Source organism: Lentzea sp. JNUCC 0626 (assembly GCF_043632865.1).
In the GTDB taxonomy this organism is placed as follows: domain Bacteria; phylum Actinomycetota; class Actinomycetes; order Mycobacteriales; family Pseudonocardiaceae; genus Lentzea.
On sequence record NZ_CP171635.1, the window covers coordinates 3490297 to 3605639 of the forward strand.

A 115343-nucleotide genomic window follows, 5' to 3' on the forward strand; every position below is an offset into this window, starting at 1 on the left:
TCACGCCGTTCCAGGAGAACGGCAGCGAAGCGCCCTGACCCTTGTCCGACTCCAGCCCCAACGCGTGCAGCACGGAGTCGAGCAACGCCGGGTGGACGCCGAACTTCGCCGCCTGACGGTGTTCCGACTCGGGCAGCCCGGCCTCGACGAACAGGTCGTCGCCGGCCTTCCACGCCGCCTTCAGGCCGCGGAAGACGGGACCGTAGTCCAGACCGCCCTCGGCCAGGCCGTCGTAGAGATCCGACAGGTCCAGCTCCTCCGCGCCGGCGGGAGGCCACGCGCTCAGGTCGAACCCGGCCGCGACCGTCTCGTCCGACAGCACACCGATCGCGTGCGTCGTCCAGACGTCGCCGTCCTGCGCCAGCACGGTGACCGTCCGCCGGCCTCCGTCGAGCTCGCCGACCACGACCCGCACCTTCACGCCCGCGGCGGTCAGCACCAGGGGCTGCTGCAACAAGAGCTCTTCGACGTGCCCGCAGCCGACCTCGTCACCGGTGCGGATCACCAGTTCGGCCAGCGCGGTCCCCGGCACGACCGCGGCACCCGCGACGACGTGGTCGGCAAGCCAGCGGTGGGTGTTCAGGGACAGCCGCGCCGTGCCGAGCACCCCGCCGTCGGGCATCGCGAACACCGCGTCCAGCAACGGGTGCTGGGCCGAGTCGAGTCCGCCGATGGAGGTCGAGAAGTCCAGCCAGAACCGCTCCCGCTGGAACGGGTACGTCGGCAGGTCGACGCGCCGCGCGCCGGAACCGGCGAAGCAGGCGGTCCAGTCGACCTCGACGCCCCTGGCGTGCACCCTGCCCAGCGCCTGCAGCAACGCCCGCGCTTCCGGCCGGCCCTTGCGCAGGGTCGGCACGAACGCCGCGTCACCGTTGCCCATCGCCGACAGCACCGCGTCCGGTCCCAGCTCCAGGAACGTCGTCACGTTCCGCGCCGCCAGCGTCGACACCGCGTCCGCGAACCGAACCGTGCCGCGCACGTGCCGCACCCAGTACTCCGGGTCGGTCACGTCGCCCAGCATCGCGATCTTGGGCTCGTTGAACGTCAGTGTCGTGACCACAGCGCGGAAGTCGTCCAGCATCGGGTCCATCAACGGCGAGTGGAACGCGTGAGACACGCTGAGCCGCTTGGACTTCCGGTCCGGGAAGCGCGCGACCACCTGCTCGACCGCGGCCTCGTCACCCGCGACCACGACGGCGTTCGGCCCGTTGATCGCGGCGATCGACACCAGCTCGGTCAGATGCGGCAGAACCTCGTCTTCGGTGGCCTGCAACGCGACCATTGCGCCGCCCTCGGGCAGCGCCTGCATCAGCCGCGCACGGGCACTGATCAACGTGGCCGCGTCTTCCAGCGAGAGCACGCCGGAGACGTGCGCCGCCGCGATCTCACCGATCGAATGCCCGGCCAGGAAGTCCGGGCGAACGCCCAGCGACTCCACCAGCCGGAACAGCGCCACTTCCAGTGCGAAGATCGCGGGCTGGGTGAACTCCGTGCGGTCCAGCTGGTCGTCGCGCACGTCCACGAGCGCGGCAACCTCGTCAAAAGCCTTGGCGTAGGCGGGGAACGCGTCGTACAGCTCACGACCCATCCCGGCCCGCTGGCTGCCCTGACCGGTGAACAGGAACGCCAACCGACCGGACGCCACCGTCGCGGGGCGGACCGCGGCCAGTTCCCGAAGCAGCTCGTCCTGGTCCGCGGCGACCACCACGGCCCGTTGCTCGAACCGGGCGCGCGTGGTCGCGAGCGAGAAGCCGAGGTCCGTCAGATCCACCGGCGCCAGCTCGGCCAGGCGCTCCGCCTGTTCCCGCAACGCTTCCGGCGTCTTCGCCGACAGCACCACCGGCACCAGCGGCAACGGCTTGTGCTCGACGTCCACCTGCCGGGCGGGCGGAGCCTGCTCGACGATCACGTGCGCGTTGGTGCCACCGATGCCGAACGACGACACACCCGCACGGCGCGGACGCCCGCGGTCCGGCCACGACCGCGACTCGGTCAGCAGCTCGACCGCCCCGGCCTCCCAGTCAACGTGCGGGGAGGGCTCGTCGGCGTGCAAGGTCTTGGGCGCGACGCCGTTGCGCAGCGCCATCACCATCTTGATCACGCCACCGACACCGGCGGCGGACTGCGCGTGGCCGATGTTGGACTTCAGGGAGCCCAGCAGCAACGGCTCCTCGCGGTCCTGACCGTAGGTGGCGAGCACCGCCTGCGCCTCGATCGGGTCACCGAGCTTCGTGCCGGTGCCGTGCGCCTCGACGACGTCGACGTCCGAAGTGGACAGACCGGCGTTCGCAAGCGCTTGCCGGATCACCCGCTGCTGCGAGGGACCGTTCGGCGCCGTCAGCGTGCTCGACGCACCGTCCTGGTTGACCGCCGAACCCCGCACCACCGCAAGGACTTCGTGCCCGTTGCGGCGTGCATCGGACAACCGCTCCACCAGGAGCATGCCGACGCCCTCGGACCAGCCGGTGCCGTCCGCGTCGGCCGAGAAGGCCTTGCAACGACCGTCCGGCGAGAGCCCGTTCTGCTTGGCGAACTCGGCGAACAGCGCCGGCGTCGAGAGCACCATGACGCCACCGGCCAGCGCGAAGTCGCACTCACCGCGGCGCAGCGCCTGCACGGCGAGGTGAATCGCGACCAGCGAGGAGGAGCACGCGGTGTCGACCGTCAGCGCCGGGCCTTCCAGGCCGAACGTGTAGGCGATCCGGCCGGACATCACGCTCGGGGTGCTGCCGGTGAGCAGCAGGCCCGCCAGCTCGTCGGGCACGACCTGCCCCTGGGAACCGTAGTCCGTGGCGCTGCCGCCGACGAACACGCCGGCCTGCCTGCCGCGCACGGACGCCGGGTCGATCCCGGCCCGTTCGAAGGTCTCCCACGCCGTCTCCAGCAGCAGTCGCTGCTGCGGCTCCATCGCCAGCGCCTCACGCGGCGAGATGCCGAAGAAGCTGCTGTCGAAGTCCATGGCGTGGTCGACGAAACCACCACCCGCGACGTCGAAGTCCATGTCCTGCAACAGCCAGCCGCGGTCGACCGGCAACGGCGTGATCGCGTCCGTGCCCGTGGCGACGAGCTCCCACAGGTCCTCCGGAGAACGAACCCCACCGGGGAAGCGGCACGCCATCGACACGATCGCGATCGGCTCGTCCGATCCGACCGTCGCGGCCACCACCTGCGGCGCGGGGGCCTCGTCGGCCGACGAGGCCAGTTCGCCCCGCAGGTGCGCGGCGAGCGCCTGGGGCGTCGGGTAGTCGAACACGACGGTGGCCGGCAGCCGCAGGCCCGTCGCGACGCTCAACGTGTTGCGCAACTCGACCGCGGACAACGAGTCCAGGCCCATCTCGACCAGACCGCGGGTCACCTGCACCTGCTGTGCCGAGGAGAACCCCAGCACCACCGCGACCTGGCCGCGCACCAGCTCCAGCAACAGCTCGTCCTGCTCGGCCGTGGAGCGGCCGGCGAGCTTGGCCGACCACGACGACGGCTCGGCCTTGCCCCCGGCCGCCGCGGCGCGCCGGTTCTGCGTGCGGACCAGACCCCGCAGCACGGGCTGCACCTCGGCGCCACCGCGCAACGCGGCCAGGTCGAGCTTCATCGGCACGGCGACGGCTTCGTCCAGCACGAGCGCCGAGTCGAACAACGCGAAGCCCTCGGCGACCGACATCGCCGGCATGCCGGCCCGCGCCATCCGAGCGAGATCCGCCTTCGTCAAGCCGGAACCCATGCCCACGTTCGAGCTCCACAGGCCCCACACCAGCGAGACGGCGGGCAGGCCGAGGGAACGGCGGTGGGCGGCGAGGCCGTTCAGGTAGGTGTTGGCGGCCGCGTAGTTGGCCTGGCCCGGCGAACCGAGCACACCGGCCGTGGACGAGAACAGGGCGAACATCGCCAGGTCGCGGTCACGGGTCAGCTCGTGCAGGTGCCACGCGGCGTCGGCCTTCGGGCCGAAGACGGTGCCGATGCGTTCCGGCGTCAGCGATTCCAGCACGCCGTCGTCGAGGACACCGGCCGTGTGCACGACACCGGTGAGGTTCTCGATCCCGGCGATCACGGTGGCAAGCGCGTCGCGGTCGGACACGTCGCAGGCGACGACGTCGACCCGCGCGTCCAGTTCCGCGACCAGCTCGGCCGCGCCCGGCGCGTCCAGGCCGCGACGCGACGTGAGCACCAGGTGCCGGACTCCGCGCACGGTCACGAGGTGACGCGCCAGTTCGGCGCCCAGACCACCCGTGCCGCCGGTGATCAGCACCGCGCCCTCGGGGTCGAGCGGCGCCGGGATCGTGAGCACGACCTTGCCGATGTTCTTTGCCTGGCCCAGGTACCGGAACGCCTCCGGTGCCCGGTGCAGGTCCCACGCCGTGACCGGCGACGGGTGCAGCACGCCCGCGCTGAACCAGTCGTAGAGCTGGTAGAGCATCTCGCGGATGCGGTCGGGGCCCGCCTCGATCAGGTCGAACGCCTGGTAGCCGACACCGGGGTACTGGGTGGCGACCTCGGCGGCGTCGCGGACGTCGGTCTTGCCCATCTCGACGAATCGGCCGCCGCCACCCATGCCCGTCAGCCGCAGCGAGGCGTCGACGAACTCACCCGCCAGCGCGTCCAGCACGACGTCGACACCGCGGCCACCGGTGACGGCGGCGAACTGCTGCTCGAACTCCGTGGTGCGGGAGGACGCGATGTGGTCGTCCGGAATCCCGGCCTGGCGCAGGATGTGCCACTTGCCGGTGCTGGCCGTGCCGAACACGTCGGCGCCGAGCTGGCGGGCGACCTGCGTCGCGGCCATGCCGACACCACCGGCGGCGGCGTGGATCAGGACCGACTCGCCCGCCCGCAGACCGGCGAGGTCACCGAGGCCGTACAGCGCGGTGAGGAACACCAGCGGCACACCGGCCGCCTCGGCGTAGGTCCAGCCGGCGGGGACCGGGCAGACCATCCGCTCGTCGGCGATCGCGACCGGGCCGAAGGCGGCGTCCATCATGCCCATCACCCGGTCGCCGGGCGCGAGACCGTCCACTTCGGACCCGACCTCGAGCACGACACCGGCGGCCTCGAGGCCCATCAGGCCCGCGTCGCCGGGGTACATGCCGAGGGTGTTCATGACGTCGCGGAAGTTGACGCCCGCGGCGCGCACGGCGATGCGGACCTGGTTGGGCTCCAGCTCGTCCATGGCCTGAGGCCACGGGATGGTGACGAGGTTGTCGAACGTGCCCTGCTCGGTGAAGTCCAGTCGCCACGGCTCGTCGCCGGCGAACGGCGTGACCGAGCCGGCGAAACCACGGGCGAGTCGCGGCACGAACGCCTTGCCGCCGCGGACGGCGACCTCGCTCTCCCCCGAGGCGGCGATGGCCGGCAGCAGGTCGTCGAGCTCACCCGGCACGTCGGCGTCGATCAGCACGATCCGGTCGACGTGCTCGGACTGCGCGGCCCGGATGAGGCCCGACACCGCGGCGTGGCCCAGGTTCGGGACGTCCTCGCCGGGCAGCACGGACGCGCCGCCGCTGGTGACGACGGCCAGCACGGACTCGTGGTCCTCGGCCAGGAACGCCTGCACGTCGGCCAGCACGCGGCTGACGACGTCGCGGGTCTCGCCGTCCGGCGCGATCACCGTGACGACCTGGGCCGCGCTGCCCTCGCGCTCCAGCGAGAGCGGGTTCCAGTCGATGCGGAACAGCGCGTCCGGCTGTCCGGACCCGGCCTTGAGCTGGCCACCGATCGGCCGCAGCACCAGCGAGTCGATCTGGGCGACCGGCGTTCCGGTCTCGTCGGCGACCCGGACCGCGACCGCGTCGCCCTGCCCGACCGGCGAGATCCGTGCGCGCAGCACCGAGGCGCCGGTCGCGAAGAGGCTGACTCCGTTCCAGGAGAACGGCAGCGAGCCGCCCTGGCCCTTGGCCGACTCGTCCAGGCCGAGGGCGTGCAGCACCGAGTCCAGCAACGCCGGGTGCAGGCCGAACCTGGCCGCCTGCCGTTGCTCCGACTCGGGCAGCGCCACCTCGGCGTACACGTCGTCGCCGGACCGCCAGGCCGCCCGCAGGCCGCGGAACACCGGGCCGTACACCAGACCGGCGGCCGCGAGGTCGTCGTAGACCCCGTCGAGTTCGATCTCCCGGGCGTCGGCAGGCGGCCACGTCCTCAGGTCGAAGCCGGCCGCGATCTCGTCCTCCGCGAGCACACCGACGGCGTGGGTGACCCACTCGGCGTCGTCCTCGCCGTCCGGTCGCGTGTAGACGGTGACCGTGCGGCGGCCGGAGGCGTCCGCCTCGGCGACCTCGATGCACAGCGTGACCGCGCCCTTCGCCGGCAGCACCAGCGGCGCCTGCAGCAGCAGCTCCTCCAGGTGGCCGCAGTGCAGCTGGTCGCCCGCGCGGATGGCGAGTTCGACGATCGCGGTGCCCGGCACGACCACGGTGCCCGCGACGACGTGGTCGGCGAGCCAGGCGTGCGAGGAACGGGACAGCCGGGCGGTGAACAGGGTTCCGCCGTGGGGGGTGGAGAGCACGGCGCCGAGCAGCGGGTGGTCGGCGGCGCCGAGACCGGCGGCCGTCACGTCGTGGACGGCGCCGGTGGCGTCGACCCAGAACCGCTCGCGCTGGAACGCGTAGGTGGGCAGCGAGATCGCTCGCACACCGGAACCGGCGAAGTAGGCGGACCAGTCGACCCGCACACCGCGGCCGTGGATCCGGCCGAGCGCGGACACGATGCTCTGGACCTCGTCGCGGTCCTTGCGCAGCGCGGACACGAGCACCGCGTCCCGGACGCTCTCCGCGCCCATCGCGGTGAGCACGCCGTCCGGGCCGAGCTCGAGGAACGTCGTGACGCCTTCGGTTTCCAGGGCGCGCACGGCGTCGGCGAACCGGACGGCCTCGCGCACGTGCCGCACCCAGTACTCCGGCGAGGTGATCTCCTCGGCCGTGACGAGCGCGCCGGTCAGCGTGGAGACGATCGAGATCGTCGGCGCGGTGAAAGTCAGCTTCCGCACCACGGCGCGGAAGTCGGCCAGCATACCGTCCATCTGCGGCGAGTGGAACGCGTGCGAGACGCTGAGCCGCTTGGCCTTGCGGTCGGGGAACTGCGCCGCGATCTGCTCGACGGCGTCCTCGGCGCCCGCGACGACGACCGAGCGCGGGCCGTTGACAGCGGCGATCGAGACGGTCTCGGTGAGGTGCGGCAGCACCTCTTCCTCGGTGGCCTGCAACGCGAGCATGGCACCGGTACCCGGCAGCGCCTGCATGAGCCGGCCCCGCGCGCTGACCAGTGCGGCCGCGTCTTCCAGGGACAGCACGCCGGCGACGTGCGCGGCGGCGATCTCGCCGATCGAGTGGCCGGCCAGGAAGTCGGGCTTGACGCCCCACGACTCGACGAGGCGGTAGAGCGCCACCTCGATCGCGAACAGCGCGGGCTGGGTGAACTCGGTGCGGTTCAGCAGGTCCGGAGTGGACAGTGCCTCGCCGAGCTTCGGGTCGAGGTGGGCGCGGACGGCGTCGAACGCCTCGGCGAACGCCGGGAACGCGGCGTGCAGCTGCTGCCCCATCGCGATCCGCTGGCTGCCCTGCCCGGTGAACAGGATCGCGGTCCGGCCCTTGACGGCCGCCTCGGGCACAGGAGCGTCGGTGGCCAGGGCGTCCAGTGCGGCGAGCAGGTCCTCGGCCCCCTCGGCGACGATCGTCGCCCGGTGGTCGTGGTGGGTCCGGCTGGTCGCGGTGGAGTACGCGAGGTCGGCCAGACCGGCTCCGGCGCGCACCACCTCGGCCAGCTTGGCGGCGTTGGCGCGCACCGCGTTCTCGGTCTTGCCGGAGACCAGCACGGGCACGACCGGCAGCTCGGCGCGCGGCTCCTCGTCGATTTCCTGAGGCGGTGCCTGCTCGATGATCGCGTGCGCGTTGGTGCCGCTGTAGCCGAACGACGACACACCGATGCGGCGCTCACGGCCGGTCTCCGGCCACGGCCGGGACTCGGTGGCCAGCTCGATCGAGCCGGCGCTCCAGTCGATCTGCTTCGACGGCTCGTCCACGTGCAGCGTCTTCGGCACCAGGCCGTGCCGCAGCGCCAGGACGGACTTGATCACGGCGGCGACACCGGCGGCGGCCTGCGTGTGGCCGATGTTCGACTTCACCGAGCCCAGCAGCATCGGCTGGTCGCGGTCCTTGCCGTAGGCCGCCAGCAGCGCCTGCGCCTCGATCGGGTCGCCCAGGGCGGTGCCCGTGCCGTGCGCCTCCACCACGTCGACGTCCACAGAGGACAGTCGGGCGTCCTCCAGCGCCGCCTTGATGACGCGCTGCTGCGACGGGCCGTTCGGCGCGGTGAGGCCGTTCGACGCGCCGTCCTGGTTGACCGCGGTGCCGCGCACGACGGCGAGGATCTGGTGGCCGTTGCGCTGGGCGTCCGAGAGCCGCTCGACGAGCAGCATGCCGACGCCCTCGCCCCACGCGGTGCCGTCCGCACCGGCTGCGAACGCCTTGCAGCGCCCGTCGACGGCGAGGCCGCGCGCCCGGGAGAAGTCGATGAACGCGCCGGGCGAGGACATGATCGTCACGCCACCGGCCAGCGCCAGGTCGCACTCGCCGTTGCGCAGCGCCTGCACCGCGAGGTGCAGGGCGACGAGCGAGCCGGAGCAGGCCGTGTCGATCGTGACCGCGGGGCCCTCGAAGCCGAACGTGTAGGAGACGCGGCCGGAGAACATGCTCGCCGCGTTGCCGGTGCCGAGGTGGCCTTCGAGGCCCTCCGGCACGCCGCCGTCGAACAGCGCGATGTAGTCCTGGCCGTTGGTGGAGGTGAACACACCGGTCCGGCTGCCGCGCAACGACTGCGGGTCGACACCCGCGCGCTCGAACGTGTGCCACGCCGTTTCCAGCAGCAGGCGTTGCTGCGGATCCATCGCCAGCGCCTCGCGCGGCGAAATGCCGAAGAACCCCGGATCGAAATCAGCGACACCCTCGACGAATGCGCCTTCGGCGACATAGGTGGTGCCCTGGTTGTCGGGGTCCGGGTGATAAAGCGATTCGACGTCCCAGCCGCGATCGGTCGGGAACGGCGCGATGGCGTCACGTCCCTCGACGAGGAAGTCCCAGAACTCGTCAGGCGACGACACACCGCCCGCGAAGCGGCAGTCCATCGCCACGATCGCGATGGGCTCGTGCCCCTTCGCCTCCGCCACCTGCAGGCGTTGGCGTGTGTTGTGCAGGTCCGCCGTCACCCGCTTGAGGTAGTCGCGAAGCTTCTGCTCGTTGGACATTCAACGCCACCTCTTCAGGGCAACCGGCACGTCTCGGGGTAAGTCCGACAGACCTCTGGACCGAAAACTAACGAGGGGGCCGCCAGGGACAACACCCCTGACGGCCCCCTACGCGTCCCCTACGGCTCCCGTTCCGAAAAGAAGCGGGAAATCCCTAAAGAAACAGTTGGGAAATCCTTAGAACACGGTCTTTCTCAGACGCCGAACTCCTCGTCGATGAAGGCGAAGATCTCGTCGTCGTCAGCGGTGTCGAGCCGGTCGTTGATGCCGCCCTCACCGTCGGCCGGCGTGTACCGGGCCAGCAATGCCTGCAGCCGCTTCACCACATTGGCGCGCACGTCGTCGTCCAGCTCAGTCCGCACGGCGACGCCCTCCAGCCGCTCCAGCTCGTCCAGCACCGGCGTGGCCACCTGCTCGGTCAGCCCCAGCTGCTCGCTGAGGTAGCCGACCAACGCGGTCGACGTCGGGTAGTCGAAGATCAGCGTGGCCGGCAGCGACAACCCGGTCGCCGCTCCCAGCGTGTTGCGCAGCTCCACCGCGGACAGCGAGTCGAAGCCCAGCTCGCCGAACGGGCGGTCCGGTTGCACCGCCTCGATCCCGCTGTGACCGAGCACCGCGGCGACCCTCGCCCGGACCGCGTCCAGCAGCAGCCGGTCGCGTTCCATCGGGCTCACCGCGGACAGCCTGTGCACCAGATCCGGCTGTCCGTTGTCCTGCGCGACGGGCGTGTCCGCCGCTTCGGTCAGTTCCGCGAGCAACGGAGCCGGCCTGGACGACTCGAACACCGCGGCGAAGAGCGCCCAGTCCACGTCGGCCAGGGTGATCGTGGTGTCCTGCTGCGCCATCGACTCGCGCAACGCGGACACCGCGCGGTCGGCGGACATCGCGGTCACGCCGCGGCGGCGCAGGTGTTCGGCCACCTCGTCGTCCGCCATGCCTCCGTCCGCCCACGGTCCCCACGACACCGACAACGCCGTGAGCCCGCGCGACCGCCTCGACTCGGCCAGTCCGTCGAGCGCCGCGTTCGCGGCCGAGTACGCGGCCTGCCCACCACTGCCCCACGTGCCGGCAATGGATCCGAACAGCACGAACGCGTCCAGCTCCCGGTCGCCCAGCAGGTCGTCGAGGTGCCGTGCGCCGTCGATCTTGGCCGCCAGCACGCCGTCGAACTCGGCCAGGCCGTGCTCCTCGATCGGGCAGAACAGGTCGGTGCCCGCCGCGTGCACGACGGTGTCCGGCGGGTACAGCTCCACCAGCGACTCGACCGACGACCGGTCCGCGACGTCGCACGCCAGCACGGTCACCTTCGCGCCCAGTCCTTCGAGCTCCGCGACCAGGTCGAGCGCGCCGGGAGCGTCCGGCCCGCGACGCGAGGTGAGCACCAGGTGCTCGGCGCCCGCTCCGGCGAGCCACCGGGCCACATGCCCGCCCAGCGCACCCGTGCCACCGGTGATCAGCACCGTGCCGCGCGGCGACCAGGCTTCCGCACCAGCCTGCGCGGGTGCGGCGGCGAGGCGGCGGCCGAACACTCCGGCCACCCGGATCGCGACCTGGTCCTCGGTCCCCGTCAGGACGGCGGCGAACCAATCCAGCACCGTCTCGTCCACAGTGGACGGAAGGTCGATCAGGCCACCCCAGCGGTCGGGGTGTTCCAGCGCGACCACCCGGCCGAGGCCCCACAGGCCCGCGGCCACCGGATCGACGCTTTCGTCGTCCACCGCCACAGCGTGGCTCGTGACACTCCACAGTGGAGCGTCGATGACGGCGTCCCCGAGTGCCTGCACCAGCACGACCATCGAGGCGGCGTCGTCGACGAACGACAGCACCCCGTCGACCGGTCCTTCGCTCATCAGCAGTTCGGACAGCCTGGTGCGATCGGTCGAGGCGCTGACCGGGGCGATCTCGATGCCCCGTGCGGTCAGGCCCGCGAGCACCGCCGCGTCCACCTCGCCGACAGCGAGCCAGCGGCCGGTCGCGGCCGCACCGGTCTCGACGGGCGTCCAGCCCACCCGGTAGCGGTTGTTGACCTCCACCGAGCGACGCTTGGTGTCGCCGCCGAGCCAGAAGCGCTCGTGCTGGAACGCGTACGTGGGCAGGTCGACCCGCCGCGCACCCGTTCCGGCGAAGAACTTCGCCCAGTCGACCTCGACCCCGCGGGCGTGCACCCTGCCGAGCGCGGTCAGCAGCGACCGCGCCTCGTCCCGGCCCTTGCGCAACGCCGGGACGAACTCGGGCCCGCCGCCCATGGCCGACAGCACCGCGTCCGGGCCGAGTTCCAGGAACGTCGACACGCCGCGTTCCGTCAGTTCCGCGACCGCGTCCGCGAATCGGACCGTGCCGCGCACGTGCCGCACCCAGTACTCCGGGTCCGTCACCTCACCCAGCATCGCGATCTTCGGCTCGTTGAACGTCAGTTCCGCGACCACGGCACGGAAGTCGTCCAGCATCGGATCCATCAGCGGCGAGTGGAACGCGTGCGACACGCTGAGCCGCTTCGACTTCCGGTCCGCGAACTGAGCCACCACCTGCTCGACCGCAGCCTCATCACCGGCGACCACCACCGCGTCCGGCCCGTTGATCGCCGCGAGCGAGACCAGGTCACCCAGGTGAGGCGTGACCTCGTCCTCGGTGGCCTGCAACGCCACCATCGCCCCACCCTCGGGCAACGCCTGCATCAGACGAGCCCGAGCACTGATCAACGTCGCCGCATCCTCCAACGACAACACACCGGAGACATGAGCCGCCGCGATCTCACCGATCGAATGCCCGGCCAGGAAGTCCGGGCGAACACCCCACGACTCCACCAACCGGAACAACGCCACCTCAAGCGCGAAGATCGCAGGCTGCGTGAACTCCGTGCGGTCCAACTCCTCATCCCGCACGTCCACCAACGCCGCGACCTCGTCAAAGGCCTTGGCGTACACGGGGAACGCGTCGTACAGCTCACGACCCATGCCCACGCGCTGACTGCCCTGACCGGTGAACAGGAACGCGAGGCGACCCGGCACGACCGTCGCCGGCTCCACCGTGCCGAGGTCCCTGACCAGGTCGTCCTGATCAGCGGCGACCACCACGGCCCGGTGTTCGAAACGGGCGCGCGACGTCGCCAGCGAGAAGCCGAGGTCCGTCAGGTCCACCGGCGCCAGCTCGGCCAGGCGGTCCGCCTGCTCCCGCAACGCTTCCGGCGTCTTCGCCGACAGCACCACCGGCACCAGCGGCAACGGCTTCGGCTCGACCTTCGCCGGTTCCCCTGCGGGAGCCTGCTCGATGATCGTGTGCGCGTTGGTGCCGCTGATGCCGAACGACGACACCGCAGCACGACGCGGCCGGCTGACCGCGGGCCAGTCCCGCGTCTCGGTCAGCAGCTCGACCGAGCCGGAGGCCCAGTCGACGTGCGGGGTCGGCTCTTCGGCGTGCAGCGTCTTCGGCGCGACGCCGTGCTGCAGCGCCATCACCATCTTGATCACACCACCGACACCGGCCGCGGCCTGCGAGTGGCCGATGTTGGACTTCAACGACCCGAGCAGCACCGGCTCATCACGGTCCTGGCCGTAGGTGGCGAGCAGTGCCTGCGCCTCGATCGGGTCCCCGAGCGGGGTGCCGGTGCCGTGGCCCTCGATCACGTCGACGTCCGAAGTGGACAGACCGGCGTTCGCAAGCGCTTGCCGGATCACGCGCTGCTGCGACGGACCGTTCGGCGCGGTCAGCGTGCTCGACGCACCGTCCTGGTTGATCGCGGAACCCCGCACCACCGCGAGCACCTCGTGCCCGTTGCGACGCGCGTCCGACAGCCGTTCCACCAGGAGCATGCCGACGCCCTCGGACCAGCCGACGCCGTCCGCTCCGGCCGCGTAGGCCTTGGACCGGCCGTCTGCCGAGAGCCCGCGCTGACGCGAGAAGTCGACGAAGGTCTCCGGCGTGGCCATCACGGTCACACCACCGGCCAGCGCGAGGTCGCACTCACCGGACCGCAGCGCCTGCACCGCCCAGTGCAGGGCGACGAGCGACGACGAGCAGGCGGTGTCGACCGTGACCGCCGGGCCTTCCAGCCCGAAGGTGTAGGAGATCCGGCCGGACACGACGCTGCCGGAGGTGCCGGTGCCGAGGTAGCCCTCGACCTCGTCCGGAATGACGTCCAGCCCGGTCGCGTAGTCGTGGTACATCAGGCCGGCGAACACGCCCGTCCGGCTGCCCCGCACCTGTGCCGGGTCGATGCCCGCGCGTTCGAACGTCTCCCACGAGGTTTCCAGCAGCAGTCGCTGCTGGGGGTCCATCGCGAGGGCTTCCCGCGGTGAGATCCCGAAGAACGCGGGATCGAACTCGTCGGCGTCGTGCAGGAAGCCGCCGGAGCGGGTGTAGGTCTTGCCGATGGCGCCGGGGTCCGGGTCGTACAGCCCGTCGATGTCCCAGCCTCGACCGGTCGGGAACCCGCTGATCGCGTCCTGGCCGTCGACCACCAGCCGCCACAGGTCCTCCGGCGACGAGACGCCACCGGGGAAGCGGCAGGCCATGCCGACGATCACGATCGGATCGTTGTCCACGACCCGCACGGGCACGACCGCCTCGACAACCTCTTCCTCGCCCACGAGTTCCGTGCGCAAGTGCGTCGCCAGTGCGATCGAGGTCGGGTAGTCGAACACCACCGTGGCCGGCAGGCGCAGACCCGTCGCGGCACCGAGTGCGTTGCGCAACTCCACCGCGGACAACGAGTCCAGGCCCATCTCGACGAGGCCGCGCCCCGGCTCAACCACGTTCTGATCGCGGTAACCAAGCACGGTGGAGACCTGCGTGCGGACCAGATCGAGCAGCAGACGGTCCTGGTCCTCAGTGGACAGTCCGACCAGCTGCTTCGACCACTGCCGCGACTCCGCCGACGACTTCGCCGCCGAGCGACGCTTCGGCACCCGCACCAGCCCCCGCAGCAACGCGGGCACGTCGGCGCTGGTCTTCAGCACGGCGGTGTCGAGCTTCATCGGCACCGTGAGTGCGGCGTCCGCGAGCAAAGCGGCGTCGAACAACGCGAGTCCGTCCGCGATCGGCAGCGCGGGCATGCCGGCGCGTGCAATCCGGGCCAGGTCCGCGGCCGACAGCCCCGCACCCATGCCCTTCGTCTGCTCCCACACGCCCCAGGCCATCGAGACTGCGGCCAGACCGTGCGCCCGGCGATGAGCCGCCAGGCCGTCCAGGAACGTGTTGGCAGCCGCGTAGTTGCCCTGTCCGGGAGCGCCGAGCACACCCGACGACGACGAGAACAGGACGAACATCTCCAGATCCCGATCGCGCGTCAGCTCGTGCAGGTGCCATGCGGCGTCGGCCTTCGCACCGAACACCGTGGCGAAGCGTTCCGGCGTCAGCGACTCCAGCACACCGTCGTCCAGCACACCAGCCGTGTGCACGACTCCGCTCAACGAGTCGATGCCTTCGATCACCGCCGCGAGCGCGTCGCGATCGGACACGTCACAGGCCACGACGTCGACCTGAGCGTCCAGCTCGGCGACCAGCTCGGCCGCACCCGGCGCGGCCAGACCACGGCGAGAGGTCAGCACCAGGTGCTGGACTCCGTGCTCGGCCACGAGGTGACGTGCGAGTTCCGCACCCAGCCCACCGGTACCACCGGTGATCAGCACGGTGCCGTCGAGCGTCTTGGTCTCGGCGGCCGGCGCCACGGCGACGAGCCGCGGCACGTAGACCCGGCCGTCCCGCACCGCCGTCTCGAGTTCGCCGCTGATCGGCGGGACGGTCGCGGGATCATCGGTGTCCACCAGCAGGAACCGGTCCGGGTGTTCCGACTGCGCGGTGCGGATCAGACCGGACACCGCGGCGTGCGCGAGCGACGTCACGTCCTCCCCCGCCACCGACACGGCCCCGGAGGTGACGACCACGAGCTGGTCGCGGTCGCTCTCCAGGAACGCGTGCAGCTCGGCCAGCACGGCGGCGGTCACCTCGTGCAGATCGCCCGCGGGGACCACCAGCACGTCGGCAGCCTGTTCGAAGTCCTCGGCCGGCAGCTCGGTCCACTCGACCACGTACAGCGGGTCGGTGGCCTTGCGGACCACGCCGATCTCCCGCAACGTCAGCGAGTCGGCGCGCAGCACCGGGGCACCGGCCCCGTCCGCAGCCAGCACCGACACCACGCCGTTGCCCTGAGGCGAGATCCGCGCCCGCAGCACAGCGGCACCCGACGCGAACAGGTGCACGTCGTTCCACGAGAACGGCACCATGCCGGTCCCGGTCTGCCCGATCCCGAGCGCGTGCAGCGCCGAGTCGAGCAGGGCCGGATGCACGCCGAACCCTGCGGCGTGGCGCTGTTCCGACTCGGGCAGCGCGACCTCGGCGAACAGGTCGTCGCCCGACTTCCAGGCAGCGGTCAGGCCGCGGAACACCGGCCCGTAGGCCAACCCGCCCTCGGCCAGCCCGTCGTAGAGATCGGTGACGTCCAGCGCGGTGGCGCCGACCGGCGGCCACTCGCTCAGTTCGAAGTCCGATGCTTCGGACTCCGTCAGCACACCGACCGCGTGGGTCGTCCAGACATCACCCTCGTTCGTCAGCACGGACACCGACCGCCGACCGGCGTCCAGTTCCCCGACCGACACCCGCACACTCGCGCCGGCCTCGGTCAACACCAGCGGCTGCTGCAACAGCAGCTCTTCCACGTGCCCGCACCCGACCTCGTCGCCGGTGCGAATCGCCAGCTCCAGCAACGCGGTCCCCGGCACCACCACGGACCCGGCCACTACGTGGTCGGCCAGCCAGCGGTGCGTGCCGAGCGTCAGCTTCGCGGTGCCGACCACTCCACCGTCGGGCATCGGCAGCACCGCGTCCAGCAGCGGATGCACGGCCGAGCTCGCTCCGGCCACGTGGCCGGAGCCCTCCAGCCAGAACCGCTCGCGCTGGAACGCGTACGTCGGCAGCTCCACCCGCCGCGCACCGGACCCCGCGAAGTACGCGGCCCAGTCCACCGCCACACCACGGCTGTGCACCACACCCACCGCGTGGACCAGAGTCCTGACCTCGGAACGATCCTTGCGCAACCCGGCGACCAGCACCGCGTCCGTCACGCTCTCGGCACCCATCGCCGCGAGCACACCGTCCGGACCCAGCTCCAGGAACGTGGAGACGCCCCGGCCTTCCAGAGTCGTGATCGCGTCGGCGAACCGCACCGCCTCGCGAACGTGCCGCACCCAGTACTCGGGGTCCGACACCTCGCCGAGCATCGGAATCTGAGGCTCGTTGAACTTCAGACCCGAGACCACAGCGCGGAAGTCGTCCAGCATCGGGTCCATCAACGGCGAGTGGAACGCGTGCGACACGCTGAGCCGCTTCGACTTCCGGTCCGCGAACTGCGCGACCACCTGCTCGACCGCGGCCTCGTCACCCGCGACCACAACGGAGTTCGGCCCGTTGATCGCAGCGATCGACACCATCTCGGTCAGGTGCGGCAGAACCTCGTCCTCGGTGGCCTGCAACGCCACCATCGCCCCACCCTCGGGCAACGCCTGCATCAACCGCGCACGAGCGCTGATCAACGTCGCAGCGTCCTCCAGCGACAGCACCCCGGAAACGTGAGCCGCGGCGATCTCACCGATCGAATGCCCGGCCAGGAAGTCCGGCCGCACACCCCACGACTCGACCAACCGGAACAACGCCACCTCGAGCGCGAAGATCGCAGGCTGCGTGAACTCCGTGCGGTCCAACTCCTCATCCCGCACATCAACCAGCGCCGCGACCTCGTCAAAGGCCTTCGCATAGGCGGGGAACGCGTCGTACAACTCACGACCCATCCCGACCCGCTGACTGCCCTGACCGGTGAACAAGAACGCCAACCGGCCACCGACCGCAGACCCCGAAGACAGGTTCCGCAACCCGGCCCGCAGCTCGTCGTGGTCCGCCGCGACCACCACCGCACGATGCTCCAGCACCGCCCGGGTCGTCACCGACGAGAACCCGAGATCCGCCAGGTCACCGGAGTAGTCCAGCAACTTGTCCGCCTGGGACTGCAGCGCCTCGGGTGTCTTGCCGGACAAGACCACCGGCACCACCGCAGGAGAGACACGCTCCACCACAGCACCCTCGACCACCGGAGCCTGCTCGATGATCGCGTGCGCGTTGGTACCGCTGTAACCGAACGACGACACACCGACCCGGCGGGCGCGGCCCGTCTCGGGCCACGGCGTGGTCTCCGTAGCAAGCTCGACCGCACCGGACGTCCAGTCGATCTGCGCCGACGGCTCGTCCACGTGCAACGTCTTCGGCACCACACCGTGCCGCATCGCCAGCACGGCCTTGATCACCGCGGCCGCACCGGCGGCGGCCTGCGTGTGCCCGATGTTCGACTTCACCGAACCGAGCAGCAACGGGGTTTCGCGGTCCTGACCGTAGGTGGCCAGCAACGCCTGCGCCTCGATCGGGTCGCCCAGAGCGGTACCGGTGCCGTGGGCTTCCACCACATCGACGTCCGAAGTGGACAGACCAGCGTTCGCCAGCGCCTTGCGGATCACCCGCTGCTGCGACGGACCGTTCGGCGCCGTCAAACCATTCGATGCACCGTCCTGGTTCACGGCGCTGCCCCGGATGACGGCCAGCACCTCGTGACCGTTGCGCTGGGCGTCCGACAACCGCTCCACGAGCAGCATGCCGGCACCCTCACCCCACGACGTGCCATCGGCGCCGGCCGCGAAGGCCTTGCAGCGCCCGTCCAGCGCGAGCCCGCGCTGACGGGAGAAGTCCACGAACGCGGCAGGCGACGACATGATCGTCACACCACCGGCCAGCGCCAGGTCGCACTCACCGGTGCGCAGCGCCTGGGCCGCGAGGTGCAGAGCGACCAGCGAGGACGAGCACGCGGTGTCGACGGTGACCGCCGGGCCCTCGAACCCGAAGGTATACGAGATGCGACCGGAGAACACACTCGCCGCGGTGCCGGTGCCGAAGTAACCCTCGACCTCGGCCGGCAACGACATCAGCTGCGAACCGTAGTCCTGGCCGTTCGTACCCGCGAAGACACCGACCTGACCGCCCCGCAACGACGTCGGGTCGATCCCGGCCCGCTCGAAGGCCTCCCACGACGTCTCCAGCAACAACCGCTGCTGCGGATCCATCGCCAGCGCCTCGCGCGGCGAGATCCCGAAGAACACCGGGTCGAAGTCACCGACACCGTCGACGAAGGCACCCTCGCGGGCGTACGACTTGCCCACCGCGTCCGGGTCCGGGTCGTAGAGATCCGCCAGGTCCCAGCCTCGGTCGGTCGGGAACCCGGTCACGGTGTCGACACCGTCGAAGACGAGGTCCCACAACTGTTCGGGAGAAGTGACGCCACCGGGGAACCGGCACGCCATCGCCACGATCGCGATCGGCTCGTCCGTCCGGACCGCGGCCGTCTCCACCACCACGTCCAGCTGGGCACCGACGAGCTCGGACCGCAGGTGCTCGGCGAGCACGACCGGCGTCGGGTAGTCGAACACCAGCGTGGCCGGCAGCTTGAGCCCGGTAGCGGTGGCGATCGCGCCGCGGAACTCCACCGCGGTCAGCGAGTCGAACCCGAGGTCCCTGAACGCCCGCCCGGAATCGACGGCGTCGTCCGCGCCCAGCACAGCGGAGACCTGCTCGCGCACCAACTCCACCAGCAGGTGCCGCTGGTCGCTCTCGGACAGCCCCCTCAACCGCGCGACGACATCGGGGTTACCGGCGGGAACGGACGAGAGCGTCTGACGCACCTGAGGAAGATCCGCCAGCAACGGGCTCGGCCGCACGGACGTGAACAGCGGAGCGAACTTCTCCCAGTCCACGTCGGCGACCACGACCGCGCCGGCGTTCGACCCGACCGCCCGCCGCAACTCGGCGAGTGCCAGATCCGGCGCCATCAAACGAATACCGCGCGCCCGGAGGTGCTCCTCGGCACCGCCTTCGGTGGCCATGCCACCGTCCGCCCAGGCGCCCCAGGCAACCGACACCGCGCTCAGTCCACGCGCCCGACGCGACTCGGCCAACGCGTCCAGGTAGGCGTTGGCGGCCGCGTAGGCAGCCTGGCCACCCGCACCCCACACACCCGCGATCGACGAGAACAGCACGAACGCGTCCACGTCGCCGACCAACTCGTCGAGAACCCTGGCGCCGTCGACCTTCGCGGCCAGCACGGTCCCGAACTCGGTCAGATCCTGCTCCGCCAACGGCGAGAAGATCTCCACGCCCGCCGCGTGCACGACGGCGTCCGGCGGGTACTCCGCCAGCACGGCCGCCAACGCGTCCCGATCCGCCACGTCACACGCCACCACCGTGACCGGAATCCCCAGCTCCGCCACAAGTTCAGCAGCGCCAGGGGCATCCATGCCACGACGCGACGTCAGCACCAGGTGCTCGGCACCGGCGCCCGCAAGCCACCGCGCGACCCGGCTGCCGAGCGCGCCCGTGCCACCGGTGATCAGCACCGTGCCCCGCGGCGACCACTCGGCGGCGCCGGCCTGGGCGGGTGCGAGGCGGCGGCCGAACACACCGGAAGCCCGGATCGCGACCTCGTCCTCGCCACCCGTCAAGACGGCGACGAACCGGTCGAGGACCTTCTCGTCCACAGTGGACGGCAGGTCGACCAGACCGCCCCAGCGGTCGGAGTGCTCCAGCGCGACCACCCGGCCGAGGCCCCAGATCTGAGCCAACTCCGGCACGACCACCACGTCGTCGCGACCGGTCGACACCGCACCACGCGTCACACACCACAACTTCGCGTCGAGACCACGCGCCAGTGAAACCGTGTCGAGCACATCCGCGCACAACGACAACACGCCGTCGAAGTCGCCTTCCGGCAACGAACCCGGACCGGCCACGACCACGTCGAGGCCCCGTGCCACGAGCCCGTCGACCAACGCCGACTCGTCCTGGTCAGCGACCACCAGCCAGCGACCCGTGACCCGCCCGGAGACGGTGACCGGCTTCCACTCGACCCGATAACCCCATCCCGAGTCACGCGACTCCGCACCGAGCCAGAACCACTCGTGCTGGAACGCGTACGTCGGCAACGCGGTCTTCGTGGCACCCGAACCGGCGAAGTAGGCGGTCCAGTCGACGGCCTGCCCGCGCTCGTGCAGGACACCCAACGCCCGCACCAGCGACTCGGCCTCCGACCGGCCCTTGCGCAGACCGGCGACCAGCACCGCGTCCGTCACGCTCTCCGCACCCATCGCGGTGAGCACACCGTCCGGCCCCAACTCCAGGAACGTCGACACACCCTGGTCCTCCAGGGTCGTGACCGCCTCGGAGAACCGCACCGCCTCGCGGACGTGCCGCACCCAGTACTCGGGGTCCGTCACCTCGCCCGGCATCGCGATGCGCGGCTCGTCGAACGTCAGTTCCGTGACCACGGAACGGAAGTCGTCCAGCATCGGATCCATCAACGGCGAGTGGAACGCGTGAGACACGCTGAGCCGCTTCGACTTGCGATCCGCGAACTGCGCGACCACCTGCTCGACCGCAGCCTCGTCACCCGCGACGACCACCGACTGAGGCCCGTTGACCGCCGCGATCGACACCAGATCCGTCAGATGCGGCAGGACTTCCGCTTCGGTGGCCTGCAGAGCCACCATCGCCCCACCCTCAGGCAGAGCCTGCATCAACCGAGCACGGGCCGAGATCAACGTCGCCGCGTCTTCCAGCGACAACACCCCAGCGACGTGAGCCGCGGCGATCTCACCGATCGAATGCCCGGCCAGGAAGTCCGGGCGAACACCCCACGACTCCACCAACCGGAACAACGCCACCTCGAGCGCGAAGATCGCAGGCTGCGTGAACTCCGTGCGATCAAGCTCCTCGTCCCGCACGTCCACCAGAGCAGCGACCTCGTCGAACGCCTTGGCATAGGCGGGGAACGCGTCGTACAGCTCACGACCCATGCCCACGCGCTGACTGCCCTGACCGGTGAACAAGAACGCCAACCGGCCACCGACCGCAGACCCGGAAGACAGGTTCCGCAACCCGGCACGCAGATCGTCGTGGTCCTTCGCGACCACCACCGCGCGGTGCTCCAGCAACGCGCGGGTCGTCACGGACGAGAACCCGAGATCCGCGAGATCCGCGTCGACGTCCAGCAACCGATCCGCCTGGGCCTGCACGGCAGCCGCGGTCTTGCCGGACAGCACGACCGGCACCACGGGCAACGGCTTGCGCGCCACGACAGGAGCATCGACCGCCGGGGCCTGCTCGATGATCGTGTGCGCGTTGGTCCCGCCGATGCCGAACGACGACACCGCCGCACGGCGCGGCCGGTCGACCGCAGGCCAGTCGCGCGCCTCGGTCAGCAGTTCCACCGCCCCGGACTCCCAGTCCACGTGCGGCGTCGGCTCTTCGGCGTGCAGTGTCCTGGGCGCGACACCGTGCCGCAGCGCCATCACCATCTTGATCACGCCACCGACGCCGGCCGCTGCCTGCGAGTGGCCGATGTTGGACTTCAACGAGCCCAGCAGCACCGGCTCCTCGCGGCCCTGGCCGTAGGTGGCGAGCAACGCCTGAGCCTCGATCGGGTCACCCAGCTTCGTACCGGTGCCGTGGCCCTCGATCACATCGACGTCCGAAGTGGACAGACCGGCGTTCGCAAGCGCTTGCCGGATCACGCGTTGCTGCGACGGACCGTTCGGCGCCGTCAACGTGCTCGACGCACCGTCCTGGTTCACCGCCGAACCCCGCACCACGGCGAGGACCTCGTGCCCGTTGCGCTGAGCATCGGACAACCGCTCCACCAGGAGCATGCCGACGCCCTCGGACCAGCCGACGCCGTCCGCGGAGGCCGCGTAGGCCTTCGACCGTCCATCCGCCGAGAGCCCGCGCTGACGCGAGAAGTCGACGAAGGTCTCCGGCGAGGCCATCACGGTCACACCACCGGCCAGCGCGAGGTCGCACTCACCCGACCGCAGCGCCTGCACCGCCAGGTGCAACGCCACCAGCGAGGACGAGCACGCCGTGTCCACGGTGATGGCCGGGCCTTCCAGCCCGAAGGTGTAGGACACCCGGCCGGACAGCACGCTGCCCGACACACCGGTGCCGACGTAGCCGCTGACCTCCTCCGGGATCGTGATCGGCCCGGTCGCGTAGTCGTGGTACATCAGGCCGGCGAACACGCCGGTCCGGCTGCCCCGCACGCCGACCGGGTCGATGCCCGCGCGTTCGAACGCCTCCCACGAGATCTCGAGCAGCAACCGCTGCTGCGGGTCCATGGCGAGGGCCTCGCGCCGGGTGATGCCGAACAGCGCGGGGTCGAACTCGCCCGCGTCGTGCAGGAAGCCGCCGGAACGGGTGTAGCTCTTGCCGACGGCATCGGGGTTCGGGTCGTAGAGCCCGTTGACGTCCCAGCCCCGGTTGATCGGGAAGGAGGAGATGGCGTCGGTCCCGGAGTCGACCAGTCGCCACAGGTCCTCCGGCGACGTGACGCCACCGGGGAAGCGGCAGGCCATGCCGACGATCACGATTGGATCGTTGTCCACGACCCGGACAGGCACGACCGCCTCGACTACTTCTTCCTCGCCCACGAGTTCCGTGCGCAGGTGTGTCGCCAGTGCGATGGAGGTCGGGTAGTCGAAGACCACGGTCGCGGGCAGGCGCAGACCCGTCGCGGCACCGAGCGCGTTGCGCAACTCCACCGCAGACAACGAGTCCAGGCCCATCTCGACCAGGCCACGCCCCGGCTCGACCACGTTCTGGTCGCGGTAACCGAGAACAGTCGCCACCTGCGTGCGGACCAGATCGAGCAGCAGACGGTCCTGGTCCTCAGTGGACAGTCCGAGCAACTGCGCCGACCACTGCCGCGACTCCGCCGACGACTTCGCCGCAGTGCGACGCTTCGGCGCACGCACCAGGCCGCGCAGCAACGCGGGCACCTCGGCGCTCGTCCTCAGCACGGTCGTGTCGAGCTTCATCGGCACGACCAGCGCGGCGTCCGCGCGCAGGCCGGCGTCGAACAACGCCATCCCGTCCGCGATCGGCAGCGCGGGCATGCCCGCCCGGGCGATCCGGGCCAGGTCGGCAGCCGACAGACCGGCGCCCATGCCCGTGGTCTGTTCCCAGACACCCCAGGCCATGGACACCGCGGCCAGGCCGTGCGCCCGGCGATGAGCCGCCAGTCCGTCCAGGAACGTGTTCGCCGCCGCGTAGTTCGCCTGGCCCGGCGCGCCGAGCGCACCCGATGCCGACGAGAACAGGACGAACATCGCCAGATCCAGGTCCTGGGTCAGCTCGTGCAGGTGCACCGCCGCATCCACCTTGGGCGCGAACACCGTGTCGAAACGCTCCGGCGTCAACGACTCCAGCACACCGTCGTCCAGCACACCGGCCGTGTGCACGACACCGGTGAGGTTCTCCACACCCGCGAGCACCGCCGCGAGCGCGTCACGATCGGACACGTCACACGCCACGACGTCGACCTGAGCGTCCAAGTCGGCCACCAGCTCGGCCGCACCCGGCGCGGCCAGACCACGGCGAGAAGTCAGCACCAGGTGCCGCACCCCGTGCTCGGCAACCAGATGACGGGCCAACTCCGCACCCAGACCACCGGTACCACCGGTGATCAGCACGGTGCCGTCGAGCGGCTTGGTCTCGGCGGCCGGCGCCGCGGCGACGAGCCGCGGCACGAAGACCTGACCGGCCCGCACCGCCGTCTCCTGCTCGCCGCTGATCAGCGGGACGGTCGCGGGGTCGTCGGTGTCGACCAGCAGCAGCCGGTCCGGGTGCTCGATCTGCGCCGAACGCACGAGGCCGGACACGGCGGCGTGCGCGAGTGAGGTCACGTCCTCCCCCGCCACCGACACCGCGCCAGAGGTCACCACCACGAGCTGGTCGCGCTCGCTCGCCAGGAACGTCTGCAGCTCCGCGAGCACCGCGGCCGTCACCTCGCGCGGATCGCCCGCGGGGACCACCAGCACGTCGGAGGCCTGCTCGAAGTCCTCGGCCGGCAGCTCCGTCCACCCGAGGGCGTATAACGGGTCAGCGGCCTTGCGCACGGAGCCGATCTCCCGCAACGCCAGCGAGTCGACTCGCAGCACCGGGGCACCGGAGCCGTCCGCGGCCAGCACCGACACCGAGCCGTTGCTCGCGAACGAGATCCGGGCGCGGAGCACCGAGGCACCGGAGGCGAACAGGTGCACGTCGTTCCACGAGAACGGCACCGTGCCCGTGCCCGTCTGTCCAATCCCCAGCGCGTGCAGCACCGAGTCCAGCAACGCCGGGTGCACACCGAACCCGGTGGCCTGCCGCAGTTCCGACTCCGGCAGCACGACCTCGGCGAACAGGTCGTCGCCTGCCTTCCAGGCAGCCTTCAGACCGCGGAACACCGGCCCGTACACCAGCCCGCTCGCGGCGAGCACGTCGTAGAGGTCGGCCGTCTCCAGCGCGGTCGCGCCGGCGGGCGGCCACTCGCCCAGTTCGAAGTCCGGTGCCTCGGCTTCCGTCAGCACACCGACCGCGTGGGTCGTCCAGACATCACCTTCCTGCGCCTGCAGGGTGACCGACCGCCGACCGGCGTCGAGGTCACCGACCTGCACCCGCACGCTCACACCGGCGTCGGTCAGCACCAGCGGCTGCTGCAACAAGAGCTCTTCGACATGCCCGCACCCGACCTCGTCACCGGTGCGGATCACCAGCTCCAGCAACGCGGTCCCCGGCACCACCACGGACCCGGCCACCACGTGGTCGGCCAGCCAGCGGTGGGACGTCGTGGACAGCCTCGCGGTGCCCAGCACGCCGCCGTCGGGCATCAGGAAGACCGCGCCCAGCAACGGGTGCTCGGCCGAGTCCAGTCCGACGACCGCGCCGGTGCCCTCGAGCCAGAACCTCTCGCGCTGGAACGGGTACGTCGGCAGTTCCACTCGCCGCGCACCGGACCCCGCGAAGTACGCGGCCCAGTCCACCGGCACGCCACGGCTGTGCACCGCACCGACCGCCCGCACCAGCGACTCGGCCTCCGGCCGGCCCTTGCGCAGACCGGCGACCAGCACCGCGTCCGTCACGCTCTCGGCACCCATCGCCGCGAGCACACCGTCCGGACCCAGCTCCAGGAACGTCGACACGCCCGCGGATTCCAGCGTCCGCACGGCGTCCGCGAACCGGACCGTGCCACGAACGTGCCGCACCCAGTACTCGGGGTCCGTCACCTCGCCCAGCATCGCGATCCGCGGTTCGTTGAACGTCAGCCCGGTGACCACCGCCCGGAAGTCGTCCAGCATCGGGTCCATCAACGGCGAGTGGAACGCGTGAGACACGCTGAGCCGCTTCGACTTCCGGTCCGCGAACTGAGCCACGACCTGCTCGACCGCAGCCTCGTCACCGGCGACCACCACGGCGTTCGGCCCGTTGATCGCGGCCAGCGACACCAGATCACCCAGGTGTGGCGTGACCTCGTCCTCGGTGGCCTGCAACGCGACCATCGCGCCACCCTCGGGCAACGCCTGCATCAGGCGAGCCCGAGCACTGACCAACGTGGCAGCGTCTTCCAACGACAACACACCGGACACGTGCGCGGCCGCGATCTCACCGATCGAATGCCCGGCCAGGAAGTCCGGGCGAACACCCCACGACTCGACCAGCCGGAACAACGCCACCTCGAGCGCGAAGATCGCCGGCTGCGTGAACTCGGTCCGATCGAGGTCCTCGTCTCGCACGTCCACCAACGCGGCGACCTCGTCGAAGGCCTTGGCGTAAGCGGGGAACGCGTCGTACAACTCACGACCCATGCCCACGCGCTGACTGCCCTGACCGGTGAACAGGAAAGCCAACCGGCCCTCGGAGGCAACGGCCGACGAGCCACCGACCACGGTCTCCAGTTCGCCGCGAAGATCATCGGTGACCGCGAGCACCGCCCGGTGCTCCAACCGGGCCCGGCCGGTGGCCAGCGAGAACCCGAGGTCCGCCAGATCACCGGAGTAGTCCAGCAGCGCGGAAGCCTGCGCCTGCAACGCCTCAGGAGTCTTGCCCGACAACACCACCGGCACCACCGCAGGAGAAACCCGCTCCACCACAGCACCCTCGACCACCGGAGCCTGCTCGATGATCGCGTGCGCGTTCGTACCGCTGTAACCGAACGACGACACACCGACCCGGCGCACATGACCCGTCTCGGGCCACGCCACGGTCTCCGTGGCGAGCTCGACCGCGCCGGCACTCCAGTCGATCTGCGGCGACGGCGCGTCCACGTGCAACGTCTTGGGCACGAGCCCGTGCTGCATCGCCAGGACGGCCTTCATGACCGCGGCGACACCGGCGGCGGCCTGCGTGTGCCCGATGTTCGACTTCATCGAGCCCAGCAGGAGGGGAACGTCACGGTCCTGGCCGTAGGTGGCCAGCAGAGCCTGAGCCTCGATCGGGTCGCCCAGGGCGGTACCCGTACCGTGGGCTTCCACCACATCGACGTCCGAAGTGGACAGACCAGCGTTGGCCAAAGCCTTGCGGATCACCCGCTGCTGTGACGGACCGTTCGGCGCCGTCAAACCGTTCGAAGCGCCGTCCTGGTTGATCGCGGAACCACGAACCACAGCCAGCACCTGATGGCCGTTGCGCTGGGCGTCCGACAGCCGCTCGACGAGCAGCATGCCGACACCCTCACCCCATGCCGTGCCGTCAGCACCGGCCGCGAAGGCCTTGCAGCGCCCGTCCAGCGCGAGTCCGCGCTGACGCGAGAAGTCGATGAACGCGGCCGGGGACGACATGATCGTCACACCGCCCGCAAGCGCCAGCGAGCACTCGCCGTTGCGCAGCGCCTGCACCGCCAAGTGCAACGCCACCAACGACGACGAACACGCCGTGTCCACCGTGACCGCAGGGCCCTCAAAACCGAAGGTGTAGGAGATGCGACCGGAGAACACACTGGCCGCGTTGCCGGTGCCGAAGTAGCCCTCCAGCTCGGCCGGCACGGTTCCGACCTGCATGGCGTAGTCCTGGCCGTTGGTGCCCGCGAAGACACCGACCTGACCACCGCGCAACGACGTCGGGTCGATCCCAGCCCGTTCGAAGGCCTCCCACGACGTCTCCATCAGCAACCGCTGCTGCGGATCCATCGCCAGCGCTTCCCGCGGCGAGATCCCGAAGAACGCCGGGTCGAAGTCACCGACACCGTCGACGAACGCGCCTTCACGGGCGTACGACTTGCCCGCGGCGTCGGGGTCCGGGTCGTAGAGATCCGCCAGGTCCCAGCCTCGGTCGGTCGGGAACCCGCTCACCGCGTCGCGGTGGTCCAGCAGCAACTGCCACAGGTCTTCCGGTGACGTGACGCCACCGGGGTACCGGCACGCCATGGCCACGATCGCGATCGGCTCGTCCGTCCGGACCGCCGTCGCGTCCACCACGTCCAGCTCGGCACCGACGAGTTCCGACCGCAGGTGCTCGGCCAGCACGGCCGGCGTCGGGTAGTCGAAGACCACCGTGGCGGGCAGCTTCAGCCCGGTCGCGGCGGCGATGGCACCGCGGAACTCCACCGCGGTCAGCGAGTCGAACCCGAGGTCCTTGAACGCCCGCCCGGATTCCACGACGTCCTTCGAGCCCAGCACGGTGGAGACGTGCTCGCGCACCAACTCCACCAGCAGGTGCCGCTGGTCGCTCTCGGACAGCCCCTTCAAGCGGGCCACCACGTCCGCGTTCCCGGCAGGACCGGAGGACAGGGCCTGACGCACCTGAGGAAGATCAGCCAGGAACGGGCTCGGCCGCACGGAGGTGAACAGCGGGGCGAACTTCTCCCACTCCACGTCCGCGACGACCACCGCGCCGGCGTTCGACCCGACCGCCCGCCGCAACTCCGCGAGCGCCAGCTCCGGCGCCATCACCCGGACTCCACGCACCCGCAGGTGCTCTTCGGTGTCACCTTCGGTGGCCATGCCACTCTCAGCCCACGCACCCCAGGCGACCGACACCGCGTTCAGCCCACGAGCCCGACGCGACTCCGTGAGACCGTCGAGGTAGGCGTTCGCGGCGCCGTAGGCAGCCTGACCACCACTGCCCCAGATGCCCGAGATCGACGAGAACGACACGAACGCGTCCACGTCGCCGACCAGCGCGTCGAGGTTCCTGGCGCCGTCGACCTTGGCGGCCAGCACGTTCCCGAACTCGGCCAGGTCCTGCTCGGCCAGCGGAGCGGAGATCTCGATGCCCGCCGTGTGCACGACGGCGTCCGGCGGGTACTCCGCCAGCACCGCCGCCAACGCGTCCCGATCCGCCACGTCACAGGCCACCACCGTGGTGGGAACGCCCAGCTCCGCCACCAGTTCAGCGGCACCGGGAGCGTCCAGGCCACGACGAGACGTCAGCACCAGGTGCTCGGCACCCGCACCCGCGAGCCAGCGGGCGACCCGGCTGCCGAGCGCACCCGTGCCACCGGTGATCAGCACTGTGCCCCGCGGCGTCCACTCGGCGGTGCCGACGCCCGCGGACACCAGCCTCCTGCCGAACACGCCGGACGGCCGGATCGCAACCTGGTCCTCGCTGCCCGCCAGCACGGCGACCAGGCGGTCCAGCACTCGGTCGTCCACAATGGACGGCAGGTCGACCAGACCACCCCAGCGGTTCGACTGCTCCAGCGCGACAGCCCGGCCGAGGCCCCAGATCTGGGTCAGTTCCGGCACGACCACCACGTCGTCACGCCCGGTCGTCACCGCACCACGCGTCGCGCACCACAGCTTCGCGTCGAGGCCGCGCACCAGCGAGATCGTGTCGAGCACGTCCGCGCACAACGACAACACGCCGTCGAAGTCGCCTTCCGGCACCGAATCCGGGCCGGCCACGACCACGTCGAGGCCCCGTGCCACGAGCCCGTCGACCAACGCCGACTCGTCCCGGTCAGCGACCACCAACCAGCGTCCCGAAACCTTCCCGGAGACGGTGACCGGACGCCACTCGACCCGGTAACCCCACCCGGAATCACGAGCCTCCGCGCCGAGCCAGAACCACTCGCGCTGGAACGCGTACGTCGGCAGCTCCACCCGGCGCGCACCGGACCCGGCGAAGTACGCCGCCCAGTCGACCTCGACCCCGCGCGCGTGTGCCGCGCCGACCGCCCGCACCAGCGACTCGGCCTCCGGCCGGCCCTTGCGCAGACCGGCGACCAGCACCGCGTCCGTCACGCTCTCGGCGCCCATCGCGGTGAGCACACCGTCCGGCCCCAGTTCCAGGAACGTCGAGACGCCCCGGCCTTCCAGCGTCGTGATCGCGTCGGCGAACCGCACCGCGTCACGGACGTGCCGGACCCAGTACTCGGGGTCGGTGACCTCGCCCAGCATCGGGATCTTGGGCTCGTTGAACGTCAGACCCGAGACCACAGCACGGAAGTCGTCCAGCATCGGATCCATCAACGGCGAGTGGAACGCGTGAGACACGCTGAGCCGCTTCGACTTGCGATCCGCGAACTGAGCCACCACCTGCTCAACAGCAGCCTCGTCACCCGCTACGACCACCGACTGCGGACCGTTGACCGCCGCGATCGACACCAGATCCGTCAGATGCGGCAGTACTTCCGCTTCGGTCGCCTGCAACGCGACCATCGCGCCACCCTCGGGCAACGCCTGCATCAGCCGGGCCCTGGCGCTGATCAGCTTCGCCGCGTCCTCGAGCGACAACACACCGGCCACATGAGCCGCCGCGATCTCACCGATCGAATGCCCGGCCAGGAAGTCCGGGCGAACACCCCACGACTCCACCAACCGGAACAACGCCACCTCGAGCGCGAAGATCGCAGGCTGCGTGAACTCGGTGCGGTTCAGCGTCTCCTGGTCTTCGATCCGCACGTCGACCAGGTCGCTCACGTCGTCGAGGGCGTCCGCGAAGACGGGGAACGCCTCGTACAGCTCCCGGCCCATCCCGGCCCGCTGGCTGCCCTGACCGGTGAACAGGAACGCGAGCCGGCCGCCGGTCGCGGGCTCGGACTCGCCGCGCAGCACGGTCTCCAGTTCGCCACGCAGATCGTCGGTGACCGCGAGTACCGCCCGGTGCTCCAACCGGGCCCGGCCGGTGGCCAGCGAGAACCCGAGGTCCGCCAGATCACCGGAGTAGTCCAGCAGCGCGGAAGCCTGCGCTCGCAACGCCTCAGAAGTCTTGCCGGACAACACCACCGGCACGACGGGCGGCGTCAGCCGCGGCGCGGCGGGCGCCTCGACGACAGGCGCCTGCTCCAGAATCGCGTGCGCGTTCGTACCGCTGAACCCGAACGACGACACACCCGCGCGCCTCGGCCGCTCGGCCTCCGGCCATCCCGTGACCGACGTGGCCAGTTCGATCGCCCCGGCCGACCAGTCGACCTCACGAGAGGGCTCGTCCACGTGCAACGTCTTCGGCACCACGCCGTGCCGCATCGCCTGCACCATCTTGATCACCGCGGCGACACCGGCGGCGGCCTGCGTGTGCCCGATGTTCGACTTCACCGAGCCCAGCAGCAGCGGAACCTCACGGTCCTGGCCATAGGTGGCGAGCAGGGCCTGAGCCTCGATCGGGTCGCCCAAAGCGGTACCCGTGCCGTGCGCCTCCACGACGTCAACATCCGAAGTGGACAGACCGGCGTTCGCCAGCGCCTTGCGGATCACCCGCTGCTGCGACGGGCCGTTCGGCGCCGTCAGACCATTGGAAGCACCGTCCTGGTTGATCGCGGTACCGCGCACGACGGCGAGCACTTCGTGGCCGTTGCGCTGAGCGTCCGACAGCCGCTCCACGAGCAGCATACCGACGCCTTCACCCCACGCCGTGCCATCGGCTCCGGCGGCGAACGCCTTGCACCGCCCGTCGACCGCAAGCCCGCGCTGACGGGAGAAGTCGATGAACGCGGCAGGCGACGACATGATCGTCACACCACCGGCGAGAGCCAGCGAGCATTCACCACTGCGCAGCGCCTGCACCGCCAAGTGCAACGCCACCAACGACGACGAGCACGCCGTGTCGACGGTGACCGCCGGACCCTCGAACCCGAAGGTGTACGAGATGCGACCGGAGAACACACTCGCCGCGTTGCCCGTGCCGAAGTAGCCCTCCAGCTCAGGCGGCAACGACGTCAGCTGCGCACCGTAGTCCTGGCCGTTCGTACCCGCGAAGACACCGACCTGACCACCGCGCAACGAGGTCGGATCAATTCCGGCCCGTTCGAAAGCCTCCCACGACGTCTCCAGCAACAACCGCTGCTGCGGATCCATCGCCAGCGCCTCACGCCGGGAGATCCCGAAGAACGCCGGGTCGAACTCACCTGCGTCGTGCAGGAACGCGCCTTCACGCGCGTACGACTTGCCTGCCGCGTCCGGATCGGGATCGAAGAGGTCCTCCAGGTCCCAGCCGCGATCCGCCGGGAACCCGGTCACGGTGTCGACACCGTCGAACACGAGGTCCCACAACTGCTCGGGAGACGTGACACCACCGGGGAACCGGCACGCCATGGCCACGATCGCGATCGGCTCGTCCGTCCGGACGGCCGTCGCGTCGACCGCCTCCGACTGGCCACCCACGAGCTCCGACCGCAGGTGATCGGCCAGCGCGACCGGCGTCGGGTAGTCGAACACCACCGTGGCCGGCAGCGCGAGGCCGGTGTCGGCGGCCAGCACACCGCGGAACTCCACCGCGGCCAGCGAGTCGAACCCGATCTCCTTGAACGCCTTGTTGGGCTCGATGGCCTCGCCGGAGGAGTGACCGAGCACGGCGGCGGCGTGCCGGCGCACCAGGTCGAGGACGACGTGGCGCTGCTCCTGCTCGCCGAGTCCGGCCAGCCGGGCGGTCAGCCCCGCCCCCGCGTCCTTGCGCGCTCCTCCCGCGAGTGCCTCCTGAGCCTGCGGCAGGTCCTGGAACAACGGGCTGGGCCGCTCGGAGGCGAAGACCGGCGCGAACCGCGCCCAGTCGACGTCCGCGACGGTCACGACGGTCTCGTCCAGTGCGACGGACTTGCGCAGCGCGCTGAGCGCCAGCGCCGGGTCCATCGCGCGGACTCCGCGCAGCCGCAGGTGTTCCTCGGTGTCCTCGACGGTCGCCATGCCCGCGCCGGCCCAGGCGCCCCAGGCCACCGCCAGCGCGGTCAGGCCACGTGCCCGGCGCGACTCCGCGAGGCCGTCCAGGAAGGCGTTGGCCGCACCGTAGGCGGCCTGGCCGCCACTGCCCCACGTGCTGGCGATGGACGAGAACAGCACGAACGCGTCCACGTCGCCGACCAACTCGTCGAGGTTCGCGGCGCCGGCCGCCTTGGCGGCGACGACCGCGCGGAACGAGTCCGGGTCCTCGGCGTCGAGCGACACCAGCGAGTCGACGCCCGCAGCGTGCACGACGGCGTCCGGCGGGTACTCCGCCAGCACGGCCGCCAGCGCATCCCGGTCGGCCACGTCGCAGGCCACCACCGTGACGGGAACTTCCAGCTCCGCCACCAGTTCGGCCGCTCCGGGTGCGTCCATGCCACGACGAGACGTCAGCACCAGGTGCTCGGCACCCGCGCCCGCGAGCCAGCGGGCCACCTGCGTGCCCAGCGCGCCGGTGCCACCGGTGATCAGCACCCTGCCGCGAGGAGTCCAGTCCCCGCCGCTCGACGCGGAAGCCTGCACGAGCCTGCGGCCCAGGACGCGGTGACCGCGGATGGCCACCTGGTCCTCGTCGCCGGTGAGCACGCACGCGAGCCGGTCCAGCACGCGGCCGTCCACGACTGCGGGCAGGTCGACCAGACCGCCCCAGCGGTCGGAGTGCTCCAGTGCGGCCACCCGGCCGACGCCCCAGATCTGGGTGAGCTCCGGGTCCACCTCGTCGGCGCGCGCCGCGGAGACCGCGCCACGGGTGGCGCACCAGAGCTTCGCGCCGATGCCCGCGTCCCCGAGCGCCTGGATCAGCACCACGGTTTCCACGACGTCGTCGCACAACGCCAGCACGCCGTCGACGGGACCGGCGGCCGCCAGCGTCTCCGCCAGCGCCGTCCGGTCGGCCGACGGGTCGATCCGCACGAGATCCAGGTCGAGGTCGAGTTCCGTGCGGGAGACGAGCAGCCAGCGGCCGGTCGCCCGGACTCCCCCGTCGGCCAGCCGCCGCCACTCGGTGCGGTACCGCCACGAGTCCACGATGGAGGAAGAGGCCCAGCCGCGCCGCCACTTCGCCAGCACCGGCAGCAGGTCGGCGAGCGCGCCGGCGTCGTCCAGTGACAGGGAGGCGGTGAGCGAGTCCAGGTCCTCGCGGTCGACGGCGGACCAGAACTCGGTCTCGTGCCGGTCGGCGGCGGTGGGAGCGGACTGGCCGATGAGCCAGAAGCTCTCGCGCTGGAAGGGATACGTCGGCAGGCCGACCCGCACCGCGCCGGTGCCCTCGTAGAAACCCGCCCAGTCCACGCGCAGACCGCGCACGTGCAGCCGGGCGAGCGCCGTCACGAGCGACCGCACCTCCGGCCGGTCCCTGCGCAGCACCGGAACGAGCTCGCTGTCGGGCGCGCTCTCGGCGGCCATGGCGGTGAGCACGGCGTCGGGCCCGAGCTCGAGGAACGTCGAGACGCCCTTGGCCTTCAACGTCTCCACGGCGTCGGCGAACCGGACGGGTTCGCGCACGTGCTGCACCCAGTACTCCGGCGAGCACAGCTCCTCCGCCGTCACGACCCGGCCGGTCACCGTCGACACGACCGGCACGCGCGGCGCCGAGTACTCGAGGACCTCGGCGACCCAGCGGAACTCGTCGAGCATCGGCTCCATCAACGGCGAGTGGAACGCGTGCGACACGCTGAGCCGCTTCGACTGCCGGTCGGGGAACGCCGCCACGACCGCGGCCACCGCGTCCTCGTCACCGGCGATGACGACCGAACCCGGCCCGTTGATCGCGGCGATCGACACGAGGTCGTGCAGATGCGGCAGCACTTCCTCCTCGGAGGCGCGCAGGGCCACCATCGCGCCCAGCTCGGGCAGCGCCTGCATCATCCGGCCGCGGGCGGCGACGAGCGCGGCCGCGTCGTCGAGCGAGAACACCCCGGCGACGTGCGCGGCGGCGATCTCGCCGATCGAGTGCCCTGCCACGAAGTCCTGCCGCACGCCCCACGACTCGAGCGTGCGGAACAGCGCGACCTCGATCGCGAACAGGGCGGGCTGGGTGTACTCGGTGCGGTCCAGGAGGTCCGCGTCGGCACCGAAGACGACGTCGCGCAACGGCACGTCGAGGTGCGGGTCCAGGTGGCGGCACGCGTCGTCGAACGCCTGCGCGAACACCGGGAGCTCGTCGTGCAGCTCCCGACCCATCGCGAGCCGCTGGCTGCCCTGCCCGGTGAACAGGAACGCGAGCTTGCCGCCGGTTCCGCTGCCGGTCAGCATCCCGGGCGCGGACGTGCCGTCCGCGAGCGCCTGCAGTGCCTGCCGGAAGTCGGCGGGTTCCGCGCCGAGCAGGACGGCGCGGTGCTCGAACGGAACGCGCGTGGTGGCGAGCGACCAGCCGAGGTCCACTTCGGACAGATCTGGGCGCGCGTCCAGGTGCGCCAGCAGGTGCCGGGCCTGGTCGCCGATCGCCTCCGCCGTCTTGGCCGACAACACCCACGGCAGCACACCCACCGGGCGTTCCGCCTCCGGCCGCTCGACGGGTTCGGGAACGAACTCCTCGATGATGGTGTGCGCGTTGGTGCCGCTGATGCCGAACGCGGACACGCCGGCCCGCCTCGTCCGGTCGCCCACCGGCCACGGCGCGGCCTCGGTGAGCAGCTCCACCGATCCCGCGGACCAGTCGACGTGCGGGGACGGCCGGTCGACGTGCAGGGTCTGCGGCAGGCGTTCGTTCTGCAGCGCCATGACCATCTTGATCACGCCCGCGACACCCGCGGCGGCCTGCGTGTGGCCGAGGTTCGACTTCAGCGACCCCAGCAGCAGCGGCTTCTCGCGGTTCTGCCCGTAGGTGGCCAGGATGGCCTGCGCCTCGATGGGGTCGCCGAGCTTCGTGCCGGTGCCGTGCGCCTCGACGACGTCGACGTCCGAAGTGGACAGACCGGCGTCGACGAGCGCCTGGTGGATCACGCGTTGCTGGGACAGCCCGTTCGGCGCGGTGAGGCCGTTCGAGGCGCCGTCCTGGTTGATCGCCGTGCCCTTGACGATGGCGAGCACGGGGTGGCCGTTGCGCTGGGCGTCGGAAAGCCGCTCCAGCAACAGCATGCCGACGCCCTCGGACCAGCCGGTGCCGTCCGCGTCGGAGGAGAAGGCCTTGCACCGCCCGTCCGGCGCGAGCCCGCGCTGACGGCTGAACGCGACCAGCGAACCGGGGCTCGCCATGATCGCCGCACCACCGGCGAACGCCAGCGTGGCCTCGCCGCGACGCAGCGTCTGCACGGCGAGGTGCAGCGCCACCAGCGAGGCCGAGCACGCCGTGTCGACCGTGACCGCGGGCCCTTCGAGACCCAGCGTGTAAGCGATGCGACCGGACGCGACACTGGCGGTGTTGCCGGTCAGCAGCGTGCCTTCGTGCTGCTGCGCCTCGTGCAGGCGGGGACCGTAGTCCTGCTGCTCGGCACCCACGTACACGGCGGCCGCGCTGCCCCGCAGGGTGCCGGGGTCGATGCCCGCCCGCTCCAGCACCTCCCACGACGTCTCCAGCAGCAACCGCTGCTGCGGATCCATCGCGATCGCCTCACGCGGCGCGATGCCGAAGAAGCCGGCGTCGAACAGGTCGGCGTCGTGCAGGAACCCGCCTTCGCGGGTGTAGGTCGTGCCCTGCCGCTCGGGGTCGGGGTCGTAGAGGTTCGCGAGGTCCCAGCCGCGGTTGTCGGGGAACTCGCTGATCGCGTCGCCACCGTCGTCGACGAACGCCCACAGGTCTTCCGGACTGTTGAGGCCACCGGGAAAGCGGCAGGCCATCGAGACGATGGCGATCGGCTCGTCGGACGCCGTGTTGGCCGTGGGCGGCAGAATCGGGGCCGCGGACAGTCCCAGCGCTTCGGCTCGCAGGAACGTCGCCACCGCCGCCGGCGTCGGGTAGTCGAACGCCAGCGTGATCGGCAGGTGCAGCCCGGTCGCCGCCGTCAGCTTGGCGTGCAGGTCCACCGCCGCGATGGAGTCGAACCCGAGCTCGAGGAACGGCCGGTCGGGCGGGATTTCCTGCGTCCTGCGGAGCACGGCGGCCGAAGCCTGCGCCACGAGGTCGACCAGCAGTTGCTGCTGCTCGGCTGCCGGAGCGTGCACGAGTCGTTCCCACGACTCCGCAGCGTTGGTGGAGGCGGGCGTGCTGTGCTCTGGCTCGTTCAACATGACGCTCCACAATCCGATGGCAGAAAATGCGCGACCGTACGCATCGTTTCCCGGTGGCCAGGGTGCAAACACCCCTACCCGGCCCCTAGGGAACCCTTGCGTTCGCGGCCTTCTATGAAGTCGTGCAGACATGGCAAGAGCTCCCTCGCGTGGAGGAAGCTCGGGGACGGACGCGGGGCGGACAGGACCGCGCGGGGGGACTCCCCCGCGCGGTCCGGGCTCAGGCGCCCAGCGCCACCACGTTCCACAGATCCGCGGGCAGGTCCCGGCGCTGCGTGATGTTCAACTTGCGGTACACCTTGGTGAGGTGCTGCTCCACCGTGGACACGGTCACGAACAGCTTCGTGGCGATCTCCCGGTTGGTGTGCCCGAGCGCCGCGAGCCCCGCCACCCGCCGTTCCGCGTCGGAGAGCGCCCCCCAGCGAGCCTCCGCCCTGGCCTCCCCCGGCGACGTCTCCGCACGGGTCTCGTTGTCGGGGATGAGCTGCGCGCACAGGGTTTCGGCCTGGCAGTCCTTGGCGAGGCGCCACGCGCGGCGGGCCGTGATGCGGGCGCGGTCGGGCTGGCCGAGCTCGTGGTACATCCGCGAGAGGTCGGCCAGCACCCGTGCGACCTCCAGCTGGGCCCCGGCGGCCTGCACCTCTTCCAACGCGCCGTACAGCAGCTGGGAACGGTGCCTGAGGTCCGCGGTGGCGGCCTTGACCCGCATGGCCATGCCTCGGGACAGGGATCGGGGAAGGACCGGCAGTGCCAGCTGCTGGTCCGCCAGTTCCCTCGCCTTGGCGTGGTTTCCGAGCTGGGTGTAGACCTCGGCGGCACCGGCGCGCCACGGCACGATGCCCGGCGAGTCGATCTTCCACTTCACCATCAGCTCGCCACAGGTCAGGAAGTCGCCCAGCGCGGCGTGCAGCTGGTCGGTCGCCAGGTGGTAGTGGCCTCGCGCGTAGAGGTAGTGCAGGCCGTCCCTGCCCCGGTAGGCGTGCTGGGGGACGCGCTGGCGCATCGCGGCGGCGGCCTCGTCGTAGCGGCCCATCGCGGTGGTGGCGAGGATCAACGTGCCCAGTGCCATGCCGATGGTCGCGCCCCAGATCCTCGGGTCGACCTCGTCCAGCGCCTCCTGCGCGTGGTCCCGCGCGGTGCCCAGGTCTCCGGTGCGGAACGCCACTTCGGCGCGCACCATCGCCGGCACGCCGTGCCAGCCGGGCGACGAGTGCCGCCCGCGCGCGGCCAGGCGGTCGCACCAGGTCTTCACGCTGTCGAGCTTCTCCAGGTACAGCAACACGTGCAGCGCGGAGCTGATCTCGTCGGACGGCTCCTCCGCGAGGTTGGCGCTCTGCAGGACGCGTTCCGCCGTCATGATCAGGTTCTCGTCGAGCCGGCCGTCGACGACCTGCGTCAGCGCCGCGGCGGCGTCGACCCGCATGCCCGTCCGCACGTCGACCCCGACGGGCTCGAGCGCGATCTGCGGCAGGTCGGCGACGAGATCCGGGTACGCCCCTGCGGCCCACATGCGGGCGATGGCGACCTCGGCCCTGTCGTGGTCGTCGAGTTCCCGCGAACGGGACACCAGCTTCGCCAGGCCCTCCGCCACGTCGTCGACCCGGCCGTGCACGACCAGCAGGCGCACGAACCACGACAGCCCGTGGCCCAGCAGCCTGCCCTCGCGCATGGCACGTCCCAGCTCGGGCACGTGCTGCAGCACGGACGCGGGCGCCAGGCGTTCCTTGAGGCGCACCAGCATCATCACGAGCTCGACGGGTGCCTCGTCCGCGTGCTCGCGCAGCGCGAACTCCAGGTACTCGACGGCTTCCTCGAGCTGGTCGTCGAGGATGGCCACGTCGGCGGCCTCGCGCAGCAGCGGCAGCGCCCACGCCGGGCAGGACGTGCCGGACGAGACGAGGTGCGCGGCGACGACGCGGCGGTCCGCGCCGTCCTGCGCGAGCAGCGACGCGGCACGCTGGTGCAGCTCGGGGAGGTTCGGCACGTCCTCGAGCACCGCCTCGCGGATCGCCGGGTCGCGGTAGTCGTTGCCCTGCACCAGACCCATGTCCGCGAGGGTCTCGACGTCCTTGGCCGCGGTCTTCTGGCCGGCGCCCAGCAGGCGGGCCAGCAGGCCGGTGTGGTCGGAGTGCGCGTCCAGCACGGCGACGGCGTGCGCGACCTCGCGGATCGCCGGGTCACCTCGGTGCAGGCAGCTCATCACGGCTTCGGCGAACCCCTCGCCCGCCACCGGAGCACCGTCGAACGGCGTGCGGTGCTGGTCTTCCAGCAACGCGCGGAGCAGCAACGGATTGCCACCGGTCATCTCGTGGTAGCGCGCACCGAACTCGTCCGCGGTCCGTGAACCCAGTTCGGCGGCCACGACCTCCGCCACACCGTTGGGAGACAACAGGCTCACCCAGACGCTGTGGCGGTGCGGGTGGCGGAGGAACTCGGTGTGGAACAGCGAACGGGGCTCCCGCGCTCCGACGCCCTGGGTGAAGACGACGGCGACGCGCGTCGACCGCAGCCTGCCCAGCACGTGCAGCAGGGCCTCCTTGGACTGCTCGTCCGCGTACTGCACGTCGTCCACGACGATCACGACGGGCCGGGTCTCCGCGATGGCGAGCAGCGCCGTGCTCGCCTCGCGCAGCAGGTGCCCGCGCCTCGTGTCCTCCTCGAGCAGCGGAGCCAGGTCGTCGGCGGAGCGAGCCGGGCGGAACTCCTCCGGCACGTTGCGCTGCAGCTGGCTGAACACTCCCAGCGGTGACGAGCGCTCCCCCGGCGTGCAGGAAGCGCTGAGCAGGAGTGCCTCCGAGCGCTGGACCTCCTCGCCGAACGCGTGCAGCAGCGCGGTCTTCCCGGTGGCCCTGGCCCCGGTGATCATGGCCACCGCCGACCGGCCCTGCCGGCAGTCCTCCAGCACGTGCAGGAGGGTGGCCAGTTCGCGTGCTCGCTCGACCAACATCTGTGACCACGTTCCTCTCGCGGTGTTGTCCCCCCGGCCCTGCGGACGAGCGCGCTGAGAACCGACAGCGACGAGCTCAAACCGAGAGGGTGTGACACCAGGGCATTCCGGCGCTGCGGAAATCAGACCCCGAGAGCCCTTAGTACATCCCCTAGTGAGGCCTCAAATGAGATGCCAGAGCCCCGAAATTAGAGCCTTGATAGCAATGCGATAGAACCGCCCACAGCCGCGATAACTCCGCTTTTCGCAGGGCACCAACAGGCATGAAACCGCAGCACAGACCGTCCGTAGCCCAAACGCGAACAATGAACATCGATGACAACTGACGTCGATTTAACACGGATGTGGGCAGACACGTAACCCAACCCGTCCTTAATAAATACTTCACAAACAACGCCACAAAGTTCATCTGACGAACGCACGCCTGCCGGCCGCGTCAGCGCACCGGCACCACTCTCCGCGCGGCAGGGGTCACCCCAGCGCGGACAGGGGTCGGGCAGGGGGTTTCGCCGGGTTGTTGCCCCACAACGGCGCTGCCTAGCGTTGTCGCGTTGGATCTCACATCCCGTCATTGCCAACCCACCGTCAACTAGGGGCCGAAGCACATGAGGATCGCTTGCTGGCAAACCGTCGCGGGTGGTGAGGCCCCGAGGACACGATTGCGGGCCGCAGCACGCAACGCCGCCGAAGCGGGTGCCCGACTGCTGATAACGGCGGAGGTGTCGCTGACCGGGTACCACCTGGGTCCGCGCAGACTCCGCCAGCTCGCCGAGCCGGGTGACGGCGCGATGTGCACCGAGGTGGCGGAGATCGCCGCCGAGGAGGGCATCGCCATCGTCTTCGGCTGGCCGGAACTGGCCGACGGCAACGTGTACAACTCCGTTCGCATGGTCGAAAAAACGGGTGAGACGCTCGCGACCTATCGCAAGACCCACCTGTTCGGCGACATCGACCGGGCGATCTTCGAGCCCGGCCAGACGCCCGTCGTGCAGGCGCAGCTCGACGGGCTGACCGTCGGCATGCTGATCTGCTACGACGTCGAGTTCCCCGAGACCGTGCGGGCGCACGCGCTCGCGGGCACCGAACTGCTGGTCGTGCCGACCGCGCTGATGAAGCCGTGGGAGATCGTCGCGCAGACGCTCGTGCACGCCCGCGCGCTGGAGAACCAGATCTACCTCGCCTACGTCAACTGGTCGGGCTCCGAACGCGAGCTCGACTACTGCGGCCTCACCCGCGTGGTCGGGCCGTCCGGATTCGCGCTGCACGACGAAGTGCACGGCGAACAGCTGGTGCTGGCCGACCTCGACCCCATGCGGATCTGGAAGGCCAAGCAGGTCAACGACTACGTCGCCGACCGACGGCCGGACCTCTACGGCTCCCTTTCCACCGACCCTGCCTGAACAGGTCACCACCGTCACCCGGGGGTAGCGCACATGGACCAAGGCTTCCCGTCCGACGCCGTTCCGCACGGCCTGCGATCGCCGGTCACGATGTTCGGCCCGGACTTCCCGTTCGCCTACGACGACTGGCTCAACCATCCCGCGGGTCTCGGTGCCGTGCCGGCCTCGGCCCACGGCACCGAGGTCGCCGTGATCGGCGGTGGCATCGCGGGCCTGGTGGCGGCGTACGAGCTGATGAAGCTCGGCCTGCGCCCGGTTCTCTACGAGGCGGAGCAGCTCGGCGGCCGGATGCGTTCGGTGCCGTTCCGCGAGCACCCGGAGTCGGTCGCCGAGATGGGTGCCATGCGGTTTCCGCTGGCCGCGACGACTTTGTTCCACTACATCGACAAGGTCGGGCTGCGCACCTCGCCGTTCCCCAACCCGTTGTCGGAGGAGACCCCCAGCACCGTGGTGGACCTCAAGGGGGTCAGCCACTTCGCGCACACCATGACCGACCTGCCGGTGATCTACCAGCAGGTCGCGGACGCGTGGGAGAAGGCGCTGCACGAGACCGCGGAGCTCTCCGCGATGACGGACGCGGTGCGCAGCCGTGACGTGGCGGCCATCAAGGCGATCTGGAACCGCCTGGTGCCCCGCCTCGACGACGTCTCGTTCTACGGATTCCTGGCAGGCTCTCCCGCGTTCGCCTCGTTCGAGCACCGCGAGATCTTCGGCCAGGTCGGCTTCGGCACCGGCGGCTGGGACACCGACTTCCCCAACTCGATGCTGGAGATCCTGCGCGTCGTCTACAACGGCGCCGACGTCGACCAGCACCGCATCATCGGTGGCAGCCAACAGCTTCCGACGAGGCTGTGGTCGCACGCGCCGGAACGCCTCGACCACTGGCCGGAGGGCACGACGCTCGCCTCGCTGCACCGCGGTGGCGTGCCGAAGCCGGCGGCCAAGTGGATGCGCCGCACCGCGCACGGCATCACGGTCGAGGACGCCGAGCACGGCATCCGGACGTTCCCCGCCGCGGTGTTCACCGCGCAGAGCTGGGCACTGCTGTCGAAGGTCAAGACCGACGAATCCCTGCTGCCCCAGCCGTTGTGGACCGCGGTCGAACGCACCCACTACATGGGCAGCTCGAAGCTGTTCGTGGTGACGGACCGGCCGTTCTGGCTCGACATCGACCCCGGCACCGGCAGGCACGTCATGAGCATGACGCTCACCGACCGCATGCCGCGCGGCGTCTACCTGTTCGACGACGGCCCGGACAAGCCCGGCGTGATGTGCCTGTCCTACACCTGGAACGACGACTCGCTCAAACTCGCGACCCTCACGCTGGAGGAACGCCTGGAGGTCGTCCTCGGCTCGCTGGCCGAGATCTACCCCGGCGTGGAAGTGCGCAAGCACATCATCGGCGACCCGGTGACCATCACGTGGGAGACCGAACCGCACTTCATGGGCGCGTTCAAGGCGAACCTGCCGGGACAGTACCGCTACCAGCGCCGGCTCTACACGCACTTCATGCAGGACGGCCTGACGGACGCCCAGCGCGGTCTCTTCCTGGCAGGCGACGACATCTCGTGGTGCGGCGGCTTCGCCGAGGGCGCGGTCACCACGGCGTTGAACGCGGTCTGGGGCGTGCTGCACCACCTCGGCGGCCGCACCCACCGGGGCAACCCCGGCCCCGGTGACGTGTTCGCCGAGCTCGCCCCGCTCGAACTCCCCGACCACTAGCCACTTTCCCTCCCCAAAGTCTGAGCCCCCGCGATCAGCTGATCGCGGGGGCTCAGACGCGTTCGGGCAGCCGAACGAAGTGCGGTGGCAACGGACCGCGGACTGGACCGAGGACCTCGCCGCCCCGCCACCCGCCACCGCCTGAACGACGAAGAGGCGTGTCCCGATAGGACACACCTCTCGTCGAACAGATGTGGTGCGCAGGAAAATGCCCCAGGGCAAGATGGCCCAAGGCAAGACCATGTCAAGGATGGCTTTAGGACACGCGAAGCCGAAGGCGAGCCCGACCGAGCGCAAGCATCGCGATGGCGCAGCCGAGCGCCCGGCCAAGACCCAACGGCAATGCCGAAGGCGAGGCGCCTGAGCTCTTGGCTCAACACACCGCCCGCCAACGGCAATGCCGAAGGCGAGGCGTCCTTCTTAGGCCACACGTGCAGCGGGTGAGGTGACGTACCAGCACAAACCCAGCCACGCTGCAACGGGATTGGGGCTTGACTTTGGGTGCGAGGTGCTACCACTAGTGGCTCGGCCGGGCGCTTTTCAGCCCGGCCCTTTCCGGTCCGTGAAGCGCCTCGCAAGGGCCCCGAAGTCAAGCCCCAATCCTTATCGACGCGCCAGCGGCGATGACGAAACCAAAGCTCGTCTCAATTCTTTGCATCCCAACGCAACCACCGCACTGGTGACCAACCTCAGATCCAGTTCTCCACAACCCGCTGCTGCAGCTCCCGCGGATACGAAGCCGCGAACGACGTATGCCCCAACCGTTCCCCGATAGGCGGCAACAGCCCGTCCAGCACGGTCCGAGGACCCCACCCGCGCTCGTGCTCCTCCGAGGTGTGGCTGACGAAGAGCGGCAGCACCGCGCTGTCCAGGTGCACCCGCCCGTCCACCGGGTGGACGCGGGTCGCGATCGCCCACGTGAGCTCGGCGAGGTTGGTCGCGTCGATGTCGTCGTCGAGCAGGTAGATCTGCGGGAAGTACAGCCCTGCCTTGTCGTAGAACAACGTCTGCCCGACCCACGTCGCCAGCTGCTCGCTGGTCGTGCCGGGTTCCACCAGATCACGCCAGTTCGGCGGCACGGTCACCACGAGCCACATGCCCGCGGCCTCCATCGGTGCCCACGCGCGGCTGACCGGCAACCCCGCCGCGCGCAGGCGCACGAGGCACTGGCTGGCGGCACCGACGCAGGTGACCGTGTGGTACTCGTCCGGCGGGCGGCCTTCCGCCACCAGCGGCCAGATCGGGTCGTCGCGATGGGTGATCGTGTAAACGTGGAACGTCGGCTGCGGCGACGATCCGACCGGCTGGTAGCCGGCCGCCTCGCCGAACGGTCCTTCCAGCGCGTCGCGCTCGGTGGACACGTGCCCCTCGATCACGACCTCGGCCGTGGCGGGCACCTGCAGGTCGACGGTCAGCGCCTGCACGAGTTCGATGGGCTCGCCGACCAGGGCACCCAGGAAGTAGGCCTCGTGGGCCGAGTCTGGCAGCGGCATGCCCGCCACGTAAGGGATGCCGGGCTCAGCGCCCTGCACCAGCGCGTAGGGCATCGGCTTGCCGATGGCCGCCCACTGGTTCCAGATCTGCCCGATGTGCTGGCCGTTCGGCACGAGTGCCGTCATCCGCTTGCCGTCGATCTTCATGACGCGCGCGATGGACCAGTTCGTCCACGACCCGTCGGGGGTGCGGACGATCAGCACTCCCCACGTGTTCGCGTACCGGCCGCCGTCCTGCATGTGCACGATCGGAATCGGGAAGCTGTCCAGAGTGGCCGCCGGCCCCATCAGGACGTTGTCCTGGCAGGGCCCCTTGGGAACGATCACCGGCGCGATCGGCTCGCGGACGGCCGCGTCGGCCAGCGCGTCGACGATCTGGTAGCCCGTGCTGTCGGCGGGCAGGCCGAGCGACAGCGCGATCCTGGCGAACGGCAGGTCCTTGCGCGACGACATGGCCGCGGGAGCGCCGAGGATCCGCTGGCCCTCGCGGGCTCCCCTGATGTTGACGAACAGCGGTGCCCGCGCCCGCACCTCGTAGCTGCGTCTGGTGATCGCGGCGGTCTCCATGTCTCCGTCGACCTCGCGGGAGATCGTCACGAGGTCGCCGATGTCCTCCAACGCGTTCAGGTAGCTGCGCAGATCAGTGAAGTGCTTCATCGCTGTGCTCCTTCCGCTCCCGGCGCGCCTCTCTGCCGCCGTCCCAGCGCGTCGTCAGGTCGTTGTAGACGTCGAACAGGTCGAGCACCCGGCTGGTGACGTGGTTGACCACGTCACCCATCCCGGTGGGGGCGTTGTAGAAGGCGGGCATGGGCGGGACCATCACCGCGCCCATCCTGGTCAGTGCCAGCATGTTCTCGAGGTGGATCTCGTTGAGCGGGGTCTCCCTGGGCACGAGCACCAGCCGGCGGCGTTCCTTCAGGGTCACGTCCGCGGCGCGCGGGATCAGCCCTTCGCCGTAGCCCATCCTGATGGCCGCCAACGTCTTCATGCTGCACGGCGCCACGATCATGCCGTCCGTGCGGAACGAACCGCTGGAGATGGCCGCCGCCTGGTCGTGCGAGGAGTAGACGTGGTCGGCCAGCGACTGCACCTGGCGGACCGAGAAGTCGGTCTCCATCTCGATGGTCGCGCGCGCCCACTTGCTGAGCACCAGGTGCGTCTCCACCCCGACCGCGCCCAGCGCCTCCAGGATCCGGATGCCGATCGCGGCCCCGGTGGCGCCGGTCATGCCCACGACGACCCTGGACGGCATCCGGTTCCCACCGAAGATCCGCCCGCGGTCGCTCACGCGTCCTCCCAGCGGAAGAAGACCGCGGCGAACACGCTGATCACGATCGTGAACCCGATCAGGACCGCACCGGGCACGAGCAGCGCGTCGATGCCCTTCCCGCGCACCAGGACGTCGAGCATGCCCTCGTTCATGTGCTTGAGCGGCAGCAGGTTCGTGATGAACTTGACCCACTCCGGTGCCTTGTCCACCGGGAAGAAGCTGCCTCCCAGCAACGCCATCGGCAGCACCACGAGGTTCGCCGCGCCGGACACCGAGTCCTCGGTCTGGCAGACGGCACCCGTCAGCATCCCGACGGAGAAGAAGGCGAAGGTGCCCAGCACCAGCAACGGAATCGCGAGCCACCAGTCGTTGGACAGCTGGAGCCCGAACACCGGCAGCGAGGCCACCGCGACGAACAACACGGCCTGCATCAAGGAGATCCCGGTCGCGATCGCCAGCCTGGCCGTGAGCACCGAGACGCGGCCGACGGGAGCGAGCTGGAGGCGCCGCAGCACCTGCTTGCGCCGCCACGCCACCAGGGTCAGCGCGGAGCTGAACACGGCGGCGGACGCCACGCCCCAGGACAGGATGCCGGGTGTGAGGTACTGGATCGGGGCGTAAGCCGCCTCGATGGGTTCCTGCTGCATCGAGTACTTGGGCGGCGCACCGCCCACATCGGCGTTGGCACTCGCCACCGCCGCGGAGACCTTGGCGAGCGCCGGAGCGGTCTCCGGCCGGTCCCCGTTGGCGTAGCGGACGTCGACGCCGTCGCCCTGCGCCACGACGACCGCGCCGAAGTCGCCGTCGCGCAGCTGGTCGATCGCCTTGCTCGACTCGTCGAACCTCACCAGGTCGACGCCCTCGGCTCGGGACAGGGCGGTCACCACCTGGCCGTCGCCGACCACGGCGATCTTGACCGAACTGCCCATCCCCCCACCGAACAGCACCGCGAACACGACGAGGAACATCAGGGGGAAGAAGAAGGTGAGAGCCAGCGCTGCCTTGTCCCGGATCGAAGCCTTGAACATGGCGAGCGACAGGCTGGTAAACGCGGTCATGTCGCTGTCTCCGCTCGGAGGACTGACGACGTCGGGGGCTCGGACACCGTGGCGACGCCGGTCGGGTGGACGGTCATTCGCGGTACGCGCGACCGGTGAGGTGCAGGAAGACGTCTTCCAGCGTCGCCGTGCGGACCTGGACGTTGCTGAGGGCGTCCAGCTCCCCCAGGGCCTTGATGGTCACGCCCGCGTCGGAGGTGGAGATGGTGAGCGACACGCCGTCGTCCACGACGGACTCGGTGCCCGGCAACGTGTTCGCCAGCCTCGCCGGCACCACGCCGTGTTCGATGATGACCTGGGTCTGCGTGGAGAGCGCGCGCACGAGCTGGGCGGGCGGGCCCATCGTCATGATCCGGCCGGAGTCGATGATCGCCACCCGATCGCACAGGATCTCGGCCTCGTCGAGGTGGTGGGTGGTGTAGACGATCGTCTTGCCGCGTTGCTGGATGGCCCGCAGCACGTCCCAGAGGTTGCGCCGGGCCTGGGGGTCGAGCGCCGCCGTCGGTTCGTCGAGGAACACGATCTGCGGGTCGTGCACGAGCGCGCAGGCGATCGACAGGCGTTGCCGCTGCCCGCCGGACAGCTTCGTGTCCTGCACGTCGGCCTTGTCCGTCAGGCCGACGAGTTCGAGCATGTCCACGGCCTTCGACTTGCTGATGCCGTACAGCGCGCCGAAGGTCTCGAGCTGTTCCTTGGACGTCAGCCGCTCGAAGAACGAGGACGCCTGCAGCTGCACGCCGATCTTGCTCAGCAGCGCGGGATTACGGGGCCACGGGCTCTCGCCGAGCAACCTCACGGAACCGGAGTCCGGCTTCCGCAAGCCCTCGACGATCTCCAGGGTGGTGCTCTTCCCGGCGCCGTTGGGGCCGAGAAGACCGAAGAACTCTCCTTGTTCGACGCTGAACGAGACGCCGTCGACGGCCCTCAGGCTGCCGTACGACTTGCGAATGTCGCTCGCGACGACCGCAGGGCCGACTGCTTTCATAGCGGAAACGCTAAGGCCAGGGACCGCGTGATCACACCGGTCCGAGTCGGATATAGGGGACCCCTAACGCAGATTCAGGGGGCTGACTTCCTCAAGTCCATACCGCACCGAAAAAGGTGATTCACCTAAACTCCGCGCGATTTCGCGCGCTCTTCTCGAAAACACACCAGGGAGGCCCTGACGGTGTGTCAGGACCTCCCTGGGTGCAATCGAGAAACGTCAGCCGACGGGCTGCGGCACGGACTGCCGGGGCGCCGGGTGGTCGTCGTCGTCATCCTCGACGTCGCCACCCTCGTGGATGGCCAGCTTCTCCTGGATGCGCCGCAACGGGCCGGGGGCCCACCACGCCGCGTCACCCATGAGCTTGAGCACCGCGGGCACCAGGAGCATCCGGACGATCGTGGCGTCCAGCGCGAGCGCCAGGATCATGCCGACGCCGACGAACCGCATCATGGCCACCTGCGAGAACGCGAACGCACCCGTGACCACGATCAGCAGGATCGCCGCCGCCGTGATCACCCGGCCGGTCTTGGCCAGGCCGATGCCGACCGCCTCCTCGTTGGACGCGCCCTTGCTCTTGGCCTCGACCATCCGGGAGAGCAGGAACACCTCGTAGTCCGTCGACAGACCGAGGATCACCGCCACCATCAGCACGACGATGCCCGAGTCGAGCGGCGACGGTGTCACGCCGAACAACGACGCGAGGTGCCCGTCCTGGAAGATCCAGACCAGCACGCCGAACGTGGCGGAGAGCGACAGCGCGCTCATCACGATCGCCTTGATCGGCAGCAGCACCGAGCCGAAGGCGAGGAACATCAGGATGAACGTCGCCGCGAAGAACAGCAGTGCCATCCACGGCAGCTTGTCGCTGATCGCGTCGAGGCTGTCGACGTTCACCGCGGTCGGTCCACCGACCAGCACCTGGTCCGCGCCCTGCGGGCCGGCGAGCTCGCGCACGTCCGCCACCGCCTGCTTGGACTCGTCGCTGAGCGGTTCGCCGATGAGCGTCGCGGCCACCTGCCAGCGGCCGTCCTTCGGGCCGAGGGCCACTTCGGCGGTGTCGACGCCGGGGACGTCGGCGACCCGCTGGACGTAGCTCTGCACGGCCTCCTGCCCGGGATCTCCGGTGAGAGTGATGTCGATGCCGGTCTTCGCGATCGCCGGGAATTCCTTGTTCAACGTCTCGACGGCGACCCGCGATTCGTTGCCCACCGGGAGCACCTTCTCGGTGGCCTCGGCGAACTTGGCGTGCAGGAACGGCAGGCCGAGCGCGAGCAGGACCGCGACGATCGGGATCGCGAACAACCCCGGTCGCTTCATGACCTTGGTGCCGAGCCGGGCCCAGCCGGACCCGTGCTCGCTGCGAGCCATCCGCTTGCGCCACGGCATCGAGAACTTGTCGACGCGGTGCCCGAGGATGCCGAGCAACGCCGGCAGCAGCGTCAGCGAGATGACCGCGGCGACGATCACGGCGGACATGCCGCCGTAGCCGAGCGACTTGAGGAAGGCCTGCGGGAAGAGCAGCAGGCCCGCCAGCGCGGTCACCAGCAACGTCGCGGAGAAGATGACGGTGCGACCAGCCGAACCGACCGTGCGCTGCACGGCCTGCTCTGGTGTGCGGCCCGCGGCGAGTTCCTCCCGGAACCGGCCGACGATGAACAGGCCGTAGTCGATCGCCATGCCGAGCCCGAGCAGCGTCGCCACGTTGATGGCGAACGAGTTCACGTCGGTGCCCAGCGAGATCGCGTGCAGCAGAGCGAGCGCGCCCATGATCGACAGGATGCCGACGATCACCGGCAGCGACGCCGCGACGAGGCCGCCGAACACGATCACCAGCAGGAGCAGCACGAGGGGCATGGAGACGGTCTCGGCGCGCACGAGGTCGCTGCCGGACATCTCGGCGATCGCCTTCTGCACGGGGATCTGCCCCGCGAACAACGCCGACACGCCGTCGACCTGGAGCTGGTCGGAGATCGCGGCGTAGTCCTTCAGCTGGGTGTTCGAGTCGGGCGCCTGCAGCGTGATCGCCACCAGCGCCTTCGACTTGTCCGCCGTGCCGAACGGGTTGGGCTGCGGCAGGCTCCAGTAGGACGCCACCGTCTTGACCTTGTCCGTCGGCAGTCCGGCGAGCTGCCGTTCCGCCTTTTCGCGCACGTCGGGCGAATCGATTGTCGTGCCGGTCGGCGCGGTGTAGATGATGACGATGTCGCCGCCCTGGCGGCCGAATGTCTCCTCGACGAGCTTGTTGGCTCTGATCGACTCACTTGTGGGATCGCCGAAGCCGCCTTCGTTGAGTCGCTCGAAAACGCCGAGGCCCCAAACGCCGCCCATCACGGTCAGCGCCAAAGTGGCGACCATCACCACCCAACGGCGCTTGTACGCAAGTGTTCCCCACTTAGCGAACAAGGTATTCCTCCTACTGTGGTGCTTCTTGACCGACCAGGCTGTATGTTCTGAATGCGATTCACGAAGTGTTTTCGTGGTGCACTCGCCCAATTCCCGGTTTTCCCAAGTTAGCACCGTTTGGAGCAATCGCCGGAAAGACTGTGGTCCCTAGCGGAAAGATAGGGGTACCGCATAGTGGTTCGGGGGTTGACTCATCCGGCGCGCCGGTCCGCCAGCCTCACCACGTTCGGTTTCCCCTCCACCCGGAATCGCGCGCTCGACGCCACCAGGTAGCCGACACCGCGCACAGTCTGAATCACGTCCGCCGCGTCGCCAAGCTTTTGCCGCACCCTTCGCACGTGCACGTCGACCGTGCGCGCACCGCTGTAGTCGTCGTTCACACCCCACACGGTGGCCAGCAGTTCGCGCCGCCGGTGCACGCGGTCGGTGTGCGAGCACAGGTGCAGGAGCAGTTCGAACTCCAGCCGCGTGAGCTCGACCGGTTCGGAGTGCACGAGGACCTGCCGGGTGTCCGGCAGGATCCTCACGTCCACCTCCTCGACGGTGGTCTCGACCTCGGGCGCCAGGCCGGAGTCCCGCAACGCGCCGAGCAGCCGCAGCGCGGTGTCCTCGTCCTCGGTGTCGATGGTGATGCTGACCCTCATGACGCCTCCTCCTAGCTCTTCGGCAGACCCTGCGGATTGATCTCGGACGTCGGCACGGCCTCCTCGGACAGGCCCCAGCGCTTGAGCACCTCGGCGTACTTGCCGTTCGCGATCAGCTGGTTCAGCGCCTCCTGCACGGGGCCGACGAGACCGCTGTCCTTCTTGGTGGTGGCGGCGATCTTGCCCTGGACGCTGGCGCCGCCGGAGAAGTTGCCGATCACCTCGGTGTCACCGGAGGTCGCCGCGTGGAAGGCGGAGACGGGGTTCGGCCCGAGGTAGGCGTCGATGCGACCGGACTGCAGGGCCAGGTAGTAGTCCGACGAGTTCTGGAAGTACTTGATGTCAGTGGCTTTCAGGCCCGCCGCGACGTTCTTCGTGCTCCAGTCGACGAGGATCTTCTCCTGGTTGGTCCCCGACGTCACGGCGATCACCTTGCCCGCCACGTCCTTGGGCTCCTGCACCTTCCAGGTGCCGCCCTTCTTCGCCTCGAACGCGAGCGTGTCCAGGCGGTAGGTGGCGAAGTCGTACTTCTCCTTGCGCGCCTCGGTCACCGTGATGTTCGAGAGCCCGAGGTCGTAGGCGCCGCTGTCGAGGCCCACGAACAGGTTCTCCCAGGACGACACTTCGAGCTTGGCCTTCAAGCCCAGAGTGTCGGCCACCAATGAAGCGATGTCGGTCTCCACGCCGATCACGGTCTTGTCGTCGGTGGCGTAGAACCGCAGTGGTGGCGCTGTGCCGGCGGAACCGCCGATCGTGAGCTCCCCCTTGGTTCTGAACTTCTCCGGCACCTTGGCGGCGATCTTGTCGTCCTTGGTGGCCGTGACCCGCTTCTGGTCGGGGCCGAGGTTCACGCTCAGGCCGGCGACCTCGACGGGCTCCTCACCACCGGCCGTGCCACACGCGGCCAGACCGAACGCCAGCACGGCGAGAAGTACTTTGCGCACAACGAACTCCTTAAGACAGAACTTTGGACAGGAAAGCGCGGGTGCGCTCGTGGACGGGGTGGTCGAGCACCTCGGCGGGTGGCCCCTCTTCGACGATCACGCCCTCGTCCATGAACACGATCCGGTCGGCCACCTCGCGGGCGAAGCCGATCTCGTGCGTGACGACGACCATCGTGGTGCCGGACCGGGCGAGGTCGCGCAGCACGTCCAGCACCTCGCCGACGAGTTCGGGGTCGAGGGCGGACGTGGGTTCGTCGAACAGCACGACCTTCGGGCGGGTGGCCAACGCGCGGGCGATCGCGACGCGTTGCTGCTGGCCGCCGGAGAGTTGACGCGGGTAGGCGGCGGCCTTGTCGGCGAGTCCGACCCGGTCGAGGAAGTGCCGCGCCTGCGCCAGTTCCGCGACCTCGGCGACGTTCTCCAGCGCGGTCAGGTGCGGGAAGAGGTTGAAGTTCTGGAAGACGAATCCGATGTCCTTGCGCTGCTTGAGGATCTCGCGTTCCTTGAGCTCGTGCAGCTTGCCGCCCCGGCGCCGGTAGCCGATCAGGTCGCCGTCGATGGTGATGTACCCGCGGTCGACCTTCTCCAGGTGGTTGATCGTGCGCAGCAACGTCGACTTGCCCGAGCCGGACGGGCCGAGCACCACCACGACCTCGCCCGCCGCGACGTCGAGCGAGACCCCGCGCAGCACCTCCAGCGTGCCGAAGCTCTTGTGCACGCCCAGAACCTCGATCACCGGCGGTCTCCTCGCGCGAAGTAGCGCTCGACGTAGTGCTGGCCGATCGAGAGCAGGGTGGTCAGGATGATGTACCAGACGGTCGCGACCATCAGCAGCGCGACGACGCGGGCGTTGCGGCCGTAGATGACCTGCACCTGGTAGAACAGCTCGCCGATCGCCATCACGGACACGACCGACGTGCCCTTGAACAGGCTGATCACCTCGTTGGCGGCGTTGGGCAGGATCGAGCGCATCGCCTGGGGCAGCACGATTCTGCGGAACTGCCGGAAGCGCGGGATGCCCAGCGCGGCCGCCGCCTCCAGCTGGCCCCGGTCGACGGAGATCACGCCGGACCGCACGATCTCCGCCGCGTAGGCCGCCTGGTGCAGCGCGAGGCCGAGGATCGCCGCGCCCATCGGGCTGATCAGCGAGATCGTCTCGAAGCTCACGTACTCCGGCCCGAACGGGATGCCGAGCGAAAGTCGTTGGTACAGATAGGAGATGTTGAACCAGAACAGCAGCTGCACGATCAACGGGATCGACCGGAACGCCCAGATGTACGTCCAGCCCACCGCGCTCAGGAACGGGCTCTTCGACATCCGCAGCACCGCGACCACGATGCCCAGGGCGAACCCGAGCGCGGTACCGGCGACCGTCAGCACGATGGTCGTGCCGACGGCGGTCAGGATCGACTGGGCGGTGAAGTACCGGGCGAACGTCGGCCAGTCCCACGCGGGGTTCGTGACGAGCCCGTGCACGAACTGCGCGGCGAGCACCAGCACGAACGCGACGCCGACCCAGCGCCACGGATGACGGGCGGGGACGACCGGTAACGCGGAGAGATCATCGTCCTTTGTGGACTGAGGCGTCAGCGTGCCAGAGGTCATGGGGAGTCCTTGCTGCGGCGAGGAACGTGAGACGAGCGAGATGAAGAGTCAGCTCGTGCGACAGCGGGAGGACAGGATCAAGTCGGCGGTCATCCTGTCCTCCCTTCCCTGCGCTCTTGAGGAGAGCACTCACTCAACGACGCTCACGTTATGTACCGGCCATCGGGCCGGGCAAGGACGTCCACTGGCTGAACAACTATCGGATACCGAGATGATCCCTCAGCGTCGGACCTGAGTACTCGGACCGGAAAACGCCGCGCTCCTGCAACAACGGCACGACGGTGTCCGCGAACTCGTCGAGCCCGCCCGGCGTCACGTGCGGCACGAGGATGAACCCGTCCGCCGCGTCCTGCTGCACCAGATCGTTGATCTGCGTGGCGACGCTGTCCGCCGACCCGACGAACGTCTGCCGCGCGCTCACGTCGATCACGAGGTCCCTGATCGACAGGTTCTTCGCCGCGGCCTTCTCCCGCCACTCCCGCACGGTCTGCGCCGGGTCCTTGAACATCCGCACGCTCGCCCGTCCCTTGGCGATCGTGTTCTCGCCGATCACCGGCTCGACGTCGGGCAGCGGCCCGTCCGGGTCGTACGCGCCGAGGTCGCGGTTCCACACCTGTTCCAGGAACCGGATCGCGGTCGCCCCGCTGACCTGCTGCCGCCGCACCACGGCGGCCTTCTCCTGCGCGTCCGCGTCCGTGTCGCCGAGGACGAACGTGGCCGCGGGCAGCACGACCAGCTGGTCGTGCGTGCGCCCGTACTTCGCCAGCCTGTCCTTGACGTCGCGGTAGAACTTCTGGCCGGCCTCCAGCGTGCCGTGCCGCGAGAAGATCGCGTCGGCGGTCGCGGCGGCGAACTCCCTGCCCTCCTCGGAATCCCCGGCCTGCAGGATCACCGGACGCCCCTGCGGTGAGCGGGGAACGCCGAACGTGCCGCTGATGTCGAAGTGCTCGTCGGTGTGCTCGAACGGCCCCACACCGGTGTCGAAGAGCTTCCAGGCCGTGCGCAGGAACGACTCCGCGCGGCTGTAGCGGTCCTCCTGCTTCAAGAACCCGCCGCGCCGGAAGTTCTCGCCGGTGAACGCGTCCCACGAGGTCACGACGTTCCAGGCCGCGCGCCCGTCCGACAGGTGGTCCAGCGACGCGAACTGCCGCGCCACCTCGTACGGCTCGTTGAATGTCGAGTTGATCGTGCCCGCCAGCCCGAGCCTGTCCGTGACGGCGGCCAGCGCGGCGAGCACCGTGAACGTGTCGGGGCGGCCGACGACGTCGAGGTCGTAGATCTGCCCGCCCTGCTCGCGCAGCCGCAGCCCCTCGGCCAGGAAGAAGAAGTCGAACTTCGCCCGTTCGGCCGTCAGTGCCAAGTGGACGAACGAGTCGAACTCGATGTGGCTGCCCGCCTGGGGATCGCTCCACACCGTGGTGTTGTTGACGCCGGGGAAGTGCGCGGCGAGGTGGATCTGCTTGGTCATCTCCGCACTCCTCTAGACGAACTGGTTGGCGGGCCGGGCGAGACCGAGCCGGTCACGCAAGGTCGTGTGCTCGTACGACGTGCGGAACAGGCCGCGCGCGCGCAGTTCCGGCACCAGCTCGCGGGTGATCCGGCGCAGGTCGCCGTGCAGCCGGAACCCCGCGAACCCCTCCGCGTGCCAGGCGGCGAGCTGCTCGGCGGACGTGGTCGCGTCGGCATCTCGGAACACGAGCCTGTCGGGTACCGACGGATCGTCGCCGAACACGATGTCCCCCAACGGTTCGGACGCCGCGATCAGCGGATGCCCCTGTGGCGGCCGCGGCGTGATCGACGGCCCGCGCACGCTGAACCACCTGCCCTCGAAGTCGATGTAGTGCAGCTTCTCCCGGTCGACGAACCGCCCGGTGGCCTCGTCGCGGATCTCCGCGTCGTCCTCCCAGCTGTCCCACAACCGGCGCAGCACCTCGGCGTAGTCGCGTGCCTCGTCCCAGAGTTCGGGCTCCGGCCCGACCGCGCGGCGCCCGAAGTGCTTGGCGTCAGCGGGATCCAGCGCGACCGTGAGCTGCACGCCCGCCCGTCCGCGACTCACGTAGTCGAGCGTGGCGATCGCTTTGGACAGGTGGAACGGCTCGGTGTGCGTCACGACCGCCGTCGGCACCAGGCCGACGTGCGTGGTCAGCGGCGCGACGCGGGCGGCCGTGAGCACCGCGTCGAGCCCAGGCCGCCCGCCGAGCGAGTCGCCGAACGTGACGAAGTCGAGCGTGCCGTGCTCGGCCTCGCGCACGAGATCGGCCCAATGCGTTGCGGTGAAGGCTTCTTCGCCGGTCGCGTGGAGCGCGGCGGCCAGGTGCAGTCGTGTGCCCACCGGTTCCCCTCTCGTCGTTTATCCGCATTCTGGGCACGTCGGGGAGCCTCGCGCTGGGACGGCCACTGGGTGGGACACCTGGCCGTGGCGGGAATTTTTTCGTGGTTGCGCGACGCGGCGTCCTGGTGTCACGATCTTCCGCATGTCGACTCGAAAGGGCGTGCGCGCCCTCGCGCTGTGAGCGCACCGAGCGGGCTCGAGGCCCGCTCCGCAGAGAGTTCCCCGCGAAGCGTTGACTGGCTCGCCCACGCGCTGAGCACCGCACCCGCTGATCGCCCGGCGGCCGAAGAGGCCGTGGCGACGCTGTACGCGTCCGTCGGCAGGCCGCCGCCGGAGTTCGTCTGGGTGCGCTCCCCCGCCGAAGCGGCAACGCTGTTGCCCGCAGGCAAGGCCGTCCGCAACGACGACTGGCAGTCAGTCGAGGCGCAGATCGCGGCGCAGATCTCGGACCTGCGGTTTCGGCTGCGCCGGCGGTCCGAGTGGCAGGGCGCCGTGAGCGCACTGCGTCCTGTCATCCGCGAAGGCCTCGTCCCGGCCATCAACTCCACCCTGCCGGGCTCGCTCGGCGTGGGCTGGGCGGGCCAGCACGACGCCGACTGGCTGGCCGAGACCGACACGTGGAGCGAACCCGCTCTGCTCGCCCCGTGGGAGACACTCGCCCGCACGGCCGGGTGGTGGTGGCCGCGTGAAGGCCGGTGCGTGATGTCCGATCGCCCGACGGCACTGCACGTGGACGCGAACGCGTTGCCGCACAACGACAACGGGCCGGCGATCACGTTCGCCGACGGCAGCCATGCCTACGCGTGGCACGGACAGACCGTGCCGCGCTGGGCGATCGAGGAACCCGACGTCGTGCGCATCCTCACCGAGCCCAGCATCGAGGTGCGGTTCTGCGCGGCCGAGAACCTCGGCTGGGAGACCTACGTCGAGCAGGCCCGGCCACCGTTGCTCGGCTCGGCGCCCGACCCCGGCAACCCCGGCTTCGACCTGCGCCTCTACGACCTGTGGGACCAGCTCAACCTGCTGCTCGTCGTGAACGGCTCACCAGAACGCGACGGCACCCGCCGCCGCTACGGACTGCGCATCTGGCGCTGGGTGCGCGACCCGCTCGAAGCTACAGCTCAAACCTACGGATTGCGTGCAGACCAGTACGCAAAACTACTACGCCGTACCTAAAAACATGAACCTCGCAGAACTCGTCGACCGCACGAACGTCGACACGCTCGACCACCTCGAGCGCCAGGCCACCGTCCCCGTCGTCACCGGCCTCCAGGCCCAGGGCGACCTGATCGTCATCCCGGTCGACCTGCTCGACCAGCCACCCTCCGCGGCGGCCACCCACGACGTACCACCCGAGGGCGTGCACCTCGTCGCGGCGCTCAACGGCGCCAACCCGCACGTCCTCGTCGCGGACCCAGGAACGTGCCGATGGGGCCCGGAACGCGACGCGACCGTCGTCGAGAACACGGCTCCCGTCTACCTGCTGCACCCCGAGCACGGCGGCACCGGCATCGCACCCGGCCGCTGGCTCATCCGGCGGCAGTGGTCGACGACCGGACTCGTCGCCGACTGAACGTTTGCCTTGACGTGCGCGTCAAGGTCTAGCGTTCGCGGCATGAGGATCGGCGAACTGGCCAAGCGAGCCGGCACCACCACGCGTGCGCTGCGCTTCTACGAGTCCCAAGGGCTCCTGGAAGCGCGGCGCGCGACCAACGGCTACCGCGAGTACGGCGACCACGACCTGCGGCTGGTGCGCGAGATCCAGTCGCTGCAGGCGGTCGGACTGTCCCTGGAGGACACCCGGCCGTTCGTCGCCTGTCTGCGCGCGGGGCACGAGTCCGGTGACTCGTGCCCCGACTCGCGGGAGGTCTACCGGCGCAAGCTCGCCGAGGTGGACGCCTGCCTGGACCGCCTCGGCGTGGTGCGGGAGTTCCTGCTGGCCAGGCTCGCCTTCCAGGACCCGTGTGTCGTACCCGAGGAGACCCGATGCAGCTGACCGACGCCACGTTCGCCGCCGAGACGCGGACGGGCACCGTGCTCGTGGAGTTCTGGGCACAGTGGTGCGGGCCGTGCCACATGCTCTCCCCCGTGCTCGACGAGATCGACCGCGAACGCGACGACCTCACGGTGTGGAAGATCAACGCCGACGAGAACACCGCCACCGCACGGGACTTCCAGATCATGTCGCTGCCGACGATGCTGCTGTTCCGCGACGGCGTGCCGATCCGCCAGATCGTGGGAGCGCGCCCCAAGTCCCGCCTGCTGGCCGAACTGGATGACGCGCTGCGGGCCTGATCGGCCTATCTTCTAGCGCATGCTCGGTCTAGAACTCGTAGTGGTGCTGGGTGTGTGCATCCTCGCGAGCAGCGTCGTGTCCGGACGGCTGCGCGTGGCCGCGCCCGTCCTGCTGGTGGTGTGCGGCGCGGTGCTCGGCTTCGTGCCCGCCCTGGAAGAGGTCAGCCTGCCGCCCGAGGCGATGCTGCTGATCTTCCTGCCGGCGTTGCTGTACTGGGAGAGCCTCAACACGTCGTTGCGGGAGATCCGCAGCAACCTCCGGCCGATCGTGCTGCTCAGCACGGTGCTCGTGCTCGCGACGGCCGCCGCGGTGGCGTCGGTCGCCCACGCCCTGGGCCTCGACTGGGGTCCGGCGTGGGTGCTCGGGGCGGCGCTCGCCCCGACCGACGCGACGGCGGTGTCGGCCATCGCCCGAGGCATGCCCCGCCGCACGACGACCATCCTGCGCGCCGAATCGCTGATCAACGACGGCACCGCGCTGGTGATCTACGCGATCACCGTCTCCATCACCGTCGGAGAGCAGCAGTTCAGCACCGGCCGCGTCGGACTCCAGCTGGTGCTGTCGTACGCGGGCGGCGCGGTCGCCGGGTTGATCGTGGCGTGGCTCGCGGTGCAGGTGCGCAAGCGGCTCGACAGCCCGTTGCACGAGAGCGTGGTCAGCATCCTGACGCCGTTCGCGGCGTTCCTGCTGGCCGAGACGGTGCACGGCTCCGGCGTGATCGCGGTGGTGACGTGCGGGCTGACGCTCGCGCGGGTCGGTCCCCGGATCGTGCGGGCCGACACGCGGCAGGTCAGCTACGCGTTCTGGGGCATCGCGACGTTCGTGCTGAACGGTGCCCTGTTCGTCCTGATCGGACTCCAGGCGCACAGCGCGTTGCGGTCGCTGGACGGCTCGCAGACCCTCGCGACGTTCGGTGCGATCGGACTGGTGTCGGTGACGGTGGTCGGGACGCGGCTGTTGTGGAGTTACACGACTCCTTACGTGATCCGGGCTCTGGACCGCCGTCCGCAGCAACGGTTGCGCCGGGTCGGTGCGCGGCAACGACTCGCGTCGTCCGCCGCCGGGTTCCGCGGGGCGGTGTCGCTGGCGGCGGCCCTGGCCGTGCCGGAGACCGTCGTCGGGGGCGCGCCCTTCCCGTTCCGCGAGGAGATCATCCTCATCACGTCCGGTGTCGTGGTGCTGACGTTGATCGTGCAGTCGATCATGCTGCCCGCCATCATCCGGTTCTCCCAGCTGCCCGAGGACACCGCGCTGGAGGAGGAACTCCGGCTCGCGCAGTCGACGGCGTCCGAGGAGGCCTACGAGGCGTTGCCGCGCCTCGCCGACAAGGTGGGCGTGTCCGACGTCGTCTACAAGCGGGTGCTGGCGGAGTACGAACACCACCTGGAAGTCGTGCGCGCCAAGGAAGCCGGCGACGAGGAGGTGGCCGCGTCCGAACTCCAGTACGCGGCGTTGCGGCTGGAGCTGATCGCGCACAAGCGGGCGACCGTGGTGCGGCTGCGCGACGAGGCGGCCATCGACGACATCGTGCTGCGGACCATCCAGCGCAAGCTCGACGTCGAGGAAGTGCGACTCGCACGGCGCGAGGTCGAGGAAGACTAGTGGTGTGGCTCGGAACGTTGCCGGGGGAATGCGCGGTCAGACGGGTGCATCGTGGTGCCGCCCCCACGCCCTCGTACTGGTGGTACGGGGGCGTGGGGGCGGGGCCGCGAGGCGCCCTGCTGAGTGCGGATTACCTCGCCGACGTTGCGGGCCGCACCACTAGATTCGGTCGCATGATCACTCCGCGGGAGCGCGTGCTGAACCGGGTCGCCGATCACCTCGCCGGGCAGGCCCGTCCGTTGCGGGTGGCGGTGGACGGCATCACGGCGTCGGGCAAGACGACCTTGGCCCGCGAACTGGCCGCCGCCGTCGCCGCTCGCGGACGGTCCGCCGCGCACCTGTCGATGGACGGGTTCCACCACCCGCGCGCCGTCCGGCACCGTCTCGGGCGGGACTCGGCCGACGGGTACTACCAGGACGCCTACGACTTCGCGGCGTTCTCCCGGCTGGTGCTCGACCCGCTCGGCCCCGGCGGTGACCGGCGGTACCGGACGCGGATCATCGACCTGCGGTCGGACACCCCGGTGGACGAGCCCGCCGTGCAGGCCCCGGACGACCTGGTCCTGGTGGTGGACGGCAGCTTCCTGCAACGGGACCTGGAGTGGGACGAGGTCGTGTTCGTGGACACGCCGTTCGCCGTGGCGCGGGACCGCGGAACCCGGCGGGACGCGGAGTTGCTGGGAGGGCTCGAGAAGGCCGAGAAGGCGTTCGACCAGCGCTACCACGCAGCGAGTCGTCGCTACCTGGACGAGGTCGGGCCTGCCGCACGGGCTTCCGTCGTGGTGGTCAACGCGGACGTCGCCCACCCGCTCCTGCACCGGATCGGCGGACCGGCCGACGCGGTGGTGAACCTGTTCTCCTACGGGACCCTGCAGACGCCGTCGGTGCAGATCGAACATTTCGGACGAACGTTGGTGGGCAAGGAGGACGTGCTGCCCGGGTACCGGCAGGACTGGGTGACGATCACCGACCCGGCCGTGGTCGCGGTCAGCGGGACGGACCGGCACCCGATCGTCCGGCACACCGGCGACTCCAACGAATCGGTCGTCGGAACGATGCTGGAGGTGACGACCGCGGAACTGGCCGCGGCCGACCTCTACGAGGTGGACGACTACCGGCGCGCACTGGTGCGGCTCGGGTCGAGCGTGGACGCCTGGGTCTACCTGGCGACGGACTGACGGAAGGATGCCGCGCATGCGGAAACTGGTCTACGGCATGAACCTGAGCCTCGACGGCTACATCGCCACGCCCGACGGCGGCGTCAACTGGGGTGCGCCGAGCGACGAGCTGTTCGAGTGGTGGCTCGAACAGGAGCAGGCCGTCGAGACGTTCCTCTACGGGCGCCGGCTGTGGGAGACCATGAGCTCCTTCTGGCCGACCGGTGACGAGCAGCCGGACGCCACCCCTGCGCAGATCGCGTTCGCCCGCAACTGGCGGGACACGCCCAAGGTCGTCTTCTCGTCCACAATGGCCGACGAGACCCGCTGGAACACCCGCGTGGTGGCGAGCGACGCGATCGCCGAGATCACCCGGCTCAAGTCCGGCGACGGCGGCCGGTTGCGGGTCGGCGGCGCGACGCTGGCCGCCGCCGCCATGCGGGCCGGGCTGGTCGACGAGTTCGAGATCGTCACCCACCCGGTCCTGCTGGGCGGCGGCAAGTCGTTCTACACCGCCCTCGACAGCTCCGTGCCGCTCGAACTCGTGGAGACGCGAACCTTTTCCGGCGTGATCACGCTGAGCCGGTACTCGGTCGTCAGCTGACCAATGACAGGCCCCGGCGGACCGGCTGGGGCTCGGCGGCGGGCGTGGCCGAGGGGATCTCGACCTCCTCGCCGCCGATCTCGCGGGTGATCCACGCGCCCGACTCGACCATGACCTTCAACGTGCGGGTGTCGAGGGCGTTGACGCGGCCGTAGTACCACTCGTCGGTGGCGAGCGGGCCCATCCGGTCGCCCATCCGCTTCTTGATGTCGATCACGCGCTCGAACAGGGTCTGCACGAGGGCCGCGCGGTCGCACGGGCCGTGCAGGCCGTCGCGGATGCGGTCCTCGATGCCGCGCGGGGTGCCCTCGGCGTCGGGCATGAGCATGGTGGTCCAGGCGCGCGACTTCTCGCGGTACTGGAGCTGCTGCATGATGCCCTCGTGCTGGGCGAAGTCGGCGGCGCGGAAAGGCTTGCCGTTCCAGCGCTTCTGCAGGTTCACGGCCAGTGAGAGCGCGCTCTTGAGGCCCGTGTTGAGACCGCGGCCGGGCCAGAAGTGCAGCGAGTTGGCGGCGTCGCCGAGCAGGAAGCCGAACGTCGACGGCGCGAGCTGGGCGGTGAACTTCGACATCTGCTGCATGCCGAGCGTGAACGAGTTGATGCCGACGACGTCCGCGACGCCCACGCCGAAGAACCGCAGGCCGTCGAGGATCCGGGGCCACAGGTAGGAGAGCTTGTCGACGGACGGCTTGAACACCGCGCGGTGCTTGTCGCAGACGAACCGGCCGTTGGTCGAGGGGCGCATGGAGCAGCCGAACTTGCCGATGCACGACACGGGACCGCTCTCACCGAGCGCGACGATCTCCGACGCCTCCTCGGCGGTGAGGCGCATGTTGATGAAGCCGCCGCCCATCGAGTTGAACAGGAACCTGTTCTGCGCCACCGTCAACGGCACGGTGTGCTCGTCGGGGGACTTGGCCGTGACGCGGATGCCGAGCACGCGCTCGTCGAGCGGCGAACCGTCCACTGAGAACAGTTCACGGCTGGGGGTGCCGAACTGGTCCTTGAACGCCTCGCGAGTGGCGGACCGGGCGCCGTCGGCGATGGCGAGCACGTGCAGGCCGTCGAACTTCGCGGGCGGGGTGTAGGCGTCGGCGACGAGGTCGATGCCGTAGACGTCCTGGGCCATGTCCAGCAGCGCGTCCTCGATCCAGCGGATCTTGATGTTGCGCGGCCGTCCCTTGGACTTCGGGGAGTCCGGGCCGAGCGGCCACATCTCGGAGAACTTGCCGGGGGCGAACAGCCGGTTCTGCACGGCGAGGGGCAGCGCCGCCCAGACGTTGCTCTGCAACGTCACGACCTGCTCGCGGCGGTTGTTGCCGTCGGACAGGCCCTTCCAGACGACGCGGTTGTTCGCGCGCTTCCAGCGGCGGTCATGCACGCGGACCTGGACCGCGTCACCGAGCTGCGCCTTGAGCGTGCAGGCGAACGCGAGGCCGACCGGGCCGCCACCGGCCACGTCCACTCGCAGCGGAGCGTTGCGGCGCAAGGGAGTCACCCGGCTGCCCTGCTTCGGCAGCAGCAGCGTCGGACCGCACTGGCCGATCATCACAGTCTTCTCGTCAGCCATGGCCCTGTCCCCTCGTTCCCGTTCGACAGCGGGTACACGTGACAGTTCGGGCAACGGTTCAAGGTGTTTCGAGGAAATTTTTCCCGGCAGGAAAACCGGTGGTCAGGCCCCTGCGCGCTGCCGGACGAGCACGTCCACCCCGTCGAGGATCCGGTCCAGGCCGAACGCGTAGCCCAACCGGCGATCGTCGGGCGCGGTGCCGGACGGGTAGTCGAACGCGCCCGCGTCGACGGCCGTGCGCAGGGCGGGGAACCGTTGCGCGTCAACGAGACCACCGAGCAACGCGCTGTAGGCGGCGACCGACTCCCCCGAGGCCGCCTGCCCCAGGTCCGTGCTCAGCCGCGCGGTGGTGAGCATGTAGTTGGCGACGAGCAGGACGACGCCGGCCTTGTCGCTCTCGCTCAGTCCGGTACCGGCCAGCACGCGGAGCGCCCGATCGGTCCACGCCAGCTGGTTGGGCGTGACCGGCGGCCCGGTGATGGGCAGGTGCACGATCCAGGAGTGGGCGTGCAGCATCAGCCACTGCGCGTCGCACCAGCGCCGCAGGCCCTGGCGCCAGTCCTCGCAGGGCTCGTCGAGGTCGGCGGGCACGGCCGCCACCGAGTCCAGCATCAGCAGCAGGATCTCGTTCTTGCTCTTGACGTGCCGGTAGAGCGACATCGTGGTGAAGCCCAGCTGCTTGGCGATCTTGGCCATCGACACCGCGTCCAGGCCACCGGCGTCGGCCGCCTCCACCGCCGCGCGCACGATGCGGTCGAGGCTCAGGCCCGGCCTGGGTTCCGGCGCCGGTGCGTTCAGGCGCCCCCAGAGCACGTCGAGGCCTTCCGGCAGCTTGTCGTTCATCGGCACCACTTTATTCGGGCTCGTCAGCGGCTTGCACCGCAACGGCAGTGTATGCCATACACTGCCGTGTATGGCATACACAGCAGTAGTGGTGGGCGGCGGCATCGCGGGCTCGGCGAGCGCGATCGCGTTGCACAGGGCGGGCATCACCGCGGTCGTCCACGAGGCGTACGAGCAGACTGCGGACAACGCGGGCGTGTTCCTGACCCTCGCGGCGAACGCACTCGACGCCCTGCGCGCGCTGGACCTCGACGTCAACGACCTGGGCTTCGACACCCCGCGCATCACGATCACCAGCGGGTCCGGCCGCAAGCTCGGCGAACTGCCGTACGGCACGAGCAGAACCGTCAAACGGGCCGACCTCTACCGCACGCTCCGCGACGAGGCCGTCCGCCGCGGCGTGCGGTTCGAGTACGGCAAGCGGCTCGCGGACGCGCGGGACACCGGCGACGGAGTGCTGGCGACGTTCACCGACGGCACGACCGCCACCGGCGACCTGCTGATCGGCGCGGACGGCCTGCGGTCGCGCACCCGCGAGATCATCGACCCGAACGCACCGGGCGCGCGCTACTCCGGACTGCTCAACACCGGCGGCTACGCACGTGGCGTCACGGTGGACAGCGCGCCGGGCATGATGAACGCGCTCTTCGGCAGAAGTTGCTTCATGGCCTACACGGCCCACCCGAACGGCGAGGTGTGGTGGGTGGCGAACCCTCCGAGCCCCACCGAACTGTCCACGATCACGCCTCAGGAGTGGCGGTCCCGGCTGACCGAGCTCTTCCGGCGCGACCGCGGCCCCGCCGCGGACATCATCGCGGCGACCGACCGGATCCACACCGGCTGGAACACCTACGACCTCCCGACCGTGCCGCACTGGCACCGCGGCCGGATGATCGTCATCGGGGACGCGGCCCACGCCACCGCCCCGTCGATCGGCCAGGGCGCGGCCATGGCGATCGAGGACGCCGTCGTCCTGGCGAAGTGCCTGCGCGACAGTCCGGACATCGCCTCGGCGTTCGCCGCGTACGAACGACTACGCCGTGCACGGGTGGAACGCGTGGTAGCCCAAGGAAACCGCACCGGCGGCTGGAAGGCGCTCGGACCCGTGGCCCGGATTCCGCGCGACCTGATCATGAGCCTGGCCATGAAGCTCGTGACGCGCGACCCGAGCCAGTGGATCTACGACCACCACATCGACTGGGACGAGCCGGTCAGCGCAACCCTTGCACGAAGCTCGCCCACGCGGTGACGCCGAAGCTCAGGACGCCGGTGGACGGCGACTTCGAGTCACGGACCAGCGCCCCGGACAAGACCGACACCTCGACGCAGTCACCGTCTTCGGTCGCGCCGCTGTAGCTGCTCTTACGCCAAACGCGTTCCTGCTGCATCGAAGTCCTCTCGCGGTCGGCCGACGTACTCCGCCAGCTTGCTCCGCGATTGTTCCTCATCCAAGGCAACCTCAGCCAAACGGTCGAACAGCAGACGGGCCCTCACGATCGCAGCGGGATCCTGCACGAACACGTTCACGAGGTCGCCCTCGATGAACGCCACGGGCATCGCCTTCTCGAACTCCCACAGGGTGCATCCCGTGGCCACGACCGGCGCATCGGCAGGGACGACCCGGACCAGGTGCACGTTGAACAGCAGCCTCGCGTACTGGTCTTCCATGACGCGAGGACCACCGACCTGCGTCTCCAGCGCGTGTTCGTGGATGTAGAAGAGGCACTTCGGCCGGTTGTGGCGCCGCAGGATCGACTGGCGGTCGCTCCGAGACTGCACGAGCGCCGGGATTCGCTCCTCCGTGACGAATCCACCCATCCGGTAGAGCGCGTCCGTGTACTCGGGGATCTGCAGCAGCCCAGTGAGCGACTGCGGGTCGTATCGCATGATCGTCTTGGCTGTGGACTCCGCCATCGCCAGCGCGCGGAGGTTGTCCGGAACCAGCACGATGTACTCGTCGAACGCACGGCTGAAGCGGCGTTTGAAGTCCTCGAAGAAGTCGATGTCCTTGCCCAGCATGGAGAGGTACTGGACGAGGTCGATCTCGCTGGGGCGGTACTTGCCGTTCTCCAGGGTGGAGACCTTGCTGGGGTCCCAGCCCAGCTTGATCGCGAACGCGGCGCCGGTGAGATCGGTGGACTTCTCGCGTACTTTGCGGAGTTCTTCGCCCAGGTCCCGGCTGTACGCGGTGGAGGGGGTGCTGGTGGCCATTCCTCGACCGTAGGGGTTGCTCGAAAAGCAACAAGGTGCTCATTCGGGTGAAAACGGTCAGGCTGATCTTCAGCTCGCTGCCAGGAAACTCGCAGCCCGGACACAGCTTGGCGGACGACGATCCCGAGCCATGACTCGACGTCGCAGATCCTTGGTGATCAACGGACTGCTGGTGGTGGTGCTCCTCGGTGCCGGTGTGGCCGGTTACCTGGTGTTCTTCGGTTCCTCCGGCAGTGCCCAGTCCGCCACCGCCACCCGCACGGCCGCTGCCGCCAACCGCGACGTCAGCGAGGTGGTGACGGCCTCGGGCACGGTGCAGAGCTCCTACAGCGCCGCCGCCTCGTTCGGCGCCAGCGGCACGGTCACCGAGATCAACGTCAAGGTCGGCGACGTGGTGACGAAGGGCCAGCAGCTCGCGAAGCTCGACCCCACGCAGGCGCAGTGGCAGGTCGACATCGCGCAGGGCAACCTGAACGCGGCCCTGGAGAAGGGCACGAACACCAACGCGTTGCTGACCGCGTACCGGCAGGCGCAGCTCGCCCTCCAGCAGGCCAAGGACAACCTGGCCGCGACCGTGCTCACGGCGCCCGGTGACGGCACCATCACCTCCGTCACCGGAGCGATCGGGCAGAAGGTCGGCAGCGGCAGTTCCTCCTCCAGCAGCAGCACCGGCTCCACTACCGGCTCGACGTCCAGCAGCACCACCAGCGCGTCCGGGTTCGTGGTCGTCACGGACCTGAAGAACCTCGTGGTGAAGGCGAACGTCTCCGAGTCCGACGTCAGCAAGCTCAAGGCCGACCAGACCGCGACCGTCACGGTGAACGCGATGGCGGGCACGCCGATCCAGGCCAAGGTCACCACCGTCGACCTCACCCCGACCACCGCGAACAACGTCGTGCAGTACGGCGTGAGCCTGGCTCTCACCCAGCCGCCCGCCGAGCTGAAGCCGGGGCAGTCGGCGAGTGTCGAGGTCACCGTCGCCTCTGCGACCGGGGTGCTGGCCGTACCCGCCGCCGCGGTGCAGACCGTGAACGGCGCGAGTTCGGTGGCGGTGCTGGAGAACGGTGCCGAGACGCGCAAGACCGTCGAGATCGGGGTGCGCGGGGACCAGTACGTGGAGATCAAGTCTGGGCTGACCGCCGGTGAGGAAGTGGTTCTCCCTCAGGTCAGCACCTCCAACAACAGCACGAACCGCCAACAGCAGGGCACCGGTCAGTTCCCCGGCACCGGTGGGGGCAACCGCAACGGCGGCGGGTTCACCGGGACCGGTCGATGAGCCCGGTCATCGAGGTCCGGAACCTCCGCAAGGTCTACGGCGCGGGAGACACGGCCGTGCACGCGTTGCGGGGCCTCGACCTGACCGTCGAGAAGGGCGAGTACCTCGCGATCATGGGCGCGTCGGGGTCGGGCAAGTCGACGTTGCTGAACATCCTCGGGTGCCTCGACGTCGCGTCGTCCGGCCAGTACCTGCTGGACGGGATCGACACCGGCGAGTTCGACGAGGAGCAGCTCTCGTTGCTGCGCAACCGGAAGATCGGGTTCGTCTTCCAGTCCTTCAACCTGGTGCCGCGGACAACGGCACTCGCCAACGTCGAACTCCCGCTGGTGTACGCGGGAGTTCGACGTGCCCAACGGCGCGAGCGGGCGTTGGCGGCGCTCGACCTCGTCGGTCTGAAGGACCGCGTGCACCACCGGCCGAACGAGCTTTCCGGTGGCCAGCAACAACGTGTGGCGATCGCGCGGGCGTTGGTGACGTCGCCCGCGATCGTGCTGGCGGACGAGCCGACCGGCAACCTCGACACCGAGTCGAGCCGCGAGGTCCTCGGCATCCTGGACCGCCTCAACGCGAGCGGGCGGACGGTCGTGCTGATCACGCACGAGGACGAGGTCGCGGCGCACGCCATGCGCACGGTCCGGGTGGTCGACGGCCGGGTCGCGGGGGTGCTGGTGTGAGGATCTTCGAGATCGCCGCGTTCGCGGTGCGGGGCCTGACCGCCAACAAGATGCGGTCCGGGCTCACCACGCTCGGCATTCTGATCGGCGTGGCGTCGGTGATCATGCTGATCGCGGTCGGCAACGGCGCGTCGAGCGCGGTGGAGCAGAGCATCTCCGGGCTGGGCACGAACATCCTGACGATCAGCCCGCAGCGCGCCCAGCCCGGCAGCACCGCGAAGCCGTTGACCACGGCGGACGCGGCCGCGCTGGTCGGGCCGGACTCCCCCGACGTCAAGTACGCCTCGCCGGTGGTCTCCGCGCAGGCGACGGCCGCCTACGGCGACACGACGCACGACGTCGGCCAGTTCATCGGCTCCGACCCCCAGTACTTCGCCACCACCAACAGCGCGGTCGCGTCCGGGAACCTGTTCTCCGCCGACGACGTGCAGCAGGCGCGCAAGGTCGTGGTGATCGGGTCGACGGTCGCGACGCAGCTCTTCCCCGGCACCGATCCGGTCGGGAAGTCCGTGCTGGTCAACAACATCCCGTTCACCGTCGTGGGCGTGCTGGCGGCCAAGGGGTCCAGCGGGTTGCAGGACGCGGACGACGTCGCGGTGGCGCCGTTGACGACGACGCAGAACGCGCTGACCGGCTACGGCAGCCTCACCCAGATCGTGGTGCAGGCGCAGTCCGCGGACGCGTTGCCCAACGCGCAGGCTCAGGTGACGACGGTGCTGAACGGCCGGCACAAGATCACCGACACCGCCGACTACCGGATCCTCAGCCAGGACCAGCTGCTGACCGCGCGCACCGCGACGACCGAGACGTTCACCGTGCTGCTGGCGTCGGTGGCGGCGATCTCGTTGCTGGTGGGCGGAATCGGCATCACGAACATCATGCTGGTGACCGTCACCGAGCGGATCCGGGAGATCGGCATCCGCAAGGCCGTGGGCGCGCCGCGGTCGTCGATCCTCGGGCAGTTCCTGATCGAGGCGACGCTGCTCAGCCTGTTCGGCGGCGCGTTGGGCGTGGCGGCCGGGGTGATCGGCAGCCAGTTCACCATCGCGGGGATCCAGCCCGTGATCGTGCCGTCGTCCGTGCTGCTCGCGTTCGCCGTCTCGGCGTTGATCGGCCTGTTCTTCGGCAGCTATCCCGCCTCCCGCGCGGCGAAGCTCCGTCCCATCGAAGCTCTCCGGCACGAATGAGGAGTTTTCCGCTGTGACCAATCCACTCGACCAGCCGCTCGAGAACGATCTCTCGGCCGAGCTGAAGGAACGCAAGACGGGTTTTGGCAAGACCACGATGATCCTCGGCGTCGCGGTGCTCGCGATCGTCGCGTTCGTCGGCGGTGTGTTCGTGCAGAAGTCGTTCGGTGCCAGCGAAACGCCCACCCGCCAGAACGCAGCCGGGCGCCAGTTCCCCGGCGGTGGTACTCCCCCGTCCGGGACCAACCGGCAGGGCGGCGGCCAGTTCGGGCGCGGCACCATCGGCACGATCGACCACGTCGACGGCACGACCGTCTACGTGAAGACGCAGAACGGCCAGGTCGTCAAGGTGTCCACTTCGGACTCCACGAAGGTGGAGATCTCGTCCGAGGGCAAGCTATCGGATCTGAAGGCCGGCCAGCAGGTCGTCGTGCAGGGCCAGGCGGGCTCGGACGGCACGGTGTCCGGGCAGACGATCACCCAGCGCCCGGCCACCGGCTGATGCAGGATTCCCGGGTGGAACGGGGCCGGTTGCTCGTCGTCGAGGACGAACCCAGCATCCGCGAACTGCTGTGCGCCAGCCTGCGTTTCGCGGGGTTCACCGTGGCGAGCGCGGCGACCGGCTCCGAGGCGTTGACGGCGGCGCGTTCGGAGCTCCCGGACCTGGTGCTGCTGGACGTGATGCTGCCCGACCGGGACGGGTTCGAGGTGGTGCGGCGCCTGCGTTCGGACGGTCTTCGCGTGCCGGTGCTGTACCTGACCGCGCGCGACGGCGCGGACGACCGCATCACCGGGCTCACGATCGGCGGCGACGGCTACATCACCAAGCCGTTCAGCCTGGAGGAGGTCATCGCCCGCGTGACGGCCGTGCTCCGACGCACCCGCCCCGACTCCTCCGACGTGCTGACCTGCGGTGACCTGTCGTTGGACGTCGACAGCCACGTGGTGCGGCGCGGCACGCGGGTCGTGGAGCTGTCGCCGACGGAGTTCCGGCTGCTGCACTACCTGATGCGCAACAGCGGCCGCGTGCTGTCGAAGACGCAGATCCTGGACCAGGTGTGGTCGCACGACTTCGACGGCGACGTCGGCGTGGTCGAGTCGTACATCTCCTACCTGCGGCGCAAGGTGGACGCATCCGACCCCCGGCTGATCCACACGGTGCGCGGCCTGGGGTACATGATCCGCCCATGACGTTGCGCGTCCGCCTGGTGGTGGTGCTCGTCGCCCTGGCGGCCGCGGGCCTGTTCGGCACGTGGCTGATCGGATCCTCCGTGATGGAGCGGTACCTGCTCGGCCAGGTCGACGCCCGCCTGGACCGCGTGGTCTCGGTGCCGCGCGCGTTCCCCTTGCGGGAGAACGTGATCGTGCGCGACTCCTCCGGCGTCGTGTCCGGGACGGTGTTCGACGGGTTGCCGGAGTTCGGGGAGCTGGAACCCGGCTCGCACGTGACGGTGGGGTCGCGTCGGGTGGTGGTGCGCGACCTCGACGGGACCGAGCTGATCGCGTTCGCGGACCAGTCGGAGGTGGACCGAGCCGTCGACGACCTGCGGCTGGCGTTCCTGCTGATCTCGCTCGGGGCGTTGATCCTGGTCGGGATGGCCGGATATGCGCTGGTCAGGGCGTCGACGCGGGCGCTGGAGGAGGTCGAGCAGGTCGCCGGGGAGATCGCGGCCGGTGACCTGTCCCGCCGGGTGCCAGTACGCCGACCGAGCTCAGAGGTGGGCCGGCTGGCCGCCGCGTTGAACACGATGCTCGGCCAGATCGAGTCGGCGTTCGCCGTCCGGGTCTCCTCGGAGAAGCGGATGCGACAGTTCGTGGCGGACGCCTCCCACGAACTCCGCACCCCGCTGACGTCGATCCGCGGCTACGCCGAGCTGTACCGGCAGGGGGCGGCTTCCTCTGCTTCTGATGTTCTGGGGCGGATCGAAGACCACGCCGCCCGGATGGGGGTTCTGGTCGACGACCTGTTGCAGCTGGCCCGGCTCGACTCGGAGCAGCCGTTGGCGCTGTCGGAAGTCGACCTCGTCGTGCTGGTGACCGACGCCGTCGTCGACGCCCGCGTGCAACGACCGGTATCGCTGGAGTTGCCTTCGGAACCGGTGCGCGTCGAGGCGGACGAGGCCCGCGTCCGCCAGATCCTCACGAACCTCCTCACCAACGCCCTCCTCCACACCCCACCCGGCACCCCCGTCACCGTCCGCCTGACCTCCACGACGTTCGAAGTCGCCGACCAAGGCCCTGGCATGACCACCGAACAGGCCGCGCGCGCGTTCGAACGCTTCTACCGCGCCGACCCCGCCCGCGGCCCCGGCGGCACCGGCCTGGGGCTCGCGATCGTCGACGCCCTCGTCGTCGCCCACGGCTGGCGGATCACCCTCGACACCTCACCCGGCAACGGCGCTGTGTTCCGTGTGGTCTTCCGGGCGTGAGCGGTTGGGCCAGGTCCGTTCGTAGTGCTCTTCCGGGAAGTCGCTGGGGCTAGACCCTGTCACGTGCGCTAGATGAATTTGCTTTTGATAGAGGTTGTTACGTTCGCAAGAGGGTGCAGCAGGGATGTACATGACGTTGCCCCAGCCCTCCTGGTTCTGCACGGGCGCGACGCTGTGGATCATGTCGCAGTGCCACCAGACGCTGTCACCGACGTGAACGTCCGGAATTCCCGTTAGAGCCTCCAACAAGAGTGAGTGGTACTCACTGCTGACGGGAAAGACCTGGTTGACGGTGACGCCGCACATCTCGTCGTCGGGGACGTCGTCGAGCAGGGGGCGCAGCATCAGGTACGCCATCGCGCCAGGGATCGGGACGGTGTGCAGCACGCCCTGGTCGTGGGCCATGTCGGACAGCGCGGTCCAGCCCTGGAAGGTGCGGAAGACCGAGCACATGGTGGTGCCTGGGTACTGCGGACCGGTGGTGCGGTGGGCGGCGTCCCAGGGGTCGTACTGCTCGGGCGTGCCGTCGAACAGGTGCCGGAACGCCTGCTGGTACTCGGCGGTCATCCAGAGGTCGAGGGTGCCGGGGTCGAGGTGGGTGCCGAGGCCGTTCGAGTCGGTGCCGGGCGGGCGGCGGCGGATGCGGTCCGGGTAGCCGACGTCGGTGGCCGGGTCGAACCAGCCGTCGTGGTGCCACAGGCCGTTGAGGAAGCGTTGGACGGTGGCCATCCGCGGGTGGCTGCGCGCCTCGGTCTGCGCCGGCGACCAGTAGATCGGGTAGATCTCGGGCTTCGAGCCGACGCTGCCGAAGAAGTCGTCGCCGGGGCCGCGGTAGTGCGCGAAGAAGTCGTTGCTCTCGACGTAGTCGACGATCGAGGCGTCCCAGGCGAGGGCTTGCGAGCGGTCGAAGTGGTTGCGGATGACCAGGCAGCCGCGGCGCTTGACGAGGTCGGAGTCAGCCGCGCCGGACTCGATGTCGGCGTAGTCGAGCACCGGCCAGCCCTGACCGGACCTGACGTCGTCGACCTCGCGCCGGATGCGGTCCTCGACGACCGCGAACACCTCTTCGACGGTGCGACCGGACGCCTCGATGCGGGCGCGGATCGCCTTCTTGATCTCTTTGATGGCTCGGGGCAGGTCAGCGGGGGTCGTGTCCCAGCTCGGCAGCATCGCGACTTCCTTCCAGTAAGGCCTCCTAACTTGGAACCATAAGCGTGTCGCGCGCTTGTAGGCAAGACCCCTAACTAGAATCCGTTCCCGTGACCAAGCCGTCGCAGGAGTTGCTGCGCTCGATCTCCGACGAGCACGTGCTGCGGACGTTGATGTCCGCGCGCAAGCTGACGCGCGCCGAACTGGCCGTCGAAACGGGCCTGTCGAAGCCGACCGTGAGCGAGAGCGTCCGACGACTCGTCGAGAGCGGCCTCGTCGCCGACACCGGCGAACGCACCCGCGGCGGCCGCGGCAAGGGCAGGGTCGGCTCGTTCTACGGCCTCGCCGAGGACATCGGCGTCGCCTTGGTCGTGACGATCGCGCCCGACGGCGTGACCGCGGAGTGCGTCGACGCCCACGGAGACGTCGTCGGCCGCACGCACCAGCCCGCCGCCGCGGCCGACGTCGCCTCCGCACTTCCCTCGGTGGTCGCGGAAACCGTTGCGGCGCACAACGTCCGCCTCTGCACGGTGAGCGCCGCCGACCCCGTCGACCGGGCCACCGGACGTCTCGTGCACCTGCCCGACTCGCCGTTCCTGGTGGGCGAACTGGACCCGGTCGCGATGCTCTCGCCGTTGCTGCACGGACCGGTCCTGGTGGACAACGACGTGAACTGGGCGGCCCAGGCGGAGCACGCCGCCCTGGGCATAGCGGACTTCGCCTACCTGTACCTGGCCGAGGGCCTGGGCTGTGCCGTCGTGCTCGACGGCGAGGTGCGGCGCGGGCGTTCCGGACTGGCCGGGGAGATCTCGCACCTGATCACGGCCGGGCCGTCCGGCGCGACGCCGTTCATCGAGGTGTTCGGCGAACTCGGACTGCGCCGACCGGGCTCGACCGCGATCGACGTCGGGCGGTTGCTCGACTCGGACTTCGACGTGCTGGCGCGCGCGATCACCGGTGTCGTGACGGCACTCGTGACGCTGACCGATCCCGAGGTGGTCGTGGTCGGCGGGTCGTGGGGGCCGTCGGTGCTGGACGCCGTCCGGGCCGAGTGCCGACGGTCTGCGCGTCAGGTCGAGCTGGTGGCGGCATCCGTGGCTTCGCCTTCGCTGGTGGGCGCTCGGGCGGCCGCCGTGGAGTCGTTGCGGGCAGCGCTCGTCAGCCTGGCAGGCTCGCGTACTCCTCGATCCTCGTGATGAGGCCGTCCTCGAAGCGGAAGTAGACGGCCGCGTCCACTTTGAACAGTCCGCCGTCCTTGGTCGCGACGTTCACGACGTGCTGCTGCAACACCTCTCCGGGCTGTTCGAACTGCCTCGTGATGTCGTAACGCATCGACTCGATCGGTGCGATCTGCGCTTCCATGCCGGCGATGTTCTCGCCGATGCCGGAGTCACCCTTGCCGTCGTTGTGCCAGACGGTGGCGTCGGCGGCGCACATCGCCCTCGCCGCAGCCCACTCGCGGTTCTCGAGGTGACGCAGGTAGGTGGTGGCCTTGGCCGTCAGGTCGTACATGAGCGCTCGTTCTCCTGCTTCGACGCGGATCGGGAGGTGGTTGCCGGGCGGGGACAGCGGGCAGGTGAAGACGGCCGGCACCAGGTGGTGGTGCGAGAGGGTGGCCTGGTTGAAGTCGACCGTCAGCCTCGTGCCGGGTTCTTGTTGTGGCAGCACGAGCCACCGACCGATGCCCGGCGTCTCGGTGCCGTTGGTCTCGTCGGTGAAGACGACGAGTCGTTGGCCCGGCATGGTTTCGAGGACGGCGAGCACGTGCTCCTCACCGCCGATGGTGACGGCCAGGTCGACCGGCGCCAGGACCTGCTGGGTGGTGCGGGGTGCGGTCAGGTGCTCGACGTCGACGTGCCGATCCTCTTGTGCCGCCCGGAATTCACCCTCGAAGACCCAGGCCGGGTCGTAGGGGTAGGTGTCGATGCCTTGCAGGCCTGACTGTTCCAGGGCCTTGTCGTCCTTGACGACCACGCCGTAGAACCCGTCGGCGCCGCCGGTGAGGGCCGTGCGGCCGTCGGGGAGTTCGGTGGCGCCGGTGACTTCGGTGCCGTTGTGGGTCAGGGCGCCCTCGATCACCCGCCACTGTCCTGGAACGCCGGGGAGTTCCACCGGCTGGTCGCTCACCGTGCCCTTGGCGACGACCTTCACCTTGTCGGTGATCTCGGCAAACCTGGCTTCCCGCCACTGTTCGTAGGTCATTTCCTCGCCGTCCAGACGGTGCGTTCGGTGTGCAGGGCCAGGTCGTCGCGGCTCAGGGCGGCTTCCACGGCCTCGGGGGCGAGTTGCCTGCTCAGGACCGCGCGGGCGTAGCGTTCGACGGCCGCCGACCGTTCGATGTGGACGGTGATGGTGCGTTCGTCCTCGACGGTGAAGCCTGCCTCGGCGAGCTTCGGCCCCCAGTCGGCGCCGCGGTGCGGGAGGCGTTCGTCGGGGCCGTCCGGGGCCTGCTCGGGGAAGAACTGGGGCATGCCCGCCAGTTCGATGACGGCCAGGACACCGTTCGGGGCAAGGGTTTTGTGGAGCTGGGCGAGGGTGTGGGCCGGGTTGGCCATGTGGTGCAGCGACGCCGACGCCCAGATCAGGTCGGGGGTGCCGAGGTCGGGCCAGTCGGTGTCGAGGTCGGCCAGGACGGTGTGGACCCGGTCGGCCACGCCCCGTTCGCCTGCCTTGGCGCGGAGCCGTTGGAGGTGTTCCACGGACGAGTCGACGGCGGTGAGGTGCGCCTCGGGGAAGCGGGCCAGCAGGGCGAACGTGCCGGCGCCCGTGCCCGCGCCGAGGTCGACGATCTGGGCCGGGCTCGTCACCGGGAGGCGGTCGATGATGTCGGCGGTGTGGGTGGCCAGGAGTTCGGCGTCCAGGTCGAGGATCTCCGCCTGGTCGACGCTGTCGGCATGGCTGTGACCATGGCCGTGTCCGTGGCCATGCCCGTGGCCGGTTCCGTGTTCGCTCATGGCCCCAACGTAGATCGACCATGCGCCTCGTGCACGGCCTCTTGCGCAAACGGCAAGAAGCTCAGCTCGCCCGGTGCCGCCCGCGCAAGATCACGCCCTCTGCTTGTCGGCGTGGTGGCCGCGACGCGCCTCCCGGTCGAAGATGCCGAGGATCTCGCACGGGCCCCCGGCCGTGCCGATCGCGTGCGGCAGCATCGTCGGGAACTCCGCCGCCTGGTTCGTCTCCACCCGGAACCGGCGGTTGCCCAGCAACAGCACGGCCGTACCGGACAGCACCACCAGCCACTCGCGGCCGGAGTGGGCGCGCAGCGAGGCCGGGTTGTCGGGTGGCGGGGTGGTCATCCGCTGGCGCATCACGGTCATGCCCGGCTCCGCCCTGATCGGCCAGCGCATGGTGCCGTGGGCGCCGTCGAGCATCGGGCTGACGATGACATCGTCGGTGTCGGTCTCGACGAGTTGGTCGAGTGACGTGTCCAGGGCGCGGGCCAGGGTGACGAGCTGATCCAGCGCCAGGCGGCGCTGGCCGTTCTCGATGCGGCTCAGCGACGACGGGCTGAGCTTCGCGCGGGTGGCGAGTTCGTCGAGCGACCAGCCCTGGGCTACGCGGAGGGCGCGGATCCGCTTGCGCACGAGGCCGTCCAGATCGCCGTCTTCTTGCGTCATGCGCACGATCGTATGTCTCTCAAGCAAACCACGCCTAGCTTCGGCCGCATGACTCGAACGAAAACCCTGGTCGCGGTGTGCGTGGCCTTGATGGCCGTGATCTCGTCGGTGACCGGCCTGAACGTCGCCCAGCCGCACCTCGCCGCCGAGTTCGGCGCGTCGCAGAGCACGGTGTTGTGGATCATCAACGGGTACGTGCTGACGCTGGCCGCGTTGTTGTTGCCGCTCGGCGCTGTCGGCGATCGGTGGGGGCGGCGGCCGGTGCTGATCGGCGGGCTCGTGGTGTTCGGGGTGGCGAACGTCGTCGCGGGCCTCGCTCCGACGGCCGGGGTGCTGCTGGCGGCGCGGGTGGTGGCCGGGATCGGGGCGGCGACGATCATGCCCGTCACGCTGGCGGTGATCACCTCGACGTTCCCGGAGAAGGAACGCGGGCGGGCCATCGGGGTGTGGACCGGGGTCGCCGGGGGTGGCGGGCTGCTCGGGATGTTCCTGTCGGCCCTGCTCGTCGACGCGGCGAGCTGGCGGTTGCTGTTCGTGCTGCCCGTCGCGCTCGTGGTCGTCGCCGTGGCGATGGCGGTCCGGCAGGTGCCGGACTCGCGGGAGGTGCGGCCGTTCGACGTGGGCGGGGCGGTGACGTCCGTGGTCGCGGTGGCCGGGTTGATCTACTTCCTGCACGAAGGGGGCGCGCTCAGCCTGGCCGTCGGGGTCGTGGCGGCGGTGGCGTTCGTGGTGTGGGAGCTGAGGCATCCCTTGCCGTTGCTGGACATCAGGTTGTTCCGCGAGCGGTCGCTGGCCACCGGGTCGGTGGTGTTGCTGGTGGTGTTCGGGGTGCAGGCCGGGGTGTCGATCGTCCTGTACCCGTTCTTCCAGACCGTGCTGGGGTGGTCGGGGCTGGTGGCGACGGTGGCGTTGCTGCCGATGGCCGGCGTGATGATGGTGGTGTCCGGGCTCGCGCCGCGACTGGCCGAACGGGTCGGGGCGCGCGCGACGATGAGCGCCGGCATCGCGTTGGGCGGCTTGGGTTTGGCGTCCATGGCGGTGTTCGTGGACGGCGGGTACGGCGCGGTGCTGCCGGGCATGATCGCGATGGGCGCGGGCATGGGGCTGTCGATGCCGCCCGCCACCGAGGCGATCACGAGTTCCCTGCCACCACAGCGACAAGGTGTGGCGTCGGCGCTGAACGACGTCACCCGCGAGTTCGGCACGGCACTCGGAATCGCGTTGCTGGGCGCCATGGTGGCGAACTCGGTCGACGCCGGAGAGTCCTTTGTGGAGGGATGGCGAACCGCCATGTGGGCGGGTGTGGCCCTCATGGCGGTCCTGTTCGTCGTGGCTAGGCGTCGATGAGCAGGTCGAGCAGCTTCTGCGGGGCGTCGTCGCCGAAGAGGCTCTGCACCGTGACCTCGGTGTCGGCGGCGGTCTTGGCCGCACGCTCGAACATGGCCTCCTCGTAGGTCGCCAGCGCGGTCTCGACGTCGGAGTGCTCGGCCAGCGCCAACGCCAGCTCGGCGCCGTCGAGCATGGCGAGGTTGGCGCCCTCACCGTTGGGCGGCAACAGGTGCGCGGCGTCGCCGACGAGCGTCACGCCCGGCACGCGGTCCCAGCGGTGGTCGTCCGGCAGGGCGTGGTGGGCGCGCAGGACGGGCGTGGTGTCGGTGTCGAGGATCAACGACCGCAGCTCCGGCGCCCACCCCTCGAAGTGCCCCGCGACCTGGACGGGATCGGTGACGTCGAACGTCTCGAACCACTCCAGCGGCCGGTTGAACTCGACGTAGGTGTGCAGCAGGCCGCCCGCCTCGCGGTGGGCGAAGATGCCGCAGTCCTTGCCGGGCGCGAAGAGCGACCCGCCCCCGACCGCCCGGGCTGTGGCCGGGTACCGGGTGTCGGCGTCGCGGAGGAAGGTCTCGATGAACGCCGACCCCGCGTACACCGGCTTGGCATCCGACACCAACGGCCTGACACGCGACCACGCACCGTCCGCTCCGACGAGCACGTCGGTCTCCAAAGCGCGTGGGTCCGTGATCTTGCTCCCCCACCGGACCGTCCCGGCGGGCAGCGAGTCGAGCAGCATCTGCCGCAGGTCGGCGCGCTGCACCTCGGGACGTCCGCCGCTGCCGTCGTCGCCCTTCTCGAACAGGACCGTGCCGTCGTTCTCCAACACCCGCATGGCCTGCCGACCGGGCAACACCAGCCGTTGGAACTCCTCCACCAGCCCCGCGGCCTCGACGGCGATCTGCCCGTTGTAGTCGTGGATGTCCAGCATGCCGCCCTGCGAGCGCGCCGTCGGCGACTCCTCCGCCTCGTGGACGACGGACGGGATGCCGTGGACGTGCAGCACGCGGGCGAGCGTGAGACCGCCGAGTCCGGCACCGATGATCGTGACGCGCATGAAGATTCTCCCCTGGTCTGTGCCGCCTCCCTGACGGCACGACCAGATTCACTCCCCGCGCTGACAGCCCCCGCTCACCTCACTGGCACCGCCTGACAGCCGCTGTCACCACTCGGCGAACGACCCGTCGTCGTGCCGCCAGATCGGCGACCGCCACGCGTGCCCGACCTCCGCCGCCCGCCGCACCGCGGCCTCGTCCACCTCGACCCCGAGACCGGGCCCGGTCGGCCGCTTCATCCACCCGTCCACCGGCCGCACCGGCGCCATGTCGACCAGGTAAGCCGGGTCGCTGCCGTTGTAGTGCATGCCCGCGCTCTGCTCCTGGATCAGGAAGTTCGGCGTGGTGAACGCGACCTGCAACGACGCCGCCAGCGAGATCGGCCCGAGTGGACAGTGCGGCGCGATCGACGCCCCGTACACCTCGGCGAGCGACCCGATGCGCCGCAACTCCGAAATACCGCCCGCGTGCGACGGATCCGGCTGCACCACCGCGACCCCCGCCTCCAGCACGGGCTTGAACTCCCACCGCGAGAACAACCGCTCCCCCGTGGCGATCGGCACCGTCGAAGCCTGCACCACGGACGCCAGCACCTCCGCCGGAAGCTCGGGCAGCACCGGCTCCTCGACGAACATCGGCTGCACCTCCTCGAGCATCCGCACGAGCCGGCGCGCCATCGCAGGCGACACCCGCCCGTGGAAGTCGATGGCGAGATCTCCCTGCGGCCCCAACGCCTCCCGCGCCTCACGGGCCCTGGCGAGCACAGCCTCGGCGTCCGCCGGCGAAGCGATCGGGCGCATCTCCGCGGTGGCGTTCATCTTCACGGCGCTGAAGCCCGCCGCGACCTGCCGCGCCACCGCGTCGTAGATGCCGTCCGGCCGGTCACCGCCGACCCACGAGTAGGCCCGCACCCGGTCGCGCACCGGCCCGCCGAGCAGTTCGTGCACCGGTAAGCCGCGTGCTTTGCCCGCGATGTCCCAGAACGCGTGGTCGTAGCCCGACAGAGCCGACGACAGGACGGGGCCACCGCGGTAGAAGCCACCCTTGCGCAGCACCTGCCACATGTCCTCGACACGCAACGGGTCCTGGCCGATGACCAGCTCCGACAGCTCGTGGACGGCGGCGCGGACGGTCTCCGCCCTGCCCTCCACCACCGGCTCACCCCAGCCGGTCACCCCCTCGTCCGTGCTCACCTTGAGGAACAACCAGCGGGGCTCGACCAGGAACGTCTCGACCGCCGTCACTTTCATGAACTGTCCTTTGCCGCGGACCAGCCGCCGTCGACCAGTAGCTCCGCGCCCGTCACGAACGACGCCGCCGGAGACAGGAGAAATCCGATCACCGAGGCCACCTCGGCCGGGTCGCCGAGGCGTCCGGCCGGGGTGGCTCGGGCACTGCGTTCCCGATCCTCGGTGGAGACCCGGTCCCATGCCGCTGTCAGCACGGGACCGGGCAGCACGGCGTTGACGCGGACGTCCGGTGCGTACTCGACGGCGAGCTGCCGGGTCAGTGCGACCAGCCCGCCCTTCGAGGCCGCGTAGGCGCCGTGTCCGGGGATGCCGAAGTGCGCGTGCACGGACGAGACGAGGACGACGGAACCCTTGCGCTGCCGCAAAGACGGCAGGCACGCCCGGAGCCCGTGGAAGGCGCCCCCGAGGTTCACAGCGAGCTGCCGTTCCCACTCGACAGGAGTCGTCAGATCCAACGCCTTGACAGCGACCGTGTAGGCGTTAGATACCAACGCGTCCACCTCGCCGTCGCACAGCTCCAGGGCCCGCTGCCACACGGCGGGATCGCTGACGTCTCCCTGCACGGCCACGTCGCCGTGCAGGTCGATGCCGACGACCTGGTAGCCGTTGTCCGTCAGGTACCGGGCCGTCGCGGCGCCGATTCCGGCCGCCGCACCTGACACCACCGCGCGCTTCATGCACGTTCTCCTAGAGCTTCTGCCGGTAGACCTTGTTGTCCGGACCGCGCACGACCGTCCACGCGGAGCCGTCCGGACCAGCAGTAGCACCGACGGCGCCGACGAGCGAGTTGCTCGGGAACTCCGGACGCTTGAACCAGCCGCCCCAGGCTCCGGCAGAAGAGTTGATCTGCCAGAGGGTGTAGTCGCTGGCCCGCGCGAACAGGTAGATGCGGTCGGCGTACTCGACGAGGGTCGGGCTGCCGGAGATCACGCCTCCGAGTGACGTCCACTCGCCGCCCGCGACCGGGCGCACCCAGACGTTGTCGGCGGCGGTGCGGACGGCGACCTGGCCACCGGCCACGCTGGGCCTGCCGTAGATCGGGGCATCGCCGGGAGCTCCGAGTGAGCTCCACACACCAGAAACGTACTTCCAGACCTTGCCGTCCTCGCCGCGAGCGACCACGGTGCCGTCAGCAGAAACCGAGGGTGCGTCGGTGAGCTTGCCGCCCAGCGACTTCCAGGAACCCCATCGTCCGTTGTGGAGGGTGCGCTGCCACAGGCGGTTGTCCGTCCCGCGCACCGAGACCTCGACGTCGGACCCGACCGTGCGGACGGCGGGCTGACCCTGGATGGCCTTGCCGAGCGACGACCACTTGCCGTCGCGCTGCACTCGCAGCTCGCCACCCGTACCGCGAGCGAAAACGAGCGCCGAGTCACCGACACGCGCGATGGCGGGCGATGCGGTGGCGTCGGTGCCGACAGCCTCGCCGGGTACGAGGTCGGTGCCGCGCAGCTTGAACATCGCGGTGCCGTGCGCCGGAACGGTGACCGTCACCTTGTCGGTCACAACGCCCCGGTCGGCGCGAGCGCGCAGGTCGCGCACCGAAACCGAACCCTTCAACCCGGCGTCGGCGAGATTCACGGTCATCTCGGCGGGCACGTCGCGGCGGTTCAGCAGCACGACGGAGCGTTCGCCCTTGCGGGACAACACCTTGCTGTAGACGTCGGTGTCACCGGTCGAGGCGACGCGGACGCCCTGGATGGCCAGCGGGTCCTGGTTGACCGCGAGGATCTCCGGGTTCTTCAGCGTTGAAATCATCGACGCGGGCAGGGTGCGCGGGTCCGAGCCGATGATCAACGGCGAGGACATCTGCGCCCACATGACGAACTGCGAGGTCGACTCCTCCTCGTTGAGCTCGTAGGTGCCCTGCTGCGTCTTGCGCATCGGGATCAGGTAGTCCGGGTCGTTGTAGCGGCCGGGGCCGTTGGACTCGGGGTGCGCGGCGTTGCGATCCATGTTGCGCAGCACGTCGCGCCAGATGCCCTCGTACGGCGTGCCGAACGCGATGTCGGTGCTCGAACGCCAGGAGTCGCCGACCAGCGGGCCGAACGTGTAGGAGAAGTCCGCGGTCTGGTCGGGGGTGTGCGGGACGCCCCACTCGTCGGTGACCGGGTTGCAGATGTTGAGGATCATCGGCCGCCCGGCCTTGCGCAGCGCCTTGCTGAAGTCCGCGTACGCCTGGGCGGGCTTGAGGTTCGCCGCGATGCCGCACAGGAAGTCGACCTTCACGAGGTCGAACTTCCAGTCGGCGAACCGCTTCGTGTCCTTCTCGTAGAAACCGCCGCCACTACCCGCGGCGCAGTTCTTGCCGTCGGACGGTCCGGCGTCGGTGTAGATGCCCGCCTTGAGGCCCTTGGCGTGCAGGTCGCGGACGAGCTTCGCGAGGCCGCTCGGGAACTTCGCCGGGTCCTCCTGGAGGTTGCCCTGGGCGTCGCGCGGGGTCGGCGCGGTCCAGCCGCCGTCGATCGCCACGATCTTGTACCCGGCGTCGCGCAGGCCGCTGCTGACGAGGAAGTCCGCGATGCTGCGGATGTCCTTCTCCGTCGGGGCGCCGAGGCCGTAGTAGGTGTTCCACCCCATGTACGGGGTCTTCGCTGCACCGCTGTCGTAGTAGGTGGGCGCTCCCTGGTCGTCACCTGCGTATGCGGGTGTCACCACCAGGGACATCAGGGCGACTGCCAACGCGACTCTGCGAACCGACATGGTCGTGAGCCTCCCTCCTGCTCGCCCTCAGGTCAAGAATAATTCGTAATTTATGTGTAGTAGGCTGGCGCCTGTGAGCTACCGCTACGAGATCACCCAGGCAGTCGTGCGGCAGGGCATCATCGCGATCATTCGCACCGCCGACACCTCCTCCGCTGTTCAGGCCGCCGTTCCGTTGCTGGACGCGGGCATCACGTCGCTCGAACTGCCGTTGACGAACCCCGGCGCGCTGGACGCGATCCGGCAGCTGCGGGCCGACTACCCGGACGCCACGATCGGCGCCGGGTCCGTGCTCGACGAGGCCTCCGCCGTCGCCGCCGTCCGGGCCGGCGCGCAGTTCCTGGTGGCGCCCAACCTCGACGCCGCCGTGATCCGCGCCGGACACCGTTACGGCGCCGCCGTGCTGCCCGGCGCGGGCTCCGTCTCCGAGGTCGTGCAGGCACTCGAAGCCGGTGCGGACGCGGTGAAGGTGTTCCCCGCGCCCACCCCGCAGTGGGTCAAGGACGTGCTGGCCGTGCTGCCGTACGCACCGCTCGTGCCCACCGGTGGCGTGGCCCCGGCGGACGTGCCGCAGTGGCTCGCCGCCGGTGCCGTGGCGTGCGGGGTCGGGTCGGCCCTCGCCCGCACGCCTCTCGAAGAGATCAAGGCCCTGATCAAGCAGGCCTGAGCACCACCACGTCGGCGTCGTGCGAGGCGGTCCAGTCGAACGGGACGCCGACGTGGGTCAGGTGCGCCGCCGAGTACACCTGGCCGTTCTCGTCCACATAGGACTCGGCGGTCAGGTCGCGCAGCCGCACCCGGGACGACTGGCCGGGCACCATCGGCACCCCGGTCAGCGAGCCCGTGTTCCACGCCAGCACGACGACCCGGTCCGCCGCGCTGTACTGCACGGCGTCGCCGAGCAACCGCACCTCACCGCCGTGCACGACGTCACGGATGTCCTTGTAGCGGGCGATCAGCCCGGCCGCTTCCTCTCGCTCGGCAGCAGACCAGTCCCCCACGTCCGCGCCGATGCCGAGCACCCCGGCCATCGCGAGCACGAACCGGAACCTCAGCGAACGCGGGCGCGCGTCGAAGAAGCCCGGCGCATCCGTCACCCACGACGACATCAGGTGCGGCGCGTGCATGTGCAGGAACCCGTGCTGGATCTTCAACCGGTCGAGCGGCGCGGTGTTGTCGCTGGGCCACACCACGTCCACCATGCCCGTCGTGGCCAGGTCGGTCCGGCCACCGCCGCCGGCACAGCCCTCGACCAGCACGTGCGGGTGGTGCGTCCGCAGGTGTTCCAGCACCCGCCAGTAGTTGCGGACGTGCGCGTTGTCGAGCTCGCCGGAGCGTTCCGTGGCCGGGCGGTTCATGTCCCACTTGAGGTAGCTGATCCGGTGTTCGGTCAGCAGCCTGTCCAAAGTGGAGGTCACGAACTCGTAGACCTCGGGCAGCCCGAGGTTCAGCAACATCTGGTTGCGGATGAGCGTGGGCTCGCGACCATCCATCTGGTACACCCAGTCCGGGTGCTCGGCGTAGAGCTGCGACTTCGGGCTCACCGACTCCGGTTCGACCCACAGCCCGAACTCCAGCCCGGTGGCCCGGACCTCCTCGACGAACGCGCCGAAGTCCGGCGACTCCGGGTACCAGTCGCCGAGGCCGCCGGTGTCGTCGTGGCGGCCGACGAACCAGCCGTCGTCGACCACGAACAGCTCGACGCCGAGGTCCGCGGCGATGCGCGCGAGTTCCAGCTGCTTGGGCAGGTCGACCTCGAACCCCGTGGCTTCCCAGGAGTTGTAGAGCACGGGCTTGCGCGCCGGACGTGACCGCTGCCGGTCGTAGGCGTGCCAGACCCGGGAAAGATCATCGGTCGCGTAGGCCAGCGCCAACTCGGGCGTCACGAACGTCTCCCCCGGCTCGACCACGACCGGGCCGAGCATCCCGGCACGCACGCGCGTGAGTCCGGAAGGCTCGACCTCGGCCGTGATCTCCCAGGAACCGGACCACGCCAGCGAGACACCCCACGTGTCGTCCACGGACAACCAGGGCGCGTAATTGTGCCCGGGAACGCCGTAGGAGCTGCTGATTCGGAACCCGCCCGCGGGCAGGGACACGTGGTCCAGCTGGAACTCGCGAGCCCACTCGCCGTGCAGGAACGACAACCGGGGTTCCCGCACGGGCAGGCAGACACCCGCCGAGCCGATCTTGGCGAGACGCACGGACTCGTCCCGCAGGTTGGTGACCTCGACCCACCGCGACAGCACGTCGACGGCCGGTTCTGGCCGGTAGCAGAGCACCACCCTGAGCTGAGCGACGGAGTCCACGAACGCGAGCCGGAGCACGCCGTCCTCCTCGGCCCCGCTCTCGAACGTGAGCCACGAGTCGCCGTCGATCTCCAGGTCGGCGCCGGTGAACGGACGCTCGCCGCGCGGCGCGTACTCGATCGGCGCCGCGTCGGCCTCGGTGATGAAGTGGACGTCGCCCCGGTTCGCGTAGGCGGACGGACCGACCTCCACGCCGTGCGGCCCCCACGCCACCAGCTCGGCCCAGCGGCCGCCCGGTTCGATCGCCACCGTGTAGGACGTGGTCGCCATCCGCAGCGTCCACTGGCTCATTTGACCGCTCCCACCGCGAGTCCGGAGATGAAGTGCTTCTGGAACCGCAGGAACACCGCCACGGTCGGGATCGCCGCGATCACCGACCCGGCCGCGATGACGTTCCAGTTGGACACATATTGACCCTGCAACGCGAGCAGCGCCGGGGTCACCGGCATGACGGACGAGGACCGCAGCACGGTGATCGCCCACAGCAGGTCGTTGAAGATCCAGGTGAACGCCAGCGCGGCCAGCGCCGCCAGCGCGGGCCTGGTCATCGGCAGCACGATCCGCCAGAAGATCTGCACGGGACCGGCGCCGTCGATGGTGGCGGCCTCCTGCACCTCGTTCGGCATCGCGCGCATGAAACCCTGCAGCACGAACGTGTAGAAGCCGAGCCCGAACCCGACCTGCACCACGATCAACGCGAACAGCGTGTCGTAGATGCCGAGCACCTCGGTCAGCTTCGACACCGGCACCAGCAGGATCTGCGGGGGCAGCAGGTTGCCCGCGAGCATCAGCAGGATGATCGTGCGCCGGCCCGGGATCGCGAACCGGCTGAGCGCGTACGCCGCCGCCGAAGCCAGCGCGAGCGACAGGAACACCGTCGGAACCGTCACGATGACGCTGTTCCACATCGCGCCCGCGCCGCCGTTCGTCCACGCGTCGGCGAACCCGGCGAACGTGAACGACTGCGGCACCGAGGCGAGGCCGTTGGCGGCGATGTCGTCGAAGCTGTGGACGGCGGTGACCAGGACCGCCACGATCGGCAGCAGCCAGAGCACGGAGATCGTGCCCGCCACGGCGTGGAAGACGCGGCCAGAAGTACGACTGGACATCATCTCAGTTCTCCCGGAACGCGCGGACGAGGTAGGTCACGATCACGCCGAACGCCAGCAGGAAGATGACCACGGCGAGCGCCGAGGCGTAGCCGAGCTTGAGCGACTGGAACGCGGTCGAGTACATGTACGTGCTGAGCAGCTCGGACGAGTGGTAGGGGCCGCCGCGGGTCATCGACCACACCACGTCGAACGACCGCAGCGAGTCGATCACGATCACCGACAGCACCACCGAGTTGACGCTCGACAGCTGAGGCCAGGTGATGTGCCGGAACTTCTGCCAGGCCGTGGCACCGTCCAAAGTGGCCGCCTCGTACAGGCCGGGATCGATCCCCTTCAGGCCCGCCAGGTACAGCACCATGACGTACCCGACCTGCCGCCACAGCGCGGGCACCAGCACCGCGTAGATCGCCGTGTCCGGGTCAGCCAGCGGACTCGACTCGAAGATCCCGCCCGGCTGGTAGAGCACCTGCCAGATCAACGACGTGGCGACGAGCGAGAAGACGACGGGGATGAACAGCGCGGCGCGGTAGATCCCGACGCCGCGGCGTTCCTTCTGCAGCAGCACGGCGATCCCGAGGCCGCCGACCGCGGACAGGCCGCCGAAGAGCACGAGCCAGATCGCGGTGTTCGTGACGGCGGTGTGGAAGACCGGGTCGTCGATCATCCTGGCGTAGTTGTCGAGCCCGACGAACTGGGGCGGCGAGACGCCGTCCCAGTTCGTCAGTGCGAGCCAGAAGCCCTGGATCGCGGGCCAGAAGACCCAGAACCCCTCCACCACCAACGGGATGAGCACGAACAGCAGCAGGATCGGAGGGACCCTGGTGGAGCTTCTGGTCATGTCAGCTCGACCACACCTGCTCGGCGGCCTTCTGCCACGTCGTCAGGATGGAGTCCAGCTGGTCGGGCTGCTGGAGGAACTTGACCAGCGCCGCGTCGGCCGTCGGCTGGAGCGCGTCGCTGGAGTCGCGGTTGAAGAACTGGGTGATCTCCGCGGCCTCCTTGAGGTGCGCCCGGCCCTTCTGCACCAGCGGTGTGCCGGAGTCCTTGGCGTTCGGGTGCGTCGGCAGCACGGTGCCGGACGAGGCCTTGATGTAGACCTCCTGCCCCTCGGCCGTCGCCGCGTAGGTCAGGAACTCCTTGAGCTCCTTGACGTGCGGGGACTTGGCGCTGGCGAAGAACCCGTCGGTCGGGCCCTCCTCCGCCAGCGGCACGTTCGGGTCGATGATCGGGAACCGGAAGAAGTCGATGTCGTCGAGGACGTCCTTCGGTGCCGCGTCGGCGAAGAACGCGCCGGTGAGCAGCATGCCGGTGCGGCCCTGCAACATCGCCGTGGTGGCGTCCTGGAAGCCGATGGCCGTGCCGTTGGGGTCGGTGTAGGGCAGGACCTCACGCCACTTGGTGAAGACCGCCTTGACCTTCGGGTCGTCGAAGCGCTGCTTCCCCGCGAGGAGTTCGCGGTGGAACGGCGCGCCGTTGATCCGGATGTTGAAGTAGTCGAACCACGCGGAGGCGGTCCACGGCGAGTCCGCGCCCGCGCCCATGCCGATCGGGATGACACCCTTGCCCTGCAACGTCTTGCACAGCGCGACGTACTCGTCCCAGGTCTTCGGCGGGGTGACTCCCCACTTGGCGAAGTTGGACTTGCGGTAGAAGTTGCCCCACCAGTAGTACGTCGTCGGCACGAACACCTTGCCGCTCAACGTCTTGAACGACTGGGGGTAGTCGCCCATCGTCTGCCAGACGTCGCTGACGTCGAGCAGCAGCCCCTTCTCCTCGTAGCCCTTGAGCAGCGCTCCGGGGTACCAGGTGAAGAGGTCGGGCGGGTTGGCCGAGGTGAGGTAGCTCGGGAGCTGGGTCCGGAAGGTCTCGGAGGCCACGGTGTTGACCGAGGCCTGCGCGCCCTTCTTGTCGTTGAACGCCTTCACCAGTGCGTCGATCGCCGCTTTGGCAGCAGGCGCCGACAGGTTCGACTGGATCGTGGCCGTGCCCGCGGCCTGGGTGACCGGGCCGGAGGACGCCGAGGTGGCGCAGGAAGCCGTGCCGCTGACCAGCAACCCGGCTCCCGCGGCGGCGGTGACGCGGAGGAAGTGACGCCTGTCCATGGCGGACAGATTGCGCGCAGGTCATGATCATGTCAAGAATAATTCATAATTTATGATGTGCCGTATGATCGCGGGCATGAGCGAGAAGCGGCTGCGGGGCGTGCACGGCCAGACCGTAGAGGCACTGGCCGGCCGGATCCTCGCCGGCGAGATCGGCGAGGGCGACACCCTCGACCTGCCGGCGTTGCGCGAGGAACTCGACGTGTCGCTGACGGCATTGCGCGAGGCCCTGAAGGTGTTGTCCGCCAAGGGGATGATCGACGCACGGCAGAAGCGCGGCACGTTCGTGCAGCCCCGCTCGTCGTGGAACCTCCTCGACACCGACGTGATGCGCTGGCAGACCCAGGCGGGCAATGCCGACCACAGCCTGTTCGACGAACTGACCGAGATGCGCGTGATCGTCGAGCCCGCCGCCGCCCGCCTGGCCGCCGAACGGGCCTCCGACGCCGACATCGAGGCCCTGGCCGCCGCACTGGACCGGATGGCCTCCGCCCGCGACCTGGCCGCGACCGTCCGGGCAGACCTGGACTTCCACCGCCTGCTGATGGGCGCCACGCACAACGCGTTCCTGACCCAGGTCGAGCGGATCATCGCGATCGGCCTCGCCGAACGGGACAAGCTCGTGCACGGGACGGTCGAGGACGACCCGGTGCCGTCGCACCGCGCCGTGCTGGACGCGATCAGGGAACGCTCGCCGGAAGCGGCCTACGAGGCGATGCGCGCGCTGGTCGACAAGTCGGGCGCGGACCTCGACCGCCTGCGCTGAGTCTTGATCGATACGACACCATCGGGTACCGGTAAGCGGTTGTGAAAGACATTCACGTCCTTCACCATCGGGCCTCATGCGCCTGATCACGCTCGCCGTCGCCGTCGTGCTCGCGATCTCGGCCGCCCCCGCGGTCGCGGCACCCGGACTGAAGATCGCCACCTACAACGTGTTCATGCTGTCGCGGAACCTGTACCCGAACTGGGGGCAGGTGGCCCGGGCCGACCTGCTCGACAGCACCGGGGTGCTGGCCGGGCAGGACGTCGTGGTGGTGCAGGAGGCGTTCGACAACGCCGCCTCCGACCGGTTGCTCGCGAACCTGCGCGACACCTACCCGCACCAGACGCCGGTGCTCGGGCGATCCAAGGCCGGGTGGGACGTGACGTCCGGCGCCTACAGCGACTCGACGCCGGAGGACGGCGGGGTGGCGGTGCTCAGCCGATGGCCGATCACCACGCGTGTGCAGCACGTCTACCGCGACGCGTGTGGCGCGGACTGGTTCTCCAACAAGGGGTTCGCGTACGTGCGGATCGAGGCGCCCAGTGGTCCGGTGCACGTGATCGGGACGCACATGCAGGCCGAGGACTCCACGTGCACGAGCGCGCCGGAGGGGTACCGGGTGAAGCAGCGGGCCGAGATCCGGGCGTTCCTGGCCGCGCGGAACATCCCTGCTGCCGAGCCCGTGTACGTGGCCGGGGACATGAACGTGATCAAGGCCAGTGCCGAGTTCCCGCGGATGGTGTCGGAGCTCGGGGCGCGCATGCCCGAGGTGGGTGGGCACCCGTTCTCGTGGGACTGCGCGGACAACAGCGTCTGCCGCGACCAGTACGGGCCCGAGTACGCGTCGGAGCACCTCGACTACGTGCTGACGGTGCAGGGGCCGTTGCTGCGCAACGAGACACGGCGGGTGAAGAGTCCTGAGTGGTCGATCTGGTCGTGGGGGCGCAAGTACACCTTCACCGACTTCTCCGACCACTACCCCGTGTTCGCCGGCTAGAGCGCGACTCGGTCCAGCACCGCCAGAAGCCTCTTCGCCTGGACGACCGCCTTGCCGGAACCCTTGCGGGCGGCCATCTCGGCGAGGCCGTCCACCGTGCCGGACGGCTGGACGCGCTGGGCCAGTTCGACGGCGAGTTCGATCAGGTCCGCGACCCTGTTGTGGGACAACGACCTCGGCAACGCGGCGGCCACTGCGTCCCAGGTCTGGTGCGCCGCGCCGGCACGGGCGGCGTCGCGCAGGCACGACGTCAGGCGGCTCACCACGAGCTCGCCGCGTTCCAGGAGCCGGCCGAGGAGGTCGCCGAGCACGTGGCCGTCGAGGTCGTCGCGGGCGGCGAGGATCAGCAGGGCGTCGACCGCGTGCGCCCGGCCGGTGGTTTCGGCGGCTCCCATGCCGTAGGCGAGGGCGAGGTGGGTGGCGACGCCGGCCGGACCGTCCGTTTCGGCCAGTGCGGGCAGCACCCGGTCGAAGCGGCCCCCTTCCCTGCCGTTGGCGAGGAAGGGCAGGAGCTGGGCGGCGACGGTCTCGCGTTGGGTCGGGAGGGTGGCGGGCCAGGACGTGAGCATGGCGCCGCCGTTGGCGTAGTCGGACTGCGACTGGCCGGTGCGTTCGACGACCTCGGTCACCGGTTCGGTCCGGGCGCTCAGCCACGCCCGGAGGAGCCTGCCGGAGTCGCTCGCGAGTGCGACGAAGTCCTCGGGGCGGGCGTCGCGCGGCAAGCGGTGGCAGGCCTGCTGGAGGTCACCCGGCCACGGCTCCCAGTTCTCCGCCTCGGCCTTGGCCAGGCGTTCGAGCAACGTGGCCACGTCGAGGAGGCCGGACGTCGTGGTGGGCGTGGAGACCAAGGCCGGGCGCGGTGACTTGACCAGGCCCTTCGCGATCTCGTGCAGACGTGCGGAGATCAGCAGGGTCAGCGCGGTGCCCGGCTCGGCGGGGTCGAACTTCGTCGCGGCCACCTCGGCGCGGCTGATCGGGGTCAGCGGCTGGGCGGGTGCGCCGATGATCGAGAGGAGCACCAGCCAGCAGTCGCCGCGGCCACGGGCGGGATTGGTCTCGTAGACGTCGCTCCGGAAGGCGTGGGGGTGCTTCTCGTAGATCGGGGCGAACGCCTGGGCGACCGCGTCCCTGTCCTGCCAGCAGAAGCGGACGACGGCCTCGATGATCCGTTCGGTGGTGACGGCGTCGGGGTCGCGACCGTTGCGGGCGAACAACGCTCCGGCCTCGCGGGCGAGTTCGTCCAGGGTGGCGATGGGCTCCGGCCACGGCGTGCGCGTGAACCCGGCCAGTTCGACGGTGTCTTCGGCGACCACGTGGACGCCGAGCTGGGCCGCGAGGTCGGCGGGCAGGTGCTCGGCGAGGGTGCGGAGTTCGGCGCGGGTCTCGTCGCTCACCCGGAGCTGGGCGACCAGCTTCACGGCCTGGCCGCGCACGTCGTCCGAGGCGTGCGTGAAGAGGTCGGCGGCGGTCAGCGCCACCTCGTCCGGGTGGGCCTTGGCGTGGTTCGCGAGCCACGCGAGCTGGGGGCGGACGAGCTTCTTCTCGGTGCGGCCGAAGACCCGGCGGCTCGCCTCGGTGAGCAGGCCGAAGTCGAGCTTGCCCGCGTCGTCCACGCGTTTGAGCTGGTTCTGGGCGGCGGTGGCGACGGTCGAGCGCGAGTCGGGCAGCATCGCCACGTAGTCGCGAACGCGCGCGGCGGCCTCCTCGACCGTGAGGCCGATGGCCCGGTGCAGGTCGAGCCACCCGGCCGTCTCGGCCTGGCCGCCGCCCTGCTGGAGGTGTGCCAGGCAGCCGTCGATGAGCGGTCCGCGGTCCATCGTCGCGCACAGGAACGCCTGTGCCGACTGTCCGTCGGCGTAGAACGCGCCCGCGCCAGGAACTTCCAGCAGGCGCGGCAGCAGCACCTCGAAACCTGGCCGCCACTGCTCGTGACAGTTGTTGATCAGGAAGTGCCGCAGGAAGCCGTCGGCGTCGGGCGGCGTGTCGCCGCAGAACTCCAGGACGAGGCACATCAGATCCGACCGCGAGTACAGGTTGACCGGAATCTTGGCGGCCAGCCGGGTGACCAGGTCCGGCAGCCACGGAAGCTCGCGCTGCCGCAGCACGTCGACCAGTGCGGAGGTCGCGGCGGCGTGACCGCCCTGGTCGGTCCAGGAGTCGAACCGGATCGGATACCGCACCAGCCACGACGTGAGCGTCGCGGCGCCCTGCAACAGACCTGCCGCCGCGATCGCCATCGATTCGCAGTACTGCCCGGACAGTTCGCCCGCCCGCATCTTCTTCTCGAACGCCACCAGGTCGGGCGCGAGCGCCTTGCGTTCCGCAGGCGTGAGGGAGTTCAACGCCTCGCTGAGCGCCGCGAACGCCTCCGCCTCCATCAGCTCCTGGATCCGGCCGAAACTCATGACTCCCCCAGCGCCTCGGCCAGACGCCTGGCCTGCCCGACGATCTTGCTCGATCCCTTGCGGGCGGCGACTTCCGCCAACCCCTCGACGGTACCGCCGGGCTTGAGCTGCTGGGCGAGTTCGACGGCCAGTTCGACGGCGTCCGCGACCCGGTTGTGCGTCCACAGCTGCGGCAGCATCACCACCAGCGTCTGCCAGACCTGGTGTGCCGCACCGGAACGCGCGGCGTCACGCAGGCACGGGACGACCCGGCTCAGCGTCACGCCGCCCTGGGCCGCCAGCAGTCCGACGACCTCGCCGAACGCCGTGCCGTCGAGGTGGTCACGCGCCGCGAGGATCAGCAGGGCGTCCACGGCGTGGGCGCGGCCGACCGTCGCCTCGGCGCCCAGTCCGTACGCCAGCGCGAGGTGCGTGGCGACCCCGATCGGACCGTCGGTCTCGGCGAGCGACGCCAGCACGGGTCCGTCGTCGCCCTTCGACTCGGTGCGGGTCGCGAGGTGCGGCACGAGGTGGGCGGCGACGACTTCCCGTTGTCCCGGCAGGACAGCGGGCCAGCAGGAGAGCATGACCTCCCATTCGCTGTAGCCGTACCAGAACAGCTCCGGCTGGGGCAGCGCCGGCTCGAGCGTCACCAGCACCCGCTTCTCCGGGCGCGGCGCGGCGACGTAGCCGTACGGCTTGGCGCGGGTGCGGTGCACCAGTTCGGCCACCGGGTCGACCGGCTCGGCGAGCCACTCGCGCAGCCAGACACCCGTGGTTCCGCCCAGCGCGGCGAAGTAGTCGGGACTGGTGCCGCGAGGCAGCCTGCGGCACGCCTGCTGGAGGTCGCCCGGCCACGGTTCCCAGCCCTCCGCCTCGGCTTTCGCCAGACGTTCGAGCAGCGTCGCCGGGTCGATCCGCCAGGACAGGTCGGTCGGGGTCGACACCAGCGCCGGGCGCGGCGACCGGACGAGGCCCGTGCCGATCTCGCGCAGCCTCTTCGCCAAGTGCCTGCCCGGGCTCTCCGGACCGGTCCGCCCGAGCACCGCCGCCCGGTCGAACTCCGCCGGCGCGGACACGGCCGCGAAGATCGCGAAGAACATCGACCGGGAGTCGGGTGACGGGCGGTCGAGGTACGGCTGGAGGTCCAGGCGGTTGGTGATCCACGTGTACTTCTCCAGGAACGGACCGAGCGCCCGCACCACCGCTTCCCGGTCCTGCCAGGTGAACCGGACCACGGCCTCGACGATCCGTTCGACGAGAACGGGGTCGAGGTGAGCGGTGTTGCGCCCGAACAACGACCCCACCTCGCCGGTCAGCTCGTCGAGCGTCGCGATCGGATCGGGCCACGGCCGGACCACGTGCGGGGCGAGCGCGAAGACCTCCTCCGCGACCGTCTCGACGCCGAGCTGGGCCGCCAAGTCGGACGGCAGCTGCTCGGCGAGTCCCGCCAGCTCGGCGCGCGTGGCGTCGGTGATCTTCGGTTCACACCGGGCCACCAGCTTCACCGCCTGGCCGCGCAGGTCGTCCGAGGAGTGCGCGAACAGGTCGGCGGCGGCCAGCGCCACACCGTCCGGAGTGGACTTGGCATGCTTGCCGAGCCACGTGAGCTGGGCGCGGATCAGCTTCTTCTCGGTGCGGCCGAACACCCAGCGGCTCGCCTCGGCCAGCAGCTCGAAGTCGAGCCTGCCCGCCTCGTCGAGGAGTTTGAGCTGCGCCTGGGCGAGCGTGGCGACGGTCGACCGCGAGTCCGGCAGCATCGCGACGTAGTCCCGGACGTGCTCGGCCACCTCGTCCAGCGTCACCTGGACGACCTCGTACAACGCCAGGAACCCGTCCATCTCCCTGGCCGCACCGACCTGCTGGAGCCGGGCGAGGGTGCCGTCGAGCAGGACGGCCCGGTCGGCCCGGTCGCGCAGGAACAGCCGCCACTGCCGGACGTTCGCGAAGATCACGCCGCTGCCGACGACCTCCAGCAGCCGCGGGATCAGCACGTCGAACGACGAAGGCCAGCGCGTGTGGCCGCCGAACTCCAGGAAGTGCAACAGGAATCCGTCGGTGTCCGGCGGGGTGTCACCGCAGAACTCCAGCACGAGCCGCAGCAGATCCTGCCGCCGCCGGTCGCGGCTGGGCATCCGGGCGGCGACCCAGGTGACGAGGTCCGGCATCCAGGCGAGGTCGCGGTGCCGCAACACGTCCAGCGCCACGGGGATGCTGTTGTCCTCCCTCATGCGGTTCCACCAGATCTGGTACCGCACGAGCCATGGCGTCATCGTGGAGGCGTTGGGCAGCAACCCGCAGCCCGCGATGTGCAACGCCGGGTGGTGCAGCCAGTTCTGCTGACCGGCGCGGTACTTCTTCTCGTACGCGACGAGATCTTTCGCGTACGCCTTGCGCTCGTCCGGCGTCAGCGACTTCAGCACCTCGCCGAGTGCCAGCAGCTGGTCGGACTCGATCAACGCCTGAATCCGGTCGAACGTCACGCTTTCTCTCCCAGAGCACTCACGAGTCGCTTCGCCTGCACGGCGGCCTTGCCGGTTCCCTTGCGCGCGGCCACGTCCGCGAGCCCGTCGACTTCGCCGCCGGGATTGAGCTGCTGGGCGAGTTCGACGGCCAGCTCGAGAACGTCGGACACCCTGTTGTGGGCCCAAAGACGCGGCAGCATCGCCTTCAGTGCGGCCCAGATCTGCGGTGCCGCACCGGAACGGGCCGCGTCGCGCAGGCCGGGCAGCACTCGGCCCAGCACGACGTCACCACGCTCCAGGACCTGCCCGACGAGGTCGCCGAGCACCGCCCCGTCGAGCTGGTCGCGGGCGGCGAGAACCAGGATCGCGTCGACCGCGTGCGCGCGGTTCACCACCAGTTCGGCGCCCAGGCCGTACGTCAGGGCCAGGTGCATCGCCGGACCCGCAGGGCCGTGCGACTCGGCGAGCATCGGCAACAGCGGGCCGTCGTTGCCCTTCGTCGCCGTGCGGGCGCGGAGGTGCGGCACGAGGTGCGCGGCGATGACGTCGGGCTGCGTCGGCAGAAGCGACGGCCACCACTCCATCATCGGGCCGCTCTCGTCCCAGTGGCGCAGCTGGTTCTCCGGCTCCTCCAGGCCCGGCGTGACCGTCGCGTACAGCCCGGTGTCCTTGACGTCGTCGTAGCCCTCGTAGGCGAACGTCCGCTCCCCCAACGTGATCACGGCCTCGGACTCGAACGACGGCAACCGTTCGAGAGCTTGCTGAAGGTCTCGTGGCCACGGCTGCCAGCCCTCGGCCTCCGCGCGGGCGAGCCGCTGCGCCAGCACGGCCGGGTCGATCAGGCCGGACGCCTCGGTCGGCGTCGACACCAGCGCGGGCTTCGGCAGGTAGACGAGTCCCTTGGCGATCTCGTGCAACCGCCGGGCGAGCCGGTCGGCGATCTCGCCGTTGCCCTCCTGCGTCGTGCGCCAGTTGCGGGCGAAGTCGATGGTCTCGCTGACCGGCTTCTTGAGCTTCTTCGGCTTGGCCCGGGCAGCCTGGATGATCTCGAGGAACTCCGAGCGCGGGTTGCACTCGCCGTCGTCGTTCCAGCCGGGGTGCTGCTCGCGGTAGGTGAGCCAGGCGTGCTTGTCGTACACCGGCTGGATGGCGCGGCCGAGCGCTTCCCGGTCCTGCCAGGCGAAGCGGACGATCGCCTCGACGATCCGCTCCGCTGTGGACGGTTCGAGCCGATCGCGGCCGACCGCGGCCATCAGCTCGCCGGTCAGCTCGTCGAGGGTGGCGATCAGCGCGGGGAACGGCCGGGGCTCGTACGCCACCAGCTCGGCTCCGGAGTCCTGTTCGGCGATGACACCGAGTTCGCGGGCCAGGTCGTCCGGGAGCTGCTCGGCCAGCGCACGCACCGACGCCTGCGTCTCGTCGCTCGCGTTCCCGAGGTGCTTCACGATCAGCTTCACGGCCTGGCCGCGCAGGTCGGCGGACTCGTGCGCGAACAGGTCCGCGAGCGTCAGCACCACCTCGTCCGGACGGGCCTTGGCGTGCTTGCCGAGCCACGTGAGCTGGGCGCGGACGAGCTTCTTCTCCGTGCGCCCGAAGACCCAGCGGCTCGCGTCGAGCAACAGATCGAAGTCCAGCTCGTCGTCCAACGACCTCAGTCGCTCCTGCGCGAGTCCGGCGACCGTCGACCGCGAGTCCGGCAGCATCGCGAGGTAGTCCCGCGCGTGAGCACTCGTCTCGTCCTGGGTGACCCGCAACGCCGCGTGCAGGCCGAGGAAGCCGTCCATCTCGCCCGCCGACCCACCCTGCTGCAACCGGGCGAGGCACACGTCGAGCAGGGCCTGCCGGTCGGCCCGGCGCACCAGGAACTCGACCCACCCGCGCCGTTCGACACCGAGCACCACACCCGCGCCCACCGCCTCCAGCGTGCGCGGGATCAGCCGGTCGTACGCGGGCTTCCAGTTCTCCGATCCGGAATCCATGAGGTGCAACAGGAACCCGTCGGTCTCGGGCAGTTCGCCGCCGCAGAACTCGACGATGACCCAGGTGAGGTCCTGCCGCCAGCGGTCGCGTGCCGACAGCTTGGCGGCGAGCCGCTCGATCAGGTCCGGCATCCAGGGCAGGTCGCGGTGGCGCAGCACGTCGAGCAGCGTGCGGACACCGGGATCCTCGTCGGCGCGGTACCGCGCCCAGATCGTGTAGCGGATCAGCCACGGCGCGAGCGCGGAAGCGCTCGGCAGCAACCCGGCGCCCGCGATGGAGAGCGTCTCGCTGTCGTCCCAGCGGCGGTCGCCCCGGCGGTGTTCCTTCTCGTACGCCACCAGATCCTTGGCGTACGCCTTGCGCTCGTCGGCGCTCAGGGCGATCAGCGCGTCACCGAGTGCGCGCGGGTCGTCCGACTCGATCAGCGCCTGGATCCTCGCGAAGCTCACGCTCTGCCCCTGACCATGTCCGCGGCCAGCACGTGCTTGCACTTGCCGCGCCCGCCCCGGTACTCGGCCCACCACTGGCAGGTGCAGGCGTCGCCGTTGACCCGGTACGAGCCTACGACGGCGGTGTCGCCGTCCCAGCTGACGGCGTTCTGCTCGACGAGCGCCTTCGCGTTGCGCAGCCTGGGGTTCATGGCCTGGACGTCGACGCCGCCGTACGGGAGTTCGCGGTGGAAGTACGCCGCCTCGGCGAGGTCGTAGCCCACCCGCCCGGACGTGCCGAGCTGCGCGAGCGCGTCCTTGACCCGCGCCGGGGTGAGGCCCGAACGGTCGGCGAGATCCGCGATGTCCACGCGGGGCTCGAAGTCGAGCAGGGCGCCGATCAGTTCGGCGTCGGTGTCGGCGTCACCGGCGGCCAGTCCGTCGAGGACGGCACCCTCCCCGGACAGGCCGCGGGTCACCTCGGGCGACAGCACGAGCGTCAGCCGTTGCGCACCGAGGTCGACCTCCCAGCCGCTCGCGACCGGCTTGCCGTCAGCGGGCGGGCCGTAGAGCCGGACGGCCTTCGCGAAGCGCAGCAACGGGATCAGCGTCTCCAGGCGGTTCGGGCCCGCGAGGCACACGGCGTTCGCGGACGCGGTTCCGCTGAGCCGCAACGACTTCCCGGACGGCACCGCCCACACCGCCGCGCGGCCCTTGGGCAACGTCTTGAGGAACCGCTGCGCGTCCATCGGCGAGAGTTCGGCGCGCAGGTCGAACCTCGACGTCAGCACCTGGGTCTCGGCGAACCCGCGCAGCCAGCGCGGCGGCAGCGGCACCTTCTTCTCCACGACCGCGCCGTCGAGCGTGCCGACCTCGACCTGGTCGGGGCCGACGGTGAGGTGCAGCGGGTCGCCCTTCGTGACGCGGGCGAGCGCGCGCCGCAGCGGCTCGTTGACGTCGACGTTCGTGGTGCCGCGGTCGTGGACCTCGCCGTCGAGGGCGTCACCCAGGACGTCCAGGCGCGCGTACACCCCGCAGCAGCCGGAGAACGACTCGAACCGCAGCCGGTCGCCGTTGCACGTGACGACCGGGTCGCGCAGCCGTTCGGTGGTGGGCTGGAAGTACCGGGTGCCCGCGACCTTCGCGATGGCGAGCAACGCCGTGGCGGCCTGCTGCGAGTCGCCCAGGAACCCGGTGAAGAACCGCGGGTTCGGTGCCCTGCCGCCGGAGGTCTGCAGGCCGAGAGCGCGGCGCTGCTCGTCCAGCCGGGAGTCGGCCACGTACGCGTACGAGTGCATTGCGCCACTCTAGAGAACAGATGTTCGAGGCCGAGCCCGTTTGATCAACCTGTTCGGAATATCGTTTGCGGGCCGTGCCCGGCAGGATCACACTTCGCGGCCGATGACTGAACCAGTGGATTTCGACGTGATCATCGCGGGGTGCGGCCCGACGGGTGCCGTGCTCGCCGCCGAACTTCGACTGCACGACGTGCGGGTGCTCGTCGTGGAACGCGAGACCGCTCCCCCGCCGTCGCTCGTGCGGCTGGTGAGCCTGCACGTGCGCAGCCTGGAGCTGATGGCGATGCGCGGGCTGTTGGACCGGCTGCTCGCGCTCGGCAGGCGCCGCCCGATCGGTGGGGTGTTCGCCGCGATCCCCAAGCCCGCGCCTCCTGACCTCGAGTCCGCCTACCTGCTGGGGATTCCTCAGCCCGTGGTGGACGGCGTGCTCGAAGAACACGCGATCTCGCTGGGCGCGGAGGTGCGGCGCGGGTGCGCGGTGGTCGGCCTCTCGCAGGGCGACACCGTCACCGTGGAGCTGTCGGACGGGTCGTCGGTGCGGTCGCGGTACCTCGTCGGGTGCGACGGGGCGCGCAGCACGGTCCGGAAAGCGCTCGGTGTCGGGTTCGTCGGAGAGCCCTCGCGCAACGACACGTTGATGGGTGAGCTGGAAGTCGGGGTGCCGCACGAGGAAGTGGCCGCCCGCACCGCCGAGATCCGCGCGACGATGCCGTGGTTCAGTGTGAGCCCGTTCGGCGAGACCTGCCGCGTGGTCGTGCCCGCCGTCGGGGTCAGCGAGGACCGCGAGGCCACATTGGACGACTTCAAACAGGCGCTGCACGCCATCGCGGGCACGGACTTCGGCGTGCACTCACCGCGCTGGCTGTCGCGGTTCGGCGACGCGACGCGGCTGGCCGAACGCTACCGGGACGGCCGGGTGCTGCTCGCGGGCGACGCGGCGCACATCCACCCGCCCGCCGGCGGCCAGGGCCTCAACCTCGGCGTGCAGGACGCGGTCAACCTCGGCTGGAAGCTGGCAGGGCTGCTGGCGGGCTGGGGTACGGAGGCGTTGCTCGACACGTACGAGACCGAACGACGGCCGGTCGCCGAGGACGTCCTGAACAACACCCGCGCCCAGGTGCTGCTGGCGTCCGCCGAACCGGGTGCGCGGGCGGTGCGCAGGCTGCTCACCGAACTCATGGACCTCGACGCGGCGAACCGGTTCCTGCTCGAGAAGATCACCGCGATCGGGATCAGGTACGACCTCGGTTCCGACGCCGACCTGGTCGGGCGCCGGATGCCGGACGTCGCGTTGTCCGAGGGCACTTTGTACGACCGGCTGCGGCTCGGGCGCGGGACGGTGCTCGATCCCAGCGGGGAGTTGTCCGTCGGCGGCTGGGCGGACCGAGTGGACGTCGTCACGGATTCCGCCGTGGACGCTCCCGTGCTGCTGCGGCCGGACGGTTACGTGGCATGGGTCGGGGACGGACCGCTGGAGGCGTGCCTCGCCCGCTGGTTCGGGCCCTCAGAGGTAGCGGCGCAGTAGGTCCTCCTCGGTCTCGCGGCGCACGATCGGGCGTGCCGTGCCGTCGTGCACGGCGATGACGGGCGGGCGGCACACCTGGTTGTAGTTGGAAGCCAGGGCGTGGTGGTAGGCGCCGGTGGCGGGCACGGCGAGCAGGTCGCCGGCGTGGACGTCGTGCGGGAGCAGGACGTCCACGGCGAGCACGTCGCCCGCCTCGCAGTGCCTGCCGACCACCGTGACCGGTTCTGGCCTGCCGCCGCGGCCGATCAGCCGGACCGCGTACTTCGCCCCGTACAGGGCGGGGCGCGGGTTGTCGCTCATGCCGCCGTCGACGGCCACGAACGTCCGCGTCGAGCGCTTGACCGCGCACACCCGGTAGAGCGTGACGCCGGCGTTCGCGACGATCGACCGTCCGGGCTCGATGAGCAGACGCGGCGGCGGCACGCGGTGCACGGAGCACTCGTAGTTGAGCGCGCCCGTGATCCGGTGTGCGAACCCGGCGAGGTCGAAGTCGGACTCGCCGGGCAGGTACGGCGCGCAGAAGCCGCCGCCGAGGTCGAGCTGCTCGATCCTGGTGCCGCAGGAGGCGATGAGGCCGACCATCCGGCGCACGGTTTCCTCGTAGCTGGCGACGTTCCTGACCTGCGAGCCGATGTGGCAGTGCAGGCCGACGAGCTTCAGCGACGGCTGTTCGACGACCTTCAGGATCGCCTCCAGCGCGGCATCGGACGCCAGCGAGAAGCCGAACTTCTGGTCCTCGACACCGGTCGCGATCTTGGCGTGGGTGTGCGCGTCGACGCCGGGCGTCACCCGGATCATGACTTCCTGGCCGTGCGTCGCCAACGCGCCGAGCTGCGCGATCTCGTCCAGCGAGTCGACCACGATCCGGCTGACCCCGTACTCCAGCGCGGCCTTCAGGTCCTCGGCCGTCTTCACGTTGCCGTGCATGATGATCCGGCTCGGCGCGAAACCTGCTCTGCGGGCCAGCGCGAGTTCGCCCGCCGAGGAGACGTCGAGGGACAGGCCTTCCTGGTGCATCCACCGGTAGACCTCGGGGCAGGGCAACGACTTGCCCGCGAACACGACCTCGGCGTCCGGCAGCGCCTTCACGAACGCGCGGGCCCTGGCGCGGACGGTGTCCTCGTCGAGGATCTGGCACGGGGTGCCGAACCGGGCCGCGACCTGCGTGGCCGGGAGTCCACCGATGATCAGGTCTCCGCCCGCGAGGCGGGTGCCGTCCGGCCAGAGACCCTCTTCCAGCACCGGTTCGGTGGAGCATCCGATGCTGGGCAACAACTCGGCGAGTGTCATGCGTTCAGCAGACGCCTGGCGCCCGCCCGTGCCCAGGTCCCGGACGGGACCCTGACACGGGCGGCCTCCGCTTTGACGCGATCCTGACGGCGCCGGTGGCGGGCGCCACTCTCAGTGGAGGCAGCCCGCAGGCGTCAGCGGTGCCTCGACGGGCTCCTTCGCGGCCTCCTCGATGTCCTTGAGCAGTCGGGTCCGGTCCCGCGGGCCCAAGTAGCGGCCTCGGCTGACGACGGCGTGGACGCGGCTGACGTTCGTGATGTCCCGCAACGGGTTCGCGTCGAGCACCACCAGGTCGGCCTGCTTGCCCGGCGTGACCGTGCCGCTCTCGTGCTCCCTGCCCACGCAGCGAGCGGCGTCGATGGTGGCCGCCTTGAGCACTTCGGCCTCGGTGAGACCGGCCTGGACGAGCAGCGCGAGTTCGTCGTGCAGCGAGAAGCCCGGGAAGACGTAGGCGAACCCGGCGTCCGTGCCCGTCACGACGCCGACACCCGCGTCGTGCATCTGCTTGAGCAACCGCATCCGAGCGTCCCCGAACCTCTCGAGCTCGGCGACCTCCTCGGGTGTGCGGGGCGGACGGCCGGACATGATCTGCTGCCACTGCGCGCGCACGTCGACCGGGATGTAACGCAGGCGTTCCAACGCCTTCGGGTCGTTCACGATGGTCTCGGGCGAGCGAGACATGTTCCGCTCGACGAACAACGTCGGCGACTGCCACGTGCCACGCTTCGCCATGGCCGCGAACAGGGTGCGGGCCTTGCGCTCGGAGTGCGTGGCGAGCGCGGCCCGTTCCATCCGGCCCGACTGACGGCCCCACCAGTTCGGATCGGCCGGGTCGTCGGGCAACGCGTTCAGCTGCCCGTAGAGGGCATCGGCGTTGTCCGAAGTGGACGTGAACAGGTTGTAGAGGTGTTCGTGCGTGTGCTGGGCGAGCGCGTTCTGCACCGGCACACGGGCGGGAATGTGTCCCGCGAACGGGATGCGCAGCCTGCGTGCCTCGTCGGCGATGGCGGTGTAACACTCGGGAGAGAGGAACGAGTAGACCTTGACGAAGTCCGCTCCCCCGTCCTTCGCCCGGCGCACGGCGGCCCGTGCCTGCTCCGGCGTGCTGACGATGTCGGCGCCAGGCCAGATGGCGCCGGGACCGTCGACGATCGCGCTGGCGATGATCATGCGCGGCCCGAGGACCTCGCCGGACTCGATGCGGCGGCGGGTGTCGTGCGTCTCCGGCATCCCCCACATCTCGCGGATGCCCGTGACGCCGTGGACCACGTGCAACGGCGCGAGCGTCGTCTCGAAGTAGGTCGCGTGGGTGTGCAGGTCCCACAGGCCGGGGATGACGAACTTGCCGGTGACGTCGATGACCGTGACGCCACGCGGGATCTCGCGGAGCCGTCCAGCGGCCAGGATGCGATCCCCCGCCAGCACGACGGTCGAGTCGGGCACGGGAGCGCGCCCGGTGCCGTCGATGAGCGTGGCGCCGCGCAGCACGGTCACTCCACTGGCGAAAGCCTCCGACTGACCCACAGCTCCCAGAGCGACAGCCCCGAGCGCTCCCTTTCCCAGCCAGGACAACACATCCCGGCGCGCCAAATCCCCCACTGCGCCACCTTCCCCCGAAGTCCCTTCCACGCTAGCGACTTCAGGGAGGTGACGCAGTAGGGCTGTCCCTACGGACGAGTCCACACCGCCACGTAGTCCACCAGCATCGGACGGCCGGGCGTGGTCTGCGCGGTCGGCGTCGTCCGCCCCGCCACGCCGTTGGGGAACGCGCCGCCGATCGCGACGTTCAGCAGGATGAAGTAGCCCTGGTGCGAGGTCATGTTGTTCCACGAGGTGGCGTCCATCTGGTTCTGCCGCACGCTGTGGAACTGCTGGCCGTCGACGTACCACCGCAGCTGGTTCGGGCTGACCGAGCGGTCCCACTCGAAGCGGTACGTGTGGAACGCCGACTGGCAGCTGCTGCCGGGGCACGCCCGCGAGGCGCCGAGGCCGTTGGTCTCGTTGCACGGGCCGCCGGGGTTCACGCCGCAGTGCAGGACGCCCCAGACCGAGTTGATGCCGTTGACGTTCTCCATCACGTCGAACTCGCCGATGCTGGGCCAGTTCCAGTAGTTGCCGCGGTACGGCGCGCCCAACGCCCAGAACGCGGGCCAGTAGCCGAGGGCGGGCGTGCCGGTGATGTTCGGCATCTGGAGGCGGCCCTCGATGCGCAGGACGCCGCCCGCCGGCGCCTTGAAGTTGGCCCGGCGGGTCTCGATGCGGGCCGACGTCCACTCGCCCGAACCGGAGCGCAGCGGGGTGATGCGCAGGTTGCCGGAGCCGTCCAGCGCCAGGTTGGCGCGGTCGTTGGTGTAGCGCTGGATCTCGCCGGTGCCCCAGTTGCCGGGGCCGCCGGGGTAGCCGTGGCCGGTGTCGACGATCCAGTTGTTGCTGTTCGGGGCGCTGTTGTTGGCGCCGTTGAAGTCGTCGGACCAGGCCAGGGACCAGCCTGGCGGGGTGGGTGGGACGGCTGCCTGGGCGATGCCGCTGAGGGGTAGGACCAGGACCAGTCCGAGCAGGGCGCGCGTGAGTTTTCGAGCCACGACGATGACCTCTCTGTCAACGATCGTGCGGCAGCGGACCTCCATGGAAGCGCTCTCACGCCCCGCTCGTCAACTCTGTGGCATCGTGCGGAGGTGGACGAAGTAGCTGATCTGCTGCCGGAACGGGGTCTGGTCGCGGTCGACGGCGTGGACGGGGCAGGGAAGACGACGTACTGCGACGCGCTGGCCGACGTGCTGCGGGCGCGCGGCCGTGAGGTGGTGCGGGCGTCGGTGGACGACTTCCACCACCCGCGCGCGATCCGGTGGCGGCGCGGGCGGACGTCACCCGAGGGGTTCTTCCTGGACAGCTTCGACTACGAGCGGTTCACGGCCCGGCTGCTCGTGCCGTTCGCCGCACGGCGCCCGTTCCAGCGGGCGAGCCACGACCTGGCGTCCGACGAGTACGTGGAGGCGCCGTTCGAACAGGCGCCGGACGCTCTCCTGCTGGTGGACGGGATCTTCCTGCACCGCGACGAGGTCGTGGACCACTGGGACTACTCGATCTTCCTGGACGTGGAGTTCGCGGTGTCGGTGGGACGCATGGCCGGGCGCGACGGGAGCCCGCCCGACCCGGACGACCCGCGCAACCGCCGGTACGTCGAGGGGCAGCGGCTCTACTTCGCCGCGTGCGAACCGCGGAAGCGCGCGAGCCTCGTCCTGGACCACAACGACCCCCAAAATGTTACCTAGCGTGATAACGCCAGGTAGGCCTGAGACGACGTAAGGGCCACAGCGTCCGAACGGCGTAACGAGGAGGCCTTCATGGCGACCACGTTCTGGGCTTGGATCGTGTCCGCTCTCGTCATCGTGCTGCTCGCGGTGGTGGTCCCCAGCCGTCTCGGCACGCAGAACGTGCTGCGGGACGCGCGCGGCCGCTACAGCCTGTCGCGCGTGCAGGTGATGGTGTGGACGGTCGTGCTGCTCTCGCTGATCAGCGGCATGGCGTTCGGCAGGTTCGCGGCGGGGCAGGTCGACGTCGCCGGGTTCGTGATCCCGCAGCAGGCGTTGTGGCTGCTCGGCGTCTCGCTCGGGTCCGGGGTCGTGGCGGCGGCGATCAAGGTCGCGAAGAGCACGAGCAGGCCCGACTCGGTGGCGGCCTACCCGCTCGGGCGGGAGACCGGCCGGTTCTGGGAGATGCTGACCGTCGAGGAGGGCGCGTCGGCGGGCAAGTCGGTCGACCTCACCAAGTTCCAGAACTTCGTGATCACCGTGCTGCTGGTGCTGCTCTACGTGGCGCAGGCGGTCTCGGCGCTGCGGGCCGTCGACAACCCGGCCGGGATCGCGGGGATGCCGGTGTTCTCCGACGCGTTGCTGGTGCTGCTCGCGGTGAGCCACGCCGGATACCTGCTGGGCAAGATCCCGTCGCCCGCGGGCACTCCCGAGGGCGGCACGATGAGTGCGCGGCTCGCCGCCGTTGCATCGGAAACCGATGTGGCGAAGGCGATCCCGGAGGCGCAACCCGCGTGATATCAACTCGCGGGTGATCAATCCCGTGACGCGCGGCGAGACGTGGCACCGGCCCGCCAGGTCCGGTTACCCGGACCCGGTGAAGATGCTGGGGTACGTGTGGCCGGTCGTGGAGAACCTGCGGGCCACTCCCCGTGAGGAGTGGCCCTCGCCGGACGCCCTGGTCGAGGCGCTGGTCGAGCAGGCCGAGTACTTCGAAGAGGCGGGCTGGGACGACTTCGCGTTGCGCACCCACCTCGAGGTGCTGGAGTTCCGCCGCGAGTTCGGGGACGCCGGGAAGCTGCGCAAGGTGCTGACCCCGTTGCGCGCCAACCTGATGCGGCAGGAACGGTACGAGGAGGCGTTGCCGGTCGCGGTCGAGGAGTTGGAGGTCGCCTGGCAGGTGGCGGTGCCCGGCGACTACAGCACCGAACGCGCGAACGTGGCCCGGTACTGGGTGACCGACCTGCTGGGCAAGCTCGGCCGGCACGAGGAGGCGGCGCTCAACGCCGCCGCGGCCGTCGAGGAACTGCGTGACCAGGGTCCGATCGAGAACGCCTCCCCGCGCGGTTACCGGCTCGCGCACGCCCACAGCGAGCACGCCGACCGGTTGGAGGTGCTCGGCGAGTTCGAACGGGCGGCGGACGTGCGGACCGAGTCGGTGACGATCTGGCGGGTGCACGCGGCCGACTCGCCGTTGAACTGCTACCTCGAACTGGAGGAGCTGAGCCGCCTCCAGTTGCGCCTGCGGCGGTTCGAGGAGTCCCGTGCGACCGCCGTCGAGTCCGTGGAGGTCCTGCGGCGGGGCGCGGAAGGCGACGACCCGCACCTGAAGACCCTGCACGCCGGTGCGATGCACAACCACGGCAACCGCCTGCACGACCTGGGACTGGCCGAGGAGGCGGTGGTGGCGGCCCAGGAGGCGGTCGCCTGTTACCGCGTGCTCGCCGCGCAGGCCGAACGCCGGGCGATGGCCATGAAGATGGAGCTGCACGTGTCGTTCGCGCTCGTCAGTCTCGCCGGTCGGCTGCGCGTCGTCGGCCGCCTGGACGAGGCGTTCACGGCCAACGACGAGGCCTTGGAAATCGCCTCGCGGTACGACGACCGCGAACTGGGCCGCAAGGAACTCGCGCGGGCGTGGCACAACAGGGCCGGTCTCCTGATCGGCTCCGAGTCCTACGTGGACGCCATGGACGCGGCCGCGAAGGCCGTCGAGCTGTACCGGACCGCCGAGGACAAAGCCATGGCGCGCAACACCTTCGCGGTGGCTTCGGCCCACAACGGCGCGCTCGACGTGGCGTTGGAGGCATCACTGCGGTCGGTCGCGGAGTACCGGGAGTGGGCCGCCGCCGACCCGTACACCTACACCTGGTTGTTCGCCGACGCGCTGGCCGATCACGCGATCATCCGGTCGCTGCGGTCCGAACGCGCCGAAGCCGAGGGGGCGATCGGCGAATCCCTGGTGCTGCACCAGGAACTCGCCGCCGCCCACCCCGGCCGTTTTCAGCGGGAACTGGATCGTGCCCGCTCAGTCGCGGATCACTTGCCGGCGCGGTAGGCCGTCCAGGCGCTCTGCATCCGGGTGTTCTGGCCCGGCGTGAACTGGTTGTAGCAATCGTCGTAGGAGTAGTCCATGTAGTTGTGGATCGGGTCGAGGCCCGCGCGCGAGCACGAGTCGCGGCCCTCGGGGCAGCCCGAGGTGGAGCTGGTCTGCGCGGGGGTGTCGGCGACCTCGTCGTTGGTCGCCGTGCAGCCGCCCTGGAAGGTGTGCCAGAGGCCCATCCAGTGGCCGACCTCGTGCGTGACCGTCTTGCCGAGGTTGAAGTTCACCTCGGAACCGCCGGGGACGGTGGCGTAGTCGACGACGACGCCGTCCATCTTCGGGTCGCCCTTGTACCAGGTCGGGAACGTGGCGAAGCCGAAGCCGTCGATGTCGGTGAACCAGACGTTGAGCGTCGCGGCCGTGCCGACGCGGGTCTGGGTCTTCATCTGACGCTCGGTGGTCGCGTTGTCCGCGCCGCCGTTGAACCAGGTGTTGTTGGTGTAGCGCTTGGTCTGCTGGGTCACGAACTTGAAGCCGGTCTTCGCCGCGGCGCTCGACTCGGCGCCCGCGAACCCGTCGTTCAGGACCTTGAGCTGCTTCGCGATGGTGGCGTCGGAGATCGCGCCCTTGCCCGCCGTCGTGGTGACGACGTGCCAGACGACGTTGATCGTGCCGCCCGCGGCCAGTGCGGCGACACCACCGCGCTGGTTGGCCTCCATGACCTTCGCGCGCAGGTCGGCGTTCATCTGCGCGGCCTGGGCGTCGGAGATCTCGTTGCGGTCGTGCCCGGAGCTGCCGGGACGGCCGCGCGCCGCCGAGTGCTCGTCGGCGTGGGTGTCAGTGCATTCGACGGAGTCGGAGCCGACGGCGGTCGCGGCGGGCGAACCGCCGAGCAGGGTGATCGCGCCGGCCGCGAGCAGACCGGCGGCGAACGCCGGCAGCACGCGCTTTCTCGTGAGAGACATTGAACTTTCCTCCATGCAGGGTGGAGGAATAGTGACTCACGCATGGGTCCTTTGTGGATCTTGACGTATTCACACAGTACGAACGGCGTGGGCCGGAAGGTTCACACCGTACGAACGGCGTGGGCCGGAAGGCCGCTCCACCACCGGGAATAACGCCGGTACACCTGCGGCTCGCGCTCGTCGAGCAGCTTGCGCAGGGCCGTCGCTTCCCCCGCGATTCCGGCCCATTGTTCCTCGTCCAGGGCCTGAAACGCAGTCACCTCAACGTCTCCGGCCTCCGTCGGGCGCCACACCCCGGCCACGTACCCGTCGACGAGAAGTGTCGGCAGCGTGTCGCCGTTGTTGCGGATGACGAGCTTGCGGTATTCGTCCGGAATGATCCGGCTCCGGTCCGCGTAGGCGAGCAACGTGCTGTCCCACATGGCCATCAGCCGGGGTGGCGCGACGGTGTCCTCGTCCGGGATTGTCCGGTTCGGCACGTCGTAGTGGTCGCCGACCTGGACGACGTCCAGCAACCCCAGGGCTTCCCGGATCGTCGTGCGCGGCAGCATGCTGAACTGGTTCATGTCGAGCACGGTCGCCGGACCGAACCCGGTGAGGTAGCGCCGCAGCATCTCGGCGACGGCCGCCATCCGTTCACGAGGCTCGGTCACCACGGACCGGTACGAGGGCCGCAGCCCGAACGCCCACGGCCCGCCCGTCGGCGCGTGCACGAGCCCGCCGTAGGTCCGCAACGCCCACCAGACGCCGGGTTCGCCCACATCACCGACGTGGGAGTGCAGCAACTCCTCGATCTCGGCCTTCTGCCGAGGCGTCGCGGCGAACTCCAGCAGGTGTTCCAGCAGCGCGTCGACCTGCTCGATCGTGACGTTCATGGACTTGAACCGCTTGTCGTACAGCCGCGACGCCCGCAGCGCGGGCAGCATCGCGTGGTGGAACACCTCGTGGTCGGCGGCCGCGACGGCGTGCAGGGTGATCCGCATGAGCGACGCCTTGCGGACCACCCCGGTCGCGAACGCCTCGTCCAGATCGGCGGGGTCGAAGCCGTCGACCCGGTTCCACAGCGCGAGGTACGGCGAGGCGGGTTCCTGCGCCTGGATCGCGACGATCCGGTCCACGGCCGTCAGCACGTCCACGGGTTCCCGCTCCAGCAGCATCTGCCGGTCGAGCGTGGCGCGGTTGAGCTGACGGGCCGTGTAGGTCATGACCGGAATCCTCACTCACCGCAGCTTCGACGGCCACCAGATTCGGCCACCGATGTCCACCGACAGCGCGGGCACGAGCAACGACCGCACCAGCAACGTGTCGAGCAGGACGCCGAACGCCACGATGAACGCGATCTGCGTGAGGAACAGGATCGGCAGCACCGCGAGCGCCGCGAACGTCGCCGCCAGCACCACACCCGCCGAGGTGATCACGCCACCGGTGAGGCTGAGCCCGCGCAACGTCCCCTCGACCGTGCCCAGTTGTTGCGTCTCCTCGCGGACCCGGGTCATCAGGAAGATGTTGTAGTCGATGCCCAGCGCCACCAGGAACACGAACCCGAACAGCGGCACCACGGGATCGGCGCCCGGGAAGTCGAACACGTGGTTGAACACCAGCGCCGACACGCCCATCGTGGCCGCGAAGGACAGCACGACGGTCGCGATCAGCAGCAGCGGCGCCAGCAACGACCGCAGCAGCAGCGCGAGGATCAGGAAGATCACGACCAGCACGATCGGGATGATCAGCATCCGGTCGTGCTCGGACGTCGTCCTGGTGTCGAGCAACGTCGCCGTCTGCCCGCCGACCTTGGCGTCGAGCGGGTGCACGGCGTCCCGGATCCGGTGCACCGTCTCGACGGCGGCGTCGGAGTCGGGCGCGTCCCTCAGCGTGGCCTCGATGCGCACGAGCCCGTCGGCCGTCCCGGACGGCCGCACGGTCGCGACACCGTCCACCTGGGCCTTCTGCACGACTTCGGCGCTCTTGGCCTCAGGCGCGATGATCACGGTCGGCGAGCCGGTGCCGCCGGGGAAGTGCCGCGACAGGACCTCCTGTCCCGCAACGGATTCGACCTCGGTGAGGAACACGTCGGATTGCGCCGTGCCGGACGCCTTGAGCTGCGGCAGGAACGCGGCGCCCACGAGCAGCACGAGGGTCGTGACGATCCAGATCGCCCGAGGCTTGGTGCGCACGAACTTCGCGACCCGGCCCCACAGCCCGCTCGTCTCGGGGTGCTTGGACCCGAACTTCGGGGCGAACGGCCAGAACGCCGCGCGGCCCAGCAACGCGAGCACCGCGGGCAGGAACGTCATGGTGGTCAGCAGTGCCGCGCCGATGCCGATGGCCGCGACCGGCCCGAGTCCCTTGTTCGAGTCGAGGTCGCTGAACAGCAGGCACAGCACGCCGAGGATGACCGTGCCGGCCGACGCCGCGATGGGTTCGATCGTGCCGCGCCAGGCCGTGCGGATCGACGCGAACTTGTCCTGGGTGTCCCGCAGTTCCTCACGGAATCTCGATACGAGCAGCAACGCGTAGTCCGTGGCGGCGCCGAACACGAGGATCGACAGGATGCCCTGGCTCTGCCCGTTCAACGCGAGAACGTCGTTGTCCGCCAACAGGTACACGACGAAACTGGCGAGCCCGAGCGCGAACACCGCCGACACCAGCACCACGACCGGCAGCAGCGGACTCCGGTAGACCACCAGCAGGATCAACGCGACCACGGCGCCCGCGACGATCAGCAGCAAGCCGTCGATCCCGCCGAACGCCTCCACGAGGTCCGCGACCTGCGCCGCCGGGCCCGTGACCAGCACCGTCAGGCCCTGCGGCGCCCCGCGCGTGCCGTCGCGCAGCTGGAACACCGAGTCCTTGACGTCCTTGGCCGGATCCAGCAGCACCACGACCTGCGCGGCGTCGTTGCCCTGCGGCGAGGGAATGACCGGCGACGCCTGGAACCCCTTCGCCTGGTCGGCGAGGTACTGACGGTCCTCTTCGGTCAGTCCCCCGGTCCGTTCGATCACGACGATCGCCGGGATGGCGTTCTGCTGCTGGAACTTCTTCTGCAGCTCGGCGACCTGAGTGGACTCGGCGGAGTTCGGCAGGAACGCGCTGCTGTCGTTCTCCGACACTTCCGACAGCTTGCCCGCGTACGGCCCGGTGAAGCCGCCCAGGGCCAGCCAGACGACGAGCAGCAGCCCGGCGAGGACTCGCATCAGTTAATCCTTCGATCGTCGAACGTTTCGATGGTCGAAACAGTAAGCTGTGATCGTGAGCGATGCAACCGACTACGACCTGAGCATGATGCTGCGCGAGCTGGTGATGGAGTCGAACCGGTTCCTGGAGATCTTCAGCGCGGCCCACGAGTTGCATCCCACCGACATGACAGCGCTGAACCTCATCATGACGGCCCCCATGACTCCCGGCACGCTGGCGAGGGCGCTGAACCTGAGCGCCTCGGCCACCACGTCCGTGCTCGACCGCCTCGAACGGGCGGGGCACGTGGTCCGCGAACGCGCGCCGGACGACCGTCGCCGCGTCGAGCTGCGCGTGCTCACCGCGGCGACGGAGCTGGCCGCGCACTTCTTCGCTCCCCTGGCCCGCGGGTACGCCGCCGCCTGGGGTGCGATGACCGCCGAGGAACGAGCCGTCGTCGCCCGCTTCCTGGCGGCCACCATCGAGGCGACGTCCGAGGTGCGTGCCTCGGTCAGCTGAGCCTGCGCCCGCAGATCATCAGCAACAGCTCCTGCGCGGGCGCCTCGATCTTCTGCGGGCCGTCACCGAACGCCCAGTCCAGGTCGGTGGCTTGGAGTCGCTTGCCGTCGAGGTCGGCTTTGAAGTACTTGACGTTGGCGGGCTTCATGCCGTCGAGCACGATCCGGAGCCGGTCGTGCGGCACCACGCGGCCGAGTCCCAGCGCGACGGTGATGTCGAGGCCGTGGATGATCTCGTGGCTGAGCGCGCCCGCCGGACCGCCGCCGGGTGGCGTCCACGGGTGGTCGACGTTGTTCTTCAGCACGTCCAGCAGCTCGCTCGCCGGGCGCAGGGCGTCGGCGCGGGCCATGCGGTCGGAGGCGTGGTTGAAGCGGCCGGCCGACTTGAGCATCTCCCACAGGACTCGCTTGCCCGACGAGTGGAACGGCAGCGTCGTGTGGGCGACGACGTGCTTCACCGTCCATCCTTCGCACAGGCTTGGTGCCTGCCACTGCTCGTCGGTCAGTCCACTGAGGAGTTCTGCCAGGTCACGACGTTCCGCCGCGACGGCGGCACGGATTTCTTCGGTCATGCTCCTACGTACGGATCGAACACCCGGAACTCATCGGTCCGCCGAGCGGAACTCTCACCCGAGCCGGGCGCTCAGGCTTTCCAGGCCCTCTTCGTGCGAGATCCCGCGGAACAACTCGCGTGCCTCGTCCCAGACCGTCCTGGCCCTGCGGTGGTCCCCAGCCGCGGCGTACGCGTCCCCGAGAGCGCGAAGAGTCCTTGCCAGGTAAGGGATCGAGCCGCGGGTCCGCCACACCTGCACCGAGCGTTCGAACGCGCTGACGGCGGCCGGCACGTCGCCCTCCGCCAGGTCCAGCTGTCCGAGCACGGCGAGCGCGTCGGCCAGGTAGTGGCCGAAGTTGCCGTCCTCGCTGTAGGTCCGCGTCAGCTCGGCGGTCGCCCTGGCCCGGTCGTCGCCCACCTCCGCGAACAGCTTCGCGAGGTACAGCAACGAGAACGCCTCCAGGTAGCGGTAGTCCAGGCGCCGCGCCATGTCCAGCGAGGTCTCCAGCAGTTCCCGGCCGCCGGCGACGTCGCCGGAGAACGACTTCGCCGCACCGAGGAACTGGGTGATCGTCGTGGTGTAGTGCGGGTTGCCGAGCTTCTCGGCGATCTTCGCCGCCTTCTCCAGCACCACGAGCGCCCCGTGGGGGTCGTCCTCGCCGTGGATGATCGCCATCACGTGATAGGCCCGTGCCTGGCCTTCGACGTAGTCCGCGTCGGTGGCCATCCGCAACGCGCGGTCGGCCAGGCCGAGTGCCTCGGCGCTGTTGCCGTCGGCCGACATGCTCCACGCCAGGCTCGCGAGGGCGTCGGCCGTGCCGCGCGGGTCGTCCAGCGCGGTGAAGAGTTCGAGGAGTTGCGCGGCGCTGGCACGCATGCGAGTCATCGCCGCGCCGGGGCCAGGCGGTGAGTTCCACGTCGTGACGTGCAGGAGACCGCGCATCAGCACGGCCTCGCCCCGCTTGTCGCCGGTCTGCCGGCACAGCACCACGGCCTGCTCGTGCATGCGCTGCCAGCCGTCGTACACGCCGCGCACGTTGAGGTACGTCTCGGTGGACCCGGCCAGGTCCCAGGCGAGCTGGGTCAGTCCCTCCTCGCACGACTGGGCGACCGCCGCCATCAGGGCCGCGTGCTCCGCGCCGAACCAGGCCATCGGGTCGGCGAGCAACGCGCCGGAGACGGCCTCGGGCAGCCGCCAGCGGGGCGCTTCGCTGTGCATGGGCGTGTAGAAGGGACCCGGGACGCTCTCCGACGCGACCTCCGCCAGCGCCAGCCACCCGCCGAACGCCCTGGCGAGGGCGGCGCGGCGTTCGGGTTCGGAGTCCTCGCGCCGCGCCTGTTCCCTTGCATACAACCGGATCAGGTCGTGCAGGCGGTATCGGAGACTGCCCGTCTCGTCGGTGCCGGTGAGGTTCAGCAGGTGGGCGTCGACGAGCGTTTCGATCTCCCGTTCCGCCTGCCGCACCGGGAGGTCGAGGAGCGCGGCGACCACCCAGGACGCGAAGTCCGGCGCGTCGAGCAGCCCGGCCAGCCGGAACGCCCGTTGCGCGCCCGGCGGCAGCATCCGGTAGCTCATCTCGAAGCCCGCGCGGACGTCGAGGTCGCCCGCCACGAGTTCGTCGAGCCGGTGTCGTTCCTCCCCGAGCACCCCGGCGAGGTGAGCGAGGGTCCACTGCCGACGGCTGAGCAGCCTGGCCGCCGAGATGCGCACCGCCAGCGGCACGTGCCCGCACAGCCGGACGATGTCCTGGGCCGCGGCCGGATCGGACTGGACGCGGTCGTCGCCGACGATGGCGCGCATCAGGTTCATCGCCTGGGCCGACGGCAGGACGTCGAGCTCCAGCAGGCTCGCGCCCGCGAGACCGACCAGCCGCACCCGTCCGGTGAGCAGCACCGCCGTGCCGGACTGCCCCGGCAGGAGCGGCCGCACCTGCTCCTCCCCCGCCACGTTGTCGAGCAGCACGAGGACTCTGCGGCCCGCCACGCAGCTGCGGAACAACGCCGCGCGGTCGTCCAGGGACTCGGGGATGGCGCTGCCGGAGATGCCGAGCGCGAAGAGGAACCGGCTGAGCACGTCCTCCGGGCGGGTCGGTTCGGCGGACGCCCCGCGCAGGTCCGCGTAGAGCTGGCCGTCGGGGAACCGGTCCGCGATCGCGTGCGCGACGTGCACGGCGAGCGTGGTCTTGCCCAGGCCTCCCAAGCCCGCGACGCTCGCCACGGCGACGGAGCCCGGCCTCGGCGCGGTGAGGGCCGCCTGCAGACCGGCCACCTCGTCGTCGCGGCCGGTGAAGTCCGGGATGTCCGGCGGCAGTTCGGCGGGAGTGGGGAACTTCGGCGCGACGGTGACGCGGGGAGCGAGGTCGAGGGACGGGTCCTGGCTGAGGATCCGCTGCTGCAGGTCGTGCAGCTCCTCGGCCGGGTCGAGCCCGGTCTCCTCGATCAGGGTCGTGCGGGCACGGGTGTACTCGGCGAGGGCGTCCGCCCGGCGGCCGCAGCGGTACAACGCCAGCATCAGCTGGGCGCGCAGCCGTTCGCGCAACGGGTGCGCGCCGACGAGCGCGGTCAGTTCGCCCAGCAACTCGGCGTGGCGTCCCAGTTTCAGGTCGACGGCGATCCTCGACTGCAGCACCGACAGCCGGACTTCGTCCAGCCGCGCGGCTTCCGCGGCCAGCATCGGCACGTCGGCCATGCCCGCGAACGCGGGCCCGCGCCACAGCCGCACCGCCTCGTGCAGGCGCCGCGACGCCTCGTCCAGTGCGTCGGCGGTCTCCGCCGCCCGCCCCGCCCGGGCGAGGTCCTCGAACCTCGTGGCGTCGAGCTCGTCCCTGTCCGCCTGGATCAGATATCCGGTGCCGCGCCGCACGACGCGCGCCGGGTCACCCAGCTGACGGCGCAGCCGGTGGACGTAGGTCTGCATGTTCTTGGTGGCGCTCTTCGGCGGGTGGTCTCCCCACAGGGCCGCCGCCAGCTGATCTTCCGACACGGGGTGGCCCACCCGGCTCAGCAGGGCGGCGACCAGCACGCGTGCCTTGGGGGTCCCGAGGTCGAGTTCCTCGTCGTCGCGCCACGCCGTCAGCGGTCCCAGAATCCCGAACCTCATCGCACCCCCTCGAACCCGACATACCGTATACGCCGCCTCCACCTGGGCTCCGCTGACCTCGTGTTCTCGACGTGTACCCGTCGTATTCCACCGGATGCCACGATTTGTCACATCGGGAAAAGTCCCGACGGCGGCAATTCGCTCAGCAGCCGACGAAGGTATTCGAAGAAGGTTTTCACATGCAGAGAATCGGGCGATTCCTCGCCTCGTCCATCGCGGCGGGAACGGCGATGGCCGGCCTGTTCGTCGCACCGGCGCAGGCCGTCGAGACGGCCACGCCGGACCCGGACATCGGCACCTACTCCGACGCGAGCTGCACCAAGAAGGTGAAGGTCGGGAACTCGCGCTACAAGGGGGACATCTTCCACTCGTGGGCGAAGACCCTCAAGGTCCCCCACAACCACGTCGGCATCTTCTACACGACGAAGATCGTCGTGGAGGCGCCCGGACCGAGCAGCAAGAGCCAGGCCCGCACCGCGGCCACGCTGAACAAGTGCGGCCCCATCTACAAGATGTACGTCAAGGCCAAGCAGAGCACCCGCAACAAGGCGGCCAACTACGCCTACAACGAGCTGCGCGGCAAGTTCTACGACGGGGACTTCGCCAAGAACAAGATCAACACCGCTCTCGGGGTGAACTGCTCCGAGCTGGTCTGGCG

69 protein-coding genes (2 of these 69 only partly in view) are annotated in these 115343 nt (G+C 70.0%); 27 read left to right on the plus strand and 42 right to left on the minus strand.

All coding sequences use genetic code 11. The annotated features are described in order from the left end of the window. The 3 genes from JNUCC0626_RS14810 to JNUCC0626_RS14820 all read right to left on the minus strand — a co-directional run. Positions 1-9226 carry the 5' portion of a type I polyketide synthase gene (locus JNUCC0626_RS14810; RefSeq protein WP_394620320.1) on the minus strand. It extends 11318 nt beyond the left edge of the window, so the window shows 9226 of its 20544 coding nt (coding positions 1-9226); it begins with the start codon at positions 9224-9226; its stop codon lies off the left edge, out of view. A 194-nt stretch (positions 9227-9420) separates the two neighbouring features. Beyond that, positions 9421-36384: a type I polyketide synthase gene (locus JNUCC0626_RS14815; protein WP_430623496.1), complete on the minus strand. Its 26964-nt coding sequence runs from the start codon at positions 36382-36384 to the stop codon at positions 9421-9423. A gap of 220 nt (positions 36385-36604) precedes the next feature. Further along, positions 36605-39331, minus strand: coding sequence for a helix-turn-helix transcriptional regulator (locus tag JNUCC0626_RS14820; protein WP_394620321.1), 2727 nt, complete (start codon positions 39329-39331; stop codon positions 36605-36607). A gap of 659 nt (positions 39332-39990) precedes the next feature. On the opposite strand from JNUCC0626_RS14820, the gene JNUCC0626_RS14825 reads away from it, so the two are divergent. Together JNUCC0626_RS14825 and JNUCC0626_RS14830 are read left to right on the plus strand one after the other, a co-directional pair. Then, on the plus strand, positions 39991-40731 hold the full coding sequence (locus tag JNUCC0626_RS14825) for a carbon-nitrogen hydrolase family protein (RefSeq protein ID WP_394620322.1): 741 nt from the start codon (positions 39991-39993) through the stop codon (positions 40729-40731). A gap of 33 nt (positions 40732-40764) precedes the next feature. After that, on the plus strand, positions 40765-42453 hold the full coding sequence (locus JNUCC0626_RS14830; RefSeq protein WP_394620323.1) for a flavin monoamine oxidase family protein: 1689 nt from the start codon (positions 40765-40767) through the stop codon (positions 42451-42453). Positions 42454-43142: 689 nt separating this feature from the next. On the opposite strand, the gene JNUCC0626_RS14835 is transcribed toward JNUCC0626_RS14830, so the two are convergent. The 11 genes from JNUCC0626_RS14835 to JNUCC0626_RS14885 form a co-directional block, all read right to left on the minus strand. Continuing rightward, positions 43143-44603: a UbiD family decarboxylase gene (locus JNUCC0626_RS14835; protein WP_394620324.1), complete on the minus strand. Its 1461-nt coding sequence runs from the start codon at positions 44601-44603 to the stop codon at positions 43143-43145. After that, positions 44587-45234, minus strand: coding sequence for a UbiX family flavin prenyltransferase (locus JNUCC0626_RS14840; RefSeq protein WP_394620325.1), 648 nt, complete (start codon positions 45232-45234; stop codon positions 44587-44589). Before JNUCC0626_RS14840 ends, JNUCC0626_RS14835 begins: the two co-directional genes overlap by 17 nt. Continuing rightward, on the minus strand, positions 45231-46274 hold the full coding sequence (locus tag JNUCC0626_RS14845; RefSeq protein ID WP_394620326.1) for an ABC transporter permease: 1044 nt from the start codon (positions 46272-46274) through the stop codon (positions 45231-45233). The genes JNUCC0626_RS14840 and JNUCC0626_RS14845 overlap by 4 nt, the downstream gene beginning before the upstream one ends. A gap of 73 nt (positions 46275-46347) precedes the next feature. Continuing rightward, complete coding sequence (locus JNUCC0626_RS14850; protein ID WP_394620327.1) at positions 46348-47259, minus strand: ABC transporter ATP-binding protein; 912 nt, start codon at positions 47257-47259, stop codon at positions 46348-46350. Between the two features lie 219 nt (positions 47260-47478). Continuing rightward, the gene (locus tag JNUCC0626_RS14855) at positions 47479-49665 is read right to left on the minus strand and encodes an MMPL family transporter (RefSeq protein WP_394620328.1); all 2187 of its coding nucleotides are present in this window, start codon (positions 49663-49665) and stop codon (positions 47479-47481) included. A 191-nt stretch (positions 49666-49856) separates the two neighbouring features. After that, on the minus strand, positions 49857-50309 hold the full coding sequence (locus JNUCC0626_RS14860; protein ID WP_394620329.1) for a winged helix-turn-helix domain-containing protein: 453 nt from the start codon (positions 50307-50309) through the stop codon (positions 49857-49859). Between the two features lie 11 nt (positions 50310-50320). Next, the gene (locus JNUCC0626_RS14865) at positions 50321-51253 is read right to left on the minus strand and encodes an ABC transporter substrate-binding protein (RefSeq protein WP_394620330.1); all 933 of its coding nucleotides are present in this window, start codon (positions 51251-51253) and stop codon (positions 50321-50323) included. A 10-nt stretch (positions 51254-51263) separates the two neighbouring features. Further along, entirely contained in the window at positions 51264-51989 is a 726-nt protein-coding gene (locus tag JNUCC0626_RS14870) for an amino acid ABC transporter ATP-binding protein (RefSeq protein WP_394620331.1), read from the minus strand. After that, positions 51986-52858 carry an amino acid ABC transporter permease gene (locus JNUCC0626_RS14875; protein ID WP_394620332.1) on the minus strand — a complete coding sequence of 291 codons (873 nt, stop codon included), beginning with the start codon at positions 52856-52858 and terminating at the stop codon, positions 51986-51988. Before JNUCC0626_RS14875 ends, JNUCC0626_RS14870 begins: the two co-directional genes overlap by 4 nt. Positions 52859-53054: 196 nt before the next feature. Then, positions 53055-54326, minus strand: coding sequence for an LLM class flavin-dependent oxidoreductase (locus JNUCC0626_RS14880; RefSeq protein ID WP_394620333.1), 1272 nt, complete (start codon positions 54324-54326; stop codon positions 53055-53057). Positions 54327-54338: 12 nt separating this feature from the next. Then, positions 54339-55190 carry an LLM class flavin-dependent oxidoreductase gene (locus JNUCC0626_RS14885; protein WP_394620334.1) on the minus strand — a complete coding sequence of 284 codons (852 nt, stop codon included), beginning with the start codon at positions 55188-55190 and terminating at the stop codon, positions 54339-54341. 177 nt (positions 55191-55367) lie between these two features. On the opposite strand from JNUCC0626_RS14885, the gene JNUCC0626_RS14890 reads away from it, so the two are divergent. The 7 genes from JNUCC0626_RS14890 to JNUCC0626_RS14920 all read left to right on the plus strand — a co-directional run bounded on the left by JNUCC0626_RS14890 (position 55368) and on the right by JNUCC0626_RS14920 (position 60849). Beyond that, positions 55368-56366, plus strand: a complete 999-nt coding sequence (locus tag JNUCC0626_RS14890) for a DUF6745 domain-containing protein (RefSeq protein ID WP_394620335.1) — start codon at positions 55368-55370, stop codon at positions 56364-56366. Between the two features lie 4 nt (positions 56367-56370). Beyond that, positions 56371-56763, plus strand: coding sequence for a hypothetical protein (locus JNUCC0626_RS14895; RefSeq protein WP_394620336.1), 393 nt, complete (start codon positions 56371-56373; stop codon positions 56761-56763). A 42-nt stretch (positions 56764-56805) separates the two neighbouring features. Further along, complete coding sequence (locus JNUCC0626_RS14900; RefSeq protein ID WP_394620337.1) at positions 56806-57186, plus strand: MerR family transcriptional regulator; 381 nt, start codon at positions 56806-56808, stop codon at positions 57184-57186. Then, entirely contained in the window at positions 57177-57485 is a 309-nt protein-coding gene (trxA, locus tag JNUCC0626_RS14905) for a thioredoxin (protein WP_394620338.1), read from the plus strand. Before JNUCC0626_RS14900 ends, trxA begins: the two co-directional genes overlap by 10 nt. Positions 57486-57504: 19 nt before the next feature. Further along, entirely contained in the window at positions 57505-59088 is a 1584-nt protein-coding gene (locus JNUCC0626_RS14910) for a Na+/H+ antiporter (protein ID WP_394620339.1), read from the plus strand. A 173-nt stretch (positions 59089-59261) separates the two neighbouring features. After that, positions 59262-60266 carry a gamma-glutamylcyclotransferase gene (locus JNUCC0626_RS14915; protein ID WP_394620340.1) on the plus strand — a complete coding sequence of 335 codons (1005 nt, stop codon included), beginning with the start codon at positions 59262-59264 and terminating at the stop codon, positions 60264-60266. Between the two features lie 16 nt (positions 60267-60282). Beyond that, positions 60283-60849: a dihydrofolate reductase family protein gene (locus JNUCC0626_RS14920; RefSeq protein ID WP_394620341.1), complete on the plus strand. Its 567-nt coding sequence runs from the start codon at positions 60283-60285 to the stop codon at positions 60847-60849. Here JNUCC0626_RS14920 and JNUCC0626_RS14925 read toward each other — a convergent pair. Continuing rightward, complete coding sequence (locus tag JNUCC0626_RS14925; protein ID WP_394620342.1) at positions 60842-62419, minus strand: hypothetical protein; 1578 nt, start codon at positions 62417-62419, stop codon at positions 60842-60844. The two genes, JNUCC0626_RS14920 and JNUCC0626_RS14925, sit on opposite strands and share 8 nt — an antisense overlap. A 102-nt stretch (positions 62420-62521) precedes the next feature. After that, positions 62522-63262, minus strand: coding sequence for a TetR/AcrR family transcriptional regulator (locus JNUCC0626_RS14930; protein WP_394620343.1), 741 nt, complete (start codon positions 63260-63262; stop codon positions 62522-62524). Between the two features lie 70 nt (positions 63263-63332). Here JNUCC0626_RS14930 and JNUCC0626_RS14935 point away from each other — a divergent pair, with 70 nt between their 5' ends. Continuing rightward, complete coding sequence (locus tag JNUCC0626_RS14935) at positions 63333-64511, plus strand: FAD-dependent monooxygenase (RefSeq protein WP_394620344.1); 1179 nt, start codon at positions 63333-63335, stop codon at positions 64509-64511. Here JNUCC0626_RS14935 and JNUCC0626_RS14940 read toward each other — a convergent pair. Together JNUCC0626_RS14940 and JNUCC0626_RS14945 are read right to left on the minus strand one after the other, a co-directional pair. Beyond that, positions 64474-64650, minus strand: coding sequence for a DUF397 domain-containing protein (locus JNUCC0626_RS14940; protein WP_394620345.1), 177 nt, complete (start codon positions 64648-64650; stop codon positions 64474-64476). The genes JNUCC0626_RS14935 and JNUCC0626_RS14940 overlap by 38 nt on opposite strands. Continuing rightward, on the minus strand, positions 64625-65473 hold the full coding sequence (locus JNUCC0626_RS14945) for a helix-turn-helix domain-containing protein (RefSeq protein WP_394620346.1): 849 nt from the start codon (positions 65471-65473) through the stop codon (positions 64625-64627). Before JNUCC0626_RS14945 ends, JNUCC0626_RS14940 begins: the two co-directional genes overlap by 26 nt. Positions 65474-65603: 130 nt before the next feature. Between JNUCC0626_RS14945 and JNUCC0626_RS14950 the strand changes: the two genes are divergently transcribed. The 6 genes from JNUCC0626_RS14950 to JNUCC0626_RS14975 are packed head-to-tail and all read left to right on the plus strand — an operon-like array spanning position 65604 to position 71042. Next, a complete protein-coding gene (locus tag JNUCC0626_RS14950; protein ID WP_394620347.1) occupies positions 65604-66749 on the plus strand; it encodes an efflux RND transporter periplasmic adaptor subunit in 1146 nt (381 codons plus the stop codon). Next, the gene (locus tag JNUCC0626_RS14955; protein ID WP_382444860.1) at positions 66746-67426 is read left to right on the plus strand and encodes an ABC transporter ATP-binding protein; all 681 of its coding nucleotides are present in this window, start codon (positions 66746-66748) and stop codon (positions 67424-67426) included. Before JNUCC0626_RS14950 ends, JNUCC0626_RS14955 begins: the two co-directional genes overlap by 4 nt. Further along, on the plus strand, positions 67423-68613 hold the full coding sequence (locus JNUCC0626_RS14960) for an ABC transporter permease (protein WP_394620348.1): 1191 nt from the start codon (positions 67423-67425) through the stop codon (positions 68611-68613). Before JNUCC0626_RS14955 ends, JNUCC0626_RS14960 begins: the two co-directional genes overlap by 4 nt. Positions 68614-68626: 13 nt before the next feature. Further along, positions 68627-69115: a hypothetical protein gene (locus tag JNUCC0626_RS14965; RefSeq protein ID WP_394620349.1), complete on the plus strand. Its 489-nt coding sequence runs from the start codon at positions 68627-68629 to the stop codon at positions 69113-69115. Further along, complete coding sequence (locus JNUCC0626_RS14970; protein WP_394620350.1) at positions 69115-69804, plus strand: response regulator transcription factor; 690 nt, start codon at positions 69115-69117, stop codon at positions 69802-69804. Before JNUCC0626_RS14965 ends, JNUCC0626_RS14970 begins: the two co-directional genes overlap by 1 nt. After that, entirely contained in the window at positions 69801-71042 is a 1242-nt protein-coding gene (locus JNUCC0626_RS14975) for a sensor histidine kinase (RefSeq protein WP_394620351.1), read from the plus strand. Before JNUCC0626_RS14970 ends, JNUCC0626_RS14975 begins: the two co-directional genes overlap by 4 nt. On the opposite strand, the gene JNUCC0626_RS14980 is transcribed toward JNUCC0626_RS14975, so the two are convergent. After that, positions 70998-72212 carry a YbiU family protein gene (locus tag JNUCC0626_RS14980; RefSeq protein WP_394620352.1) on the minus strand — a complete coding sequence of 405 codons (1215 nt, stop codon included), beginning with the start codon at positions 72210-72212 and terminating at the stop codon, positions 70998-71000. The two genes, JNUCC0626_RS14975 and JNUCC0626_RS14980, sit on opposite strands and share 45 nt — an antisense overlap. 89 nt (positions 72213-72301) lie before the next feature. Here JNUCC0626_RS14980 and JNUCC0626_RS14985 point away from each other — a divergent pair, with 89 nt between their 5' ends. Then, on the plus strand, positions 72302-73387 hold the full coding sequence (locus JNUCC0626_RS14985; protein WP_394620353.1) for an ROK family transcriptional regulator: 1086 nt from the start codon (positions 72302-72304) through the stop codon (positions 73385-73387). Here JNUCC0626_RS14985 and JNUCC0626_RS14990 read toward each other — a convergent pair. From JNUCC0626_RS14990 to JNUCC0626_RS15000, 3 genes are all read right to left on the minus strand, one after another. Then, complete coding sequence (locus JNUCC0626_RS14990; RefSeq protein WP_394620354.1) at positions 73350-74393, minus strand: DUF1684 domain-containing protein; 1044 nt, start codon at positions 74391-74393, stop codon at positions 73350-73352. The genes JNUCC0626_RS14985 and JNUCC0626_RS14990 overlap by 38 nt on opposite strands. Continuing rightward, complete coding sequence (locus JNUCC0626_RS14995; RefSeq protein ID WP_394620355.1) at positions 74390-75145, minus strand: class I SAM-dependent methyltransferase; 756 nt, start codon at positions 75143-75145, stop codon at positions 74390-74392. The genes JNUCC0626_RS14990 and JNUCC0626_RS14995 overlap by 4 nt, the downstream gene beginning before the upstream one ends. 90 nt (positions 75146-75235) lie before the next feature. Further along, positions 75236-75808, minus strand: a complete 573-nt coding sequence (locus JNUCC0626_RS15000; protein WP_394620356.1) for a helix-turn-helix domain-containing protein — start codon at positions 75806-75808, stop codon at positions 75236-75238. A gap of 48 nt (positions 75809-75856) precedes the next feature. Between JNUCC0626_RS15000 and JNUCC0626_RS15005 the strand changes: the two genes are divergently transcribed. After that, complete coding sequence (locus JNUCC0626_RS15005; RefSeq protein ID WP_394620357.1) at positions 75857-77155, plus strand: MFS transporter; 1299 nt, start codon at positions 75857-75859, stop codon at positions 77153-77155. On the opposite strand, the gene JNUCC0626_RS15010 is transcribed toward JNUCC0626_RS15005, so the two are convergent. The 4 genes from JNUCC0626_RS15010 to JNUCC0626_RS15025 all read right to left on the minus strand — a co-directional run bounded on the left by JNUCC0626_RS15010 (position 77142) and on the right by JNUCC0626_RS15025 (position 82148). Next, positions 77142-78197, minus strand: coding sequence for an FAD-dependent oxidoreductase (locus tag JNUCC0626_RS15010; protein ID WP_394620358.1), 1056 nt, complete (start codon positions 78195-78197; stop codon positions 77142-77144). The two genes, JNUCC0626_RS15005 and JNUCC0626_RS15010, sit on opposite strands and share 14 nt — an antisense overlap. Before the next feature lie 105 nt (positions 78198-78302). After that, positions 78303-79445, minus strand: coding sequence for a galactonate dehydratase (gene dgoD / locus JNUCC0626_RS15015; RefSeq protein WP_394620359.1), 1143 nt, complete (start codon positions 79443-79445; stop codon positions 78303-78305). After that, on the minus strand, positions 79442-80122 hold the full coding sequence (locus tag JNUCC0626_RS15020) for an SDR family NAD(P)-dependent oxidoreductase (protein WP_394620360.1): 681 nt from the start codon (positions 80120-80122) through the stop codon (positions 79442-79444). Before JNUCC0626_RS15020 ends, dgoD begins: the two co-directional genes overlap by 4 nt. A 10-nt stretch (positions 80123-80132) precedes the next feature. Next, the gene (locus tag JNUCC0626_RS15025) at positions 80133-82148 is read right to left on the minus strand and encodes a hypothetical protein (RefSeq protein WP_394620361.1); all 2016 of its coding nucleotides are present in this window, start codon (positions 82146-82148) and stop codon (positions 80133-80135) included. A 73-nt stretch (positions 82149-82221) separates the two neighbouring features. Between JNUCC0626_RS15025 and JNUCC0626_RS15030 the strand changes: the two genes are divergently transcribed. After that, complete coding sequence (locus JNUCC0626_RS15030) at positions 82222-82815, plus strand: bifunctional 4-hydroxy-2-oxoglutarate aldolase/2-dehydro-3-deoxy-phosphogluconate aldolase (protein WP_394620362.1); 594 nt, start codon at positions 82222-82224, stop codon at positions 82813-82815. Here the strand turns inward: JNUCC0626_RS15030 and JNUCC0626_RS15035 are convergent. From JNUCC0626_RS15035 to JNUCC0626_RS15050, 4 genes are read right to left on the minus strand one after another with little or no spacing between them, the layout of a single operon-like run. Beyond that, positions 82802-84748 carry an alpha-galactosidase gene (locus JNUCC0626_RS15035; protein WP_394620363.1) on the minus strand — a complete coding sequence of 649 codons (1947 nt, stop codon included), beginning with the start codon at positions 84746-84748 and terminating at the stop codon, positions 82802-82804. The genes JNUCC0626_RS15030 and JNUCC0626_RS15035 overlap by 14 nt on opposite strands. Then, positions 84745-85569 carry a carbohydrate ABC transporter permease gene (locus JNUCC0626_RS15040; protein ID WP_394620364.1) on the minus strand — a complete coding sequence of 275 codons (825 nt, stop codon included), beginning with the start codon at positions 85567-85569 and terminating at the stop codon, positions 84745-84747. Before JNUCC0626_RS15040 ends, JNUCC0626_RS15035 begins: the two co-directional genes overlap by 4 nt. 1 nt (position 85570) lies before the next feature. After that, positions 85571-86407 (minus strand): carbohydrate ABC transporter permease, encoded by an 837-nt coding sequence (locus JNUCC0626_RS15045; RefSeq protein WP_394620365.1) that lies wholly within the window; start codon positions 86405-86407, stop codon positions 85571-85573. Between the two features lies 1 nt (position 86408). Then, positions 86409-87671 (minus strand): ABC transporter substrate-binding protein, encoded by a 1263-nt coding sequence (locus tag JNUCC0626_RS15050; RefSeq protein WP_394620366.1) that lies wholly within the window; start codon positions 87669-87671, stop codon positions 86409-86411. A 76-nt stretch (positions 87672-87747) separates the two neighbouring features. Between JNUCC0626_RS15050 and JNUCC0626_RS15055 the strand changes: the two genes are divergently transcribed. Together JNUCC0626_RS15055 and sph are read left to right on the plus strand one after the other, a co-directional pair. Further along, on the plus strand, positions 87748-88437 hold the full coding sequence (locus JNUCC0626_RS15055; RefSeq protein WP_394620367.1) for a FadR/GntR family transcriptional regulator: 690 nt from the start codon (positions 87748-87750) through the stop codon (positions 88435-88437). Between the two features lie 76 nt (positions 88438-88513). Next, a complete protein-coding gene (gene sph, locus JNUCC0626_RS15060) occupies positions 88514-89434 on the plus strand; it encodes a sphingomyelin phosphodiesterase (protein WP_394620368.1) in 921 nt (306 codons plus the stop codon). Here the strand turns inward: sph and JNUCC0626_RS15065 are convergent. Genes JNUCC0626_RS15065 through JNUCC0626_RS15080 form a run of 4 tightly spaced genes read right to left on the minus strand, consistent with a single transcriptional unit; the run spans position 89431 to position 97989 of the window. Further along, positions 89431-91839, minus strand: a complete 2409-nt coding sequence (locus JNUCC0626_RS15065) for a DUF6493 family protein (RefSeq protein WP_394620369.1) — start codon at positions 91837-91839, stop codon at positions 89431-89433. The two genes, sph and JNUCC0626_RS15065, sit on opposite strands and share 4 nt — an antisense overlap. Continuing rightward, positions 91836-94301 (minus strand): DUF6493 family protein, encoded by a 2466-nt coding sequence (locus JNUCC0626_RS15070; protein WP_394620370.1) that lies wholly within the window; start codon positions 94299-94301, stop codon positions 91836-91838. The genes JNUCC0626_RS15065 and JNUCC0626_RS15070 overlap by 4 nt, the downstream gene beginning before the upstream one ends. After that, positions 94298-96712: a DUF6493 family protein gene (locus JNUCC0626_RS15075; RefSeq protein WP_394620371.1), complete on the minus strand. Its 2415-nt coding sequence runs from the start codon at positions 96710-96712 to the stop codon at positions 94298-94300. The genes JNUCC0626_RS15070 and JNUCC0626_RS15075 overlap by 4 nt, the downstream gene beginning before the upstream one ends. After that, positions 96709-97989 (minus strand): SWIM zinc finger family protein, encoded by a 1281-nt coding sequence (locus JNUCC0626_RS15080; RefSeq protein WP_394620372.1) that lies wholly within the window; start codon positions 97987-97989, stop codon positions 96709-96711. The genes JNUCC0626_RS15075 and JNUCC0626_RS15080 overlap by 4 nt, the downstream gene beginning before the upstream one ends. A gap of 103 nt (positions 97990-98092) precedes the next feature. Between JNUCC0626_RS15080 and JNUCC0626_RS15085 the strand changes: the two genes are divergently transcribed. Further along, on the plus strand, positions 98093-99514 hold the full coding sequence (locus JNUCC0626_RS15085; RefSeq protein WP_394620373.1) for an FAD-dependent monooxygenase: 1422 nt from the start codon (positions 98093-98095) through the stop codon (positions 99512-99514). On the opposite strand, the gene lysA is transcribed toward JNUCC0626_RS15085, so the two are convergent. From lysA to JNUCC0626_RS15100, 3 genes are all read right to left on the minus strand, one after another. Further along, complete coding sequence (gene lysA / locus JNUCC0626_RS15090; protein ID WP_394620374.1) at positions 99494-100804, minus strand: diaminopimelate decarboxylase; 1311 nt, start codon at positions 100802-100804, stop codon at positions 99494-99496. The genes JNUCC0626_RS15085 and lysA overlap by 21 nt on opposite strands. Positions 100805-100915: 111 nt before the next feature. Then, positions 100916-102292, minus strand: a complete 1377-nt coding sequence (locus tag JNUCC0626_RS15095) for an amidohydrolase family protein (protein WP_394620375.1) — start codon at positions 102290-102292, stop codon at positions 100916-100918. A gap of 179 nt (positions 102293-102471) precedes the next feature. Then, on the minus strand, positions 102472-103386 hold the full coding sequence (locus JNUCC0626_RS15100) for a glycoside hydrolase family 16 protein (RefSeq protein ID WP_394620376.1): 915 nt from the start codon (positions 103384-103386) through the stop codon (positions 102472-102474). Positions 103387-103479: 93 nt separating this feature from the next. Here JNUCC0626_RS15100 and JNUCC0626_RS15105 point away from each other — a divergent pair, with 93 nt between their 5' ends. The 3 genes from JNUCC0626_RS15105 to JNUCC0626_RS15115 all read left to right on the plus strand — a co-directional run bounded on the left by JNUCC0626_RS15105 (position 103480) and on the right by JNUCC0626_RS15115 (position 106390). Then, complete coding sequence (locus JNUCC0626_RS15105; protein WP_394620377.1) at positions 103480-104076, plus strand: uridine kinase; 597 nt, start codon at positions 103480-103482, stop codon at positions 104074-104076. A 72-nt stretch (positions 104077-104148) separates the two neighbouring features. Continuing rightward, positions 104149-104853 carry a hypothetical protein gene (locus tag JNUCC0626_RS15110; protein ID WP_394620378.1) on the plus strand — a complete coding sequence of 235 codons (705 nt, stop codon included), beginning with the start codon at positions 104149-104151 and terminating at the stop codon, positions 104851-104853. A 13-nt stretch (positions 104854-104866) separates the two neighbouring features. Continuing rightward, complete coding sequence (locus JNUCC0626_RS15115; protein ID WP_394620379.1) at positions 104867-106390, plus strand: hypothetical protein; 1524 nt, start codon at positions 104867-104869, stop codon at positions 106388-106390. On the opposite strand, the gene JNUCC0626_RS15120 is transcribed toward JNUCC0626_RS15115, so the two are convergent. The 3 genes from JNUCC0626_RS15120 to JNUCC0626_RS15130 form a co-directional block, all read right to left on the minus strand. Beyond that, a complete protein-coding gene (locus JNUCC0626_RS15120) occupies positions 106372-107340 on the minus strand; it encodes a zinc metalloprotease (protein ID WP_394620380.1) in 969 nt (322 codons plus the stop codon). The genes JNUCC0626_RS15115 and JNUCC0626_RS15120 overlap by 19 nt on opposite strands. 101 nt (positions 107341-107441) lie before the next feature. Then, positions 107442-108545: a winged helix DNA-binding domain-containing protein gene (locus tag JNUCC0626_RS15125; RefSeq protein WP_394620381.1), complete on the minus strand. Its 1104-nt coding sequence runs from the start codon at positions 108543-108545 to the stop codon at positions 107442-107444. A gap of 15 nt (positions 108546-108560) precedes the next feature. Next, positions 108561-110534: an MMPL family transporter gene (locus tag JNUCC0626_RS15130; RefSeq protein ID WP_394620382.1), complete on the minus strand. Its 1974-nt coding sequence runs from the start codon at positions 110532-110534 to the stop codon at positions 108561-108563. 55 nt (positions 110535-110589) lie between these two features. On the opposite strand from JNUCC0626_RS15130, the gene JNUCC0626_RS15135 reads away from it, so the two are divergent. Further along, a complete protein-coding gene (locus tag JNUCC0626_RS15135) occupies positions 110590-111033 on the plus strand; it encodes a MarR family winged helix-turn-helix transcriptional regulator (RefSeq protein ID WP_394620383.1) in 444 nt (147 codons plus the stop codon). Here the strand turns inward: JNUCC0626_RS15135 and JNUCC0626_RS15140 are convergent. Then, entirely contained in the window at positions 111026-111604 is a 579-nt protein-coding gene (locus tag JNUCC0626_RS15140) for a maleylpyruvate isomerase family mycothiol-dependent enzyme (protein WP_394620384.1), read from the minus strand. The two genes, JNUCC0626_RS15135 and JNUCC0626_RS15140, sit on opposite strands and share 8 nt — an antisense overlap. 54 nt (positions 111605-111658) lie before the next feature. Beyond that, complete coding sequence (locus tag JNUCC0626_RS15145; RefSeq protein ID WP_394620385.1) at positions 111659-114685, minus strand: AfsR/SARP family transcriptional regulator; 3027 nt, start codon at positions 114683-114685, stop codon at positions 111659-111661. Between the two features lie 179 nt (positions 114686-114864). On the opposite strand from JNUCC0626_RS15145, the gene JNUCC0626_RS15150 reads away from it, so the two are divergent. After that, positions 114865-115343 carry the 5' portion of a hypothetical protein gene (locus JNUCC0626_RS15150; protein ID WP_394620386.1) on the plus strand. 109 nt of this gene lie beyond the right edge of the window, so only the first 479 of its 588 coding nucleotides appear in the window; the start codon lies at positions 114865-114867; its stop codon lies beyond the right edge, outside the window.

What these genes read in the sequence shown, in the direction of transcription:
- JNUCC0626_RS14815 (WP_430623496.1), bottom strand. Translation starts at nt 36,384, where the DNA reads ATGTTGAACGAGCCAGAGCACAGCACGCCCGCCTCCACCAACGCTGCG.
- JNUCC0626_RS14820 (WP_394620321.1), bottom strand. Translation starts at nt 39,331, where the DNA reads ATGTTGGTCGAGCGAGCACGCGAACTGGCCACCCTCCTGCACGTGCTG.
- JNUCC0626_RS14830 (WP_394620323.1), top strand. Translation starts at nt 40,765, where the DNA reads ATGGACCAAGGCTTCCCGTCCGACGCCGTTCCGCACGGCCTGCGATCG.
- JNUCC0626_RS14835 (WP_394620324.1), bottom strand. Translation starts at nt 44,603, where the DNA reads ATGAAGCACTTCACTGATCTGCGCAGCTACCTGAACGCGTTGGAGGAC.
- JNUCC0626_RS14845 (WP_394620326.1), bottom strand. Translation starts at nt 46,274, where the DNA reads ATGACCGCGTTTACCAGCCTGTCGCTCGCCATGTTCAAGGCTTCGATC.
- JNUCC0626_RS14850 (WP_394620327.1), bottom strand. Translation starts at nt 47,259, where the DNA reads ATGAAAGCAGTCGGCCCTGCGGTCGTCGCGAGCGACATTCGCAAGTCG.
- JNUCC0626_RS14860 (WP_394620329.1), bottom strand. Translation starts at nt 50,309, where the DNA reads ATGAGGGTCAGCATCACCATCGACACCGAGGACGAGGACACCGCGCTG.
- JNUCC0626_RS14875 (WP_394620332.1), bottom strand. Translation starts at nt 52,858, where the DNA reads ATGACCTCTGGCACGCTGACGCCTCAGTCCACAAAGGACGATGATCTC.
- JNUCC0626_RS14880 (WP_394620333.1), bottom strand. Translation starts at nt 54,326, where the DNA reads ATGACCAAGCAGATCCACCTCGCCGCGCACTTCCCCGGCGTCAACAAC.
- JNUCC0626_RS14895 (WP_394620336.1), top strand. Translation starts at nt 56,371, where the DNA reads ATGAACCTCGCAGAACTCGTCGACCGCACGAACGTCGACACGCTCGAC.
- JNUCC0626_RS14900 (WP_394620337.1), top strand. Translation starts at nt 56,806, where the DNA reads ATGAGGATCGGCGAACTGGCCAAGCGAGCCGGCACCACCACGCGTGCG.
- trxA (WP_394620338.1), top strand. Translation starts at nt 57,177, where the DNA reads ATGCAGCTGACCGACGCCACGTTCGCCGCCGAGACGCGGACGGGCACC.
- JNUCC0626_RS14910 (WP_394620339.1), top strand. Translation starts at nt 57,505, where the DNA reads ATGCTCGGTCTAGAACTCGTAGTGGTGCTGGGTGTGTGCATCCTCGCG.
- JNUCC0626_RS14915 (WP_394620340.1), top strand. Translation starts at nt 59,262, where the DNA reads ATGATCACTCCGCGGGAGCGCGTGCTGAACCGGGTCGCCGATCACCTC.
- JNUCC0626_RS14920 (WP_394620341.1), top strand. Translation starts at nt 60,283, where the DNA reads ATGCGGAAACTGGTCTACGGCATGAACCTGAGCCTCGACGGCTACATC.
- JNUCC0626_RS14925 (WP_394620342.1), bottom strand. Translation starts at nt 62,419, where the DNA reads ATGGCTGACGAGAAGACTGTGATGATCGGCCAGTGCGGTCCGACGCTG.
- JNUCC0626_RS14930 (WP_394620343.1), bottom strand. Translation starts at nt 63,262, where the DNA reads ATGAACGACAAGCTGCCGGAAGGCCTCGACGTGCTCTGGGGGCGCCTG.
- JNUCC0626_RS14935 (WP_394620344.1), top strand. Translation starts at nt 63,333, where the DNA reads ATGGCATACACAGCAGTAGTGGTGGGCGGCGGCATCGCGGGCTCGGCG.
- JNUCC0626_RS14940 (WP_394620345.1), bottom strand. Translation starts at nt 64,650, where the DNA reads ATGCAGCAGGAACGCGTTTGGCGTAAGAGCAGCTACAGCGGCGCGACC.
- JNUCC0626_RS14945 (WP_394620346.1), bottom strand. Translation starts at nt 65,473, where the DNA reads ATGGCCACCAGCACCCCCTCCACCGCGTACAGCCGGGACCTGGGCGAA.
- JNUCC0626_RS14950 (WP_394620347.1), top strand. Translation starts at nt 65,604, where the DNA reads ATGACTCGACGTCGCAGATCCTTGGTGATCAACGGACTGCTGGTGGTG.
- JNUCC0626_RS14955 (WP_382444860.1), top strand. Translation starts at nt 66,746, where the DNA reads ATGAGCCCGGTCATCGAGGTCCGGAACCTCCGCAAGGTCTACGGCGCG.
- JNUCC0626_RS14970 (WP_394620350.1), top strand. Translation starts at nt 69,115, where the DNA reads ATGCAGGATTCCCGGGTGGAACGGGGCCGGTTGCTCGTCGTCGAGGAC.
- JNUCC0626_RS14975 (WP_394620351.1), top strand. Translation starts at nt 69,801, where the DNA reads ATGACGTTGCGCGTCCGCCTGGTGGTGGTGCTCGTCGCCCTGGCGGCC.
- JNUCC0626_RS14980 (WP_394620352.1), bottom strand. Translation starts at nt 72,212, where the DNA reads ATGCTGCCGAGCTGGGACACGACCCCCGCTGACCTGCCCCGAGCCATC.
- JNUCC0626_RS14990 (WP_394620354.1), bottom strand. Translation starts at nt 74,393, where the DNA reads ATGACCTACGAACAGTGGCGGGAAGCCAGGTTTGCCGAGATCACCGAC.
- JNUCC0626_RS14995 (WP_394620355.1), bottom strand. Translation starts at nt 75,145, where the DNA reads ATGAGCGAACACGGAACCGGCCACGGGCATGGCCACGGACACGGCCAT.
- JNUCC0626_RS15000 (WP_394620356.1), bottom strand. Translation starts at nt 75,808, where the DNA reads ATGACGCAAGAAGACGGCGATCTGGACGGCCTCGTGCGCAAGCGGATC.
- JNUCC0626_RS15005 (WP_394620357.1), top strand. Translation starts at nt 75,857, where the DNA reads ATGACTCGAACGAAAACCCTGGTCGCGGTGTGCGTGGCCTTGATGGCC.
- JNUCC0626_RS15010 (WP_394620358.1), bottom strand. Translation starts at nt 78,197, where the DNA reads ATGCGCGTCACGATCATCGGTGCCGGACTCGGCGGTCTCACGCTCGCC.
- dgoD (WP_394620359.1), bottom strand. Translation starts at nt 79,445, where the DNA reads ATGAAAGTGACGGCGGTCGAGACGTTCCTGGTCGAGCCCCGCTGGTTG.
- JNUCC0626_RS15020 (WP_394620360.1), bottom strand. Translation starts at nt 80,122, where the DNA reads ATGAAGCGCGCGGTGGTGTCAGGTGCGGCGGCCGGAATCGGCGCCGCG.
- JNUCC0626_RS15025 (WP_394620361.1), bottom strand. Translation starts at nt 82,148, where the DNA reads ATGTCGGTTCGCAGAGTCGCGTTGGCAGTCGCCCTGATGTCCCTGGTG.
- JNUCC0626_RS15035 (WP_394620363.1), bottom strand. Translation starts at nt 84,748, where the DNA reads ATGAGCCAGTGGACGCTGCGGATGGCGACCACGTCCTACACGGTGGCG.
- JNUCC0626_RS15040 (WP_394620364.1), bottom strand. Translation starts at nt 85,569, where the DNA reads ATGATGTCCAGTCGTACTTCTGGCCGCGTCTTCCACGCCGTGGCGGGC.
- JNUCC0626_RS15045 (WP_394620365.1), bottom strand. Translation starts at nt 86,407, where the DNA reads ATGACCAGAAGCTCCACCAGGGTCCCTCCGATCCTGCTGCTGTTCGTG.
- JNUCC0626_RS15050 (WP_394620366.1), bottom strand. Translation starts at nt 87,671, where the DNA reads ATGGACAGGCGTCACTTCCTCCGCGTCACCGCCGCCGCGGGAGCCGGG.
- JNUCC0626_RS15055 (WP_394620367.1), top strand. Translation starts at nt 87,748, where the DNA reads ATGAGCGAGAAGCGGCTGCGGGGCGTGCACGGCCAGACCGTAGAGGCA.
- sph (WP_394620368.1), top strand. Translation starts at nt 88,514, where the DNA reads ATGCGCCTGATCACGCTCGCCGTCGCCGTCGTGCTCGCGATCTCGGCC.
- JNUCC0626_RS15065 (WP_394620369.1), bottom strand. Translation starts at nt 91,839, where the DNA reads ATGAGTTTCGGCCGGATCCAGGAGCTGATGGAGGCGGAGGCGTTCGCG.
- JNUCC0626_RS15080 (WP_394620372.1), bottom strand. Translation starts at nt 97,989, where the DNA reads ATGCACTCGTACGCGTACGTGGCCGACTCCCGGCTGGACGAGCAGCGC.
- JNUCC0626_RS15085 (WP_394620373.1), top strand. Translation starts at nt 98,093, where the DNA reads ATGACTGAACCAGTGGATTTCGACGTGATCATCGCGGGGTGCGGCCCG.
- lysA (WP_394620374.1), bottom strand. Translation starts at nt 100,804, where the DNA reads ATGACACTCGCCGAGTTGTTGCCCAGCATCGGATGCTCCACCGAACCG.
- JNUCC0626_RS15110 (WP_394620378.1), top strand. Translation starts at nt 104,149, where the DNA reads ATGGCGACCACGTTCTGGGCTTGGATCGTGTCCGCTCTCGTCATCGTG.
- JNUCC0626_RS15120 (WP_394620380.1), bottom strand. Translation starts at nt 107,340, where the DNA reads ATGTCTCTCACGAGAAAGCGCGTGCTGCCGGCGTTCGCCGCCGGTCTG.
- JNUCC0626_RS15125 (WP_394620381.1), bottom strand. Translation starts at nt 108,545, where the DNA reads ATGACCTACACGGCCCGTCAGCTCAACCGCGCCACGCTCGACCGGCAG.
- JNUCC0626_RS15130 (WP_394620382.1), bottom strand. Translation starts at nt 110,534, where the DNA reads ATGCGAGTCCTCGCCGGGCTGCTGCTCGTCGTCTGGCTGGCCCTGGGC.
- JNUCC0626_RS15140 (WP_394620384.1), bottom strand. Translation starts at nt 111,604, where the DNA reads ATGACCGAAGAAATCCGTGCCGCCGTCGCGGCGGAACGTCGTGACCTG.
- JNUCC0626_RS15145 (WP_394620385.1), bottom strand. Translation starts at nt 114,685, where the DNA reads ATGAGGTTCGGGATTCTGGGACCGCTGACGGCGTGGCGCGACGACGAG.